Origin of the sequence: Pseudomonas sp. A6, assembly GCF_052367875.1 — a bacterium.
Taxonomy (GTDB): domain Bacteria; phylum Pseudomonadota; class Gammaproteobacteria; order Pseudomonadales; family Pseudomonadaceae; genus Pseudomonas; species Pseudomonas citronellolis.
The window spans coordinates 2,407,138-2,517,792 of the sequence record NZ_CP198970.1; the positions used below are offsets into that span (position 1 = coordinate 2,407,138).

Sequence of the window (110,655 nt, forward strand, 5' to 3'; positions counted from 1 at the left end):
GGAGCAGGCCGCGAGCATCCGCGCCCTGCGCGAGAACCCGCGCTACCTCAAGGGCGTGCGCATCCACGAGAACGTCGAGCCGGTCACCGACCTCGCAGCGACCCTGAACGATTGCGAACTCATCTTCGTCGCCGTGCCCTCCAGCGCGCTGCGCAAGGTGCTGGAGCCCTTCGCCGGGCAACTGGCGGGCAAGTCGCTGGTCAGCCTGACCAAGGGCATCGAGGCGCAGAGCTTCAAACTGATGAGCCAGATTCTCGAGGAGATCGCCCCCGCCGCGCGCATCGCGGTCATTTCCGGGCCGAACCTGGCCCGCGAGATCGCCGAGCATGAGCTGACCGCCACCGTGGTCGCCAGCGAGGACGAGGCGCTCTGCAGCCGCGTGCAGGAAGCGCTGCATGGTCGCACCTTCCGCGTCTACGCCAGCGGCGACCGCTTTGGCGTCGAACTGGGCGGCGCGCTGAAGAACGTCTACGCCATCATCGCCGGCATGGCCGCGGCCCTGGGCATGGGCGAGAACACCAAGGGCATGCTGATCACCCGTGCCCTGGCGGAGATGACGCGCTTCGCCGTCAAGCTCGGCGCCAACCCCATGACCTTCCTCGGCCTGGCCGGGGTGGGCGACCTGATCGTCACCTGTTCGTCACCGAAAAGCCGCAACTATCAGGTCGGCTTCGCCTTGGGCGAGGGTCTGAGCCTCGACGACGCCGTCGCTCGCATGGGCGAGACCGCCGAAGGGGTGAACACCCTCAAGGTGCTCAAGGCCAAGGCCGACGAGCTGGGCGTCTACATGCCGCTGGTCGCCGGGCTCTACGCCATCCTCTTCGGCGGGCGCACCCTGGCCCAGGTGATCCAGGCGCTGATGAGCGGCGAGCCGAAGACCGACACCGACTTCATTCCCACCAGTGGCTTCTGAGGAGATACCCATGTCCGCTGATCGTTTGGCCGACCGTATGAACAAGGAATCCCTGGCCCTGCGCATCCTCTGGATGCTGCTGTTCGCCCTGGTGTGGTACGTCGCGCAGATGCTGCTCGGCGCCGTGGTGGTGGTGCAACTGGTCTACCGCATCATCTACGGCGCGCCCAGCGCCAGCCTGCTGGCCTTCGGCGACAGCCTCAGCCAGTACCTGGCGCAGATCGGCCGCTTCGGCACCTTCAACAGCGACGAGAAACCCTGGCCCTTCGCCGACTGGCCGGCCGCCCGCGCCCCCGAGGGCGAAGCCGCCCACGCCGTGCCGCCGGCGCCGCACCCGGCGCGCGACGAGGAGCCGAAGTTGTGAGGATCTGGCTGCTGCGCCACGGCCAGGCCGAACCCCAGGCCCGCCGCGACGCCGAGCGGGAGCTGACCGCCCATGGCCGCAAGGAAGTGCTGCAGAGCGCCGGGCACCTGGCCGGCCACCCGCTGGACGGCATCCTGGCCAGCCCCTACGTGCGCGCCCAGCAGACCGCCGAACTGGTGCGCGAGGCGCTGGGCTTCGACGGCGCGGTGGGCACCGCGCCCTGGCTGACGCCGGACGACGATCCTCGCGACGTGCTGCGCTTTCTCGACAACCGCAGCGAGCGCAACCTGCTGCTGGTCAGCCACCAGCCGCTGATCGGTTCCCTGGGCGGGCTGCTGGTGCACGGCAGCCGCGACGAGGCGCTGCCGATGGCCACCGCCTCCCTGGCCGAACTGGAAGGCGAGGGGCCGCTGGCGGGGCTGATGACGCTGGTTTCCCTCTACCATCCCGGACGCGGTTGACGGTTCCGCCAGGGCCCCTCGCGGGGCCTTGGCGTTTCTGCGGGTCAATTCGGTTTGTCGTCGTCCGTCAGGCTGACGTCATCGTTCGGCCCGCGTCCGGCCAGGCGCTGTTCCAGGCGGTTGCCCAGCACCAGGATCAGCAAGGTCAGCGCCAGGCCGACGGCGGCGGTCAGTACGTGCCCGGTGCCACAGGCCAGGCCGAGCATCGACGAGACCCAGATGGTCGCGGCGGTAGTCAGCCCCTCGACGCGGTAGCGGCGCTCGTGGTGGACGATGACCCCCGCGCCGATGAAACCGATGCCGGTGAGCACGCCCTGGGCCACGCGGCTGGCGGCATCCGCGGTGCCCGGCTGCAATTGCTGGATCACCGTGATCGCCAGCGCCGCGGCCAGGGCGGTGAGGGCGTGGGTGCGCAGCCCGGCGGGGCGGTGGTGCAACTGGCGGTTGAGGCCGATCAGGCCGCCGAACAGCGTGGCGCAGAGCAGGTTGAACAGCAGCGCCAACTCGGCCAGCGCGCTGTCGGTGATGAACGGCATGGGCAGCTTTCCACAGGGGCCTGCCGCTGCTTTTAGCAGTTCGCCGTCGGACGCGCCATGCGCTGCTGAAGCATCTCCCTACAAAAGTTCACATATCCCTTCTTGCCAGTCTGTAGGACGCATGGAATATTCGACCAAGCAAGTGCTTGGTTGATCTATCGCTACACCTCTAGAACAACAAAAAAGGAGGGGCATGTGGTCACTGAAATTCGTTCTCCGCTCGAGCAATTCCTGCAACGCGAGGCGCGTCACCCGGACAAGCGCTACCTGGTCCAGCCGTTGCCGGGCGGTCAGGTGCAGAGCCTCACCTGGGGCGAGGCCGGCGACCAGGCGCGGCGTGCAGCCGCCTGGCTGCGCAGCCTGCAACTGCCGCCGGGCAGCCGCGTGGCGATCATCTCGAAGAACTGCGCGCACTGGATCATCGCCGACGTCGCCATCTGGATGGCCGGGCACATCTCGGTGCCGCTGTACCCGAACCTCACCGCCGAATCGGTGCGCCAGGTGCTGAGCCACTCCGAGGCCACGGTAGCCTTCGTCGGCAAGCTCGACGACTGGCCGGCGATGGCGCCCGGGCTGCCGGCCGGGGTGCTCAGCGTGTCCCTGCCGCTGCATCCGGCAGGGCGCTTCGACCACAGCTGGGACGACCTGCAGGCCTGCGAGCCGCTGCAGGAGGTGCCGCTGCCGGACCCCGCCAGCCTCGCCACCATCATCTATACCTCCGGCACCACGGGCACGCCCAAGGGCGTGATGCATTCCTACGCCAACTTCGACTTCGCCGCCAGCCGCGCCATGCAACTGTTCGGCGTCGGCGAGGAGGACCGCCTGCTGTCCTACCTGCCGTTGTGCCACGTGGCCGAGCGGATGTTCGTGGAGATGGCCTCGATCTACGCCGGGCAGACGATCTTCTTCGCCGACAGCCTGGACACCTTCATCGCCGACATGCGCCGCGCGCGGCCCACGGTGTTCTTCGGCGTGCCGCGGATCTGGACCAAGTTCCAGATGGGCGTCTACGCGCAGATGCCGGCGCAGAAGCTCGACCGCCTGCTGCGCCTGCCCATCGTCGGCCGCCTGGTCGGGCGCAAGGTGCTCGCCGGCCTCGGCCTGGATGCGGTGCGCTACGCCCTGTGCGGCGCGGCGCCGGTGCCGCCGGCGCTGCTCGACTGGTACAAGCGCCTGGGGCTGAGCGTGCTGGAGGTCTACGGCATGACCGAGAACTGCGGCTATTCCCACGTGTGCCGCCCGGGCAAGCAGCGCGAAGGCTGGATCGGCCAGTCCAGCCCCGGGGTGGAAGTGCGCATCAGCGACGAGGGCGAGGTGCAGGTGCGCAGCGGCGCGACCATGCTCGGCTACTACAAGGACCCCGAGCGCACCGCCGAGACCCTCACCGAGGACGGCTACCTGCGCACCGGCGACAAGGGCGAGCAGGACGCCGACAGCAACCTGCGCCTGACCGGCCGGCTCAAGGAAATCTTCAAGACCGGCAAGGGCAAGTACGTCGCCCCGGCGCCCATCGAGAACCGCCTGGCGGTGCATTCGCGCATCGAGCAGATCTGCGTGGTCGGCGACGGCCTGGTGGCGCCGCTGGGGCTGTGCGTGCTGTCCGAGGTCGGCCGCCAGGAGGCCGCCAACGGCTCGCGCTCGCAGTTGGAGGAGAGCCTGCGGCAGCTGGTGGAGGAGGTCAACGGCGAGCTGGACAAGCACGAGCGCCTGGCCGGGTTGGTGCTGGTGAAGGAGGTGTGGAGCGTGGACAACGGCTTCCTCACGCCTACCCTGAAGATCAAGCGCAACGTGGTGGAATCCACCTACGGCGCGCGTTTCAACGAATGGGCCGAGCGCCGCGAAGCGGTGCAGTGGCATGACTGACTGCCGGGAGTGAATGCATGAGCCAGTGGCGCACTACGCCCGACCTGGAGGCGCTCAACGCCAACCTGAAGAAGACCATCGGCGAGGTCCTGGACATCCGCTTCGAGGCGGTGGATGACGACTCGCTGACCGCCAGCATGGTGGTGGACGCGCGCACCCACCAGCCCTACGGCCTGCTGCACGGCGGCGCCTCGGTGGTGCTGGCGGAAACCGTCGGCTCCACCGCCAGCTACCTGTGCATCGACACCAGCAAGTACTACTGCGTGGGCCTGGAGGTGAACGCCAACCACCTGCGCGGCCTGCGCAGCGGGCGGGTGACGGCGGTGGCGAAGGCGGTGCACCTCGGCCGCTCCACCCACGTCTGGGAAATCCGCCTGCATGGCGACGACGGCAAGCCCAGCTGCATCTCGCGGCTGACCATGGCCATAGTGCCGCTGGAGCGCTAGGCGATACGGAAGACCTGTAGGAGCGGGCCCTGCCCGCGATTTCGCGCGCAGGGCGCGCTCTTACATGAGAACGCCATGGCTGGGGTGGCGTAGTCTTGCAGCCCGCGCCGGGATGCTCTTCGTAGGAGCGAGCTTGCTCGCGAATGAGCCCCGCAGCGGAGTCTGTTCGCGAGCAAACTCGCTCCTACGAGAAGCCGGGCCTGCCCGTATGGTAGGAGAGGGCTTTGTCCGAGATTTTCGGCTGGTGCCGGAACATCGTTGACAGGTCTAAGAGCCCCTCTCCCCAGCCCTCTCCCTGAAGGGAGAGGGAGCTAGTCCGTGCCGATAGGGGCAAGGTTTCAGCCGGATACCATCGTGCTTGCCGGCGAGCGTCGAGATAACAGTGCATGCCGAACAGTCCCCTCTCCCTTCAGGGAGAGGGTTAGGGAGAGGGGGCTCTAAAGCCCAACACCCAAAGTCGCAGGTACGCACCATTCGCGAGCAAGCTCGCTCCTACGAGAAGCCGGGCCCGCCCACATAGTAGGAGGGACTCCGTCCGCAATTTTATCCAAGACCTGCCGGCGCCCGGGCGCTAGAGTAGGCCCATGGAACGCATCGAACACCACCGCAGCGGACTGCCCGGCGTGCGCTACATCGACGCCGAGTACCACCGTTTCGCCTTCCCCCGGCACTTCCACCTGGACTACCACATCGGGCTGATGCTCGACGGTCGCCAGCGCTACGTGCACGCCGGCGAGCGTTGCCTGGCCGGTGGCGGCGACATCCTGCTGATGAGCCCGGAAAGCATCCACGACGGCGCCAGCGAGGGCGACGGCGGCTACCGCATCCGCGTGCTGTCCATCGAGCCGCAGTGGCTGGAGCAGGCCGCGCGCAGCCTCAGCGACGGTCGCCAGGGCACGCCGCGGTTGCTGGCCAGCCAGCTGCGCGACGAGCAGCTGCGGCAGCAACTGCACGGCCTGCACCAGGTGCTGACCGGTGGCGAGCGCCTGGAACAGGAAGGCCGACTCTGGCAGGGCCTGGCCACGCTGCTCGGGCATGCCTCCAGCCTGCGCATCCGCGAGCCACGCCAGGGCTTCGACGCCGCGACCTGGCGACGCCTGCGCGACTGGCTGGAGTCGCGCCTGGAGAGCCCGCCGACGCTGGACGAGCTGGCGGCCTTCTGCGACCTCAGCCCCTGGCAGGTGCTGCGGCGCTTCCGCAACCACTGCGGGTTGCCGCCGCACCAGTGGCTGACCCAGCTGCGCCTGGAGCGGGCCCTGCCGCGGGTGCTCGCCGGCCAGCCGCTGAGCGAGGTGGCGCTGAGCCTGGGCTTCTACGACCAGGCGCACTTCAGCCGCCTGTTCCGCCGCACCTACGGACTGCCGCCGGCGCGCCTGCGCCAACGCTGATCCCACCCCGACATCCCCTTTCCCCTGGAGAATCCCGCCATGCAGGAGGCCCGCGTCTTGCTGACGCTCACCGCCGTATTCGCCGTCGCCCTGGTCAGCCCGGGCCCGGATGTCGCCCTGGTGGTGCGCACCGCCTTGCACCAGGGGCGCCGCGCCGGCGTGCTCAGCGCGCTGGGCCTGGCCTGCGGCATCCTGGTCCACGGCACCCTGGTGCTGACCGGCGTGTCGCTGCTGTTGCGCCACTCACCGGTGTTGTTCGGCCTGCTGCAGGGGGCCGGCGCGCTCTACCTGGGCTGGCTCGGCATAGGCGCGTTGCGCGCCTGGTCGCGGCGTAGCGCGGGCGGGGCAGGGCGCCTGGACGGCGAGCTGCCGGCCTCGCCGCTGGGGCCCTGGCTGCGCGGCCTGGCCACCAACCTGTTCAACCCCAAGGCGCTGGTGTTCTTCCTCGCCCTGCTCAGCAGCCTGATCCCGCTGGACATGTCCGCGCCCGGCAAGCTGGCGGTGGCGGCCATGCTGTTCTGCACCGGCTTCGCCTGGTTCAGCCTGCTCAGCGTGACCCTCACCCGCCCGGCGCTGCAGCAGCGCCTGCTGCGCGCGGTGCCGGTCATCGACGGCGCCTGCGGCCTGGTGTTCCTGCTGGTGGCCGGCGGCATCGCGCTCAGCCTGGCGCGGCAGTTCTGAGGCGCCCTGGCTTTTGGCCGGAGTGCCCTGGCCGGCAGTGGGCCGGGCCATTGTGGCCAGCCATGGCCTGGGGGAGAATTCCGCAGTCATCAGCACTGCGGTCACCGGCATGTCCCACGCGATCTTCTTCGCCCACGCCAACGGTTTCCCCTCGGCCACCTACGGCAAGCTGTTCCAGGCCCTGGCGCCGGAATTCGAGGTGCGCCACCTGGACATGCACGGCCACGACCCGCGCTTCCCGGTGAACGCCAACTGGGCGAACCTGGTGGACGAACTGCTGTTCCATCTCGAAGCCCAGGGCGCGCCGGTGTGGGGCGTCGGCCATTCCCTCGGCGGCCTGCTGCACTACCATGCCGCGCTGCGCCGCCCGGAGCTGTACCGCGGCGTGCTGATGCTCGATTCGCCGACACTGACCTTCGCCGACCAGTGGGTGATCCGCGCCGCCAAGCGTTTCGGCTTCATCGACCGCATCACCCCGGCCGGGCGCACCCTGGGGCGGCGCGAGGCGTTCGCCGACTTCGACGAGGCGCTGCGCTACTTCGGCGGCAAGTCGCTGTTCCGCCGTTTCGACCCGGACTGCCTGGCGGACTACGTGCGCCACGGCCTGGCCGCGAACGGCCAGGGCCTGCGCCTGAAGTTCGACCCGGCCACCGAAATCAGCATCTATCGCAACGTGCCCCATGCCGCGCCGGGCAGCCCGCGGCGCCTGGCGGTGCCGCTGGCGCTGGTGCGCGGCCGCCACAGCCGGGTGGTGCTGCCGCACCATGCTCGCGCGGTGCGCCTGGCGCCGCAGGGCGAAGCCCTGTCGCTGCCCGGCGGGCACATGTTCCCGCTGGAACGTCCGCGCGACACCGCCGAACTGATCAAGCAGGTCGTCGAGCGCTGGCAGCGCCGCGCCGAACAGGAGAATTCCCGCCCATGAGCGCCCAGGTCGAAGAGATCCGCCTGAACCTTCCGCACATCGAACTGGCCGCGCACCTGTTCGGCCCGGAGGACGGCAAGCCGGTGCTGGCCCTGCACGGCTGGCTGGACAACGCCATGAGCTTCGCGCGCCTGGCGCCGAAGCTGGACGGGCTGCGCATCGTCGCCCTGGACTTCGCCGGCCACGGTCACTCGGCGCACCGCGCTCCCGGGGCCAGCTACCTGCTGTGGGACTACGCCTACGACGTGCTGGCGGTGGCCGAGCAACTGGGCTGGGAGCGCTTCTCGCTGCTCGGGCATTCCATGGGCGCCATCGTCTCGGTGCTGCTGGCCGGCGCCATGCCCGAGCGCATCGAGCGCCTGGCGCTGATCGACGGCCTGGTGCCCTACACCGGCGAGGCCGACAGCGCGCCGGCCAAGCTGGGCGAGGCGCTGAAGGCGCAACTGGCGCTGCCGAACAAGCGCAAGCCGGTGTACGAAGCCATCGACCGCGCGGTGGAAGCTCGCATGAAGGGCGTCGGCGCAGTCAGCCGCGAGGCCGCCGAACTGCTGGCCCGGCGCGGGCTGATGCCGGTGCCCGGCGGTTTCACCTGGCGCAGCGACGCGCGCCTGACGCTGCCGTCGCCACTGCGTTTCACCCGAGCCCACGCGGCGAGTTTCGTCCAGGCGGTGCAGTGCCCGGTCAGCCTGGTGCTGGCCCAGGGCGGCATGCTCTCTGCCGAGCCGGGCATCCGCAAGATGATCGACGGGCGTCCCTTCGACGTCCACGAGTTGCCCGGCGGCCATCACCTGCACCTGGACGACGAAGCCGGTGCGCAGGCGGTGGCGGCAATCTTCCAGCCGTTCCTGGGCGCGTAGGCGCGGGGAAACACCCCGTTGCCGCACCCCGCTTGACTAAAGCGGGGCTTGCCACGACGCTGCATGGATCGCAGTCGGGAGATTCTGCATGATTCAGCTCTTCGCCACCGCCATGCCGGGCGGCCCCAAGGATTCCAGCGGCCCGGGCGTGCATGCCCCGCGGCGTGCGCAACGGAGGTGCGACGCCTGACATGCCTCGCCTTTCCCTGCTGCCCCTGGTGGGCACGCTGCTCGCGGCCAGCGCCTTCGCCGCCGACGTTCCCGACAGCCACGACCTCGACGTGCTGCCGCGTTTCCCGAGGGCGGAGATCGTCGATTTCACCAGCGCCCCCGCCACCGAGCGCGTCTACCCGCTGGGGCCGATCAGCCGCATCAGCGGGCGCCTGCGCATGGAAGGCGAGGCGCGCGCCCTTGGCCAGCTCTCCGCGCTGACCTACCGCCTGCCCGACGAGGACTCCAGCGCCAGCGCCTTCGCCGCCGCGCGCAAGGACCTGCTCAAGGCCGACGCCACCCCGCTGTTCTGGTGCGAGGGCCGCGACTGCGGCTCCAGCAGCCTGCTGGCCAATGCGGTGTTCGGCAAATCCAGCCTCTACGGCCCGGACGACCAGCAGGCCTACCTGCTGGTGCGCCTGGCCGCGCCGCAGCAGGACAGCCTGCTGGCGGTCTACGCCATCACCCGCGGCAACCGCCGCGCCTACCTGCACGCCGAGCAACTGGACGCCGGCAGCGCCCTGGGCGAACTGCTGCCCAGCGCCGCGACCTTGATGCGCCTGCTCAAGGCCAACGGCGAGCTGACCCTCAGCCACGTGCCCGCCGAGCCCGGCGGCGCCTGGCTCGACCTGCTGGTGCGCACCCTGCGCCAGGACACCGGCGTGCGCGTCGAGCTGGCCGGCGCCCACGCCGCCGACTGGCGCAGCGCCCTGGCCGGCCAGGGCGTGCGCGATGCCCGCCTGGAGCTGGGCAGCGGCGAAGGGGACGGGCTGCACCTGACCTGGCTGCGCTGATTCGCCTACGCTGAAGCTGGGCGCGCCCTGTGCCCGGCTGCCGTCGCCGTACCGAGAAGGAGTCCGGCCCCGATGTTCGATAACCTGCTGTTGCGCATCCTCCTGGTGGTCCTGCTGGTCGCCACCCTGTGGGTGCTGGCGCCGTTCTGGACGGCGCTGTTCTGGGCCGCCGTGCTGGCCTTCGCCAGCTGGCCGCTGATGCGCCTGCTGACGCGCCTGCTGGGCGGCCGCGAGGCCCTGGCGGCGGGCGTGCTGACCGCCTTCTGGATCATCGTGGTGGCGCTGCCGCTGCTGGGCCTGGGCTTCGGCCTGGCGGACAAGCTGCGCGCCGGCGTCGAGCTGGTGAAGAACCTGCAGGTCTCCGGCCTGCCGCCGCCGCCGAGCTGGCTGGCGCGCACCCCGCTGATCGGCGACCGGCTGGTCGGCTGGTGGTACTCCATCGACCAGCAGGGGGTGGCCATCTTCTCCGCGCTCAAGCCCTACATGGGCGAGGTCGGCAACTGGCTGCTGGCGCGTTCGGCCAAGCTGGCCGGGGGCATCTTCGAACTGGTCCTGAGCCTGGTGCTGATCTTCTTCTTCTACCGCGACGGCAAGCGCCTGGAAGCCTTCGCCTACCAGATGCTGGAGCGCCTGATCGGCCCGCGCGCCGAGCACTACATGGACCTCATCGCCGGCACCGTGCAGCGGGTGGTCAACGGCGTGATCGGCACCGCGGCGGCCCAGGCGGTGCTGGCCTTCATCGGCTTCAGCATCGCCGGGGTGCCCGGCCCGATCCTGCTCGGCCTGCTGACCTTCGTCTGCAGCCTGCTGATGGTCCCGCCGCTGGTCTGGGGGCCGGCCACCGTCTGGCTGTTCTTCCAGGGCGAGTACGGCTACGGGGTGTTCCTGGGCATCTGGGGCTTCTTCGTCATCAGCGGCGTGGACAACATCCTCAAGCCCTACCTGATCAGCCGCGGCGGCAACCTGCCGCTGGTGGTGGTGTTGCTCGGCGTGCTCGGCGGGCTGCTCAGCTTCGGCTTCATCGGCCTGTTCCTCGGCCCGGTGCTGCTGGCAGTGGTCTACAACCTGGTCAACGACTGGATCGAGAGCCCCAAGCGCGGCACCCTGCCGCCGGGCGGCCCGGGGGACAAGGCGCCCTAGGCCAGCTGTGCAGAAACCTGTAGGAGCAGGCCCTGCCTGCGATTCGCGCGCAGGGCGCGCTCCTACAGGGGGATGGCGTGGGTGGGTCATCCGCGAATCGCGCCGGGATGTCCGGCTATCGCGGACAGAGTCCGCTCCTACGATTCCAGGACGCACGGCTTTTCGTAGGAGCGAGCTTGCTCGCGAACAAGCCCCGCTGCGATGCCTGTTCGCGAGCAAGCTCGCTCCTACAGGAAGGCGCCGTGCTTACCCGCGTGCCGCCTCGGCCGGGAGCGCCTCGCTGCGCACGCCGACCAGCCGGTCGCGGCCGGCGCCCAGGCCGGCCACCAGGGCGCCCAGGCTGATGGCGATGAAGATGACGCCCACCGCATTCCAGCCGTCGCTCAGATCGTGCACCAGGCCGACCAGGAAGGGCCCCAGGGCCGCCAGGGTGTAGCCCACGCCCTGAGCCATGCCGGACAGGTGAGAGGCGACGTGGGCGTCGGGCGAGCGCAGCACGATCAGCGCCAGGCCGATGCTGAAGGTGCCGCCCTGGCCCAGGCCGAGCACCACCGCCCACAGCCACAGGCTGCCGTTGGGCGCATAGAGCAGGCCGAGCAGGCCGGCGAGGGTCAGCGCCAGGACCAGGAACACCACCAGGCGCTGGTCGCGCCCGCGGGTGCCGAGCCAGGGCGCGCCCAGGGCGCTGAACAGCTGCACCATCACCGAGCCGGACATCATCAGCCCGGCGGCCGTCGGGCTCAGGCCGCGGTCGATGAGGATCGACGGCAGCCAGCCGAACACGATGTAGGCCAGCGACGACTGCAGGCCCATGTACAGGGTCACCTGCCAGGCCAGCGGATCGCGCCACAGGCCGCGGACCTGGAAGGCCTGGCGGTGGGCGTGCTGGGCCTGGCGCGTCTGCGGCAGCCAGACCAGCGCGGCGAGCACCGCCGGTAGGGCCCAGGCGGCCAGGGCCGGCTGCCAGCTGCCGCCGAACAGTTCGGCCAGGGGCACGCTGGCCCCGGCGGCCAGGGCCGCGCCCAGGCACAGGGCCATGGTGTAGACGCCGGTCATGATCCCGGCGATGTGCGGGAAGTCGCGCTTGACGATGCCCGGCAGCAGCACGCCGATGATGCCGATGCTGGCGCCGGCCACCAGGCTGCCGAGGAACAGCCCGGCGATCGGGAACAGGCTGCGCAGGACGATGCCGGCGGCCAGCAGCAGGAGGATGACCAGCACCGCCCGCTCGGCCCCCAGGCGTCGCGCCAGGCGGGGCGCCAGCGGGGCGAACAGGCCCAGGCAGAGCACCGGCAGGGTGGTCAGCAGGCCCGCGGCGGCGGCCGACAGGCCGGTGTGCTCGCGCACCGTGTTCAGCAGCGGCGCCAGGCTCGACAGCGCCGGGCGCAGGTTCAGCGCCACCAGCACCAGGCCGAGCAACAGCAGCCAGGGCCGCACCGGTGCGGGTGTAGGGGCGGGGGCTTCGTCGATCTCGGCGTCGATCAGCAGTTCGTCGGCGTGATGTTGTTGTTGGGACATGGTGGCAATCGCAAGGCAGTGGGAAGGGGAAGTCAGATCAGCAGCGCGCGGTTGGCGGCCGCGGCTGCCTCGGCGTCCTGGCGCTCCAGGGCGTCCAGCAGTTGCTGGTGCAGCTCGAAGGCCGGCTGCGGGCGGCCGGGTTCGCTGATGGTGTGTTGCAGGCCGGCGCGGATGACCTGGGAGAAGTAGCGGTACAGCTCGCTCAGCAGCGGGTTGTGGGCGCTGTCCACCACGCGCTGGTGGAAGGCCAGGTCGTGCTCGACGTAGGCCTGAAGGTCGCCGCCGTAGTGCTGCGCGCTGAGCGCCAGGGCCTGGCGCAGGGCGGCAAGGTCGGCGTCGCTGCGGCGCAGGGCGGCCAGGCGCGCGGCCTCGACCTCGATTACCCCGCGCGCTTCCAGGGCCTGTTCGATGGAGCCGCGGGCCAGGGCCAGCATGGTGTCCAGCGGGTCGGCGCAGGCGCGCACGTAGGTGCCGTCGCCCTGGCGCACTTCCAGCACGCCGGAGAAGGTCAGCACGCGCACCGCCTCGCGCACGGTGTTGCGGCTCATGCCGAGGATTTCCGCCAGCTCCGGTTCCGGCGGCAGGCGTTGGCCGAGGGTCCAGGCGCCGCTGTCGATGCGCTGGCGGATCTGCTCCAGGGCGATGTCGACCAGGGAGCGCTTGAGGGGATTGACCATATAGACATCCAATCATCGGATGATTAGGCCGGACAGGCTACTGCAGCGGTGGGGGGCTGGCAAGGCGCGGATCGTCCCCCTGCAGGAGCGCGCCCTGCGCGCGATTCGCGGGCAGGGCCCGCTCCTACAGGGTTACGGCCCGATGAAAACGGCGGATAACGCCGTACGGATTGGGCCGACCGCGGACGGAGGCGGGCAGGGCTTCTCGTAGGAGCGAGCTTGCTCGCGAACAAACTCCGCTGCGGGGCTCGTTCGCGAGCAAGCTCGCTCCTACGAAGAGCATCTCGGTGCAACCTGCAAGACCCGTAGGATGGGTTGAGCGAAGCGATACCCATCGCCATTGCCCGATGGGTATCGAAAGCGCCCCGGCGCAGCCGGCGGGAGGCTCAGGCGGCGATATTGAGCAGGCTACCGCTGGTGTTCTGGTAGCTGGCGGCGCTGCTGTCCTGGTAGTGCCTGGCCAGCATGGCGAGCATCTGCTGCACGGCTTCGGCGCCGGCCGAGCCGCTGTTGGTGCTGGATGTGTCGCTGCTGGTGCTACTGGCCAGGCTGCTGTCGGTTTCCCCGGAAGCGGGCGGCGGAGGCGGTGGCATGTCGCCCTGGGCCTGTTGCAGGGCGCTGCTCAGTTCGTCCTGGCTGATGCTGCCGTTGCCGTCGCTGTCCAGGGCGCTGAACAGCTCGCTGCTGTCGGTGCCGGAGGCGCTGGCGGCGCTGAGTTCGTCGCTGCTGATGCTGCCGTCGCCATCGCTGTCCAGGGACGACAGCAGGTCGCTGGCGGCTTGCTCGGAGGAGGGCGGCGGCGGAGGCGGCGGCATGTCGCCCTGGGCCTGCTGCAGGGCGCTGCTCAGTTCGTCCTGGCTGATGCCGCCGCTGCCGTCGCTGTCCAGCTGGGCCAGCAGCGAATCGATGTCGATGTCGCCGCTGTCGCTGCCGGAGGCGGACAGGGCGCTGTCCAGCTCGCTGGAACTGACGCTGCCGTCACCGTCGCTGTCGAGGGACTTGAACAGGTCGGCGGCGAATTTCTGCGCCTTGTCGCTGCTGCCGCTGGTGCTGGTTGTGCTGCTGGAGCTGCTGGCGCTGCGCTGGGTGCTGGCGAGCGCGGCGCTGCTGTAATAGCTGCTGTAGCTGCTGACTCCACTGATCATCGGACTGCCTCCATGAGGTTATAGGTCCGGAACTGGAGTTCCGGTCCTGGCAGATTCGATGGGCGCCTTGTCGGCGGTATGTGCGCTTTGTATGCGGCGGCCGACAAAGCCTCAGGCGCGCGGCAGGCGCAGCACCGCGGTGGCGCCGCCGTCGGGGGTTTCCTCGAAGTGCAGGTCGCCGCCGTGGCGCCGCGCCGCCTCGCGGGCGATGGCCAGGCCCAGGCCGACGCCGCCGGAGTTGCGGTTGCGCGAGCCTTCCAGGCGGAAGTAGGGCTCGAATACCTGCTCGCGCATTTGCGCGGGGATGCCCGGGCCGTGGTCGCGGACGAGGATTTCCACCTGCTGGCCGCTGTCGCGCAGTATCAGTTGCACCTCGCCGGCATAGCGCAGGGCGTTGTCCAGCAGGTTCGACAGGCACGAGCGCAGGGCCAGCGGCTGTACCTTCAGCGGCGCGCACTGGCCTTCGACGCTGACGCGGGCGCCGTGCTCGCAGGCGTCCTCGGCCAGTGATTCGACCAGGGCGTTGACGTCGAACCACTGCAGCGCCTCGCTGGTGCGCTCCTGGTGCAGGTAGTGCAGGGTGGAGTCGAGCATGCCGATCATCTCGCCCAGGTCCTGGGCGAAACGCGCGCGCAGCTGCGGGTTGTCGATCTCCTCCACGCGCAGTTTCAGGCGCGACAGCGGCGTGCGCAGGTCGTGGGACACCGCCACCAGCATGCGGCTGCGCTGCTGCACCTGCTCGCGGATGCGCTCGCGCATGCGGTTGAAGGCCTGTGCCGCGCGCTGTGCCTCCTGCGGCCCGGTTTCCGGCAGTGGCGGGCTGTCCAGGTCCTCGCTCAGCTGCAGCGCGGCATTGCCCAGGCGCTCCACCGGGCTGGCGAGCAGGCGCGCGCCGAACCAGGCGGCGCCGACCAGGGCGAGCAACTGGAACAGGAAGGGCATGCTCCAGAACGGCAGCCGCGGCGGCGGGGGCGGCGGCGGGCCGACCATGTGTCCCTCGAACTGCTCATGGGGCGGTGGCGGCGGCGGTGGAGGCGGACCGGGATGGCGGAAGTGGCTGAACCAGACGAAGGCCAGCAGGTGCGCGACCACGATGGCCAGCAGGAACACCCCGAACAGACGGGCGAACAGGCTGTCGGCGAGCTGCAGCGAGCGCTTCTTCATCTGGCCTCCTTGGCCGGGCCGGCGTCAGGCGATGTCACGGACGTCGAACAGGTAGCCTTCGCCGCGCACGGTCTTGATCAGCCGCGGCGAGCGCGGGTCGTCGCCGAGCTTCTGGCGCAGGCGCGAGACCAGCAGGTCGATGCTGCGGTCGAAGGCCTCGATGGCGCGGCCGCGCGCGGCGTCCAGCAGCAGCTCGCGGTTGAGCACCCGGCGCGGGCGCTCGAGGAACACCCAGAGCAGGCGGAACTCGGCGTTGGACAGCGGCACCACCAGGCCGTCCGGGGAGTGCAGCTGGCGCAGCACGCTGTCCAGCCGCCACTGGTCGAAGCGCACCTGGGCGCGCGGTTCGTTGCGCGCCTCGTCGCCGCGCACGCGGCGCAGGATGGTCTGGATGCGCGCCACCAGCTCGCGCGGCTCGAAGGGCTTGGCCATGTAGTCGTCGGCGCCCAGTTCCAGGCCGATGATGCGGTCGGCCGGCTCGCAGCGCGCGGTGAGCATGAGGATCGGGATGTCCGACTCGCTGCGCAGGTAGCGGCACAGCGACAGGCCGTCCTCGCCGGGCAGCATCAGGTCCAGCACCACCACGTCGAAGTTTTCCTCGGCCAGCGCCTGGCGCATGCCCGCGCCGTCGGCCACGCCGCGCGCCTCGATGTTGAAGCGCGCCAGGTAGCCGCAGAGCAGTTCGCGGATCGGCTCGTCGTCGTCCACCAGCAGGGCGCGGATGGTCCAGCGGCGCTGGCTGTCTTGGCTGGAGGTGGGGCTGGAGGGAAACATGCGGTACCTGTCGCTGGGAGCGCCCGGGGCGCGGGGTCAATGCTAACCCGCCGTCGCACGGGGGGCCACGGTAGGCAAGGTTGACGGCAACGGATATCGACAGAGTGTCGTCAATGTATCAGCGCACTTACAAAGCCATGCCATAGCGCTTCTTTACGCTTTCTTTATGCCCGCCGGAAGCCCCGCCAATCGCTTCTTTACGCCCGCTTTGCGGAGACTTTTCCCATCGCGAGGATTCGCCTGCGTAAGGAGAGACAGACATGAGCGTGCTCGACGGGGTGTCCCTGGTCCTGGCCACGGGACTTTTCATCTACCTGCTGGTGGCGCTGCTGCGCGCCGACCGTTCCTAGGGGGCTGAATGAACAGCCATGACGTGCTGCTGATCGCCGCCTTCTTCGCCCTGGTGCTGCTGCCCGCGCCGCTGCTCGGGCGCTTCTACTACAAGGTGATGGAGGGCGAGCGCACCTTCCTCAGCCCGGTGCTGGCGCCGGTGGAGCGCCTGATCTACCGCGTCTGCGGCATCGACCCGCAGAGCGAACAGAACTGGAAGGGCTACACCCTGGCCTTGCTGGCCTTCAACCTGGCCGGCCTGGCCCTGCTGTTCTCCATCCTGGTGGGGCAGGGCGCGCTGCCGCTCAACCCGCAGCACCTGCCGGGCCTGGAATGGACCCTGGCCTTCAACACCGCGGTGAGCTTCGTCACCAACACCAACTGGCAGGCCTACAGCGGCGAGGCGGCGCTGAGCTACCTGAGCCAGATGCTCGGCCTGACCGTGCAGAACTTCGTCAGCCCGGCGGTAGGCCTGGCCGTGCTGGTGGTGCTGGCCCGCGGCATCGCCCGCAAGTCCACGCAGAACCTCGGCAACTTCTGGGTCGACCTGACCCGCGCAACCCTCTACGGCCTGCTGCCGCTGTGCCTGATCCTGGCGCTGCTGCTGGTCTGGCAGGGCGTGCCGCAGACCTTCCTCGACTACGTCCATGCCACCACCCTGCAGGGCGCCGAGCAGTCCATCCCGCTGGGCCCAGCGGCCAGCCAGATCGCCATCAAGCAGCTGGGCACCAACGGCGGCGGCTTCTTCGGCGTGAACTCGGCGCACCCGTTCGAGAACCCCACGGCCTGGGCCAACCTGTTCGAGCTGGCGTCGATCATCCTGATCCCGGCGGCGCTGGTGTTCACCTTCGGCCACTACGTCAAGGACCTGCGCCAGAGCCGCGCCATCCTCGGCTGCATGCTGCTGCTGTTCGTCGTCGGCCTGGGCGTCGCCCTGTGGGCCGAGTACCAGCCCAACCCGGCGCTGGCGCACCTGCCAATCACCCAGGGCGCGCCCCTGGAAGGCAAGGAGAGCCGCTTCGGCACCACCGCCAGCGTGCTCTGGGCGGTGACCACCACGGCCGCCTCCAACGGCTCGGTGAACGCCATGCACGACAGCCTCAACCCGCTCAGCGGCCTGGTGGCGATGTTCAACATGATGCTTGGCGAGGTGGTCTTCGGCGGCGTCGGCGCCGGTCTCTACGGCATGCTGCTGTTCGTCCTGGTCGCGGTGTTCCTGGCCGGCCTGATGATCGGCCGCACTCCGGAATACCTGGGCAAGAAGCTGGAGGCCCGCGAAGTCCGCCTGCTGGTCGCCACCCTGCTGGTGATGCCGGTCGGCGTGCTGGTGCTCGGCGCCATCGCCGCCAGCCTGCCGGGCCCGGCCGCCTCGGTGAGCAACCCCGGCGCCCACGGCTTCAGCCAACTGCTCTACGCCTATACCTCGGGCACTGCGAACAACGGTTCGGCGTTCGGTGGCTTCGGCGCCAACACCCCGTTCCACAACCTGATGATCGCCCTGGCCATGCTCATCGGCCGCTTCGGCTACATCGTCCCGGTGCTGGCCATCGCCGGCAGCCTGGCGGCGAAGAAGCGCGTGCCGGTGGGACCGAACAGCTTCCCCACGCACGGCCTGCTGTTCGTCGGCCTGCTGGCGGCGACCATCCTCCTGGTCGGTGGCCTGAACTTCCTGCCGACCCTGGTTCTCGGCCCGGTGGCCGATCACCTGACCCTGGGCTTCTGAGGAGCCGATAGATGAACGCCAAGACCCAGGACATGTCGCTCAAGAGCGCCACGTCCGCCCCCGAGAAACGCCACAGCCTGAGCTTCGCCGCGCTGTGGAGGCCGGCGCTGCTGCAGGCCTTCGTCAAGCTCGACCCGCGCCAGCTGCAGCGCTCGCCGGTGATGCTGGTGGTGGAGTTGACCGCCATCCTCACCACCGTGCTGTGCTTCACCGGCGGTGACGCCGTGCCGCTGTCGGTGGCCGCGCAGATCGCCGCCTGGCTGTGGTTCACCGTGCTGTTCGCCAACTTCGCCGAGGCCCTCGCCGAGGGCCGCGGCAAGGCCCGCGCCGACAGCCTCAAGGCCGGCACCCAGGGCCTGATGGCGCAGCGCCTGAACGTCGACGGCGCCTACGAAAGCGTGCCGGCCACCAGCCTGCGCAAGGGCGACGTGGTGCGCGTGGTGGCCGGCGAGCTGATCCCCGGCGACGGCGAGGTGATCGAAGGCGTGGCGGCGGTCAACGAGGCCGCCATCACCGGCGAATCGGCGCCGGTGATCCGCGAATCCGGCGGCGACCGCTCGGCCGTGACCGGCAACACCCGCCTGGTCTCCGACTGGCTGCTGGTGCGCATCAGCGTCAACCCCGGCGAGTCGACCCTCGACCGCATGATCGCCCTGGTGGAGGGCGCCAAGCGGCAGAAGACGCCCAACGAGGTGGCGCTGGACATCCTGCTGATCGGCCTGACGCTGATCTTCCTGCTGGTGGTGGTGACGCTCAAGCCCTTCGCCCTGTTCGCCGGCGGCAGCCTGCCGCTGGTGTTCCTGGTGGCGCTGCTGGTGACGCTGATCCCCACCACCATCGGCGGCCTGCTCTCGGCCATCGGCATCGCCGGCATGGACCGCCTGGTGCGCCTGAACGTGATCGCCAAGTCCGGCCGCGCGGTGGAGGCCGCCGGCGACGTGCACGTGCTGATGCTCGACAAGACCGGCACCATCACCTTCGGCAACCGCCGCTGCGCCGCGCTGCACGCCGCGCCGGGGGTGACCGCGCTGGAGCTGGCCGAGGCCGCCTTCCTCGCCTCGCTGGCCGACGACACCCCGGAGGGCAAGTCCATCGTCGAGTTCCTCCGCGCGCAGATCGTCCTGCCGGAGCCGTCGCGCGAGCAACTGACGCCCATCGCCTTCAGCGCCGAGACGCGCCTGTCCGGCGTCGATCTCGACGGCCGTGTGTACCGCAAGGGCGCGGTGGACGCAGCCCTGGCCTTCGTCGGCCGCGCCCGCGACGACCTGCCGGAAAGCCTGGCCAAGGAGGTCGAGCGCATCGCCCAGAGCGGCGGCACCCCGCTGCTGGTGGTGGCCGACGGCAAGCTGATGGGCGTCATCCACCTCAAGGACGTGGTCAAGCCGGGCATCCGCGATCGCTTCGCCGAACTGCGCCGCATGGGCATCCGTACCGTGATGGTGACCGGCGACAACCCGCTGACCGCCGCGGCCATCGCCGCCGAGGCCGGGGTGGACGACGTGATCGCCGAGGCCACGCCGGAGAAGAAACTGGCGCGCATCCGCCAGGAGCAGGGCGAGGGACGCATGGTCGCCATGTGCGGCGACGGCGCCAACGATGCGCCGGCGCTGGCCCAGGCGGATGTCGGCATGGCCATGAACGACGGCACCCAGGCGGCCCGCGAGGCGGCCAACCTGGTGGACCTGGACAGCGACCCGACCAAGCTGCTCGACGTGGTCCAGGTGGGCAAGGAGCTGCTGGTGACCCGTGGCGCGCTGACCACCTTCTCGGTGGCCAACGACGTGGCCAAGTACTTCGCCATCCTGCCCGCGCTGTTCGCCGGCATCTACCCGCAGCTGCAGGTGCTCAACGTCATGCACCTGGCCAGCCCGCAGAGCGCCATCCTCTCGGCCATCGTGTTCAACGCGCTGATCATCATCGCGCTGATCCCCCTGGCCCTGCGCGGCGTGCGCGTGGCGGCCAGCGACGCCATGCACCTGCTGCGGCGCAACCTGCTGATCTACGGGGTGGGCGGGATCATCGCGCCCTTCATCGGGATCAAGGCCATCGACCTGTTGCTGGTGGCCTTGGGCCTGGCTTGAGTCGTTGTTTTCTGGGTTCCCGCGTTCGCGGGAATGACAAGGGAAAATCCGAAGTCAATCCCGTCATTCCCGCGAATGCGGGAACCCAATCAACAACCTCGCGTGACAACACGGTTCATACGTATCGAGGAAACCGAAAAATGCTCACCCACATCCGTCCCGCCATCGCCTCCCTGGCCCTGCTCTCGCTGGTCACCGGCGTGGCCTACCCGCTGCTGGTCACCGGCATCGCCCAGGTGGCCTTCCCCGAGCAGGCCAACGGCAGCCTGGTGCGCGACGCCAAGGGCGAAGTCCGCGGCTCGGCGCTGCTGGCGCAGAAGTTCGAGGGCCCGCAGTGGTTCCACGAACGGCCCTCGGCCGGCGACTACGCCACCGTCTCCAGCAGCGCCTCCAACCTGGCCCCGGGCAACCCGGCGCTGGCCGAGCGCATCGCCAAGGACGCCGCCGCCGAGGCGGTGGCCGGGCGCCCGGTGCCGCTGGCGCTGGTCACCACCTCCGGCAGCGGCCTGGACCCGCAGCTGCCGCCGGACGCCGCGCTCTACCAGGTGCCGCGCATCGCCCAGGCCCGCAGCCTGCCGGAGCAGGCCGTGCACAACCTGGTCGAGGCGCATACCCGGCGGCCGCTGGTGGGCCCGGCGGTGGTCAACGTGCTGGCCCTGAACATGGCCCTCGAGCAACTGCCTCGCTAGACTTGCGCGCAACCCCCTGGAGGCCAGCATGACCGATCCCAAGCGCGCCGACGCCCTGCTCGCGGACCTGGAGCGCAACGGCCGCGGACGCCTCAAGGTGTTCCTCGGCGCCGCCCCCGGCGTGGGCAAGACCTACGCCATGCTGCTGGCCGCCCAGGGCCAGTTGCGCCAGGGCGTGAACCTGCGCGTGGGCATCGTCGAGACCCACGGCCGCGCCGAGACCGAGGCGCTGCTCGCCGGCCTGCCGCAGCAGCCGCTGCTGCGCTCGGAATACCGCGGCATCCACCTCGCCGAGATGGACCTCGACGGCCTGCTGCGCGAGCCGCCGCAGCTCGCCCTGGTCGACGAGCTGGCTCACAGCAACGCCCCCGGCAGCCGCCACGCCAAGCGCTGGCAGGACATCCAGGAACTGCTCGCCGCCGGCATCGACGTCTACACCACGGTCAACGTCCAGCACCTGGAAAGCCTCAACGACCAGGTGCGCGACATCACCGGCGTGCAGGTGCGCGAGACGGTGCCCGACTGGGTGCTGCAGGAGGCCGACGAACTGCTGCTGGTGGACCTGCCGCCGCGCGAGCTGCTGGAGCGCCTGCGCGAGGGCAAGGTCTACGTGCCGGAGCAGGCGAGGGCGGCCATCGACGCCTTCTTCAGCCAGACCAACCTCACCGCGCTGCGCGAACTGGCCATGCAGACCGCCGCCGCGCGGGTGGATGCGGACCTGGCGCATCGCTACCGCCAGCAGGGCGGCGAGGCCCCGGCGCTGCGCGGCCGGCTGCTGCTGGGCGTGGACGGCGAGCGCAACGCCGAGCGCCTGGTGCGCCACGCCTCGCGGGTGGCCGAGCGCCGTCACCTGCCCTGGAGCCTGGTCCACGTCGACACCGGCGATGCCCGCGACGAGCAGTCGCGCCTGTACCTGCAGAGCGCCCAGCAACTGGCCGAGCGCCTGGGCGGCGAGGTCGTGCAGCTGCGCGGTGGGGAAGTGGCGCGCACCCTGGTCGAGCACGCCCGCGAGCGCCGCGCCAGCCTGATCCTGGTCGGCCGTTCGCGGCAGCGCTGGCACCGCCGGCTGTTCGGCGGCGGCCTGGCGGCGCGCCTGCTGCGCCTGGGCGAAGGGTTGGAAATCAGCGTGCTGGACAGCGAGGCCGACCTGGCTCCGGCCACCCCGCGCCGCGGCGAGCGCGGCCACTGGCGCGACTACCTGCTGGCGGCCCTGGCCGCCGCCGGCGCCAGTGCCCTGGCCTGGGGCGTGGCGCATCTGCTGGAGCTGCCGAACATCTCCCTGGTGTTCCTCGCCGCCGTGCTGCTGGTGGCGGTGCGCAGCAGCCTGTGGCCGGCGCTGGTGTGCGCGGTGCTGTCGTTCCTCGCCTACGACTTCCTGTTCATCCCGCCGTACTTCTCCCTTTCCATCCAGCGCGAGCAGGACGTGCTGACCCTGCTGTTCTTCCTGCTCATGGCCGCGCTCACCGGCAACCTCGCCGCGCGCCAGCGCCGCCAGCTGCAAGTGCTGCGCGACACCCAGGAAGAGACCGGCGCGCTGCTGGAGCTGTCGCGCAAGCTCACCGCCGCCACCGACCGCCAGGCGGTGCTGGCCGCCGCCGCCCAGCAGTTCGCCCTGTGGAATGACCTGGACATCTGCGTGCTGGCCCGCCAGCACGACGACTGGAAGGTGGAGAGCGGCCATGCCCGCGGCTTCGACGAGCAGGAGCGCGCCGCCGCCGACTGGGCCTGGCAGCACGACCAGCCGGCCGGCCTGGGCACCGGCACATTGCCGGCGGGGCGCTGGTGGTGGTGGCCGCTGTCGGCGGAGGAGGGGCCGCTGGCGCTGCTCGGCGTGCGGCCGAAGGACGGCGAGCCGCTGCCCGGCCAGCGCCGCCGCCTGCTGGCCGCGCTCGGCCAGCCGCTGGCCCAGGCCCTGGCTCGCGCGCGCCTGGCCGACGACCTGGAAGCCGCGCGCCTGCATGGCGAGACCGAACAACTGCGCAGCGCGTTGCTGGCTTCGGTCAGCCACGACCTGCGCACCCCGCTGACCACCATGCGCGGCGCCATCGACAGCCTGCTGGCCCTGGGCAACGCGATTCCCCCGGCCGACCGCAAGGAGCTGCTGGAAAGCACCCGCGACGAGGCCGAGCGCCTGGACCGCTACATCCAGAACCTGCTGGACATGACCCGCCTGGGCCAGGGCGGGTTGAAGCTGGCGCGCGACTGGGTGGCCCCGGAGGACATCGTCGGCAGCGCCGTGCACCGCCTGCGCGCGTTGCTCGCGCCCTACCGCGTGGAGACCCGCGTGCCGGCCGAACTGCCGCTGCTGTACGTGCACGCGGCGCTGATCGAGCAGGCGCTGGTCAACGTATTGGAGAACGCCGCGCGCTTCTCGCCGCCGGGCGGGCGCCTGCGGGTGCAGGCCGCGCAGGTCGGCGACGAGCTGCAGTTCAGCGTCAGCGACGAAGGCCCGGGGATTCCCGAGGTCGAGCGCGAGAAGATTTTCGACATGTTCTACAGCGCCGCCAGGGGCGACCGCGGCGGGCCGAGCACCGGCCTGGGCCTGGCGATCTGCCAGGGCATGGTCGGCGCCCACGGCGGGCGCATCAGCGTCGGCGACGGCCTGGACGGCCGCGGCACCACCCTGACCCTGCACCTGCCGCTGCAGCGCCAGCCGGACCTGGAGCAGCTTGATGCCGGTAGTTGAAAGGCCCAAGCTAGGCGCCACCGCCCCCAGCCAGCCGAGCCCGATGAGCAACGCCAACGCCGCCTGCATCCTGGTCATCGACGACGAACCGCAAATCCGCAAGTTCCTGCGCATCAGCCTCAACGCCGGCGGCTACCGGGTGGTGGAGGCCGGCAGCGGCGAGGAGGGCCTGGCCCAGGCGGCGCTGAACCGCCCGGACCTGGTGGTGCTCGACCTCGGCCTGCCGGACAAGGATGGCCAGCAGGTGCTGCGCGAGTTGCGCGAATGGTCGCAGGTGCCGGTGCTGGTGCTCTCGGTGCGCGCCGCCGAGAGCGAGAAGGTGCTGGCCCTGGACGGCGGCGCCAACGACTACGTGACCAAGCCCTTCGGCATCCAGGAATTCCTCGCCCGGATCCGCGCGCTGCTGCGCCAGGGCCACCAGGGCGAGAACCAGGAAGCGCAGGTGGCGGTGGGGCCGCTATTGGTCGATTTCGCCTACCGCCGGGTGAACCTCGACGGCGCCGAAGTGGCGCTGACCCGCAAGGAGTACGCGGTGCTGGCCACCCTGGCCCGGCACCTGGGCCGGGTGGTCACCCAGCAGCAACTGCTCAAGGACATCTGGGGCCCGACCCACGTCGAGGACACCCACTACCTGCGCGTGGTGGTCGGCCACCTGCGGCAGAAGCTGGCGGACGACCCGGCCAACCCGCGCTTCATCGTCACCGAGGCCGGCGTCGGCTACCGCCTGCGCGATGCCTGATGAAAATCGCGGACGGAGTCCGCTCCTACAATGGGGCCTGCCGCCCGGCATGAACCGTAGGAGCGCAACTTTTGCGCGAATCGCGGGTAGGGCCCGCACCTGTGTGCCAGGCGAAACCCCGTCGTAGGAGCGGACTCCGTCCGCGATAGCTCGAACCCGCGCAAAGAGCACCCTCTCCCCAGCCCTCTCCCGCAAGCGGGAGAGGGGGCTGTTCGGCGCGGGTGGAAAGGTCGGTGCAATCCTGTGGACGCGGATTCTCCACCTCGTACCGATCCAGGCCAATCGGCGGATAACGCCGTAGGCGTTATGCGCCCTACGGATTCTCCGCTTCGTACCGGTCCAGCGTATCGCTGGCGATCTGCCTTCCCAGGGCCACCAGCTCCGGGGCCTTGTAGAACTCGAAGAAGCGGCACACCCGCTTGGGCACGTTGATCAGCACGTCCGGCGGGTAGCCGGCGATCTTGTACTGCGCCAGGGAAGTCTGCATCACCTCGAAGCTCTGGTTGACCAGCTCCAGCAACGAGGCCGGGCTGCTGCTCTCGATCACCCGGCTGCCGCTGGCGGATTTCGGCGAGCCCTTGGCCAGGGGCGCCGCGGCCGGCTGCTGCATCTCCGGCTCGGCCGGCTCCTCGCTGTCCGGCACCGGCTCCAGCAGGGCTTCGGCGCGCAGTTCCGGCGGTTCCAGCTCCGGGCCGTGGCGGCGGAACCGGCTGAGCTTGTCGCCGAGGCTGCCGATCAGGCTGTCGAAGCGGCCCTTGAGCGCCGCCGGCCGCTCGATCACCGGCAGTTGGTACTGGCGCTGGTTGGTGGCGTTGAGGTTCACCGCGATGATCAGGTCGGTGTGGCTGGACACCACCGGCACGATCGGCAGCGGGTTGAGCAGGCCGCCGTCGACCAGCATGCGCGGGCCCTGCATCACCGGGGTGAACAGGCTGGGAATGGCCGCCGAGGCGCGCATGGCCTGGTGCAGGTCGCCTTCCTGGAACCAGATTTCCTGCTGGTTGGTGAGGTCGGTGGCCACCGCCGTATAGGGGATGGGCAGGTCCTCGATGTTGATGTCGCCGATGATCTCGTGGATCTTGCCGAACACCCGCTCGCCGCGGATGGCGCCGAGGCGGAAGCTGACGTCCAGCAGGCGCAGCACGTCCAGGTAGTCCAGGCTTTCCACCCAGTCGCGGTATTCCCCCAGCTTGCCGGCGGCGTAGATGCCGCCGATCACCGAGCCCATGGAGCAGCCGGCGATGCAGGCGATTTCGTAGCCGCGCCGCTCCAGTTCCTCGATCACGCCGATATGCGCATAACCCCGTGCTCCGCCGGAGCCGAGCACCAGCGCCACTTGTTTCGACATGGACGGTTATTCCTCTGAAAACAAGGCATTGCAAGGCGCGGCGCACGGCCTGGGCCGGCGCCGGATGTCACTGACGATACGCCCGGGTAGGGCGGGGCGCCAAGGGTGTTTGCTAGAATCGGCCGATCGATTTCCCGCCTCGGAGCCAAGCATGAGCGAACCCATCCGCCTGACCCAGTACAGCCACGGTGCCGGCTGCGGCTGCAAGATTTCCCCCAAGGTGCTGGAGGTGATCCTGGCCGGCAGCGGCGCGCAGAACCTGGACCCGAACCTGTGGGTCGGCAACGCCTCGCGCGACGACGCTGCGGTCTATGCTATCGACGGCGAGCGCGGCGTGGTGTCCACCACCGACTTTTTCATGCCCATCGTCGACGATCCCTTCGACTTCGGCCGCATCGCCGCCACCAACGCCATCAGCGACATCTACGCCATGGGCGGCGACCCGCTGATGGCCATCGCCATCCTCGGCTGGCCGGTCAACGTGCTGGCCCCGGAGATCGCCCGCGAGGTGATCGCCGGCGGCCGCAAGGTCTGCGACGAGGCGGGCATCCCGCTGGCCGGCGGCCACTCCATCGACGCCCCCGAGCCGATCTTCGGCCTGGCCGTCACCGGCCTGGTGGAAAAGCGCTTCATGAAGCGCAACGACACCGCCACCGCCGGCTGCCGCCTGTACCTGACCAAGCCGCTGGGCATCGGCATCCTCACCACCGCCGAGAAGAAGTCCAGGCTGCGCGCCGAGGACGTGGGCCTGGCCCGCGACTGGATGTGCACCCTGAACAAGCCCGGCAGCCGCTTCGGCAAGCTCGCCGGGGTGACGGCCATGACCGACGTCACCGGCTTCGGCCTGCTCGGCCACCTGGTGGAGATGGCCGACGGCGCCGGCCTGACCGCACGCGTGCGCTTCGACGCGGTGCCGCGCCTGGAGCACGTGCAGTACTACCTGGAGCAGGGCTGCGTGCCCGGCGGCACCCTGCGCAACTTCGACAGCTACGGCGAGCGCATCGCGCCGCTGCCGGAACTGCACAAGCTGCTGCTGTGCGACCCGCAGACCAGCGGCGGCCTGCTGGTGGCGGTGACCCCCGAGGGCGAGGCGGAATTCCTCGCCACTGCCGCCGAACTGGGCCTGCGACTGGCGCCCATCGGCGAGCTGGTCGAGCGACAGAGTCACGCGGTAGAGGTGGCCTGATGCGCGACAACACCCGGCACTACCGCGAACTCTTCCTCAATGACGTCCCGCTGATGGACGTGCGCGCCCCGGTGGAATACACCAAGGGCGCCTTCCCCCACACCGAGAACCTGCCGCTGATGAATGACATCGAGCGGCAGAAGGTGGGCACCTGCTACAAGCAGCATGGCCAGCAGGCGGCCATCGCCCTGGGCCACGAACTGGTCTGCGGCCCGCTCAAGGCCGAGCGCATCGAGGCCTGGCTGGACTTCGCCCGGCGCCACCCGGACGGCTACCTGTACTGCTTCCGCGGCGGCCTGCGCTCGCAGATCGTCCAGCAGTGGATGAAGGAGGCCGGCATCGAATACCCGCGCGTGGTCGGCGGCTACAAGGCGCTGCGCGGCTTCCTCTTCGACACCACCCGCGCGGCCACCGAGGAATGTTCCTTCGTGCTGATCGGCGGCCTCACCGGCACCGGCAAGACCGAGGTGGTGGCGCAACTGGACAACGCCCTGGACCTGGAAGGCCACGCCAACCACCGCGGCTCCAGCTTCGGCCGCCGGGCCACGCCGCAGCCGGCGCAGATCGACTTCGAGAACCGCCTGGCCATCGACATCCTGAAGAAGCGCCACGCCGGCATGAGCCAGTTCGTGCTGGAGGACGAGGGGCGCATCGTCGGCAGCTGCTCGCTGCCGCTGGAGCTGTACCAGGGCATGCAGGGCTACCCGCTGGTGTGGCTGGAGGACAGCTTCGAGGGCCGGGTGGAGCGCATCCTCAAGGACTACGTGATCGACCTGTGCGCCGAGTTCGTCGAGGTGAAGGGCGCGCCGGAAGAAGGTTTCGAGGCCTTTGCCGCCTACCTGCGCAAGAGCCTGTCGGGCATCGTCAAGCGCCTGGGCGGCGAGCGCTACCAGCGCCTGGCGGCGATCATGGACGAGGCCCTGGACGAGCAGCGCCGCAGCGGCGCGGTGGACCTGCACCGCGGCTGGATCGAGGGGCTGCTGGGCGAATACTACGACCCGATGTACGCCTACCAGCTGGAAAGCAAAGCCTCGCGCATCGAGTTCCGCGGCAACCACGACGAGGTGGTGGAGTACCTGCGCGCCCGGGCGTAGGGCGTATAACCGTTCGCGGTTATACGCCGCTACACCTCCGTTGCCGCCAACGCCTTGGCCGAACCTGGGCGCATACCCGACCAGCGCCAGGCCCGACAACGAGCGGGCCGGCAGCGAAGGCTAAACGGCGGATAACGTCGAACGTTATCCGCCCTACGCCAAGCCCACCTGTCACGTAGGGCGTATAACCGTTCGCGGTTATACGCCGCTACACCCCTGTTGCCGCCAACGCCTTGGCCGAGCCTGGGCGCATACCCGGCCAGCGCCAGGCCCGACGGCGAGCGGGCCGGCAGCGAAGGCCAAACGGCGGATAACGTCGAACGTTATCCGCCCTACGCAAAGGTTGCCGTGGAGTAGGGCGCGCAGGGCGGCGGCGGTCTAAGCTGGAACACGCCCGAATCACCAAGGAGGTTGTCATGAAGGCACTTTTTGCAGTTCTCGCCGCCAGCCTGGTGCTGGCCGGCTGCTCCGGCAAGACGGTCAACCGCGACAGCTGCGCCAGCGAACTGAACGCCGCCTGGCACGAGCTGGACCTGGCCAAGGCCGAAGGCTTCGCCGGCACCGTCAGCTACTCCAAGGCGCTGGCGCTGATCAGCGCGGCCAAGACCGAGCAGCAGGTCGAGTCCTACGGCGGCTGCCTGGACAAGGCCAGCAAGGCGCGCTTCTACATCAAGGAATCGCGCGCGGGGCGCTGACCGGGCGCGGGCAGGGCGGGCATAATCGCCGGGCGGACGGGCGATCCGGCCCGCCCGGCAGTCAGGAACCCTCTCCCATGCAACTCGACTTCAGCACCCTCGCGCCCGCCGACGCCTACCGCTGGCTGGCCTCCACCGTCACCCCGCGGCCCATCGCCTGGGTGTCCACCCTGTCCGCGCAGGGCCAGGGCAACCTGGCGCCCTTCAGCTTCTTCCAGGTCATCAGCGACGAGCCGCCGACGCTGATGGTCAACACCAGCATCCGCGACGACGGCAGCGTCAAGGACACCCTGCGCAACGTCCGCGAGACCGGCCAACTGGTGATCCACCTGGTCAGCGCCGCCCAGGCCGAGACCATGAACGCCACCGCCGCCACGCTGCCCCATGGCGTCAGCGAGATCGAGCAGGTCGGCATCGCTACCCTGCCCAGCGTGCGCGTGGCGCCGCCGCGGGTGGCCGGCGCGGCCGTGGCCTTCGAGTGCGAGCTGGCGCAGATCCAGCCCTACCCGGCGGACAAGCCCAGCTGCTACCTGATCTTCGCCCGCGTGCTGCTGGCGCACATCGACGACGCCGTGCTGCGCGACGAGCGCCACGTCGACCCGGCGAAACTCGACCTGGTCGGCCGCCTGGGCGGCACCCATTACAGCTTCACCCGTGACACCTTCAGCATGATCCGCCCCAAATAGGGGCGCAGGCCGCCGCGCGCCGGGACCTTGGCGCGCGACTGTCCTGGATGCGACCTGCGCATGCCCGTGCGCAACATCGAATTGCCATCATCGACGCCGCCCCTTGTTCCGCCGGTCGGCCGGCTCCTAATGTTCCGTCCCAAAGCAACGACAAAGAACGGGAGAGCTTCGGTCGAAGACTCTCCCGCAGGGCATTTGGCAAGGGGAGGAGTGGCATGGTCGCGTTCGTGCAACGGCGGTTGGCCAATCTGGGCACGGCGAAGAAACTGGCGCTGGGTTTCGGCCTGGTATTGCTGCTGACGGCGCTGGTGGCCGGGATCGGCGTCGGGGCGCTGCGCTCCATCGAGCAGCGCTTCGCCCTGCTGGACGCCATGAGCGCGGTCAACCGCGAAGTCCTGGAGATGCGCCAGAGCGAGAAGGACTTCGTCCGCGACGCCAGCCCCAAGGCCGCCGAGCAATTGCGCCAGCGCGCCAAGCTCCTCGCCGGGCACGTCGAGCAGCTCAAGGCGCACCCCGGCCAGGCCGAGGCCATGGAGCGCGTGGCCCAGGCCATGGCCGGCTACCTGGCCTCCTTCGACCGCTTCGAGCAGGCCAGCAAGAGCCGCCACCTGGCCCTGGAGGCCGCCAACTGGTCGGTGTCCAGCGCCTCCAACAGCCTGGACATCCTGCAGTCCAGCCTGGCCGACGACGGCGCCTACGAACTCAAGCAGAGCCAGGGCCAGAACGGCGAGGAACTGCTCAAGCAGGCGGCCCAGGTCGGCCAGCTCTACCGCCTGGTGCTGCAGGGCCTGAACGAGGCCCGCGCGCGCCTGGACCAGAAGGACGGCGAGGCCGCGGGCGATGCGCGCATCAAGTCCGCCGACGAGGCCCTGGAGCTGTCCAAGCAGCTGCAGACGGCGATCACCGATCCGGCCTACGTCTCGGTGATCAAGGACGTGGCCACCAACATCGACGGCTTCGGCAACAACCTCGGCGACTACTCCGCCGGCCTGGCCAAGGAGCAGCAGGCGCACCGCGAGATGTCGCAGCGCGCCGAGGAAATGATGCAGCAGGTGGACGCCTCCTACGCCACGCAGCAGGCGGCCATGGTCAGCGTGCTGCACAGCAGCGTGGGCGCCATGCTCGGTTCGGCGGCGCTGGCGCTGCTGGTCGGCACCCTGGCCGCGCTGCTGATCGGCCTGCTGATCGTGCGCCCGCTGCGCCAGGTGATCGGCATGGCCAGCCGCATCGCCGAGGGCGACCTGAGCCAGACCATCCGCGTCGAGCGCAAGGACGAGGTGGGCCAACTGATGGCCGCGGTGGACGCCATGGCGCAGAGCCTGCGCGGCATCGTCAGCCGTCTTCATGAAGGCGTCGGCCGCATCACCTCCTCGGCGCAGGCGCTGTCCGACGTCACCGAGCGCACCCAGAGCGGCGTCAACAGCCAGAAGGCCGAGACCGACCAGGTGGCCACGGCGATGAACCAGATGGCCGCCACCGTCCACGAGGTGGCGCGCAACGCCGAGGCCGCGGCGCACTCCGCCGAGCAGGCCGACGGCACCGTGGCCAGCGGCCAGCAGGTGGTGCGGCGCACTCTCGGGCGCATTTCCGAGCTGGCCGAGGCGGTGCGCGAGGCCTCCGCCAGCATCCACGACCTGGGCCGCGAGAGCCAGAACATCGGCAGCGTGCTCGACGTGATCAAGGCGGTGGCCGAGCAGACCAACCTGCTGGCGCTCAACGCCGCCATCGAGGCGGCCCGGGCCGGCGAGCAGGGCAGGGGCTTCGCCGTGGTGGCCGACGAGGTGCGCGCCCTGGCGCGGCGCACCCAGCAGTCGACGGCGGAGATCGAGAAGCTGATCGGCACGCTGCAGAACGGCGCCCAGGCCTCGGTGCAGCACATGCAGCACAGCCATCAACTGGTGGAGAAGAGCGTCGGCGACGCCGAGCAGACCGAGACCGCGCTGGGCGAGATCGCCGCGGCGGTGGCGGTGATCCACCAGATGAACCAGCAGATCGCCGCGGCTTCCGAGCAGCAGAGCGCGGTGGCCGAGGAGATCAACCGCAGCGTCACCAGCATCCGCGGCATCGCCGACGAATCGGCCCAGGCCATGGAGTCCACGGCCTCCTCCAGCGTCGAACTGGCCCAGCTCAGCCGCGACCTGCAGGGGATGGTGGGGCAGTTCCGCCTGTAGGCAGCACCGAGCCCCTGTAGGAGCGGACTCTGTCCGCGATTCGCCTGACGCCGGCCTTGCCGGCGGAATCGCGGATGAATCCGCTCCTACCATAACCGGCGGGCACGGCTTCTCGTAGGAGCGAGCTTGCTCGCGAACCGCATGGCACCGCGTTTGTTCGCGAGCAAGCTCGCTCCTACGAAGAGCTTGCGGCGGCCTCCTGCTGGCGCTTGTACCAGCGCCGGTAGGCGTTCACCCCCGCGCGCACCGAGCTGAACACCAGCGGCGGCTTCAGTTCGCCCAACTGGCCGGAGCGCTCCATCATCGCCAGGGTTTCCCGCGGCACCCGCGCCAGGGACAGGTGCACCTCCTGCGCCGCCAGGGTCTGCTGCACCTCGCGCAGCACCGTCAGGCCGCTGACGTCCAGGTTCAGCACGCCCTCGGCGTTGAGCAGCACGGCGCGCGGCGCCTTGGTCTCGGCCACCACCTGCAGCAGGCGCTGCTTGAAGTAGTCGGCGTTGAAGAACAGCAGCGGCGCGTCGAAGCGGTAGATCACCAGGCCCGGCAGGGTGTGCGCCTGCGGGTAGCGGCTCAGCTCGACCTGGCCGTCGATGCCGTGGACCCAGCCGAGCACCGCGTCGCTCGGTTTGTAGGTCAGGTACAGCAGGCGCAGCAGGGCGATGACGATGGCCACGAAGATGCCCGGCAGCACGCCGACGCTGAGCACCCCGACGGTGGTCAGCAGGCACAGGCCGAACTCGAAGCGCGACAGGCGCCAGAAGCCCTTCAGCGCGCTGAAGTCGATCAGGCCCCAGCCGGCCATCAGCAGCACCGCGCCCAGGGCCGGCATGGGAATCCAGCCCAGCGGCGCGCTGAACAGCACCAATGCCAGACCGATGACCAAGGTGGCGACTATGCCGACCATCTGCGTCTGGCCGCCGACCATGTCATTGACCGCGGTGCGCGAGTCGGCGCCGCTGATGACGAAGCCCTGGGACACCCCGGCGCCGATGTTGGCCACGCCCAGGGCGACCATCTCGCGGCTGGCGTCGATGCTGTAGCCGTGGCGCGCGGCGAAGCTGCGGGCGGTGAGCATGGCGCTGCAGAAGCTGACGATGGTGATGCCCAGGGCGTCGCGGAACAGGTTGCCCATCTCCTGCACGCTGGTGCGCGGCCAGCTCAGCTCCGGCAGGCCCTGGGGCACCGCGCCGAGCAGGGCGATGCCGTAGCGGTCCAGGCCCAGCGCTACGCTGGCCAGGGTGGCGAACAGCACGCCGACCAGGGCACCGGGGATTTTCGGGTAGCGCCGCGGCAGCAGGACCATCAGCAGCAGGGTGGCCACGCCCAGGACGAGGGTCGGCAAGTGCGTGCTGCCGAGGTTGCGCAGCAATGCCAGCAGGCCGGCGAGGAAGCCGCTGGTCTCGGTGTGGTAGCCCAGCAGCTTGCCCAACTGGCCGGCGATCAGGCTCAGGCCGATGCCATTGAGGTAGCCCACCAGAGTCGGCCGCGACAGGAAGCTGGCGATGAAGCCGGCGCGCACCAGGCCGCCGACGATGGACAGCAGGCCGACCATCACCGCGACGATCATCGACAGTTGCAGCAGGCGCTGCGGATCGCCCGCCGCCAGCGGGGTGATGGCCGCCGCGACCATGGCCGCGGTGGCGGCGTCGGGGCCGACCATCAGTTGTTTCGAGCTGCCGACCAGGGCGTAGATCAGCATCGGCAGGATGCAGGCGTAGAGCCCGACCTGGGCTGGAAAGCCGATGATCTGGGCATAGGCGATGGCGGTGGGAATCTGGATGGCCGCCACCGACAGGCCGGCGAGGACGTCCGGGCGCAGCCAGGCGGAGTGGTAGTGCAGCAGGTTGTCCAGGCCGGGCAGCCAGCGGGTGAGGGGCATGGGTGTCTTCCGTGAAGCGTCGGGGCTGAAGCTTAGCCACAGTGTAGGGCCGCGGCTTGCCCGGCGTCAGTTCCCGGCGTAGGAAGACGAAGGATTTCGAGAGGGCGGTAGGGGATGGCGCCGGGATGCTTTTCGTAGGAGCGAGCTTGCTCGCGAACCCAACCACCCGTCACTGGGTTCCCGCGTTCGCGGGAATGACGGGGATGGTTGGGCGTTTCAGGATAACTCCGAACTCCCCATCCGCTCAGGACAGCCCCCTCTCCCTTTAGGGAGAGGGTTGGGGAGAGGGCGCTCTTACACCCAACGCCGATGCCACCGACAAACCCCGTTCGCGAGCAAGCTCGCTCCTACGAGAAGCGGTGCGTGCCTGCAAGGAGGGCGTCATGCGCCCTGCGCAAAGCCTTCAGAGCTTGAGGATGAGCTTGCCGAAGTTCTCCCCGCTGAACAGCTTGAGCACCGTCTGCGGGAAGGTCTGCAGGCCTTCGACTATGTCTTCCTTCGATTTCAGCTTGCCCTCGGCCAGCCAGCCGGCCATCTCGCGCATGGCCTCGGGGAAGCGGCTGGCGTAGTCCATCACCACCATGCCTTCCATGCGCGCGCGGTTGACCAGCAGCGACAGGTAGTTGGCCGGGCCCTTCACCGCCTGCTTGTTGTTGTACTGGCTGATGGCACCGCAGATCACCACCCGCGCCTTGGGCGCCAGGCGCGCCAGGCAGGCGTCGAGGATGTCGCCGCCGACGTTGTCGAAGAACACGTCGATGCCGTTGGGGCAGCAACGCTTCAGGCCCAGGGCGAGGTCCTCGTTCTTGTAGTCGACGGCGCCGTCGAAGCCCAGTTCCTCCACCAGGTAGCGGCACTTGTCCTCGCCGCCGGCGATGCCGATCACGTTGCAGCCCTTGATCTTGGCGATCTGCCCGACCACGCTGCCCACCGCGCCGGCCGCGGCGGAAACCACCACGGTCTCGCCGGCCTTGGGCAGGCCGACGTCGAGCAGGCCGAAGTAGGCGGTCATGCCGGTCATGCCCAGGGCCGAGAGGTACAGCGGCAGCGGCGCGCGGTTCGCGTCGACCTTGTAGAAGCCCCTGGACTCGCCGAGGAAGTAGTCCTGCACGCCGAGGGCGCCGTTGACGTGGTCGCCGACGACGAAGGCCGGGTTGTTCGAGGCCACCACCTGGCCCACGCCGAGGGCGCGCATCACCTCGCCCAGGCCCACCGGCGGAATGTAGGACTTGGCGTCGTTGAGCCAGCCGCGCATGGCCGGGTCCAGCGACAGGTACAGGTTGCGCACCAGCACCTGGCCCGGGCCGGGCTCGCCGAGCGGGGTTTCCTGGTAGCGGAAGGTGTCCTGGTCGATGGCGCCCTGGGGGCGCTGGGCGAGCACGAACTGGCGGTTGAGCGGGGCGGTCATGGCAGTGGCCTCGGGGAGGGGAAAACCTAGGGATAGTCCGCGGCGGCGGCGTCGGCAAGCTGCCGCCGACCACGAGAATGCCCGGTTATCCATGTAAATGATCCAGGCGCGAGGCATTCATCACCCGTGCGGATAATGCGAGCTACAGCTGCCTGATAGTGCTTTGCCCGCGGCGGGCGCTGGCTAGACTCGTACGATTCTCCATCCGTTCGAGGACAGTCCATGAGTCAGCTGCTTTCCGGCCAGGTCGCCCTGGTCACCGGCGCCGCCGCCGGCATCGGCCGCGCCACCGCCCAGGCCTTCGCCCACGAGGGCATCAAGGTGGTGGTTTCCGACGTCGACGCCGCCGGCGGCGAGGCCACCGCCGAGCTGATCCGCGCCGCCGGCGGCGAAGCGCGCTTCATCCGCTGCGACGTGACCCGCGACGCCGAGGTCCAGGCGCTGGTCGCCGCCACGGTGGAGGCCTACGGCCGCCTGGACTACGCCTTCAACAACGCCGGCATCGAGATCGAGCAGGGCCGGCTGGCCGAGGGCAAGGAAAGCGAGTTCGACGCCATCATGGGGGTGAACGTCAAGGGCGTCTGGCTGTGCATGAAGCACCAGATCCCGGTGATGCTCGCCCAGGGCGGCGGCGCCATCGTCAACACCGCCTCGGTGGCCGGCCTGGGCGCGGCGCCGAAGATGAGCATCTACGCCGCCTCCAAGCACGCGGTGATCGGCCTGACCAAGTCGGCGGCCGTGGAATACGCGAAGAAGAAGGTGCGCATCAACGCCGTGTGCCCGGCGGTGATCGACACCGACATGTTCCGCCGCGCCTACGAGGCCGACCCGAAGAAGGCCGAGTTCGCCGCCGCCATGCACCCGGTGGGCCGCGTCGGCAAGGTCGAGGAGATCGCCGCGGCGGTGCTCTACCTGTGCAGCGACAACGCCGGCTTCACCACCGGCATCGCGCTGCCGGTGGATGGCGGGCACACCGCGGTCTGAGGCTCAGTGCCTGGCCAGGCGCTGCGCCAGGCCGCTGTGGCGGATCACCCACTTCTCCAGCTCGGCGCCGAGGAACACCAGCAGCCCGGCGCCCAGCGCCCGTAGCCATTCGGCCGGGCTCAGGCCCCTGGAGCCGAAGATCTCCTGCATCCAGGGCGCGTAGGTGAAGGCCAGCTGCAGCGGGATGCACGCGGCGATGGCCAGCAGCACCCAGCGGTTGCCGAACAGGCCCTCGCGGTTGAGCACCGAGCCGAAGATCGAGCGGCTGTTGATCAGGTAGAACATCTCCGCGATCACCACCGCGTTGACCGCCATGGTCCGCGCCGACTCGATGCCGGTGCCGCGCTGCAGCTCCCAGAGGAACAGGCCGAAGGCGCCGAGCATCATCAGCAGCGCCACCATCAGCACGCGCCAGACGAAGAACCCGGAAAGCAGGGCGTTGCCCGGCGGCCGCGGGCTGCGGCGCATGATGTCGCGCTCGGCCGGCTCGAAGGCCAGGGCCAGGCCCAGGGTGCTGGAGGTGACCATGTTGATCCACAGCACCTGCGCCGGCGTCAGCGGCAGGCCCAGGCCGAGGAACAGCGCGGCGATCACCACCAGCGCCTCGCCGCCGTTGGTCGGCAGCATGAACAGGATGAATTTCTTCAGGTTGTCGTAGACCGCGCGGCCCTCGCGCACGGCGCTGGCGATGCTGGCGAAGTTGTCGTCGGCCAGCACCACGTCGGCGGCCTCGCGCGCCGCCTCGGTGCCCTTGCGGCCCATGGCCACGCCGACCTCGGCGCGCTTGAGCGCCGGGGCGTCGTTGACGCCGTCGCCGGTCATCGCCACCACCTGGCCGTCCTCCTGTAGGGCCTGCACCAGGCGCAGCTTGTGCTCGGGGCTGGCGCGGGCGAACACGTCCACCTCCAGGGCCACGCGGCGCAGCTCGGCGTCGTCCATCAACGCCACCTCGGCGCCGGTCACCGCCGGGCGGCCGACGCCGATGCCCAGCCGGGCGCCGATGGCGCGGGCGGTCTCGGCATGGTCGCCGGTGATCATCTTGACGCGGATGCCGGCCTGCTGGCAGTGCGCCACGGCGGCGATGGCCTCGGCCCGCGGCGGGTCGATCAGGCCCACCAGGGCCAGCAGGGTGAAGCCTTCGGCGACGTCGTCGAAGTTCAGTTGCGCGCCCTGCGGCGCCGCCTGCCTCGCGGCCAGGGCCAGCAGGCGCAGGCCGCGGGCGGCGGTGTCGGTGGCCATGCGCCGCCAGTAGTCCGGGTCCAGCGGCGCCGCGCCGGCATCGGTGAGCTGCGTCGAGCACATTTCGAGGATGCGCTCCGGCGCGCCCTTGACCAGTATCCACGGGCGGCCTTCGGCGTCCTGGTGGCTGCTGGCCATGAAGCGGTGCTGCGACTCGAAGGGAATGCTGTCCAGCCGCGGCCAGTCCCGGGCGCAGGTTTCCTGGGGCAGCCCGGCCTTGGCGCCGAGCACCAGCAGCGCGCCTTCGGTGGGGTCGCCCTCGATGCTCCACTGGCCGGCGTCCTCGCGCAGCTGGGCGTCGTTGCACAGCACCCCGGCGCGGATCGCCTGCAGCAGCGCCGGTTGCGTGTCCGGCTGCACGGCTCGGCCATCGATGCTGAAACCGCCCTCGGGGACGTAGCCGACGCCTTCTACTTCGTACACCCGCTCGGCGCAGACCAGGCGCTGCACGGTCATTTCGTTGCAGGTCAGGGTGCCGGTCTTGTCCGAGCAGATCACCGTCACCGAGCCCAGCGTCTCCACCGCTGGCAGGCGCCGCACGATGGCGCGCTGGCGGGCCATGCGCTGCACGCCCAGGGCGAGGGTCACGGTCATGATCGCCGGCAGCCCCTCGGGGATGGCCGAGGCCACCAGGGCCACCACCATCATGAACATCTGCTCCGGCGTCTCGCCCAGCCACAGGGTGCCGAGCAGGAACACCAGGGCGCCGATGCCGAGGATGACCATGGCCAGGATGCGGCCGAAGCGGTCGATCTGCCGCAGCAGCGGGGTGGTCAGGTTCTCCACGCTGCTGAGCATCTGGTTGATGCGCCCGAGCTCGGTGTCCGCCCCGGTACCTACCACCAGGCCGCGGGCCTGGCCGTAGACCACCAGGGTGCCGGAGTAGGCCATGCCGTAGCGGTCGCCCAGGGGCGCGTCGGCGGCCACCGCTTGCGCGCTCTTCTCCACCGGCAGGGATTCGCCGGTCAACGCCGCCTCGTCGACACGCAGCTCCTTGCCGCCGAGCAGGCGCAGGTCGGCTGGCACGCGGTCGCCGGAGGCCAGCAGCACCAGGTCGCCGGGGACCAGGGCGGCGGCGTCGATCTGCTGGCGCTTGCCCTGGCGCACCACGGTGGCGGTGGAGGAGAGCATGCCGCGGATGGCGTCCAGCGCCGATTCGGCCTTGCCTTCCTGGATGAAGCCGATCACCGCGTTGATCAGCACCGCGCCCAGCAGCACCGCAGTGTCCACCCAGTGGCCGAGCAGCGCGGTGACGAGCGCGGCGGCGACCATCACGTAGAGCAGGATGTTGTGGAACTGCAGCAGCAGGCGCAGCAGCGGGCCGCGCCGGCGCGGCGGCGCCAGGCGGTTCTCGCCGTATTGCTGGCGGCGGCTTTGCACCTCGGCCTCGTCGAGGCCGCCGGGGCCGCTGCGCAGGCGGGCCTGGACCTCGTCGCTGGCGAGGCTGTGCCAGGGCGTGGCGCTGGCGTCGGAGTGGGAAACGCGGCGTCGGCTCATGCAAGGCTCCTGTCGGATGGGGCAGGGGTGAGCTACAGCATGGACAGGCGGGCGTCCGCCGGGCTTGACCTGGAACAGCGCAGGCGACCGGCGCCCTCCCAGTGTTTTGCATTCTGTTACAGCAGGAACCTGTTTTGGCCGGCAGGGACAGTTACAAAGGCCACACTGGTAGGAAGAATCGGCCTACGGCGGCGTCAGACCGCCCCTTCGCGTGCTGCAGGAGAATCACAAGAATGACCGCCAGCCCCTTGCTTACCCTGTTCCTCCCCGTGGCCCTGGGCATCATCATGCTCGGCCTCGGGCTATCCCTGACCCTAGCCGACTTCGCCCGTGTCGTGCGTTATCCCAAGCCGGTGCTCATCGGCCTGGTGTGCCAGATCATCCTGCTGCCGCTTGCCTGCTTCCTGATCACCCTCGGCTTCGCCCTGGAAGCGGCGCTGGCGGTGGGCATGATGCTGCTGGCCGCATCCCCCGGCGGCACCACGGCCAACCTCTACAGCCACCTGGCCCACGGCGACGTGGCGCTGAACATCACCCTGACCGCGGTGAACTCGGTGATCGCCATCTTCACCATGCCGCTGATCGTCAACCTGTCGCTGCTGTACTTCATGGACGAGGGCCAGGCCATCCCGCTGCAGTTCGGCAAGGTGTTGCAGGTATTCGTCATCGTCCTCGGTCCGGTGGCCATCGGCATGCTGGTGCGGCGCCTGCTGCCGGCGCTGGCGGCGGCCCTGGAGAAACCGGTGAAGATTCTTTCGGCGCTGCTGCTGGCGGTGATCATCGTCATCGCCGTGAGCAAGGACTGGCAGACCTTCATCACCTACGCCCCGGTGGTGGGCGTGGCGGCGCTGTGCTTCAACCTGGCGAGCCTGGCCGTGGGCTACTGGGTGCCGCGCCTGCTGCGGCTGTCGCGCCCGCAGTCGATCGCCATCGGCATGGAGATCGGCATCCACAACGGCACCCTGGCCATCGCCCTGGCCCTGAGCCCGATGCTGCTGAACAACCACACCATGGCGATCCCGGCGGCGATCTATGGGGTGCTGATGTTCTTCACGGCGGGGGCGTTCGGGTGGTGGGTCAGTCGCGGGGTGAAGAAGGGGGTGGCGGGGGAAGTGGTGGTTTGAGGGGGTTGTCGTTCGCTGGATATTTCGGTGTCTGGGGTTGGCTCCGTTCCCTCTCCCTAACCCTCGGCTGCGCGCCCCGCCCTGAAGGGAGAGGGGACCGTTCGGCGTGCGTGGGTACTCCACAGTTAGCCGGCAAGCGCGAAGTATCCGGCGTAGGCCATTCTCCCCGTTGGCACGGACAAGCCCCCTCTCCCTTCAGGGCGGGGCGCGCAGCCGAGGGCTGGGGAGAGGGGCTCTCGCCCAACCCCTGAACCTTCCTCATCAAATCGCCCGACGCCAATTCAACACCAACTGCGTCATCAACCCCGCCACCAGCCCCCAGAAGGCCGACCCCACGGAAAACAGCGTGAAACCCGAAGCAGTCACCAGGAACGTAACCATCGCCGCCTCACGCTGGCGGGCCTCGGCCATGGCGTTGCTCAGGCCGTTGGTGATCGAGCCGAGCAGCGCCAGGGCGGCTATGGACAGAACCAGCGCCTTGGGTAGGGCCGCGAACAGCGCCGCCAGGGTGGCGCCGAAGATGCCCGCCACGCCGTAGAAGACCCCGCACCAGAGCGCCGCGGTGTAGCGCTTGTGCGGGTTCTCGTGGGCTTCCGGGCCGGTGCAGATGGCCGCGCTGATGGCCGCCAGGTTGATGCCGTGGGAGCCGAACGGCGCCAGCAGCAGCGAGGCGATGCCGGTGGTTGAGATCAGCGGCGAGGCCGGCACCTGGTAGCCGTCGGCGCGCAGCACGGCCAGGCCCGGCATGTTCTGCGAGGCCATGGCGACGATGAACAGCGGGATGCCGATGCTGATGGTGGCGGCCAGGGAGAAGCTCGGCGCGGTCCACACCGGCCTGGCCACTTCCAGCTGGAAGTGGCTGAAGTTCAGCAGGCCCAGGGCGCCGGCCAGGGCCACGCCCACCAGCAGCGCGACGAACACCGCGTAGCGCGGCGACAGGCGCTTGGCCAGCAGGTAGCTGAGGAACATCGCCACCACCAGCAGCGTCTGCTGCTCGGCCGCGCGGCAGATCTCGATGCAGATGCGGAACAACACCCCGGCCAGCAGGGCCGAGGCCAGCGAGCCGGGCACCTGGCGCATCAGGCGGTCGAAGCTGCCGGTGACGCCGCACAGGGTGATCAGCCCGGCACAGACGATGAAGGCGCCGATGGCCTCAGAATAGGGCACGCCCGGCAGGCTGCTGATCAGCAGCGCGGCGCCGGGGGTGGACCAGGCGATGACGATGGGCGTGCGGTAGCGCAGGGTTAGGCCGATGGTGGTCAGGGCCATGCCGATGGACAGCGCCCAGATCCACGAGGAAATCTGCGCGTTGCTCAACCCGGCGGCCTGGCCGGCCTGGAACATCAGCACCAGCGAGCTGGTGTAGCCGGTGAGCATGGCGACGAAGCCGGCCACCACGGCGGCGGGGGAGGAGTCGGCGAAGGGGCGCAGGCGCGCGCTGGTCGAATCGGTCATGCGGGGGTGATGTCCACGAACAGGGGGTAGAGGGAGGCTACCAGCAGCAGGGCCATGCCGATATTGAACACGCGGCGCCGCGCCGGCTGTTCCAGCCAGTGCCGCAGGCAACTGCCGAGCACCGTCCAGACGCCGACGCTGGGCAGGTTGACCACGGCGAACAGCACCGCGATCAGCAGCACGTTGCCGGCGAAGCCCTGCTGCGGGGTATAGGTGGTGATGGCGCCGATGGCCATGATCCAGGCCTTGGGGTTGACCCACTGGAAGGCCGCCGCCTGCAGGAAGCTGAACGGCTTGCCGCTGCCGCGCCCGTTGGCCTGCGGCGCGCCGGCGCGGGCGATGCCCCAGGCCAGGTACAGCAGGTAGGCCGCGCCCAGGTAGCGCAGCGCCTGGTAGGTGAAGGGGAAGGCGTGGAACAGCTGGTCCAGCCCCAGGCCCACGGCGACCACCAGCAGCAGGAAGCCGATGCTGATGCCGAGCATGTGCGGGACGGTGCGGCGCACGCCGAAGTTCACCCCGGAGGCCAGCAGCATCATGTTGTTCGGCCCGGGCGTGATGGAGGTGACGAAGGCGAAGCCGATGAAGGCGGCCAGGAGTTCGAGGGGCATGGCGGCACGCGTCTTGTGGTTTTTCCGCAGCCTAACCCCCGGCCTGCGGGCTGTCGCGTAACAGCCAGGGGAGGATCGGGCCGTACAGTGGCGCGCCCGGCGTGCTGTGGATATGGTGGGCAGGTCGCAGTCGTGGAGTCCCGCCATGGACCACAACCCCTATGCCGCGCCCAAGGTCGAGCTGATCGAGGCGCGCACCCCGGCCAGCCTCGCCGGCGGCCGCTGGAGCCCCGGTCACCTGCGCCTGCTGGCCTGGCTGAGCCTGGCGCTGCTGCTGGCGCAGAGCGTGCTGTTCGGCCTGTCGTTCCTCGGCGGCACTGGGCGCGGCGACGCCCTGGACAGCTACAGCCTGTGGCTGGGCGTGCTCTGCACGCTGCTCGGCTGCTACCTCAGCTGGCGCGCCACGCAGTTCCTGGTCGAGCGCTTCGGCGCCCGCGGCATGGCCTGGCCGCTGTGGCTGTCCATCGGCCTGGCGCTGGTGATCCAGGCCTACGCGGTGATCTTCGACGCCCAGCTCGACGGCACGCCCAACGCCGCCCTGGCCGGCTTCATGGCGCTGTTCCTGCCCAGCGGCCTGGTGGGCCTGTGGTATGGCGTGCGGGTGCTGAAGATCGGCCTGCCGTACCCCTCGGTGAAGGTGCTGGGCTGGCTCGACGTGCTCTCGGGCGTGTGCATGGCCAGCATCCTGCTGTTCATCCCCGGCACCGTCCTGGCCGCCGCGGCGCTGCTGCCGCTGGCGCTGATGTTCCTGCGCGGCGCGCGGGAGCTGGAGGGCGGCGCTCAGGTTTCCTGAAGCGACTGCGCCAGGGCCTGGTTGACCGCCAGCCAGCCGTGCACCGCCTCTTCGCCGGCCTCGGCGAAGGCGCGCTGCAGCAGGCGCGCCTGTTCGTTGCGCAGGGCCCGTTCCAGCCTGGCGCCCTCGGTGGTGAGGCTGAGCAGGCGCTTGCGCTTGTCGGCCGGCGAGGCTTCGCTGCGGATCAGCTGCATCTCCTGCAGTTGCCGCAGCGGCATGTTCAGCGCCTGCTTGCTCACGCCCAGGGTGGCCAGCAGCTCCTTCACGCTCAACCCGCTCTGGCGCGCGACGAAGAACAGGATGCGGTGGTGCACCCGGCCCAGGCCGCGGCGGGCGAGGATCTCGTCCGGCTTGGCGGTGAACGCTCGGTAGCTGAAGTAAAAGGCTTGCATGGCTTCCGACCAGGTGTCGGAGGGCAGAAGGTCAGGCATATTGACGTATCCGTTCGGCCGTCGTAGCTTCGGTCAACCAGTTTGACCCATTTGCTCCTGCCTCCGCTACCGGTGACCCCATGGCCTTCTCCGAACGCATCGCCCGCCTGAAAAGCTCCCTGATCCGTGAAATCCTCGCTGCGGCGCAACGTCCGGAGGTGATGTCCTTCGCCGGCGGCCTGCCGGCCGAACCCATGCTGCCCAAGGTGGAATGGGCGGACATGCCGGCCAGCATGGGCCAGTACGGCATGAGCGAGGGCGAGCCGGCCCTGCGCGAGGCCATCGCCGCCGAAGCGCGGGCCCTGGGCGTGCCCTGCGATGCCAGCCAGGTGCTGATCGTCAGCGGTTCGCAGCAGACCCTCGACCTTGCCAGCAAGCTGTTCATCGACCCGGGCACCGAGGTGCTGCTCGAAGCGCCGACCTACCTGGCCGCGCTGCAGGCCTTCCAACTGTTCGGCGCCGACTGCGTGACCGTGCCGCTGGGCGCCGAGGGCCCGGACGTGGCCGCCCTGCGCCAGCGCCTGGAGCGGCACAAGCCGGCCTTCGCCTACCTCATCCCGACCTTCCAGAATCCGTCCGGCGTGCGCTACAGCGAAGAACGCCGCGACGAAGTGGCGGCGCTGCTCGACGAGTTCGGCGTGACCCTGATCGAAGACGAACCCTACCGCGAGCTGGTGTTCGACGCCGGCAGCGCCACCCCGCTGGTCAGCCGTCTGAAGAAGGCCAGCTGGATCTACACCGGCACCGTCTCCAAGACACTGCTGCCGGGCCTGCGCGTGGGCTTCCTGATCGCCACCCCGGACCTGTTCCCGCACCTGCTGCGCCTGAAGCAGTCGGCCGACCTGCACACCAACCGCATCGGCCAGTGGCAGGCCCTGCAGTGGTTCGGCACCGAGGCCTACCGTGGCCACCTGGCCGAACTGCGCGACTTCTATCGCATCCGCCGCGACGCCATGCAGGCCCAGCTGGAAGAACACTTCGCCGACCTGGCCGAGTGGAACGTGCCCCAGGGTGGGCTGTTCTTCTGGCTGACCCTGAAGCAGCCGCTGGACACCCGCGGCCTGCTGGACGAGGCCCTGCAGCAGAACGTGGCCTTCATGCCCGGCGAACCCTTCTTCACCGACCCCGATGCCAACCCCGGCCACCTGCGCCTGAACTTCAGCCACGTGGCGCCGGAGCGCCTGGGCGAGGGCCTGCGCCGCCTGGCCACGGTGATCCGCGAAGCGCAAGCGGCCCAATCTGCCTGAGGAGGCGACATGTATACCGTCTACGGCGACCGGTTGTCCGGCAACTGCTACAAGGTCAAGCTGGTCCTGCACCTGCTCGGCCTGCCGTACCAATGGCAGGACGTCGATATCCTCAAGGGCGAGACGCAGACCCCGGAATTCCTGGCCAAGAACCCCAACGGCAAGGTGCCGGTGCTGGAACTGGAGGACGGCAGCTGCCTGTGGGAATCCAACGCCATCCTCAACTTCCTCGCCGACGGCAGCGACCTGTTGCCGAAGGAACCGCGCCTGCGCACCCAGGTGCTGCAGTGGCAGTTCTTCGAGCAGTACAGCCACGAGCCCTACGTGGCGGTGGCGCGTTTCATCCAGTTCTACCTGAAGATGCCGGACGAGCGCCGCGCCGAGTACGAGGACTGCCTGAAGGGCGGCTACAAGGCCCTGGACGTGATGGAGCAGCAACTGGCGCGCACGCCCTACCTGGTGGGCGACAGCTACTCCATCGCCGACATCACCCTGTACGCCTACACCCACGTGGCGCACCAGGGCGGTTTCGACCTCTCCGGCTACCCGGCGATCAATGCCTGGATGGCGCGCGTCGCGGCACACCCGCGGCATGTCGGCATGCTCGACTGAGCGTCCCTAGGTGTCAGAAGAAGCCCGCCATTGCGCGGGCTTTTTCGTATTCGTGCGCTCTGGCTCGCAGTTTAAGGGCCTTCCCATTGACGGGCATCATGGCGCGCGCCGTTTCGCCTCCCTACCCTGGACCCAGCCAACAATAGAGCAGTAGCCGGGCCGCGGCGGCAGAAATGCCGGCGGCCGGTGGGGGAGGTAAAGATGGCCTATCTGGTCTGGCAGGATGACCTGAACACCGGCATCCAGGTGATCGACAACCAGCACAAGCGAATCGTCGAGATGATCAACCAGTTGCACGAGGCCCAGGGCACGCTGGACAAGGCGCGGGTCGGCGAGGTGATCGAGGAGCTGGTGGACTATACCCAGTCGCACTTCGCCTTCGAGGAAACCTTGCTGGAAGACTCCGGCTACCAGTTCACCCGCGCCCACAAGAAGGTCCACGAACTCTTCATCAAGCGCGTTTCCGACTACCGCCTGCGCTTCGCCGCCGGCGAGGACGTCGCCGAGGAACTCAAGGGGCTGCTCGGGCGCTGGCTGTTCACCCACATCCGCAACGACGACGCCAACTACGTGGAGTCGGTCAAGGCCAGCATGCACGAGCTGACCCACGACCAGAGCCACGGCGGCTGGCTGTCGCGCTCGATGAAGCGCTTCTTCGGCTGACGCCGGCGGGCGAAACCGCAGCGGCCATCTATGCTCAGTCCAGAACAAGAAGGGACGACATGGAGGACCCTGCATGAAACGCCTGTTCAGTGCGCTGCTGTTCTGCCTCGCCTGCCTGACCCCGCTGCACCTGCCGGCCGCCACCAGCACAGCGGCCGACGCCGCCCAGGCCCAGCGGGCCCGGCAACTGCTGGAGAAGGCCGTGGCCTACTACCGCCAGGAAGGCGACAAGGCCTTCGCCGCGTTCAGCCGCCAGGGCGAGTTCGTCGACAACGAGCTGTACGTCTACGTCGTCGACAGCAAGGGCGTGATGCTGGCCAGCGGCGGCCCCTCGGTGGTGCTGATCGGCCGCGACGTCTCGCAACTGCTCGACCCGAACATGCGCACGCAGTTCGCCAAGGCCCTCAAGGCGCCGGAGAACGGCAAGGTGCAGGAAACCGAATACCGCTGGAAGAACTGGGCCGACGGCCGCGTCGAGCGCAAGCACACCTACTACCAGCGCATAGGCGACCGCTTCCTGGCGGTGGGCTACTACATCCCGCGCGCCGACGCCCGCCAGGCCGAGGCCATGCTGCAGAAGACGGCCAAGGCGGTGGAAGGGGCGCCGGAAGCGACCTTCAAGCGCATCAACGACCTCGACAAGGCCTTCATCGAGGATGACCTCTACGCCTTCGTGGTCGACATGGACACCGGCAAGTTCGTCGCCCACGGCTACAACACGCGAATGGTCGGCACCGACTTCGCCAGCCTCAAGGACCCGGCCGGCAACGCCATCGGCCAGGCCATGCTGGCGCTGGCGAAAAGCAAGGGCGAAGGGCAGTTCGACTACCAGTGGCGCAACCCGGTGACCGGCAAGGTGGAGAACAAGCATGCCCTGCTGCGCAAGAGCGGGCATTACCTGGTGGCGGTGGGGTACTACACGGCGGGGGGGTGAGTCCGCCAGGGGCTATTCGTGCCATCGGGGTGTCCGGCGCGCTCGGCGAATCCAATCGCGGACAAAGTCCGCTCCTACGCCCGAGCTTCCCAGGCCGCACCGAGGTGTTCTTCGTAGGATGGGTTGAGCCTGCGAAACCCATGCGGTGGCGGTGATGGATATCGCTTCGCTCAACCCATCCTGCGGGGCATTGTATTTGCCGGAGGTTGTAGGAGCGGACTCCGTCCGCGATTATCCCCGGCCGTGCGGAACCCTCCGGCGGCATGGACTCCCCGACCCCCCAAAGAAAAACCGGCCCCACAGGCCGGTTTTCCATTCCCGCAAGCGACCTCAGCGAATCAGGCTGAGAAACTCGCTGCGGGTGGCGGCGTTCTCGCGGAACTCGCCGAGCATCACCGAGGTGACCATGGAGGAGTTCTGCTTCTCCACGCCGCGCATCATCATGCACATGTGCTTGGCTTCGATGACCACCGCCACGCCCAGGGCGCCGGTGACCTGCTGCACGGCCTCGGCGATCTGCCGGGACATGTTCTCCTGGATCTGCAGGCGGCGGGCGTACATGTCGACGATGCGCGCCACCTTGGACAGGCCCAGCACCTTGCCGTTGGGGATGTAGGCCACGTGGGCCTTGCCGATGAAGGGCAGCAGGTGGTGCTCGCACAGCGAGTACAGCTCGATGTCCTTGACCAGCACCATTTCGCTGTTGTCGGAGCTGAACAGCGCGCCGTTGACGATCTCGTCCAGCGTCTGCTGGTAGCCGCGGCAGAGGTACTGCATGGCCTTGGCGGCGCGCTTGGGCGTGTCGAGCAGGCCTTCGCGGGTGACGTCCTCGCCGAGCTGGCTGAGGATCTGCGAGTAGTTTTGTTCCAGGGACATGTTCTACCTGTTGGGACTCGTTGAAGCGCAGAGGCGCAGGGTAGGGCGCGCGTGACGTGCTGGCAAGGGCGCGGTGCGCCAGCGGGAGCGACGGATTACTCGTCGCGCCCCTCCAGCATGGTGCGGCGCAGCATCACGTAGAGCGAGCCGGTGCCGCCGTGGCGCGGCAGGGCCGAGGTGAAGCCCAGGACCTGCGGGTGCTGGCGCAGCCAGGTGTTGACGTGGCTCTTGAGCAGCGGCCGGCGACCGTCGGTGCGCGCCGCCTTGCCGTGGGTGACGCGCACGCAGCGCACCTCCAGGCGGGTGGCCTCGGCGAGGAAGTCCCAGAGCAGCTCGCGGGCCTTCTCGATGTTCATGCCGTGCAGGTCGAGGCTGCCCTCGAAGCCGATCTGGCCGGCCTTGAGCTTGCGCATCTGGCCTTCCTGCACGCCGTCGCGGGCCCAGTACAGCTCGTCTTCGGCGCCGACGTCGATGACGAACAGATCGGACAGCCCGTCGACGCGCAGGTTTTCCACCTTCGTCATGGCGTTCTGCTGGCGCAGCTTGACCTGCTGGCGGTCGGCCTTGGGCTTGCCGGTGTCGGCCTGGTCCACCTGGATGCGCTTGACGCCGCGCATCTCGTTGGCGAACAGGGAAAAATCGTCGTCTTGCATGGAGCCTCCGCGAAGAGGCTGCATTCTAGAGGATCGCGGGCGCTTTGCGGCAAGCCGCTCAGCCGCGCTTCTTCATCAGCCGCGGCGACAGGCTGAGGCCGTCGCCACGCCGCGCGCGGCGCCGCGCCAGGCGCCAGAACAGCACGCCCAGCCACAGGGCGAGCAGGCCGATCACCAGCAATACCGCGCCGGCCGCCGGTTCGATGTGCATGACCCCCGCCGCCGGCTGCCGGCGCAGCAAGGCCGCGCCGCCGGCCAGGGCGCCGAGCACGCCGAACGCGGCGATCAGCGCGGCCACGGCGGCCACGAAACGCCAGCGCCAGCGGCCCGGTCGCTTCGGGCGTAGCGTGCGTGGATCGAAACTGTCGGACATCTTCATCCCGGCTTCCTCATCTGCTGAACGAGGCTATGACCGGTGTCGGCGGGAGGGGGTTCCGCCCCCACAGGGAATGCCTGGCCCGCCCGTCCGGCGCGTGCCCGCTGGATGTGTCGCCTTACAGCCTAATAGCTGCGGCGGCAGCTTGCCGCCGCAGCGGGACGGACGGCGCTCAGATCAGCGCCTGGGCCTCGCCGACCACGGCGGCGAAGTTGTCGCCCAGGGCGGCCATTTCCGCGTGGTGCAGGTCGCGCGCCGAGAGCACGCCGCCATCCGGGGTGGGGATGTCGCGGGTGGCGCAGGCGGCGGTGACCAGGGTGCAGCGGTAGCCGTAGTCCTTGGCCGCGCGCACGGTGGTGCTGATGCTCGAATGGGTCATGAAGCCGCAGACGATGATGTCCAGCCGGCCGTTGTGCTGCAGGCGGTCGTGCAGTTCGGTGCCGGAGAAGGCGTTGGGCAGGCGCTTCTCCACCACCACCTCGCCGGGCAGCGGCGCCAGTTCGGGCAGGAACTGCCCGCGCGGGCCCTGCGGGTCGAGCAGGCCGCCGTGGATGCCCAGGTGGCGCACGTGGACGATCGGGGTGCCCTGGCTGCGCGCGGCATCCAGCAGTTGGCGGATCTGCGCGACCGCCGGTTCCAGGCCGGGCAGGGCGAGGACGCCGCTGCGGTACTCTTCCTGGGCGTCGATGATCAGCAGCGTGCTCTGGCGGAGGGTGGCGGGCGGATAGCCGCGTCCGCTGATCTTCAGCATGCTGAGCGGTTGAGACATGACGAACTCCTATGATGCGTATGCCACCATTGTGGTCTGTTCCGCGGGCGCTGTGAATCTATGCGAAACCCGCGCAAAGTGGTATTGACCCCCTCGACGCCGGTATGCGCCCGCGGCAGGCCGCCTTGGGCTAGAATGCCGGCCTTTTTGCCCGCCGCGAGGACCCTGCGCCGTGACCGAATCCCGTTTGCTGACCCTTCGAGACCATATCCGCTGGGCGGTCAGCCGCTTCCATGCCGAGGGGCTGTACTTCGGACATGGCACCGACAACGCCTGGGACGACGCCCGCCTGCTGGTGCTCGGCGCGCTGCACCTGCCGTGGGAAATGGCCGATGCGTACCTGGATTGCCGCCTCGAGGACGACGAGCGCGAGCAGCTGCGCGAACTGCTGCGCCGGCGCATCGAGGCGCGCGTGCCCACCGCCTACCTGCTGGGCGAGGCCTGGTTCTGCGGCCTGCCGTTCGTGGTCGACGAGCGCGTGCTGGTGCCGCGTTCGCCCATCGCCGAGCTGATCCAGCAGCGCTTCGAGCCCTGGCTGGCGGCGGAGCCGGCGCGCATCCTCGACCTGTGCACCGGCTCGGGCTGCATCGGCATCGCCTGCGCCTACGAATTCCTCCAGGCGGAGGTGGTGCTGGCCGACCTGTCCTTCGAGGCCCTGGAAGTGGCCAACGTCAACATCGAGCGTCACGAACTGGGCGAGCGCGTCTACACCGTGCAGGGCGACGGCTTCGCCGGCCTGCCGGGGCAGCGCTTCGACCTGATCGTGTCCAACCCGCCCTACGTCGACGCCGAGGACTTCGCCGACATGCCGGCGGAGTACCAGCACGAGCCGGAACTGGGCCTGGCCTGCGGCCACGATGGCCTGGACCTGGTGCGGCGCATGCTCGCCGAGGCCGCCGACCACCTGACCGAACAGGGCACCCTGATCGTCGAAGTGGGCAACAGCCAGGTGCACGTCGAGGCGTTGTACCCGGAGGTGGACTTCACCTGGCTGGAATTCCGCCACGGCGGGCACGGCGTGTTCCTGCTGTCGGCGGCGCAGTGCCGCGAACACCAGGCGCTGTTCCGTTCGCGGGTGAACTGAGGCGCCGCGGGCCCTGCCCGCGATTTCGCGCGCAGGGCGCGCTCCTACAGGGGCCTGCGCCGGGTGCTCTTCGTAGGAGCGAGCTTGCTCGCGAACCGCCCTGCGTGCCTCCGCCACCCCGTCATCCCCGCGAACGCGGGGAACCAGAGACGCTGGGCTCCCGCGTTCGCGGGAGTGACGGTCATGCGGCGGGGCATTTGCCGGCTGCGCCGAAGCGCTCTCGTGCTGTGAAACCCATGCGGCCGTGGCGATGGGTATCGCTTCGCTCAACCCATCCTACAAAAGCCCCGCGGCTGTGCTCTTCGTAGGAGCGAGCTTGCTCGCGAACCGCATGGCACCGTGTTTGTTCGCGAGCAAGCTCGCTCCTACGAGAAGCCGTGCCCGCCCGTTCGCGCCGGGCCTTCAGTGCGTCGCCATCCAGATCAGCAGCCCGGCCTGGAACACCGCGAATACCGTCAGGCAGGCGATGATGAAGCGCAGGCTGGTGTCGTCGCGGCGGAAGGTCTCGATGCGCTGCTGCAGCTTGCGGATCTCGTTGTCCTGGCTGGCCAGGTTCTGGTCGGCCTGCTCCAGCATGGCCGCGGCGTCCAGCAGCGGCACCAGTTGCACCTTGTCCTTGTTCCAGTCGTCGTACAGCTCGCTCACCCGTCCGGCGCCGTAGCGGGCCTTGAGCAGGCGCGAGTCCTCGTACTCCACGTCGAAGCCCTGGGCGCGCAGGACGTGGTCGCGGCGCAGGCGGATTTCCTCGTTGGGCGCGTCCTTCACCCCCAACACGCCGCCCTCGACCTTGTAGTGCGCCCACTTCTGCCGCGCCCAGGCGATGCCCTGGGCCAGCAGGAAGCGGCCCAGGCCGCGGTTGATCGGCTCCAGGGCGAAGCCGCTGTCGGCGCCGAAGCGCACTTCCTTGTTGCGGTGGTCGGCCCAGACCTCGAACAGGTTCTGCTCCTTGCGCAGGGCCTGGCCGGGCAGCTGGATGCTCAGGCGCAGCAGGCTCTGCTCCGGGGCGTGGCGTTCCACCCGGCCGAGCTGGACGAAGCGCAGGGCGCGGGCGCCGGTGCTGCGGTCGGTGGGCAGGGGCGCCAGACGCAGCAGGCGGAAATGCTCCGGCGCCAGCTCCGCCCAGGGATGGGGCGGGGCCGGTGTTTCGGCGGGGGCGGCGGCGTCGCTGAGTGGGTCGGCGTCGGTCATCGGATTCCTCGGGCCTGGCCGACGGCCAGGGATCAACTCAACTTCTGTAGGAAGCGTGTAAGTAACGACTTTCATACAGGGGCTAAGCGATTATCGACGCCGACAGTGATTTCTTGAGACGCCCGTTTCAGCTCATGCCTTCGGCCGATGGAGTCTGCGGGCGGGTTCGCAGGATGAAGCCGACCAGTCGCTGGACCAGGTCGCGGGCCAGCGGCAGCCCGGGGTCGTTGTAGGACGCCAGCTGCTTCTTCACGTCGGCCGGGACGATGCGCAGGATGTGGTTCATGCCGGAGATCAACTGCAGCTCGGCGTCCGGCCTGGCGCGCTGTAGCGCCTGGGCGTCGGCCACGTCGACCTGGATGTCGCTGGTGCCCTGCAGGATCAGCGTCGGCTGGCGCACCCGGGCCAGCGCCCGGGCCGGGTCGTGGCGGAACAGCGAGATCAGGTAGGGCTGCACGCTGGGGCGGAACAGCGCGTTCAGCTGCGCCGGCACCTCGGGTACCTGCTGGCCGCCGCGCAACTGGTCGAGGATGGCATCGGCCTTCGCCAGCAGGGGCGGCGGCAGGCGCACCGAGAGCTGCTCGCGCAGCACCTTGTCGATCGACCGGCCGCTGCCGGCGATCAGCACCAGGGCCGCGGCCTTGCTGCGCGGCGCGGCCAGGCTGGCGATCAGCGCGCCCTCGCTGTGGCCCACCAGCACCTGCGGGCCGAAGCGAGGGTCCGCGGCCAGCCGGTCGCTCCAGGCCACCAGGTCGTCGACGTAGCCGTCGACGCTCAGTTGCCGTTCGTCCGGCGCGGCGTCGCGGCTGCGGGCGATGCCGCGCTTGTCGTAGCGCAGGCTGGCGATGCCGTCGCTGGCCAGGGCCTCGGCCAGGCGCCGCAGGTAGGCGTTGTTGCCGCCCTCGGGGTTGTTGCCGTCGCGGTCGGTGGGGCCGGAGCCGGCCACCAGCAGGGCCAGCGGTGGCGGGCTGGCGGTCTGCGGCAGCAGCAGGGTGCCGCGCAGCACGCCGTGGCCGGTGTCCAGGTCGTAGGGGCGTTGCAGGATGGTGGGGGAGGCGGCGTAGGTCATTGTGGCGAACAGCCAGCAGGAAAGAAGGGCGATAAGGCGCGGCATGGAAGGCTTCATGGACTGCATGATAGCGGTTTGACGGCGCGCGCCGCGGAAGGTTCGCAGGGCGGTATGTCGCAGGTATACTGCTGGGCCTTTTCGTTCACCCAAGTCTTCCGCGGAGCCTCGCATGTCCGGCAACACCTACGGCAAGCTGTTCACCGTCACCACCGCTGGCGAAAGCCACGGCCCGGCGCTGGTCGCCATCGTCGACGGCTGCCCGCCCGGCCTTGAACTCTCCCTGGAAGACCTGCAGCGCGACCTCGACCGGCGCAAGCCCGGCACCAGCCGGCACACCACCCAGCGCCAGGAAGCCGACGAGGTGGAAATCCTCTCCGGCGTGTTCGAGGGTAAGACCACCGGCACCCCGATCGGCCTCTTGATCCGCAACACCGACCAGAAGTCCAAGGACTACTCGGCGATCAAGGACCTGTTCCGCCCGGCCCACGCCGACTACAGCTACCACCACAAGTACGGCGTGCGCGACTACCGCGGCGGCGGCCGTTCCTCGGCCCGCGAGACCGCCATGCGCGTGGCCGCCGGGGCCATCGCCAAGAAGTACCTGGCGAGCCTGGGCATCCAGGTGCGCGGCTACATGAGCCAACTGGGCCCGATCGAAATCCCCTTCAAGACCTGGGACAGCGTCGAGCAGAACGCCTTCTTCAGCCCCGACCCGGACAAGGTGGCGGAGCTGGAGGCCTACATGGACCAGCTGCGCCGCGACCAGGATTCGGTGGGCGCGAAGATCACCGTGGTCGCCGAAGGCGTGCCGCCGGGCCTGGGCGAGCCGATCTTCGACCGCCTGGACGCCGAGCTGGCCCACGCGCTGATGAGCATCAACGCGGTCAAGGGCGTGGAGATCGGCGCCGGTTTCGCCAGCGTCGCCCAGCGCGGCACCGAGCACCGCGACGAGCTGACCCCCGAGGGCTTCCTGTCGAACAACGCCGGCGGCATCCTCGGCGGCATCTCCAGCGGCCAGCCGATAGTCGCGCACCTGGCGCTCAAGCCCACCTCCAGCATCACCACCCCCGGCCGCTCCATCGACGTGAACGGCAACCCGGTGGACGTGGTCACCAAGGGCCGCCACGACCCCTGCGTGGGCATCCGCGCCACGCCCATCGCCGAGGCGATGATGGCCATCGTGCTGATGGACCACCTGCTGCGCCAGCGCGCGCAGAATGCCGACGTGCGCGTCAGCACGCCGGTGCTCGGTCAGCTGTGAGCTACAGGCCACAGGCGGCAGGCTGCAGGCAGAAGCCGCTCTTTCCTGAAGCCTGCTGCCTGTAGCCTGTGGCCGCTTCTCTGCCCTACTGGCGCCTGTCCAGCTTCTACTTCTTCTATTTCTGCCTGCTGGGCGGGACCGCGCCGTTCCTCGCCCTGTACTTCCATCACCTGGGCTTTTCCGCCGCGCGCATCGGCGAGCTGGTGGCCATTCCCATGCTGATGCGCTGCGTGGCGCCGAACCTGTGGGGCTGGCTGGGCGACCGTTCCGGCCAGCGCCTGCGCATCGTGCGCTTCGGCGCGCTGTGCACGGCGGCGTGCTTCGCGCTGATCTTCCTCGACCACAGCTACGCCTGGCTGGCGCTGGTGATGGCCGGGCACGCGTTCTTCTGGCACGCGGTGCTGCCGCAGTTCGAAGTCATCACCCTGGCCCACCTGGGCGAGCGCACCGCCAGCTACAGCCGCATCCGCCTGTGGGGCTCGATCGGCTTCATCTGCACCGTGGTCGGCCTGGGTCGGTTGTTCGAGGCCACCAGCCTGGACTACTACCCCTGGGCGCTGCTGGCGATCATGCTGGGCATCGTCGCCGCCAGTTGGTGGGTGCCCAATGCCCAGCCGGCCTGGCGCCACGGCGACGCGCCGGCCAGCGGCTTCCTGGCCCAGCTGCGCCAGCCGGGGGTGATCGCCTTCTACCTGTGCGTGTGCCTGATGCAGCTGTCCCACGGGCCGTACTACACCTTCCTCACCCTGCACCTGGAGGCCCTCGGCTACAGCCGCGGGCTGATCGGCTGGCTGTGGGCCCTGGGCGTGGTGGCCGAGGTGCTGCTGTTCCTGGTGATGCCGCGCCTGCTGGGGCGCTTCAGCCTGCGCCAGGTGCTGGCGGCGAGCTTCCTGCTGGCGGCGCTGCGCTGGCTGCTGCTGGGCAGCCTGGCCGACCACCTGGGCCTGCTATTGTTCGCCCAGCTGCTGCACGCGGCCACCTTCGGCGCTTTCCACGCCGCCGCCATCCATTTCGTCCAGCGCAGCTTCCAGGCGCGCCAGCAGGGCCAGGGGCAGGCGCTCTACGCCGCGCTGGCCGGCACCGGCGGCGCCCTCGGCGCGCTTTACTCCGGCTACAGCTGGGCCAGCCTGGGCCCGGCCTGGACTTTCGCCATCGCCAGCCTGGCGGCGCTGGCCGCAGCCGTTATCATCCGTACCCGTCTGAAAGAGGAGCGGCCATGAGCAACAACCGTGAACACCTGACCCGCCAGATCATCGAGGCCGGGCGCTTCCTGTACGGCCGCGGCTGGTCGCCGGCCACCAGCAGCAACTATTCCGCGCGCCTGGCCGCCGACCGCGCGCTGCTCACCGTCTCGGGCAAGCACAAGGGCCAGCTGGGCGTCGACGACGTGCTGGAGACCGATCTTGCCGGCAACAGCCTCGAACCGGGAAAGAAGCCCTCGGCGGAAACGCTGTTGCACACCCAGCTGTATGCCTGGCGCGCCGAGATAGGCGCGGTGCTGCACACCCACTCGGTGAACGCCACCGTGCTCTCGCGCCTGACCCCCGCCGACCGCCTGGAGCTGGAAGACTACGAGCTGCAGAAGGCCTTCGCCGGCGTCACCACCCACGAGGGCCGGGTGACGGTGCCGATCTTCGACAACGACCAGGACATCGCCCGCCTGGCGGGCAAGGTCCAGCCCTGGCTGGACGCCCACCCGGACTGCCCCGGCTACCTGATCCGCGGCCACGGCCTGTACACTTGGGGGCCGCGCATGGAAGACGCCCTGCGCCAGGTGGAAGCCTTCGAATTCCTCTTCGAATGCGAACTTAAAGTGATCAGCCTTCGCGGCGGCACGCGCTGAGCGAATCCGGCAGTACCCGAGGACCCGAGCATGAGCAGCCTGACCGTCTACCACGAATCCGCCCCCGAACAGCCGCTGAAGCTGCTGACCCACGCCGAGGACATCGCCGCCACCCTGGCCGAGCTCGGCGTGCGCTTCGAGCGCTGGCAGGCCAGCGCGCCCATCGCCCCCGGCGCCAGCCCCGACGAGGTGCTGGCCGCCTACGCGGCGGAGATCCAGCGCCTGAAGGACGAGCAGGGCTACGTCACCGGCGACGTGGTCAGCCTGAACGCCGACCACCCGCAGAAGGACGAGCTGCGCGCCAAGTTCCTCGACGAACACCGCCACGGCGAGGACGAGGTGCGCTTCTTCGTCGCCGGCCGCGGCCTGTTCACCCTGCACGTCGAGGACCACGTCTACGCCGTGCTCTGCGAGAAGAACGACCTGATCTCGGTGCCGGCCGGCACCCGCCACTGGTTCGACATGGGCGAGCGCCCGCACTTCGTGGCCATCCGCCTGTTCAACAACCCCGAGGGCTGGGTGGCGAAGTTCACCGGCGACGAGATCGCCCGGCGCTTCCCGCTGCTGGAAGACTGAACCCTGTGCTCTTCGTAGGAGCGAGCTTGCTCGCGAACGGATTCCGCGGCGGGGTTGGTTCGCGAGCAAGCTCGCTCCTACAAAAAATAAGCCGCCCCTGCTTTGGAGTCCCCATGCCGATCAAAGCCATCCTCACCGACATCGAAGGCACCACCAGCGCTGTCAGCTTCGTCTTCGACGTGCTCTTCCCCTACGCCGCCGCGCACCTGCCGGATTTCGTCCGCGAGCACGCCGGCGAGCCGGAAGTGGCCGCGCAGCTGGACGCGGTACGCGCCGAGAGCGGCGAAGCCGGCGCCGACGTCGAGCGCTGCATCGCCATCCTCCTGCAGTGGATAGCCGAGGACCGCAAGGCCACGCCGCTCAAGGCGCTGCAGGGCATGGTCTGGGCGCAGGGCTACCGCGCCGGCCAGCTCAAGGGCCACGTCTACCCGGACGCGGTGGAGGCGCTGCGCCGCTGGAAGGCCGAGGGCTATGACCTGTACGTCTACTCCTCCGGCTCGATCCAGGCGCAGAAGCTGATCTTCGGCTGCTCCGAGGCCGGCGACCTGGCGCCGCTGTTCTCCGGCTACTTCGACACCACCAGCGGGCCCAAGCGCGAGGCCGCCTCCTATGCGCGCATCGTCCAGGCCATCGGCCTGCCGGCGGAGCAGGTGCTGTTCCTCTCCGACGTGGTGCAGGAGCTGGACGCCGCCCGCGAAGCCGGCCTGGCAACCATCGGCCTGGCCCGCGAAGGCGGCGCCTTGGAAGGCCACGAGACGCAGGCCAGCTTCGCCCTGATCGACCCGGCCCGCTGCTGAGGCCGCCGCCGCCGTCTATGCTGGAGGGCACACCTCCAGCAGCGGGAGCGGCGCCATGGGTTCGACCTTCAACGGCCTGATCGGCCTGATCATCTTCGCCCTCGACGTCTGGGCGATCATCAGCGTGCTCAAGAGCAGCGCCGACGTGCCCATCAAGATCATCTGGGTGTTGGTGATCCTCATCCTGCCCTTGCTGGGGCTGGTGATCTGGGCGATCGCCGGGCCCAAGGGCAACGTGCGGGTTTGACCTCGGGCTGGTCGTATCGGTGGACGATCCGGCGCGGCCGGTGAATCCAATCGCGGACGGAGTCCGCTCCTACAGCTCCCGGGAGGCATGATCGTAGGATGGGTTGAGTTTGCGAAACCCATGCGGTTGCGCTGATGGGTATCGCTTCGCTCAACACCATCCTACGAAAAGCCATGCTCGCTCATGCGGTAGGAGCGGACTCTGTCCGCGATCGGGCCGCGAAACCGTCAGATCAGCTCCAACTCCCGCGACGCCCCCACCATCACCCCCTCCAGCCGCAGCAGCGCCTCCTTGCGCGGCAGGCCGCCGCCGTAGCCGGTGAGGCTGCCGTCGCGGCCGATCACCCGGTGGCAGGGGATGATGATGCTGATCGGGTTGGCGCCGTTGGCCGCGCCCACCGCGCGCACCGCCTTCGGCCGGCCGATGCGTTCGGCCAGGTCGGCGTACCAGGTGGTGTGGCCGTAGGGAATCTGCGTCAGCGCGTGCCAGACCTGGCGCTGGAACTCGGTGCCCTGGGGCGCCAGGCGCACGTCGAAGACCTTGCGCTTGCCGGCGAAGTATTCGTCCAGCTGCTTCATCACGGCGTCGAGCTGGCTGCTGGCCTCGCGCCAGTCCGGGCCCGGCTCGTGGCCTTCGAACGGGGTCATGTAGAGCATGCGCAGGCCCTGTTCGTCGCCGGCCAGCAGCAGGCGGCAGAGGGGGCTGTCGTAGTAGCGGTAATGCATGGCTTCATCCTCCGATGCGGCTGCCTTGCGAATAGGCTTGCCAGAGATAGACGGCGGCGTAGGCGCGCCAGGGGCGCCAGGCCTCGGCGCGGCGTTGCAGGTCGCGGGCGCTGGTGCCGGCCTCGCCCCAGACCGGCGACTTGAGCAGGCCCAGGTCGGCGGCGGGGAAGGCGTCGGCCTCGCCGAAGGCGCGCAGGGCCACGTATTCGGCGGTCCAGGGGCCGATGCCGGGCAGTTCGCAGAGGCGCTTCACCAGCGCTTCTGCGCCATCCTCCACATGCAGTTCCAGGGCGCCTTCGGCCACCGCCGCGGCGAAGCGCTGCAGGCTGGCCACGCGCTTGCCGGGCATGCCGATGCCGTCCAGGTCCGTCTCGGCCAGGGCCCGCGGGGTAGGGAAGAGGTACTGCGGGCCGTCGGCCACGGCATTGCCCAGGGGCTGGCCGAGGCGCTGCACCAGGCGGCCGGTGATGGTCACCGCGGCCTTCACCGTGACCTGCTGGCCGACGATGGCGCGCACCGCCTGCTCGAACGGGTCGAAGGCGCAGGGCAGGCGCAGCCCCGGCCAGGCCTCGACGAGCGGGCGCAACAGCGGGTCGGCGCCCAGGTGCGCGGCCACCGCCCGCGGGTCGCTGTCCAGGTCGAACATCTTGCGCACCCGCTCGGCCAGTGGGGCGCTGTCGGCGCCGGCGCCGTCCAGGTGCAGTTCCAGGCGCAGGGCTGGCTCGTCGGCCAGCGGGCGGATCTCCATCCAGCCGGGCACGCCATCCAGGCGCAGGCTGCGCCGGTAGTGCGCCTCGCCCAGCGTTTCCACCCCGGCCAGGCGGCGCAGGGCGAAATGGGCGTGGAACTGTGCCCAGTCCCAGGGCGGCTGGTAGGGCAGGTGCAGGACGAGGGGCGTGATGGGTGCGTTCATGGCGCTGACCATAACCCGCCGCCGCCGCGCTGTCGTCCCGCAGCTGACTTTCAAAGTGAGCGGGCAAACTGAGCGGGCAAGGTGAATGGGCGAAGTGCGCGGGTTCGACCTGTCATGCCTCGCACAGTAGAATGCGCGCCTTTCACGGCCGGCCCTCGGCCCGCTTCATTCACCGTTGAACCGGGAGACCGCCCATGCGCGATTACCAGGAAACCCTCTACGAAGGCTACGGCCAGCGTTTCAGCGTCGACCAGCTGCTCCACGAGGTGCGCACCGAGCACCAGCACCTGGTGATCTTCGAGAACGCCCGCATGGGCCGGGTGATGGCCCTGGACGGGGTGATCCAGACCACCGAGGCCGATGAGTTCATCTACCACGAGATGCTCACCCACGTGCCCATCCTCGCCCATGGCGCGGCCAAGCGTGTGCTGATCATCGGCGGCGGCGACGGCGGCATGCTGCGCGAAGTGAGCAAGCACGCCAGCGTCGAGCACATCACCATGGTCGAGATCGACGGCACCGTGGTCGACATGTGCAGGCAGTTCCTGCCGCGCCACTCCAGCGGCGCCTTCGACGACCCGCGCCTGGACCTGGTGATCGACGACGGCATGCGCTTCGTCGCCACCACCGAGCGCAAATTCGACGTGATCATCTCCGACTCCACCGACCCCATCGGCCCGGGCGAGGTGCTGTTCTCCGAGAACTTCTACCAGGCCTGCCACCGCTGCCTGAACCCGGGCGGCGTGCTGGTCACCCAGAACGGCACCCCGTTCATGCAGCTGGACACCGTGCGCAACACCGCCGGTCGGATGAACGGCCTGTTCGCCGACTGGCACTTCTACCAGGCGGCGGTGCCCACCTACATCGGCGGCGCCATGACCTTCGCCTGGGGCGCCCTTGAGCCCGCCCTGCGCCGCGTGCCGCTGGAAACCCTGCGCCAGCGCTTCGCCGCCAGCGGCATCGCCACCCGCTACTACAACCCGGAAATCCACCAGGGCGCCTTCGCCCTGCCGCAGTACGTGCTGCAGGCCATCGGCAAGCCGCACAACGACTGATCCGCAAGCGCCGCTGTCGGAACCATCCGGCGGCGGCGACTCTTTTTTCACCTGTGTTGGGCATAATCCGACGCCTTGACGGCATTTTCTTAAGGTCCGGCTAATTTTCACCGACTAGAATGCGCCGCCCGCTCCACGTCCCGCTCCCGGGCTTGGAGCCTCCGCGCCTCCCCGCAGGGGAGGGCGCCCGAACCGAACGTTGCACAAGACGGAACCTGAAACATGGGCCAATCGGAAGTCCTGAATACCCGCCAGCGCGCCGCCAACCTGGCGCGCGCCACGGTGTCCAGCCACCTGGGGTTCATCCTGCTCGGCAGCCTGGCGCTGATGCTGATGTTCTCCCTGTTGCGCCTGGCGCTGCTGGTCTACAACCGCGAGCTGATCGGCGACACCCCGGCCAGCACCTTCTTCGAAGCCTTCCTCACCGGGGTGCGCTTCGACATCCGCGCGGTGGTGCTGATCGTCGCGCCGATGATCTTCGCCCTGGTCAGCGTCACCGCCATGCGCTGGCGCATGTTCTGGCGCGTGTGGCTGACCGCCCTGGCCAGCCTGACGCTGTTCCTCGGCGTGCTGGAGCTGGACTTCTACCGCGAGTTCCACCAGCGCCTGAACAGCCTGGTGTTCCAGTACATGTCCGAAGACCCGAAGACGGTCATGAGCATGATCTGGTACGGCTACCCGGTGGTCCGCTACCTGCTGGCCTGGGCCGTGGCCACCTGGCTGCTGTTCATGCTGTTCCGCGGCGTCGACCGCGCCACCCGGCCCAGCGCCGTGGGCGCCTCGGCCGCCGCCTGGTACCTGCGCGTCGCCGCCCTGCTGGTGGTGGTGCTGGTGGCCGGCGTCGCCTACCGCGGCACCCTGCGCCAGGGCCCGCCGCTGCGCTGGGGCGATGCCTTCACCACCGACTCGATGTTCGCCAACCACCTGGGCCTGAACGGCTCCATGACCCTGCTCAAGGCCGCCGAGGACCGCTTCGGCGAGGACCGCGCGAACATCTGGAAGGCCACCCTGCCCGATGACCAGGCCCGCGACACCGTGCGGCAGATGCTGCTGACGCCCAACGACAAGCTGGTCGACGCCGACGACGCGGCCATCCGCCGCGACTTCACCCCGCCGGCCGAAGGCACGCTGCCGGGCGTGAAAAACGTGGTGGTGATCCTCATGGAAAGCTTCGCCGGCCACTTCGTCGGCGCTCTCGGCGCGCCGGGCAACATCACCCCGTACTTCGACAAGCTGTCGAAGGAAGGCCTGCTGTTCACCCAGTTCTTCTCCAACGGCACCCACACCCACCAGGGCATGTTCGCCACCATGGCCTGCTTCCCCAACCTGCCGGGCTTCGAGTACCTGATGCAGACGCCCGAGGGCGGCCACAAGTTCTCCGGCCTGCCGCAGCTGCTCAGCGCGCGCCAGTTCGACGACGTCTACGTCTACAACGGCGACTTCGCCTGGGACAACCAGTCCGGCTTCTTCGCCAACCAGGGCATGACCACCTTCGTCGGCCGCAACGACTTCGTGAACCCGGTGTTCTCCGACCCGACCTGGGGCGTGTCCGACCAGGACATGTTCTCCCGTGGCAACGAGGAGCTGGACCGCCTGGCCGCCAGCGGCAAGCCGTTCTATGCCCTGCTGCAGACGCTCTCCAACCACGTGCCCTACGCCCTGCCCAAGGACCTGCCGGTGGAGCGCGTGACCGGCAACGGCAGCCTCGACGAGCACCTGACCGCCATGCGCTACTCCGACTGGGCGCTGGGCCAGTTCTTCGAGAAGGCCAAGAAGTCGCCGTACTACAAGGACACCCTGTTCGTGGTGGTGGGCGACCACGGCTTCGGCGCGCCGGAACAGCTGACCGAGATGGACCTGTTCCGCTTCAACGTGCCGCTGCTGATCATCGCCCCGGGCATCCAGGAGAAGTACGGCGCCAGCCGCGACACCGTCGGCACCCAGATCGACATCGTGCCGACCATCATGGGCCGCCTGGGCGGCGAGGTGCGCCACCAGTGCTGGGGCCGCGACCTGCTGAACCTGCCGGCCGGCGACAAGGGCTTCGGCGTGATCAAGCCCTCGGGCAGCGAACAGGTGGTGGCCATCCTTTCCGGCAACCGCATCCTGATCAAGCCCAAGGAAGGCGACATCCGCGTGTACGACTACCAGGTCGGCGCCCATCCCAAGGCCGATCGCGTGCAGAGCGTGCCGGACGAGGCCGAGCTGAAGAAGCGCCTGGAATCCTTCATCCAGACCGCCACCAGGAGCCTGCTGAACAACACCACCGGCGTGGTGGACAGCAAGCCGGACAGCGACTGACCGACGCGTGACGGAGAAGGGGCCTGCGGGCCCCTTTTTCGTGGGCGGCGCTTTAAGATTTGGTTATAAATTAAGTCGATATTGATATAAGCGCTTATAAGGAAAGCCGCTATCCTGCCCGCCGGTTTTCGCAAGCCGTTCACGGCTTTCAGGAAGGGTTGATGGAATTCGGCGTCCTTGGTTTCGTTGTCGCAGGCTTGCTGGTCGGGTTCATCGTGGGCATGACCGGCGTCGGTGGCGGTTCGCTGATGACGCCCATCCTGCTCTGGTTCGGCATCAACCCGGCTGCGGCCGTGGGCACCGACCTGCTGTACGCGGCCATCACCAAGTCCGGCGGCGTGCTGGTGCACACCCGGCACAAGAACGTCGACTGGCGCATCACCGGCTGGCTGACCCTCGGCAGCGTGCCGGCGGCGGGGCTGACTCTGCTGTTCCTGCACAGCCTGGGCGCCGACACCCAGGCGCTGAACACGGTGATCAAGCACGCCCTGGGCGTGGTCCTGCTGCTCACCGCCCTGGCCATCCTGTTCAAGCAGAAGCTGCTGGCCTTCGCCCACAAGCATGCCGGCGACCATTACCACCTGGGCGGCGCCAGCCTCAACGGCCTCACCATTCTCACCGGCGTGGTGCTCGGCGCGATGGTCGCGCTGACCTCCATCGGCGCCGGCGCGCTGGGCACGGTGGCGCTGTTCGTGCTCTATCCCTTCCTCGCCACCCGCCGCCTGGTGGGCACCGAGATCGCCCACGCGGTGCCTCTGACGCTGGTGGCCGGCCTGGGCCATGCCAGCATGGGCAACATGGATTGGCAGTTGCTGGGGTACCTGCTGTGTGGTTCGCTGCCGGGGATCTACCTGGGGAGCCACCTGTCCGGGCGCATTTCGGACAACGTCCTGCGGCCGTGCCTGGCGGTGATGTTGTTCAGCATTGGCTACAAGCTGGTGTTCTGATCCGGTTCGGCGGTTCTCTGGGTTCGTGGGAGCGAGCTGGCTCGCGAACCTTGGTCCTGTGTTCCCGTCTTCCCATCGTCATTCCCGCGAACGCGACATCCATGTCGCAGACCTCCTGAGCGCGGGTTTCGCTCGGCCTTCGAATCGCGGACAGAGTCCGCTCCTACAGTTCCAGGAAGCACGGGCGTAGGAGCGGACTCCGTCCGCGATCGGATTCACCGGCCACGCCGGACATCCCGGTGGCACGGATGGCGGCGGATAACCGAGAACGGTTATTCGCCCTACGTTCCCATTCGCGGGAATGACGGGGCGGGGGTCGGAGCATCAGGATGACTCCAGATTCTCCGGCTGCTCAGGACAGCCCCCTCTCCCTTCAGGGCGGGGCGCGCAGCCGAGGGCTGGGGAGAGGGCGCTCTTGAACCCCACGGCACTGCGCCGGCAGATGCTCCAGTCACTGCAGCACGAATGAAAAAAGCCGCGCAGGAGTGAGGCGCGGCTGGAAGCGGCGGGCGTCGGGAGGGCCCGCCGAAAGCGTTGGCTTCAGTGGTGCCCGCAGAGGGCGTCGCGGCCACGTTCGCCGAGGATGTTGAACAGCAGGTTGAGCAGCACGGCCCAGATCGCGGTCATGGCGATGCCGCTGTGGGTGATCGGTTCCATCCAGGCGGGCAGGGCGGCGAAGAAGTCCGGGCGCACCACCGGGACCATGCCCATGCCGATGCTCACCGCCACCAGCAGCTGGTTGCGGCGGTCGACGATGTCCACCTCGTGGAGGATGCGGATGCCGCTGGCGGCGACCATGCCGAACATGGCGATGCCGGCGCCGCCGAGCACCGCCGGCGGGATCGAGGCGACCACGTAGGCGGCCTTGGGCATCAGGCTGAGGAGGATCAGGAAGCCGCCGGCGGCCACGGTGACGAAGCGGCTGCGCACCCCGGTCATCTGCACCAGGCCGATGTTCTGGGCGAACGACGAATGGGTGAAGGTGTTCATGAAGCCGGCGAAGAACGACGCCGTGGCATCGCACAGCAGGCCGCGGCGCAGGCGCTTGGGGCAGATCTCGTCGCCGGTGATCTTGCCCAGGGCGAGGAACATGCCGGTGGACTCGACGAAGATGATCAGCACCACCAGGCACATCGACAGCACCGGGGCCAGGTGGAAGCTGGGCGCGCCGAAGTGCAGCGGGGTGACCACCTCGAAGGCCGGGCGGGCGTCGATGCCGGACAGGTCGACCATGCCCATGGCGCTGGCGACGATATAGCCCAGCAGCATGCCGATGAGCACCGAGACGTTGGTCCAGAAACCCTTGAGGAAGCGGTTGACCAGCAGGATGGCGGCCAGCACCAGGCTGGACAGGAACAGGTATTCCAGGGCGCCGAAGTTGGCCGCGCCCTTGCCGCCGCCGGCCCAGTTGATGGCCACCGGGAACAGGCACATGCCGATGGAGGTGATCACGGTGCCGGTCACCAGCGGCGGGAAGAAGCGCACGATGCGGCTCATGAAGGGCGCCACCAGCATGCCGAACAGGCCGGCGGCGATGGTCGCGCCGAAGATGCCGTTGATGCCCACGCCGGGCATCCCGGCCATGGCCACCATGCTGCCGACGGCGGCGAAGCTGGCGCCCATCATCACCGGCATGCGGATGCCGATCGGACCGATGCCCAGCGACTGCACCACGGTGGCGATGCCGGCGACCAGCAGGTCGGCATTGATCAGGAAGGCGATTTCCTCGCGGGACAGGCCGGCGGCCTGGCCGACGATCAGCGGGACGGCCACGGCGCCGCCGTACATCAGGAGCACGTGCTGGAATCCCACCAGCAGCAGTTGCAGCAACGGCAGACGCTGGTCGGCGGACGAGCCGGCCGCGTGGCGCTCAGTTACCTCGGACATGCAACACCTCGATTTTTTATTGTTGTGTCACTGGTGGACGCCGATCAGGCTCGGCGGCCGGGTAGTACTGGCTCGCCACACCCCCGGGGCCGTGCGGGTGAAGCGGTGCGGGACTTTATAGCGTTGATGTGTATTCGCTTCAATATGTTTTTGTATACAACTCTCTGGTCGGCTTGTGAATGATGGGTTTCGGGTCGCTCTAGGCCGCGTGTTCCGTGGCTCCGGCGGGATGTAGCCGTAGGTCGGGCGGGACTACATTTTTATTCCGTGGAGTCGGTGTTCCTGTAGGAGCGGACTTTGTCCGCGATTCGCGCGCAGGGCGCGCTCCTACATGGGAGCCGTTGGTGCAGGCGGAATATCGGGCGCCGGCCTTGCCGGCGGAATCGTGGACGGAGTCCGCTCCTACAGCTCGTCGTGAGGCACGGTGGCTCTTTGTAGGAGCGAGCTTGCTCGCGAACCTTGCCCTACCTCCTCCCTTAACCCCGTCATCCCCGCGAACGCGGGGAACCAGAGACTGGCGCGACCCGTACCGTGAACGCCGCTGGTTTCCCGCGTTCGCGGGAATGACGAGGGTGGTTTGGGTGTCTGGGTGGTTCGCGAGCAAGCTCGCTCCTACGAAGAGCCTGCGGGCATAAAAAAACCGCACCCGGAGGTGCGGTCTTTCTGGTTCCGGCGAACCGCGGTGGCTCAGTTGGTCTGGGCGCCCTTGGCGATCCAGGAGCCGATCAGGTTGCGCTCTTCCTGGGTCATCTGGGTGATGTTGCCCAGCGGCATGACCTGGGAGGCCACGGCCAGCGCCTGGATCTTCGCGGTCTGCGCCTGGATCTGCTGCGGCGTGTCGAACATCACGCCGGCCGGGGCGGCGCTGAACAGCGGGCTGGTCGGCTTGGCCGAGTGGCACACGGTGCAGCGTTCCTGGATGACGTGATGAACCTTCTCGAAGTCGCCATTGCCGCCGGCGCCGGCGGCTTGCGCCTGGGCCGGGGCCTGTGCGGCGGCGGGCTTGTCGGCCTCTTCCTTGGCGCGTTCGGCGGCGGTCTTGCCGCCGATGGCGGTTTCCGGCAGCGGCTGGTACTGCACCTGCGCGGCGTTGCCGGCGGGGGCGGCGCTCTGCAGCGTCGGGCCGGTGACGAAGGCCAGGGCGATCATGCCCACGGCGCCGGCGGGCAGGGCCCAGGCCATGCCGTTGCCGTTGTGGCGGGTGTTGAAGTAGTGCCGCACGATCACCGCCAGCGCCGCGATGCACGCCAGGATCAGCCAGTTGTAGTGGCTGCCGTAGGTGCTCGGGAAGTGGTTGCTGATCATGATGAACAGCACCGGCAGGGTGAAGTAGTTGTTGTGGCGCGAACGCAGCAGGCCCTTGGCCGGCAGCACCGGGTCGGGCTCGCGGCCTTCCTCGATGGCCTTAACCAGCGCGCGCTGGGCCGGCATGATCACCCGGAACACGTTGCCGACCATGATGGTGCCGATGATCGCGCCGACGTGCAGGTAGGCGCCGCGGCCGCTGAACACCTGGCTGAGCAGGTAGGCGGCGAGCACCAGCAGGGCGAACAGGATGGCGCCGAGCAGGGCGGGGGTCTTGCCCAGCGGCGAGTCGCACAGGCCGGAGTAGATGAACCAGCCGGCGATCAGCGAGCCGATGCCGATGGCGATGGCCGCGGCGGGCGCCAGGTCGCTGCCCGGGGCCACCAGGTACAGGCTGGGGTTCAGGTAGAAGACGATGGTCAGCAGGCACACGCCCGAGAGCCAGGTGGAGTAGGCCTCCCATTTGAACCAGTGCAGGTTGTCCGGCATCTTCGGCGGCGCCAGCTTGTATTTCTCCAGGTGGTAGATGCCGCCACCGTGGATCGCCCAGAGGTCACCCGAGAGCCCCTCGCGCGGGTTGGCGCGGTTGAGGTTGTTTTCCAGCCAGACGAAGTAGAACGAGGCACCGATCCAGGCGATGCCGACGATCATGTGAATCCAGCGAACCAGCAGGTTCGCCCATTCGATGAGATGTGCTTCCACAGTCATTACCTCTTGCCCGGGCGCCGGCGTCGCGGCGGACGGGCCTCTCTTATTAGTTTAGTTGGGGGTCGAGGAGCAGTTGCTCGTCCTCGGTGAAGAAATGCTCGTCGCAGTTGTTGCCGGAACCGCTGCGATCGACCACCAGGAAGTCATCCCGCTTTTCGATCGTCAGCACCGGGTGGTGCCAGACGCCGCGGTGGTAATTGATGCCCTGCCTTCCGTTGCTCAGGAAGGCGCGGACAAGACCCGGTACAGGTACGTCGCCAAGTGGCGCGACCACGACCAGAAAGGAGTTGCCGAGCAGCGGGATGAAGGCCTGGCTGCCCAGCGGATGACGTTCCAGCATGCGGATGCGCAAGGGCATCTCCAGTGCTTCGGCGCTGAAGATGCTGATGATCGCCTTATCCTCGGGCTGCGCGGTCTCGACCGTGGCGAGCTTGTGATAGCGGCGGGTGGAACCGTTGTTGATCATGAAGTAGTCGCTGCCCTCGGTCTCGATGACATCACCGAACGGGGCGAAGGCTTCCTTGGTCAACGGTTCGATCTTCAGGGTACGCATGGCTGGTCACTTGTATTCGTTGTACTGAACCCGGGCGGGGCCCGGGAACCGCTTCTTCCGTCACTCCCGCGAACGCGGGAGCCCTGTGTCTCTGGCCCCCCGCGCCTGCGGGGACGACGGCGGTGTTTCGCTTACCTGGCCACCTTGCCGAACAGGCGCAGACGGCTGACGCCACCGTCCGGGAAGATGTTCAGGCGCACGTGGGTGATCGGGCCCAGTTCCTTGATCTGCTCGATGAAGGTGTGCTCGTTGTGCATCTGCAGCTTCTGGCTGGGCAGCAGTTCGCGCCAGTACAGGCTCTGGGTGGCGATCTGGCTGTCGGTGCCGCCCTTCACGAAGGCCGCCTGGATGTTGCAGCTCTCCGGGTAGTTGCCCTTGAAGTGCAGGGTGTCGACGACGATCTTCTCGACGATGCCGGCGTGGCCCAGCGCGACAATCACCCAGTCGTTGCCCGGGGTGCGGCGGCGGCCGGTTTCCCAGCCGTCGCCCATGTTCACGCCGCGGCCGGGGTTGAGGATGTTGCTCATGCGGCCGAAGTGTTCGTCGGAGCAGGCGAGGGCGCGGCCGCCGTTCAGTGCCGCGGCCAGGTCGACCTGCTCGTTGGGGTTCTGCTGGGCCCAGTCGCGGAACGGGATGCCGTACACGCGCAGGCGCGCCACGCCGCCGTCCGGGTAGATGTTCAGGCGCAGGTGGGTGTAGGGGCGCTCGTCGCTGATCTCGTGGTAGTGGTGGCTGTTGCCCTGCAGCTCGACGGAGGACAGCACTTCGGTCCACTGGGTGTCGTCGTTCGGCTCGCCCTCGGCCACGAAGCAGCCGTCGAGGGAGGCCGACGGCGGGAAGTTGCCGGTGAAGAAGCTGGTGTCGATGTCCACGCCCTTGATCGAGCCCGGCACGCCCAGGCGGATCACCGCGTGGTCATAGCCTTCGAAGCGCTTGCGGCGGGATTCCCAGCCGTCCATCCACTTGCCGTTGTCGTCGAATACGCCTTCCTTCCACACCGCGGGGGTGGGCTGCAGCATGCGGCTGGCAGCGGCGAACCATTCGTCGGTGACGCTGATCACCTTGCTCCCCAGGCGCTCGTCGGCCAGGTTGACGAATTTCTCGAAGGGAGCGTTGTAGGTTCTCATCTTGTTCTCCTTGGTGACGTGTTAGTCCGGTCCTGCGCGCTCACAGCTGCTGCAGACGGAACATCGCGATCTTGTTGATCTCGGCCAGGGCGGTCTGGAATTCCTGCTCCGGCGTGTTGTGGATGCGCTCCTCGAAGGCCGCGAGGATCTGGTGGCGGTTGCTGCCCTTCACCGCCTTGATGAAGGGGAAGCCGAATTTCGCCTTGTACGCATCGTTGAGTTCGTTGAAGCGGGCGAATTCCTCGGCAGTGCATTCGTGGATGCCGGCGCCGGCCTGCTCGGAGGTGCTGGAGGCGGTCAGCTCGCCGCGCACCGCGGCCTTGCCGGCCAGGTCCGGGTGGGCGTTGATCAGTGCCAGCTGGGCTTCATGGCTGGCTGACAGGAGGATGTCGGCCATGCGCTGCTGCAGGCTCTCGATGTCGTTGAGGTTCTCGTCCACGCCCAGGTCGTAGGCCTTCTCGGCCACCCAGGGGGAATGTTCGTAGATGTCGGCGAAGGCGGCGACGAAGGCCGCGCGGTCGAGGCTGGCCGGGGTGAGGGTCTGGAAGCGGCTCATGCCTGGCTCTCCTTGAACGGGTGCTTTTCGTGCCAGTGGCGGGCGATGTCGACGCGGCGGGTGATCCAGACCTTCTCGTGGCCTTTCACGTACTGGATGAAGCGCTCCAGCGCGGCCAGGCGCGCCGGGCGGCCGAGCAGGCGGCAGTGCATGCCGATGGAGAGCATCTTCGGCGCGCCCTCGGCGCCTTCGGCGTAGAGCACGTCGAAGGCGTCCTTGAGGTATTCGAAGAAGTCGTCGCCCTTGTTGAAGCCCTGCACCTGGGTGAAGCGCATGTCGTTGGTGTCCAGGGTGTAGGGGATCACCAGGTGCGGCTTCTCGGCGGTGCTCTCCGGGTCCCAGTAGGGCAGGTCGTCGTCGTAGGTGTCGGAGTCGTAGAGGAAACCGCCTTCCTCGCGCACCAGGCGCCGGGTGTTCGGGCCGGTGCGGCCGGTGTACCAGCCCTGCGGGCGCTCGCCGGTCAGCTCGGTGAGGATGCGGATGGCCTCCAGCAGGTGCTCGCGCTCATGGGCCTCGTCCATGTACTGGTAGTCGATCCAGCGGTAGCCGTGGCTGCAGATCTCGTGGCCGGCGGCGACCATCGCCCTGATCACGTCCGGGTGGCGCTGGGCGGCCATGGCCACGGCGAAGATGGTCAGCGGCAGGTCGTACTTCCTGAACAGCTTGAGCAGGCGCCAGACGCCGGCGCGGCTGCCGTATTCGTAGAGGGATTCCATGCTCATGTTGCGCGCGCCCTGCAGCGGCTGGGCGGCGACCATCTCGGAGAGGAAGGCCTCGGATTCCTTGTCGCCATGGAGGATGCAGCGCTCGCCGCCTTCCTCGTAGTTAAGCACGAAGGACAGCGCGATGCGGGCGTCGCCCGGCCAGTGCGGGTGGGGAGGGTTGTCGGCGTAACCGACCAGGTCGCGTGGGTAGTCAGCGCTCACTGCAGTGTTCCTTCTTGTTGGGGGCGGCGTGGGGCGGTAGGGCGTGCGCCACCGTGTTGCGAGATATTGTATACAAGTTGTGTGGTCGAATGTAAATACAATCCCGCGCGCCGATTTCGCCATCCGTCGTCATCCGCATCCGTCGGTAGAACAAGCAAATTACCTGCCCGAACGGTCAGCCTGGCGGGCTGTGGCCTTCCTGGTTCCGGCGATGGATCGAAATGCCGCGTGCTGGTGCGCTGGCGCCGTTTCGGGGCGCTGGAGCGAATTTTTTGTATACAATGTTTTGGTGATGGCGTATTTTCGTCCCATCCAACCCACCCGGCCGGCCGCTGCCTGCGGGGTGCAACCCACACCACACCGAGAAGGAGGACGGCGTCCGCCGGCCGCGCCGGGGATGCCCAGAGCCCATGGGACGTTTGACGACGCACGTACTGGATTCCGCCCACGGCTGCCCCGGCCATGGCATCAAGGTCGAGCTCTACCGCGTGGAAGGCCAGCAGCTGGAACTGGTCGCCACCCGCGTGACCAACGACGACGGCCGCTGCGACGAGCCGCTGTTGCAGGGCGAGGACTTCCGCGCCGGGGTCTACCAGTTGCAGTTCAACGCCGGCGACTACTACCGCGCCCGTGGCGTGCAACTGCCGCAACCGGCCTTCCTCGATCAGGTGGTGCTGCGCTTCGGCATCGCCTCGGAAAGCGACCACTACCACGTGCCGCTGCTGATCTCGCCGTACAGCTACTCGACCTACCGCGGCAGCTAGGCCGCCACCGACTTCCCACCCGACTCTTCGTGGAGTCCCATCGGCCCGCCTCTGGCGGGTCTTTTTTTGCCTGTGCGTTCTTGCGCCGAGATGCTTTCGTAGGATGGGTTGAACTTGTGTTCTGCCGGGAGACATGGGTAACAGGTGTCGGGAGACATAGGTAACGCATTTAGGATCACGGAATTGCCGTATCGGGAGATCGAGCGATGCCGTGGAAGGAGTGCACACCTGTGTCCAGTCGATATGAGTTCGTTCTCCTGGCAGAACAGCCTGATGCCAACGTGCGGGAGCTGTGCCGGCGCTTCGAGATCAGTCCGAAAACAGCCTACAAGTGGCTTCGACGCTACCAAGAGCAAGGCGAACCGGGATTGCTGGATAAGTCCCGGCGTCCCTTGAGTTGCCCCCGCCGTAGCAGCGAGGACCTGGAGCACGCTGTCCTGGCCTTGCATGAGGCCTATCCCGCCTGGGGCGGCCGCAAACTGCGCAGCCTGATGTCGGGTGACGAGTCTGCACGTCCGCATCACAGCACGCTCGATGCGATTCTGCGCCGGCATGGCCGGCCGTTGCGTTATGGGGCCGACGCCGGCCCTGCCGCGACATCGCGCTTCGAGCACGAGGCGCCAAACGACCTCTGGCAGATGGACTTCAAGGGGCACTTTGCGCTGTTCGGCCAGCGCCAGCATTGCCATCCATTGACGCTGCTCGATGACCACTCACGCTTTGCCCTGTGCCTGGCGGCCTGTGCTGACGAGCGGCGTGAAACGGTCCGCCAACAACTGATCAGGGTATTCCGGCGCTATGGCCTGCCCCGGCGCATTACCAGCGACAACGGCCCACCCTGGGGCTCAACCCGTCGCGGCGGCCTCTCGGCTCTGGAAGTCTGGTTGATGCGCTTGGGCATCAAGGTCGGACACAGCCGGCCTCACCATCCGCAGACCCAAGGCAAGCTCGAACGCTTCCATCAGACGCTCAAGCGCGAGCTGCTGCACGACGCGCACTTCCGCACCCTGGAGCAATGCCAGGCGGGTATGGACCGCTGGCTGGAACAGTACAATCAGCAACGTCCGCATCAGGCGCTGGGCCAGAAGCCGCCCTTGACGCGTTACCGGAGCAGCCCCAGGCCATACCCGGAAAAGTTGCTGGAAGTGGAGTACGAGCCCGGAGAGCGGGTGCTGACGGTACATACCAAGGGCCAGATTCGCCTCGATGGCCGAATGGTATTCGTCAGCGAAGGTCTGGCGGGTGAGCGAGTCGCCATCCGCCCCGCCAAGGAGGATGGCGTACTCGACATCATTTTCATCAACAAAACGGTCCGGCAGGTCGACCTCAGGCAGCCGGAGTGACCATGGGAAACCGTTACCCATGTGTCCCGACAGGCGTTACCTATGTGTCCCGGCAGAACACTTGCGAAACCCATCGGGCAATGGCGATGGGTATCGCTTCGCTCCACCCCCACCGCGTTCCCATGTAGGAGCGTGCCCTGCGCGCGAAATCGCGGGCAGGGCCCGCTCCTACAGGTTGCCACCGAACCTCTCGTCTGCACCGGACAGCTCCCTCTCCCTTCAGGGCGGGGCGCGCAGTCGAGGGTTGGGGAGAGGGAGCGGAATCAACCCTGAACACCATTGCTGCCGGTAAATACCGTTCGCGAGCAAGCTCGCTCCTACGAAAAGCCTTGGCACCTGTAGGAGCGAGCTTGCTCGCGAACGGTTCTATGGACCTCAGCGGCTCAGCAGCGAAGCCCCGCCCGCGGTGGCGAAGAGCGCGGCGCTGCCGCGGTTGAACCAGGCCTGGCCCTTGCCCGAGCGCAAGAAGCGCGCGGCGCCGCGGGCGCTGAGGCCGTAGAACAGCTTGCAGGCGAAGTCGAGCAGCGCCCAGGTGAGGATCATCACCAGCAGCTGCTGCCACAGCGGGTGGTCGGCCTTGAGGAACTGCGGCAGGAAGGCGGCGAAGAACAGGATGTCCTTCGGGTTGCTGGCGCCCAGGCCGAAGGCCTTCCAGTACAGGCCGCGGAAGCCCGGGTTGACCGGCATCTCCTCGGCGGCGCGCGGCTGGCCGGCGATGCGGGATTCCTGCCAGCTCTGCCAGGCCAGGTAGAACAGGTAGAGCGCGCCCAGCACCTTGAGCACGCTGAACAGCTTCTCCGAGGCCAGCAGCAGCGCGCCCAGGCCCAGGGCCGAGGCGCTGAGCAGGCAGATGGAGGCGCTGACCCCGCCGAGGAAGGCCGGCAGCGAACGGCGCAGGCCATAGTTGAGGCTGTTGCTGACCATCAGCAGCGACAGCGGGCCGGGAATCAGGATCACGATCAGGGCGGCGCTGCTGTAGAGCAGCCAGGTTTCCAGGTTCATCGCGGGCTCTCGAATGCAAAGGCCCCGACGCAGGCATGCGTCGGGGCCGTGGCGGGGCCGCTCCAGATTACAGGAAGATGAATTTGGCTACAAATATCGCACAGAGTGCATACAGGCTGACGGTCACGTCCTTGTGGCGGCCGGTGAAGACCTTCATCGCCACGTAGGTCACGAAGCCCATGGCGATGCCGTCCGCCACCGAGAAGGTCAGCGGCATCATGATCACGGTGACGATGGCCGGGATGGTCTCGGTGTGCTCCTGCCAGTCGATGTGCGCCAGGCCGCCCATCATCAGCATGGCCACGTAGATCAGCGCGCCGGCGGTGGCGTAGGCGGGGATCATTCCGGCCAGCGGGGCGAAGAACATGGCGGCGACGAACAGCGCGCCGACGGTCACCGCGGTCAGCCCGGTGCGGCCGCCGGCGGCCACGCCCGCGGCGCTTTCCACATAGCTGGTCACCGGCGGCACGCCGAGCACGGCGCCGACCACGCTGGAGGTGCTGTCGGCCTTCATCGCCTTGGACAGGTTTTCGATGCGGCCGTCCTCGCGCACCAGGTGGGCACGCTGGGCCACGCCCATCAGGGTGCCGGCGGTGTCGAACATGTGCACGAAGAGGAAGGCCAGGATCACGCTGATCATGGTCACGTTGAAGGCGCCGGCGATGTCCATGGCCAGGAAGGTCGGCGCCAGGCTCGGCGGCATGGAGAACACCCCGCCGAACTGCACCAGGCCCAGGGCGATGCCGGCCACGGTGACGGTGAGGATGCTGATGAGGATGCCGCCGAACACCCGGCGGTATTCCAGCACGGCGATCATCAGGAAGCAGATCGCCGCCAGCAGCGGGCCGGGCTTGGTCAGGTCGCCCAGGTGCACCAGGGTGGCGGGGCTGGCGACCACGATGCCGGCGGTCTTGAGACCGATCAGCCCGAGGAACAGCCCGACCCCCGCGCCCATGGCGAAGCGCAGGCTCGGCGGAATGCTGTTGAGCAGCCATTCGCGGATGCGCGAGAAGGTCAGCACCATGAACAGCACGCCGGAGATGAACACCGCGCCCAGGGCGATCTCCCAGCTGTAGTTCATGGTCTTGACCACGGTGTAGGTGAAGAAGGCGTTGAGGCCCATGCCCGGCGCCAGGCCCACCGGCCAGTTGGCGTACAGGCCCATCAGGAAGCAACCCAGGGCGGCGGCCAGGCAGGTGGCGACGAAGGCCGCCCCGTGGTTGACCCCGGCGTCGGCCATGATGTTGGGGTTGACGAATATGATGTAGGCCATGGTGATGAAGGTGGTCAGGCCGGCGGCCAGTTCGGTCTTCACCGTGGTGCCGTGCTGGCTGAGCTTGAACAGGCGTTCGAGCAGGCCGGTGGCGGGTGGGCTGGAGGCGACAGCGGTTTGTTGTTCTTGTTTGGTGCTTTCCACAGCGGGTACTCCTCAACGCTCTTGTTGTTGGTCCTTGCCGTCGGCTGGTTCACCTGCGTCCCTGGCTCGGCGGAAGGCTTGAGGGTGTGTTCTTGACTTGCGAGTCAGGAAGTCACGCCGGCGATTATGAGGTTGTATACAAAAAAATCAAATAATGTTTCGTACCTATCTCCCGCCTTCTTCCAAACAATTCATCGGAAGATTCGTTCAGGCGTTGCGCAGAATTTGTCCAGAGGGGACGGCTGAATGCCGCATGGCAAGGGGGATGCGCCGGGTGCGCGGTGCTGGGCATTTTGTGTACACTGGTGGCCATCATTTCGTCGCGCCCGCGTACCTGGTAGCGGATTGCCCAGGCCGCCGGTCCGCCCAACAAGGTTGAGGATCCATGACCGACCCGCTGCAACAGATCAAGAAGCCGGCGCGCAACGGCAAGAGCCGTACCGGCACGCAGGACGAGATCGTCTACGCGCACATCTTCGACGCCATCCTCGAACAGCGTCTGGCGCCGGGCACCAAGCTGAGCGAAGAGGCCCTGGGCGAAATCTTCGGCGTCAGCCGCACCATCATCCGCCGCGCCCTGTCGCGCCTGGCTCACGAGCAGGTGGTGCTGCTGCGCCCCAACCGCGGCGCGGTGGTGGCCAGCCCGAGCATCGACGAGGCCCGGCAGATCCTCTTCGCCCGGCGCACCGTCGAGCGCGCCATCACCGAGCTGGCGGTGGACAACGCCAGCGCCGAAACCCTGGCCGAGCTGCGCGAGATGGTGGTGCAGGAGCAGGCCAGCTTCGCCCGCGGCGACCGCGGCGCGGGCATCCGTCTGTCCGGCGAGTTCCACCTCAAGCTGGCGGAAATGGCCAGGAACGCCCCGCTGGTCAGCTTCCAGCGCAGCCTGGTGTCGCAGACCTCGCTGATCATCGCCCAGTACGAGGCGGGTGGCCGTTCGCACTGCTCGTTCGACGAGCACAACGAAATCCTCGACGCCATCGAGAAGGGCGAGAAGGAAAAGGCCGTGACCCTGATGATGCACCACATGGCGCACATCGACGACAAGCTGAACCTGGAAGGCGACAGCGCCTCGGGCGACCTGCACGCGGTGTTCTCGCACCTGCTCGGTGGCAAGAAGAAGGGCGGGCGTAGCGCGGCGCGTTGAGGTTTGCCTATGAAAAAGCCCCGCCTGAGTGCGTAACGCTGTTCGCTTAAGAAAGAATGCCGTTTCTCTGTCTGGGAGAAACGGCATTTTTCATTTGGGAGGGGCTGTGGCTTCGTTTGCGAGCTTTGGCCCGTCGCACCCAACCTAAACCCCGTCATTCCCGCGAACGCGGGACGCGGCTCCATCGCGAACAGCGCTTGCGCTGGCCCGAAGGGGAATAACCCAGTGACTGCGGGGTTCGCGAGCAAGCTCGCTCCTACGAAGAGCAGTGCCCGCCCTTGCTCTTGGACTTCCAGAGGGATATCCGAGCGCACCGGAACGCCCCTTCAGAAGGCCGAGCGAAACCCGCGCTCAGGAGGTCATGCGACATGGATGTCGCGAGAGCCCCGCGGGCTACAGGGACGTACCCTCGGGGCGGGCCTCCGTGGCGGGGGAATTCGTGAGGGTAGCCCGGCTTTATCGGGCCCGTATGTTGGGGCAAGCCTTTTTGGTTCCTTTTGTGGCGTTTGACAAAAGGGACTCGCCCGAGGGGGCGAAACAAGAAGGTCGGGCAAACTCGGAGCGGCGCAGAAACACCCAAGCCAAGGCAACTGGGTTCCCGCGTTCGCGGGAATGACTGGGTGAGGTTAGGGGTGGGAGGATGGCGCCTGACCGACACGTCGCTCAGGACAGCCCCCTCTCCCTTCAGGGAGAGGGTTGGGGAGAGGGCGCTCTTGAACCCAGCACCATCGCTACCGGCAAACACCCTTCGCGAGCAAGCTCGCTCCTACGAGAAGCAGCGCGCTACACAGCATCAGTCCCCGCGATACTCACACCCACTGGTGCAGGTCTCATGCACCCGCACCCGCGACAGCTCCGGCAGCAGCGGCTTGACCTGCTGCCAGATCCAGAGCGAGAGGTTCTCGCTTGTGGGGTTTTCCAGGCCGGGGATGTCGTTCAGGTAGTTGTGGTCGAGCTGTTCGTAGATCGGCTTGAAGATCTGCTTGATCTCGGAGAAGTCGCGGATCCAGCCGGTATGCGGGTCGACCTCGCCCTCGATGTACAGCGCCACGCGGAACGAATGGCCGTGCAGGCGGCCGCACTTGTGGCCCTCCGGGACGTGGGGCAGGCGGTGGGCGGACTCGAAAGTGAATTCCTTGAACAGTTCCAAGAGGTGGCCTTCAGATCATCAGTGGGCAATTGCAACCGCCCATTGTACCCACTTTGCCGGCCGGCTGGGCACACCCCGTCGGCGGCTCAGCGCGTCAACTCGACCTGGACTTCCTCGCCCTCGCGCAGCGTCAAGGGCGCCATGACGGCCGCGCCCACCGTGGTCGGGCCATTGGCGCCGGTGGTTTCCCAGGTCACTTCGCAGCTCAGGTAATAGCGCCCCGCCGGCACCTGGGCGAAGCTGAAACGGCCCTCGGCGTCGGCGCGCACCGTGCGGGTGTAGATCTTCGCCCGGGCGTCGGGCTCGCCTAGCGGCCGCCGCTCCTGGTAGGCCTTGTACAGCGGCGCCATGTAGCGCGTCGCCGGGATCAGCGCCACGTCCTTGCCGGCCGCCGGCTTCAGGGTGCCGGCGCGGGTCTTGAGGAAGGCGCGGCCGTCGATCCTGCCGTTGCCGTGGACCGCCAGCGCCTGGTACTCGGCGCTGGGGAACTCGTCGAAGTTCAGTGGCCGGCCCTGGTTGGGCGAGATGCAGCCGGCCAGGGTGAGGCCGAGCAGGGCGACGAACAGGTGGCGCATGAAGGCTTCTCCGGGGCATGGGCTATGCGTCTGCAAAGATAGCCCAGGCCCGGCTCACTTGAGGTCCAGGCGCCTGGCCAGGCGGTTCAGGTTGGCCCGGTCCACCCCCAGTTCGCGGGCCACGGCCGCCCAGTTGCCGGTGTGGCGTTGCAGGCTGGCGGCGATCAGCTGGCGCTGGAAGTCATCCAGCGCGGTGCGCAGTTCGATGCCGGGTTTGGGCAGCTCGCGGGCGGGGGCGGACTTGCCGGTTTCCGGCAGGTGCAGGCCCTGTTCGAGGCCGAGGTCGTCGAGCTCCAGGGTGAGGATGCGCGGGCGTTCGGGGCTTGAGGCCAGGGCCTTGAGCGAGGCGCGGCCGATCAGGTGTTCCAGTTCGCGCACGTTGCCCGGCCAGGGGTAGCCGAGCAGGGCGGCCTGGGCCTCGGCGCTCAGGCGCAGGCTGCGCAGGCCCAGGCGCGGGCGGTTCTGTTCGAGGAAGTAGCCGGCCAGCAGCAGGATGTCGTTGCCGCGTTCGCGCAGCGGCGGCACCCGCAGCGGGTAGACGCTCAGGCGGTGGTAGAGGTCGGCGCGGAAGCGCCCGGCGCGCACTTCCGCGGCCAGGTCGCGGTTGGTGGCGGCGATCAGGCGCACGTCCACGCGGTGCTCGCGGTCCGAGCCCAGGCGCTGCAGTTGGCCGCTTTGCAGTACGCGCAGCAGCTTGGCCTGGATCGCCATCGGCAGCTCGCCCACTTCGTCGAGGAACAGGGTGCCGCCGTCGGCCAGTTCGAACTTGCCGCGGCGCTCGCCCACGGCGCCGGAGAAGGCGCCGCGCACGTGGCCGAAGAGTTCGCTCTCCACCAGGGTTTCCGGCAGCGCCGCGCAGTTCAGGCTGATCATCGGCTGGGCGTGGCGCAGCGAGCGCTGGTGGATGGCCTGGGCCACCAGTTCCTTGCCCACGCCGGTCTCGCCGGTGACCAGCACGCTGAGGTCGCTGCCGGCCACCAGCTTGATTTCGTCCACCAGTTGGCGGTGCGCCGGGCTCTGCCCGACCAGTTCGCGCGGGGCCTCGCCGGCGGCGCGCTGGTAGGCGTCGGCGCGCTGCTGTTCGTGCTCGGCGCGCAGGGTGAGGTCGAGCATGCGCTGGCTGGCCTTCACCGTGGCCGCTGCCAGGCTGGCGAAGGCCTGCAGGTTGTCCAGGTCGCCGCTGGAGAAACGTCCGGGCTCGAGGGCGTCGAGGGTCAGCAGGCCCCAGGGCTGCTCGTCGAGGTACAGCGGGCAGCCCATGCAGTCGTGTACTTCCAAGTGTACGCCTTCCACCAGGCCGTCGTAGGGGTCGGGCAGGCCGCAGTTGGCGTCGAACAGGGTGGGGCCGGGGCGTTCCAGCAGGGCCTGCAGGCGCGGGTGTTCGGCGATCTTGAAACGGCGGCCGAGGGTGTCCGGGCTCAGCCCGTCCACCGCCAGGGGCACCAACTGCTCGCCTTCCAGGCGCAGCAGGGCGCTGGCGTCGCAGGGCAGCAGTTCGCGCAGGGCTTCGAGCAGGCGGCGGTAGCGTTCTTCGTCGGGCAGTTCGCGGGACAGGTCGTCGACCAGGGGGAGCAGGGTGGCAAGCAAGGGATTGCTGGTCATTATGACCTCTATGTAGTCCGTATGACTCGAATGATTGCTGGTCATTATGACTTCTGACGCCGCGGAAGTCCCGCGAATACTGGCCGCCGGCCTTGGCACGTTTTCTGAAGGATTACAGGCAGTTCCCACCCTGTCTTGCGTTCCAAGGAGATCCGCATGCTGTCCAACGAACAACGCACCCTGATCAAGGCGACCGTCCCGCTGCTGGAAACCGGTGGCGAAGCCCTGACCCGGCACTTCTACCAGCTGATGCTGACCGAGTATCCGCAGGTGCGTCCGCTCTTCAACCAGGCCCACCAGGCCTCCGGCGACCAGCAACGGGCCCTGGCCAACGGCGTGCTGATGTACGCCCGCCACATCGACGAACTGGAGCGCCTCGGCCCGCTGGTGGGGCAGATCGTCAACAAGCACGTGTCGCTGCAGATTCTGCCGGAACATTATCCTATCGTCGGCGCCTGCCTGCTGCGCGCCATCCGCGAAGTGCTGGGCGAGGAGATCGCCACCGACGAGGTGATCGCCGCCTGGGCCGCCGCCTACCAGCAACTGGCCGACATCCTGATCGGAGCCGAGGAGTCGGTATACGCCCGCAATGCCGCCGAAGAGGGTGGCTGGCGCGGCGCGCGGCGCTTCCGCGTGGCGCGCAAGGTGGCCGAGAGCGAGGAAATCACCTCCTTCTACCTGCAACCGGTGGACGGCGGCGCGCTGCTGGACTTCGAGCCGGGCCAGTACATCGGCCTGCGCCTGGACCTGGATGGCGAGGAAGTGCGCCGCAACTATTCGCTGTCGGCCCCGGCCAACGGCCGCGAGTACCGCATCAGCGTCAAGCGCGAGCCCGAGGGCAGGGTTTCCAACTACCTGCACGACCAGCTCCGGGAAGGCGACGAGATCGACCTGTTCCCGCCGGCCGGGGACTTCGTTCTGGGCGACAGCGACAAGCCGCTGGCGCTGATCACCGCGGGCGTCGGCATCACCCCGTCGCTGGCCATGCTGCAGCAGGCGCTGGACGCCGGCCGCGTGGTGCACTTCATCCACTGCGCGCGCCACGGCGGCGTGCACGCCTTCCGCGAGTTCATCGAGAACCAGGCGCGCAAGCACCCGACGCTGCTGCACTTCTTCTGCTACAGCGAGCCGCGCGAGCAGGACCAGGCCGATGCCGAGGGCTTCATCAGCCAGCAGTTGCTGAGCAACTGGCTGCCGGAGCAGCGCGACCTGGACGCCTACTTCCTCGGGCCCAAGCCGTTCATGGCCCAGGTGAAGCGCCTCCTGCGCGAGTTGGGCGTGCCGGAAAAGCAGTGCCACTACGAGTTCTTCGGCCCCGCCAGCGCGCTGGAGGCCTGAGGCTAGACCGGCCGGCCCATGCGGGCCGGCCACCCCGAACTACCGGAGGTGTGTGATGAAAGGCTTCTTCTCCTGTCCGCAACGCAATCTCAGCCATTCCAACGCCCTGCTCAGCGCGGGGGCCGCTATGCTGCTGGGAGGCATCTTCGGCGCCTATTTCATCGACGCCTTTCTCAACCTGCCGCAACTGGTGGCCGCCCACGCCCTGACCGTCCTTGGGCCGACCGCCATCAAGCTGGGCTACGTGCTGCGCCTGATCGCCCAGCGGCAGATGCGCCAACCGGGCTGGGAGGTCTGTTGTGCTGTTGGTTGATCGCAAGGTTCTGCTGGCGATTCCGCCGCTGTGGCGGCTGGGTTTCCGTCCTTTCTTCCTCGGTGGGGCGCTGTTCGCGGCGCTCGCCATATTCCTCTGGCTCGCCGCGCTGGCCGGCTGGCTGCCCGCGTGGCAGCCGCTGGGCGGCTGGCTGGGCTGGCACCGCCACGAGATGGTGTTCGGCTTCGCCCTGGCGATCATCGCCGGCTTCCTGCTCACCGCGGTGCAGACCTGGACCGGGCGTCCCGGTCTTAGCGGTGCGCCGCTGCGCAACCTGGCGCTGCTCTGGCTGGCGGCACGGCTGGCCTGGCTGCTGGGCGCGCCCTGGTGGCTGGCCACGGTGCTGGAGCTGGCCTTCCCGCCGGCCCTGGCCTGGTTCGTCGGCCGCAGCCTCTACCAGGTGCGGCAGACGCGCAATTACCCGGTGCTGATGGTGCTGGTCCTGCTGACCCTGGCCGACGCCCTGGTCATGGCTGGACAGGCGCTGGGCAACGAGGCCTGGCAGCGTGGCGGCGTTCTGGCTGCGCTGTGGCTGGTGGTGGCGCTGATGAGCCTGATCGGCGGGCGGGTGATTCCCTTCTTCACCCAGCGCGGCCTGGGACGTACCGCTCAGGTGCCGGCCTGGCCGTGGCTGGACTGGGCGCTGCTGCTGGGTGGCGCGCTGCTCGCGGTGCTCAGCGCCACCGGCCCGGCGCTGCAACCGGGGCCGTTGCTGGCGCTGCTCTTCGGCCTGCTCGGCCTGGGCCACCTGGTGCGCCTGGTGCGCTGGTACGACCGCGACCTGTGGAGCGTGCCGCTGCTGTGGTCGCTGCACCTGGCCTATGCCTGGATGACCCTCGCGCTGTTCGGCCTGGCGGCTTCCGCGGCCGGTGCGGCGCTGCCCTCCAGCCTGCCGTTGCATGCGCTGACCGTGGGCGGCGTCGGCGGGCTGATCCTGGCGATGATCGCCCGCGTCAGCCTCGGCCACACCGGCCGCGCGCTGCAGCCGCCGAAGGCGATGGCCTGGGGCTTCGCCCTGCTCAACCTGGGCGTGCTGGCGCGGGTGGTGGTGGTGTGGTGGCTGCCGCTGGGTGGCTTGCTGCTGGCGGCGCTGTGCTGGTCGCTGGCGTTCCTGATCTTCGCCGGGTACTACGGGCCGATGTTGTGGAAGGCCCGGATCGACGGGCAGCCGGGGTAGGGGATTCATCTGTGGGGCGTGGCATGTGTGGGCTCGGCCCATCGCGGACGGAGTCCGCTCCTACGTACGTGCTTCCCTGTTGAGCCTGGCGCGGCTTTGATGACGGCTCCGTGCTCGGCAACGAGCGGGATTATGGCTAAGGTCAAACGGCGGATAACGCCGTAGGCGTTATGCGCCCTACGCCAAGCTCACCATGGACGTAGGGCGAATAACCGTTCGCGGTTATCCGCCGCTACACCTTCCTCGCCGGCCCCTGCATGGCTGAACCTGGCGCGGCTTTGATGGCGGCTCCGTGCCCGGCAACGAGTGGGATTATGGCCAAGGCCAAGCGGCGGATAACGCCGTAGGCGTTATGCGCCCTACAACGGCACCAACCTTTCTCCCAGGCGTCCGCCGTCGACCAGTTCGAGGAACTCGTCGCCCATCCGCCGGCTTTCGTCCATCGCCTTGTTCCAGTAGCGCTCGCGGCCGGCGTCGTCGCCCAGGTAGCGCTTGAAGTCCTTGCGGTCCGGCAGCTTGTTGTGCGGCAGGCGCGCCAGGTATTCGCGCGACGGCGCCAGCAGCAGCACGTCCTGCAGGCGGGTGGCGTCGCCGCGGCGCCAGGGCAGGCCCTTGTCGAACCAGCCGGGGATGACCTTGTCGGTGAAATGCGGGTAGAGCACCACGCCGTCGGTCTCGTAGGGCAGGTCCAGATGGTAGTCGAGCAGGCCGCCGTCGCGGTAGGTGCCCGGGCCGGCGCCGGGGATGTCGCGCACGCCCTGCATGACCATCGGGATGGAGCCGGAGGCGAGCAGCGCATGGCGCAGGTTGCCGACGTCCAGCGGCAGGCAGCGCGAGGGGAAGTCCCGCAGCGGCGCCAGCGGCGGGGCCAGGCGCGCGTCGTGGAGGATCACCCGTTCGAAGTGGCGGTGCAGGTGGCGGCGGCCGAGCATGTTGTCGCGGATCACCGCGCCCAGGCCCAGGCCGAGCGTGCGCTTGCCGTCGTCGGCCAGGCGCCCGTGGCTCTTCACCACCACCACGTTGAGGCGGTAGTGCGGGTTGGCCAGCACGCTGGCGTCCTGCCCGGCGAGCAGGTCGTCGAGCATCCGCGTGCAACTGGCGGAGACTTCGGCTATGTCCGCGTTGCGCGAGAAGCGCTGCTGCGTGTACAGCTCGCCCAGGCGGCGGATGCCGGCGGCGGCGTCCGCCAGGCAGGCGCTGGCGAAGCGCCAGGAGCCGATCGAGGCGCCGATCAGCGAGCGCTCGCGCGGCGCGCGCGGCAGCCATTCGCCGAACAGCGCCAGGTCCAGCCCCTGGATGCCCAGCGCCTTCGGCCCGCCGGCGGCGCCGGGCAGGATGCCGACGTCGGCGGGGCTCAGGCCGCGTTCGCGGATGCGCCGCAGGGCGCGGGCGCCGGCCTTGAGGGTGAGGGCGGGGGACTTGATGTGGATGGCGGTCATGGGGGCACTCTCTGGCGAGCCGGCGATTATAAGCGCTGTATTTTCCTAGGCAGCATCCTTCATCCGGTGAATGATCCGTCCTGCATCCATTCAGCTTGAGTTAATGGCCTTTCGATAGCCTGCGAGCATTGGCAATTCGCAGGAGCCTTCCCATGCAAACCCTCACCCGTCTGATCGCCGCAACCGCTCTTTTCGGCGCCTCCAGCCTGGCGCTGGCCCACGACATCGGCCCCGACGAGGCCCTGCGCCTGCGCGACGCCGGCACCATCCAGGACTTCCAGCGTCTCAACCAGGCCGCGCTGGCCAAGCACGCCGGCGGAACCGTGTACGATAGCGAGCTCGAACTGGAACACGGCCGCTACCTGTACAAGGTCGACATCAAGGACGCCCAGGGGCTGAAGTGGGATGTCGAGCTGGACGCGGTGAGCGGTGAAGTGCTCAAGGACCGCCAGGACCACTGATGACCTATCCTCTGCGTTACGCCCTGCTCGCCGCCCTGTGCGTCGCCGGGCCGGCGCTGGCCCACGACCTCAGCCAGGACGAGGCCCTGCGCCTGACCCGCGAAGGGGTGATCCGCCCCTTCGAGTCGATACTGCCGGCCGCGCTGCAGCGCTACCCCGGCTCGCGCCTGCTCGAGGCGGAGCTGGAGAAGGAGCACGACACCTACATCTACGAGATAGAGCTGCTCACCGCTGGCGGCGTGGTCCGCGAACTGGAACTGGATGCCCGTGACGGGCGCATCCTCAAGGATAAGGAAGACGACTGATGCGTCTGCTGCTGGTGGAAGACCACGTCCCCCTCGCCGACGAACTGCTGGCCGGGCTGAGCCGCCAGGGCTACGCCGTGGACTGGCTGGCCGATGGCCGCGACGCCGCGGTGCAGGGGGCCAGCGAGCCCTACGACCTGATCATCCTCGACCTCGGCCTGCCGGGCCGCCCCGGCCTGGACGTGCTGCGCGAATGGCGCGGCCTGGGCCTGGCCACCCCGGTGCTGATCCTCACCGCGCGCGGTTCCTGGGCCGAGCGCATCGACGGGCTGAAGGCCGGCGCCGACGACTACCTGACCAAGCCCTTCCACCCCGAAGAACTCTTCCTGCGCATCCAGGCCCTGCTGCGCCGCGCCCACGGCGTGGCCAACCAGGCCCAGCTGGAGGCCGGCGGTCTGCGCCTGGACGAGGCGCGCCAGTGCGTGCAGCAGGATGGCCGCGAGGTCGACCTGACTTCCGCCGAGTTCCGCCTGCTGCGCTACTTCATGCTGCACCCGGGCCAGCTGCTGTCCAAGTCGCACCTGGCCGAGCACCTCTACGACGGCGAGACCGAGCGCGACTCCAACGTCATCGAGGTGCACATCAACCACCTGCGCCGCAAGCTCGGCCGCGAGATCATCGAGACCCGCCGCGGCCAGGGCTACCGCTTCACCGGCAGCAGCGGGGGCGCGGCTTGATCTCGATCCAGCGGCGCCTGGGTTTCGGCCTCGCCGCGGTGCTGCTGGTGGTCGGCCTGGCGCTGGCCCAGGCCGGGCTCTGGTTCTACGACCAGGGCCTGCGCCGCTACCTGGCCAGCGGCCTGCAGGACGAGGCGGAAAGCCTGCTGGTGGCGATCATCCGCGGCCCGGCCGGGCTGCAGCTGGACCCGCAGCGCGTCGACGGCGCCTACGAGCGGCTGTTCTCCGGGCGCTACTTCCAGATCCACTTCGAGCAGACCGACTGGCGCTCGCGCTCGCTCTGGGACCACGAACTGAAGGTGCCGGACCACCCGGGCCTGCGCGAGGGCCTGGCCAAGGGCCCGGAAGGCCAGCGCCTGCTGGTCTTCCGCGGCGACTACAAGCGCTACGGCCGCAGCCTGCAGATCAGCGTGGCGCAGGACTACACGCCGATCCTCAAGAGCTTCAACCGCCTGCGCAACATCGGCCTGGGCGCCGGGGCGCTGGCGCTGCTGCTGATCCTGTTCTTCCAGCGCCTGACGGTGCGCCGCGCGCTGCGCCCGCTGGAGCGGGTGCGCCAGCAGATCGCCCAGCTGCAGGACGGCCAGCGCAGCCAACTGGACACCCAGGTGCCGCAGGAGCTGGAGCCGCTGGTGGAGCAGGTCAACCACCTGCTGCAGCACACCGAGGAAACCCTGCGCCGCTCGCGCAACGCCCTGGGCAACCTCGGCCATGCGCTGAAGACGCCGCTGGCGGTGCTGATCAGCCTGGCCGAGCGCGAGGAACTGCAGCAGCACCCCGAGCTGAAGCGGGTGCTGCAGGAGCAGCTGGAGCAGATCGACCAGCGCCTGGCCCGCGAACTGGGCCGCGCGCGCCTGGTGGGCGAGGCGCTGCCCGGCGCGCATTTCGACTGCGACGCCGAGCTGCCCAGCCTGCGCGAGATGCTCCAGCTTATCCACGGCGAGCACCTGCGCATCACCTGCCAGGCCGAGCCCGGCCTGCGCCTGCCATTCGACCGCGAGGACCTGCTGGAACTGCTCGGCAACCTGCTGGACAACGCCTGCAAGTGGGCGGCCGGCGAGGTGCGTCTGCAAGTGGAGAAGCGCGAGGACGGCTACCGCCTGCTGGTGGACGACGACGGCCCGGGCATCGCCGAGGAACTGCGCGACAGCGTGCTCGAACGCGGCACCCGCCTGGACGAGCAGGTGGCCGGCCACGGCCTGGGCCTGGGCATCGCCCGCGACATCGCCGAGGCCTGCGGCGGCAGCCTGGCGCTGGAGGGCAGCGAACTGGGCGGGCTGCGGGTGCGGGTGATGCTGCCGAGGCGGGCTGCGGCGTAGCGCGTTGCGCGGCGCTGCGCCCGCCGTTCAGTCGCCGAGGCGTTCCAGGGTGCGCAGCAGCACGTCCACCTTGGTCAGCGACTCCGCGTATTCCGCCTCCCAGTCCGAGTCGGCGACTATGCCGCCGCCGCCCCAGCAACTGACCTGGCCGTCCTTCACCAGCAGGGTGCGGATGGTGATGGAGCTGTCCAGCTCGCCGCGCACGTCCAGGTAGAACAGGCTGCCGCAGTAGATGCCGCGGCGGCTCGGCTCCAGCTCGTCGATGATCTGCATGGCGCGGACCTTCGGCGCGCCGGTGATGGAGCCGCCGGGGAAGCTGCCCAGCAGCAGGTCGAGGGCGTCCTTGTCGGCGGCCAGCTCGCCGGTCACGCTGCTGACCAGGTGGTGCACGTTGGGGTAGCTCTCCAGCGCGAACAGTTCCGGCACCCGCACCGTGCCGGGCGTGCAGCTGCGCCCCAGGTCGTTGCGCAGCAGGTCGACGATCATCAGGTTCTCGGCGCGGTCCTTGGGGCTGGCCAGCAGTTCCTCGGCATTGGCCGCGTCCTCCGCGGGCGTGCGGCCGCGCGGGCGGGTGCCCTTGATCGGGCGCGTCTCCACCTGGCGCCGGTGCATGCGGATGAAGCGCTCGGGCGACAGGCTGAGGATGGCGCCTTCGCCCAGGCCCAGGTAGCCGGCGAAGGGCGTCGGGCAGGCTTCGCGCAGGGCCAGGTAGGCCTGCCAGGGCGAGCCGCTGCAGGGCGCTCGGAAACGCTGGGTGTAGTTCACCTGGTAGCAGTCGCCGGCGAGGATGTAGCCTTGCACCCGCTCCAGGGCCTGGCGGTACTGCTCGCGGCTCAGGTCCGGCCGGAAGCCGGCGTGCAGGCGGAAGGGCGGCAGCGCCGGCGCCGCCGCGTCGGCCTCGAACAGCGCCAGCAGGCGCTGGCGCTCGGTGGTCTCCAGGCGCGGGTGGAACACCAGTTGGCTGGTGCCGCGCTGGTGGTCGGTGACCAGCGCCCAGGCGTACAGGCCGACCCGCGCATCGGGCAGGCCGAGGTCGTCCCGGCTGTGCTGCGGCAGGCGTTCGATGCGCCGTCCCAGGTCGTAACTCAGATAACCGATCATTCCGCCGACGAATGGCAGGTCCGGAATTTCCGCCGCGTCGGCCTGTCCGAGGCTCTGCAGCGCCGTACGCAGGCGGGCGAAGAACGCCTTGGCCGATTCGTCGGCACTTGGCGCCAGTTCTGCCAATGGCCAGGCGCTCATAAGGTCATAGCGTCCACGACTGGCGCCAGGCCTGCCGGCGTCCAGGAGCACGGCGCCGGGTGCCTGGGCGATGCGGGCGAAGCGCGCCGTCGGATCTTCCCGGTAGGGGAGCGGGTGTACGGAATAGCGGGACATAGGTAGGAAAAGGAACCCTGGGCTAGGCTGAGAGCCATTCCTGCGCACGCCCGAAGAGTCGATGCTAGAGCCCTTCTCTTCGGTTTACGCAAGGTAAGCATTCTGATAAGAATTGGATTATCCCGCGGAAGCCATGCTCCGTACCACAACGATAATGAAACAGGGATAGAGGCCGTGGACGTAGTGCTAAAAACCGCAGCCGGCAGCCTTCTGCGTACCAGATCGACACCCCCCGGGGTGCCTGCCGAATACCAGTACCGCCCCCAGCTCCAGGCTGCCCTGGAGCGTTCCGCCCATCATCGCGTCCTGCTCTTCAGCGCCCCCGCCGGCTTCGGCAAGAGCGCCGCGCTGGCCATGCTCGCCGAGCGCCGCGAAGCGCAGGGGCAGAAGGTGGTGTGGCTTTCCCTGGAAGGCTCCGACGACGACCCGGGGCGCTTCTGCGGCAAGCTCACCGAGGCCCTGGCCGCCAGCCTGCCGGACGTCGGCCGGGACGCCGCGGCCTACCTGCACAACACCCTGCGGGTGCCGGCCGTGGCGGTCATGGAGAGCCTGCTTTCCGACCTGTTGCGCGTCGACGTGCCGCTGCTGCTGGTGCTCGACGACCTGGACCGGATCACCCAGCCGGACATCTTCGCCGGCCTCAACCGCCTGGTGCAGTACGCCCCGCCGGGCCTGACCCTGGCCATCGGCAGCCGCTCGCAGCCGCCGCTGAGCCTGGCCACCTGGCGGGCCAAGGGCCTGCTGCTGGAAGTCGGGGTGGAAGAGCTGCGCCTGTCCCAGGAGCAGACCCGCGAATACCTGAGCGGCGAGGGAGTGGCGCTCGACGAGGCCTGCCTGAAGGCCGTGTACGCCCGCACCGAGGGCTGGGTGATGGGCGTGCAACTGTTCGGCCTGTGGCTGCGCCAGCCGCCCGCCGGCGCCCAGCGCGACCTGGCCGAACTGGGCGGCGGCCCCGCCGAGGTCGGCGACTACCTGCTGCGCAGCGTCTTCGAGCGCCTGCCCCGGGAGATCCGCGACAGCCTGCTGACGCTCAGCGTGGCGAGCCGCTTCAACGGCGAGCTGGCCAACGCCCTGACCGGCCGCCAGGACGGCCAGGCCCTGCTGGAGCGCCTGGACAGCCTGCAACTGTTCCTCATGCCGCTGGACCGCGAGCGCCACTGGTACCGCTTCCATCAGCTGTTCGCCGACTTCCTCCGCGCGCACCTGCGCGAACGCGAGCCGGAGCGCTTCAAGCAACTGCACTTCAACGCCAGCCTGTGGTTCACCAACCACCACATGCCGACCCTGGCCATCGAGCACGCCTGCCTGGCCGAGGACCCGGAGATGCTCGCCGCCCTGGTCGACGGCTACGGCCTGGAGCTGATCAACCGCGGCCAGCTGTACCTGATCTCGCGCTGGCGCCGGCAGGTGCCCGACGAGATCGCCGCGCGCTACCCGATCCTGGTGCTCAGCGACGTCTGGACCCGCGCCAGCGAACTGAGCCTGCCCGAGGCCAACCGCATGCTCGACGAGCTGCTGGCGCGCTGGAGCGACGGCAAGCCGCAGACGCCGATGGGCGACCAGTACCTCTCGGCGTTGGCGGTCAAGGCCGTGCTGGCGCTGCAGAAGGACGACCTCGAACAGTGCATCGCCTTGGCCCGCCGGGTGGAGAGCCAACTGGGACAGAACTCGGCCTTCCTCGAATGCGCCATCCTGCTGGTCGCCGCCTTCGCCCAGGTGATGCACGGCCAGCCCGAGCAGGCGCGCCGCCTGATGGGCCTGGCGCAGCAGCGCAACCATTTCCTCGACGGCCGCTACCTGCACATGCAGCTGTCCACCATCGAGGTGATGCTGGCCCTGGAGCAGGGCCAGGTGAAGCAGGCGCAACTGCTGGTGGAGCGCGTCAAGCAGCAGGCCGTGCCGCTGTTCGACCGGCGCTCCCAGGCGCTGGCCCTGCCGGCCATCACCGAGGGTCTGACCGCCTACTACCGCATGGACGTCGACGGCCTGGAAGAGCGCCTGCGCTGGGCGCTGGGGCGCGTCGACGTGATCAACCCCATCGACCTCTATGCCCAGGGCATGCAGTGCCTGGCGCGGGTGCAGCGCCTGCAGGGGCGCGGCAAGGAGGCCCTGGCGACTCTCGGGCTGATGCAGAGCCTGGCCTCGCGCAACCATTCCTGGCGCATCTTCGCCATGGCCGTGGGCGAGGAGATCAACCTGATCCTCCAGGAGCCGGCGGCCGACCGCTGCAAGCGCGCCGAGCAGCGCCTCAACGGCATCGACTGGCAGAAGCTCGCCGCTTCCTACCGCCAGGGCCCGTTCAACCCGGTGCTCTGGGTGCGCGGCCTGAGCCGCGTGCGCCTGTTGCAGGCGCGCGGCCATTTCAGCGAGGCGCTGCACGAAATCACCCAGCTGCGCGGCCTGCTGCAAGCCAACTGGCATGGCCTGCAGCGCCTGCGCCTGGACCTGCTGGCGGCGCTCAGCTACCAGCGCCTGGGCTACCAGGAGCGCGCCAACAGCCTGCTCGGGCAATGCCTGGTGGGCGCCGAGCGCGAAGGCGTGCGCAGCCTGTTCATCGAGGAAGGCGAGGGCATCCGTCAGATGCTCCAGCAACTGGAGGCCACCGAGCGCCAGCCGGCGCTGCAGGTGTTCATCCGCAGCCTGCTGGGACTGTGGCCCGGCCAGGAAACGCGCAAGGCACAGGACGTGCTCGAGGAAGGGCTGACCGACCGCGAGCGGGAAGTGGTGTGCCTGGCGGCCCAGGGGCTCTCCAACGAGGAGATCGGCCAGCAGCTGTCGCTGGCCCTGGGCACCGTCAAATGGCACCTGCACAACATCTACGAGAAGCTCAAGGTGCGCAATCGGACCCAAGCGATTCGCCGCGCCCGCGAGCTGAGCCTGCTCTGACATGACCACACTCAACTCCCAGCAGCCGCCCCTGCCGCTGTTGCGCACCAAGCTGTTCCCGCCGCGCACCGACGGCGCCCTGCTGTTGCCGCGGCGGGCGCTCATCGACCGCCTGTTCGCGGCGCGCCAGCAGCGCGCGCTGATCCTCAGCGCGCCGGCCGGCTTCGGCAAGAGCACCGTGCTCAGCCTGTTCCGCGAGCGCCTGCTGGCCAGTGGCGCGCTGGTGGCCTGGCTGTCCTGCGACGAGGGCGACAGCGAGCCGCAGCGCCTGCTGCAGTACCTGGTGGAGAGCATCCGCAGCGTCGTCCCCGGCTTCGGCGCCAACACCTCGAACCTGCTGCAGTCGGACATGACCTTGCCGCTGGAAGGGCTGCTGGATGCCTTCCTCGCCGACCTCAAGCGCATCGACGGGGCGCTCTACCTGTTCCTCGACGACTTCCACCAGATCCGCCACCCGGCCCTGCAGCCAGGGGCGCGCTACCTCATCGAGCACCTGCCGGACAACGTGCGCCTGGTCACCAGCACCCGCTACCGCCCGCGCTTCCTGGTGGACGAGCCGGCGCTGGCGCCCTGGGCCTTCTGCCTCAACGGCGCCGACCTGCGCCTGACCCGCGAGGAGGCCGACACCTACCTGCTGGAACTCAAGGGCCTGCAGCTGGACGACGCCGAGTTGGGCCTGCTGTACAAGCGCACGGAGGGCTGGATCACCGCGCTGCACCTGGCCGCCCTGGCGCTGGCCCGGCACAGCGACCGCGAGGGCTTCCTGCGCGGGCTGTCGGGCACCGAGCGGGACATCGCCGACTACCTCGCCGAGGACGTGCTGGCCAGCCTGCCGCCGGCGCTGCAGCAGTTCCTCGACCAGACCTCGGTGCTCGACGAGTTCTGCGCCGAGCTGTGCAACGCCCTGACCGGGCGCCGCGACGGCCTGGACATGCTCATGCGCCTGCAGAACGAGCAGCTGTTCATCATCCCCCTGGACGATACGCGCGAGTGGTTCCGCTACCACCACCTGTTCGCCGACTTCCTCCAGGGGCGCCTGGCCCGCAGCGCCGACCCCACGCCGCTGCTCAACGCCGCCGCGCGCTGGTGCGAAAGCCGCGACATGGCCGACCGCGCCGTGCGCTACGCCCTGCGCGCCCGCGACTACGCCTTCGCCGCCGACCTGCTGGAGCGCCAGGGCGCGCGGCTGATCGCCGGCAACCGGGTGTACAGCATCCTCGGCATGCTCGGCGGCATTCCCGCCGAGGTGATCCGCGAGCATCCGGTGTTCCAGATCTTCTACGCCTGGCAGCTGGCCTTCGAACAGAAGTTCGCCGAGGCCGAGGCGCTCATCGAGGAACTCAGCGCCCGCCTGCTGATGGGCCAGGGCAAGGCGCGCAACTTCGGCCTGGCCGAGCTGCTGGCCGTGGCCCAGGTGCTCAAGGCCCTGGTGCTGCTGTACCAGGACAAGCTGGAGGCCAGCCTCAAGGTGTCGCGCCAGTGGCTGGCGCTGGTGCCGGCCAACCAGCCGGTGTTCCGCGCCAGCCTGGCCTGCATCCTGGCCGCCGCCCATGCGCTGCTGGGCGACTACGCCGAGGCCGCCGGCGCCATCGGCGTGGCCCGCGAGTGCCTGCGCATGGCCGACAGCGAGTACCTGCAGGTGGTGGCGAGCATGATCGAGGCGCTGATCTGCAAGGAAAGCGGCGAGCTGGAGCGCGGCCGGACCATCGCCGAGGGCGCGCGCAGCCGCGTCGAGCGCGTGTTCGGCCGGCGCAGCCGGGTGGGCGGGCCGCTGGCCCTGGCCTATGCCGACATCCTCTACGAGCAGGACCGCCATGCGGCCATCCTCGCCGAACTGCCGCTGGCCACCACCTGGCGCGACGTCGCAACGCCCATGGAGCTGATCAGCCGCGGCCAACTGGTGATGGCCAAGGCGCGCTTCTTCGCCGGCGAGGCCGAACAGGGCCTGGCCCAGCTCGACGAATGGCTGGCCGGCCTGCAGTCGCCGGGCTACGAGCGTGTCTACGCGCTGGCCATGGGCTGCAAGGTGCAGCTGCTGCTGTGGCTGCGCCGGCCGAACGAGGCCGAGCGCGTCTGCCTGCAATTGGCCCGGCACCTGTCGGGCCTCTCCGCCGAGCGCTATGCCGACGCCCAGGCCGCGCTGGCCCTGGCCGAGGCACGGGTGGCGCTGTCCGAGCGGCGCGCTGAGCGCGCCCAGCAGCGTCTGGAGTCGGCGTTGGCGGCGAACGCCTCACCCTATCTGCGCGACCGGCGGTTGCGTCTGGCCTTGTTACTTTCTGTGGCGTATTGGCAGAAAGGTAACAGCGAAAAGGCCTTCGCCCTGTTCGCGCCCACCCTCGAGGAAGCCTGGAACCAGGGTTACCGCCGGCTGTTCCAGGACGACGCCATCTGGCTGCTGCCGTTCTGGGACGCCTGGCGCGAGGCCGAGCCCAAGCGCGCGGCGGCCTGGCAGGGGGTGGCGGAACTGCTCCGCGAACAGTGCCGCAGGCTGTCCGTCGACCCGGCGGGTTTCGAGGAAAATCAAGATGTTAGCCACCGCGAGCGGGAAATCCTGCGGCTGGTGGCGGCCGGGCTTTCGAACCGCGACATCGCCCAGGCGGTGCATCTGTCGGAAGCCACCATCAAGTGGCACCTGCACAACCTGTTCGCCAAGCTGGGGGTGCGCAGCCGCACCCAGGCGGTACTCAAGGGCAAGAGCCTGGGGTTGCTCAGCGAAGCCTGAGGCGAACGGCGTTTCCGGCTCCATCCCTTGGATGGGCTGGCAGGTGGGGGGTTGCCCAGTAGCTTGGGAAACAGGACGCGAAGCCTGGTGCTTCACGAATCCATGCCCGCGGCACCTAGGGAAGACGGCGCGGGTCTGGAGGGTCGGCTTGGCCGGCCAACCTGCAGCGGGGCAGGACGCCCCCTGCAGTGCCCTGGGGCAACCCCACCTGAACACTGGAGAGAAACAAGAATGAAAAAAATCAAACAACTGGTTCTTGCAAGCGCTGTTCTGGCCGCTCCCTTCCTGGCCCATGCCGATCTGAAATCCATGGACGACAGCGCGCTCGCCGGCGTGACCGGCCAGGACGGCATCAGCATCGCCGGTGACTTCAAGGCGAGTATCGGGGCGGTGGTCTACACCGACAAGATCGACGACACCAAGTCCGGTTCCCTGCGCCTGGAGAACATCACCCTGACCGGCCCGGGCGGCACCGCCCTGAAGATCGACGATGCCAACCCGCTGACCGTCGACGTGGTCACCACCAAGATCGGCACCGCCGACACCCAGCAGCTGGCCCTGGGCCTGCCGGGCATGACCGGCGACGTCTCGGTGGGCGCCATCAAGGTGGGCGACACCAGCGCCGCCAGCATCGGTTCGCTGACCGTTTCCAACCTGAACATGGCCGGTTCCCAGGTTCGCATCTGGGGCCACTGATCCATCGGTCGTGTGACGCGTATCCCCTTGCCGGCCCGTGCCGGCAAGGGTTCTTCCAGGAGAGAGGAGAGGGGATGTTCGAGATACTGCTGGGAAGCCTGCTCGGCCTGTTCGGTTTCACCCAGACGGTGGATACCCAACCGCAACCCCGGGGCACGGTGAACATCACCCAGCAGCTCACGCCCAACGGCCCCTTCCGCGAGGCCGTGCAACTCGAACCCATGAGCCAGGTGCAGTTCCGCAACGTCATCCGCCAGGCCTACGACTACAGCTGCGGCTCGGCGGCGTTGACCACCCTGCTGGACTACTACCTGGGCCGCGACCTGCAGGAACGCCAGGTGATGGAAGGCCTGCTGAAGTACGGCGAGGCCGACAAGATCGTCCAGCGCCGCGGCTTTTCGCTGCTGGACATGAAGCGCTACGCGGCCGCGCTGGGCTACAGGAGCGGCGGCTTCCGTGCCGAATTCTCCGACCTGGATTCGCTGGAGCACCCGGCGCTGGTACCCATCCACTACGGTGGCTTCAAGCATTTCGTGGTGGTGCGCGACGTCTACAACGACCACGTCTTCGTTGCCGATCCTGCCCTGGGCAACATCAGTTTCACCCGCAGCCGCTTCGAGGCGATCTGGGACCAGAACGTCCTCTTCGTCATCTACCCAAGCGGCCAGGAGCCGAAGAACGCCCTGGCCCTGAAGGAACAGGACCTGCGCCTGGTGGACGACCGCACCGTGAGCCTGCTGGCCTTCCGCGAGTTCCCGGAGATGAGCAAGTTCACCAGCAACCAGATGATCGAGGCCGCATCCAAAGGCGACGTGCAGTTCATACGCAGCAAGTGATCGACGTTTCATCCTTCCATAAGAACAAGACCAGGGGATTGCATCATGAGATTCAGGGGGTATGCGTGCGCCGCCATACTGGCCTTGCTTGCGTCGGGCCCGGCGCCGGCCGAGGAAGGCTCGGTCGACCAGGCGCGTGACGCGCTGGCCAAGAAGGCCGACGACGCCGACAGCGCCAAGGCCCTGGAAGAGGTGTTCCAGGCGGCGGAGAAGAGCTACACCCTGCTGAAGAAGGGCGAGCGGACCCTCACCTACGGCCTGGACTACTCGATGATGCGCGACACCCGCATCCAGCAGGTGCGCACCGGCGACAGCGTCTACAGCGTGCTGGCGACCAGCGAGGCGCAGCACACCTTCACCAACTCCTTCACCTTCGACTACGGCGTCTGGGACAACCTGACCTTCAGCCTGCGCCTGCCCTTCGTGGCCAAGTACGACACCGAGAGCGACGTCCACGCCTACAGCCTCGGCGACATTTCCGCGACCCTGCGCTGGCAGCCCTGGGCGGCGATGCGCGGCCGCCCGGTCACCACCTTCTACGCCACCCTCGGCCTGCCCACCGGCGACAGCCCGTTCGACATGAACCCGGACAAGGACGTGTCCACCGGCAATGGCTACTACAGCCTCGGCGTGGGCGCGAACATGTCCTACGTGATCGACCCGGTCGTGCTCTATGGCTCGCTCGGCTACACCTACAACCTCAAGGTCGACAACATCCACCAGAACCAGTACGGCGAGGAGCTGAACAAGGTCACCCCGGGCGACACCCTGAACTTCGCCATGGGCATGGCCTACGCGCTGTCCTACGACGTATCCCTGGCCACCTCCTACCAGATGGCCTACCAGATGAAGAGCCGCTACCACTTCGACACCCGCACGGTGGAGGCTCCCGAGCAGACCAGCGCGGTCATGAACTTCTCGCTCGGCCTGCGCACCTCGCCTGACTACATCGTCAACGTGAACGCCGGCTTCGGCCTGACCGAAGACTCACCGGATATCTTGCTGGGGGTTTCCCTGCCCCTGGATATCAAGGGCCTTAAGCCCGACTAAACGGCGAGCGGAGTTCCCATGACGAAGCGCATTTCGCCACTTCTGCTGGCGATGGCAGGGGCGGGGCTTGGCTGGATTCTGCCGGCCCAGGCCCAACTGGCCAACGACATCACCATCGGCAACCCCAAGGCGATGGCCCTGGGCAACGCGGTCACCGCCGATTCCACCGGCATCGACGCCGTGCACTACAACCCCGCGGCGCTGACCAAGCTCAAGGGCCGGCAGACCACGGTGAAGCTGGTCAGCGGGGTGATGGACATCCGCGCCGGCTTCCACGCGCCGCCGAACTACGGCGAGAGCACCTTCGGCGTGTCCGACGACCCGGTGGCCAACTCCCACAGCCGCACCATGACGCCGACCATGTACCTGCCGGGCCTGGGCGGCATGACCGACGTGCCCATGCTGGTGGCGCCCCTGGCCGGCCTGTCGATCAACCCGCCGGGCTCCAAGTTCACCTTCGCCACCAATGTCTACACGCCCCAGGCGCTGGGCTACTCGCGGGACTCGGACGGCGACCCGGGGCGCTACGACGGCCGTCGCGTGTCGCTGCAGCGGCTGACCTACTTCTCGCCCTCGGTGGGCTACCAGATGAACGACACGCTGTCGTTCGGCCTGTCCATCGGCTTCTCGCACCAGGCCATGGCCCTGGACACCGACTTCCGCAACCCCGGCCTGCTCACCGGCCTGCTGCAGACCCTCCACGACACCACCTGCGTGCCCGGCGCGCAGGAGATCGTCGAGCTGGTGTTCAACGTCTGCGGCGGGCGCATCGGCCCCTACGACACCCTGGCCAACCTCAAGCTGGACATGCAGCAGACCCTCTCGCCCAGCTACAACCTGGGCGTGCTCTGGGAGCCCACCGACTGGTTCGCCTGGGGCGCGGTGTACCAGAGCGAGTCGCGCATGAAGCTCAAGGGCAAGTACCGGGTGGACTACACCAAGGACTGGCAGGGCTTCTGGTCCGGCCTGCAGAACTCGGTGTTCGGCGCCTTCCTCAGCCCGCTGTTCCCCTACGGCAACGCCGAGGAGGAGCACGGCGTGGCGACGCTGAAGATGACCAACCCGGACAACTTTTCCACCGGCATCAAGCTGCGCCCGTTCGATGACTGGCAGTTCAACTTCGACCTGAAGTGGAGCGGCTACAGCGACTGGAACAACCTGGAGATCGAGTTCGACAGGGAACTGGACTTGCTGCGCATCGCCAAGAACTTCGCCCCCAACGGCGCCACCGACCACAGCATCATTCTCGACCGTGGCTACCGCGACACCTGGAGCTACGCCATGGGTGTGCAGTACGACGTCAACGACCGCCTGCAACTGCGCGCCGGCTACGAGTACCGGCCCTCGGCGATTCCCAAGAGCAAGGCCGACGCCCTGGTGCCCATCGGCGACGCCGACCTCTACGGCCTGGGCCTGGGCTACCGCTGGGACAAGGACACCAACATCGACCTGGGCTTCAACTACTTCGTCTCCAAGCAGAGCATCAAGGCCGGGCAGAGCTGCAACCTGACCTGCACCGGCATCGACAACCTAGTCTACAACCCCTATGCCGGCATGGATGTACATACCACGGTGAAGGCCTATATCTTCGCCCTGACCTACAACACCACCTTCTGAGGAGCGGCCCGATGCAGCGTTCCCGCCACCTGTTCCTCTGCCTGCTGGCCACGGCGGCCGCGCCGCTGCCGGCGCTGGCCGACGCCGGGCGCTACCTGTCGTGGATCGACGACAGCGGCCAGGTGCACAACACCTTCGTCGACGCCGGCTACGGCCAGCAGCAGCGCCAGGCGGCCAAGCGCATCGACCAGAGCGACCGCGCGCGCCTGCGCGACGACGGCGGCACCCTCTGGCCCGGCAGCGCGCCGGCGGGGGAGAGCAAGCGCCGCTACTTCACCTGGGTGGACGGCCAGGGCAACCTGCAGAACAGTTTCTACGCCGGCAACCAGGTGCCCGCCGGGCGTGGCGACTACGTGCTGCCCAACGGCGACCACTCCTCCGAGTACATCGACGCCGAGGCCTACGAGGACAAGGGCTTCGTCCGCAGCGAGAACGGCAACCCGTACTACACCTGGGTCGACGAGCAGGGCCGCATGCACAACTCGCCGATCACCGCCCAGGACCGCGCCGACGGCATCCGCCGCAACCAGATCGCCTTCACCGAGGGCCGCGAGGTGCAATTCAAGCAGCGCCCGCAGGCCCTGCCGGGGCTGGACGGCAGCGGCGAGCAGAGCGACGCCATGAAGGCCCTGCTCAAGGGCAGCGGCAAGACCCTCAATGACCTCTACCAGGACCTGCAAAGGCGCTGCTGCGAACAGATCGCCGACGGCGAGTTCACCGAGCTGAACGCCGACGAGCCGCGCTACGAGGAGCTCAACAAGTTCTCGCCGAGCTTCGACTTCCCCATGGGCAAGAGCTACTACGTGGCCATGAAGCTGCCGGCCTCGCAGCAGGTCTACGGCCTGCGCGTGCGCAGCTTCTCCAACCACCAGGTGGTGTACCCGTCGCTGCTGTTCCTAGACGAACGCAAGCGCCCGACGCGCCTGGTCAGCGACGCGGTCTACAAGCTCAACCCGGAAACCTGGTACCGCTACGCCTTCATCGAAGGCACGGTACCGGTGCGCGCCAACCAGGGCGAACGCTACGTGCTGCTGCTGACCACCGACGAGGACCGCGCCCTGCAGACGCTGGACAACAAACCCTACAAGCGCCCGCTGGAAAACCTGGCGGTGAACGAGGAGGGCATGAAGGTGCGCCAGCATGCCGACCAGGGCGGGTTCGAGCTGGCGGTGGTGCGCTGAGCGTCACCGGATAGCCCGCTGCGGGCGGTTGGTCGATCGCGGACGGAGTCCGCTCCTACGCCCGTGCTTCCCTGAACCGTAGGATGGGTTGAGCTTGCGATACCCATGCTGCCGTGGTGATGGGTATCGCTTCGCTCAACACCATCCTACGAAAAGCCGAGCTTCCTGGAACCGTAGGAGCGGACTCCGTCCGCGATTCGGACTTCCAGAGAAATATCCGCGCACTCCGAACGCCCCTTCAGCAGGCCGAGCGAAACCGGCGCTCAGGAGGTCATGCGACATGGATGTCGCGAGAGCCCCGATGGGCTACAGGGACGTACCCTCGGGGGGGGACGCCTAGTTCGGGCCTCCGTGGCGGGGGAATTCGCGAGGGTAGCCCGGCTTCATCGGGCCCGTATGTTGGGGCAAGCCTTTTTGGTTCCTTTTTGCGGGGGTGGCCTTCCACCGTTTGACAAAAGGGACTCGCCCGAGGGGGCGAAACAAAAAATCTCCGCAGACTCGGAGCGGCGCGCTACACCGAGCCCAACCCCAAAAGTCTCTGGGTTCCCGCGTTCGCGGGAATGACGGGGTTGAAGGATGGCGCCTGACCGACGCGTCGCTCAGGACAGCCCCCTCTCCCTTCAGGGAGAGGGTTGGGGAGAGGGCGCTCTCGAACCCAGCACCGAAAGCCCCCGGGAAACACCGTTCGCGAGCAAGCTCGCTCCTACGAAAAGCCCCCGACTCCGCCTCAGATCTCCCGCGTCGGCACATGCCCGAACAGCTTCTGCGAGAAACGCACCCGCTCCTCCGGAGTCTCCTGCACGCCCTTGGCCTGCAGCTCCACCAGGTGGGCCTCCACCGCCTGGGCGCGGCCGGTCAGGCCGCAGTCGTTGGCGATCTGGATGTTCAGGCCGGGACGGGCGTTGAGTTCGAGGATCAGCGGGCCCTTGTCCTGGTCCAGCACCATGTCCACGCCGATGTAGCCCAGGCCGCACAGCTCGTAGCAGCCGGCGGCCAGCTTCATGAAACCGTCCCAGTGCGGCAGCTGCACGCCGTCCACCGCGTTGGTGGTGTCCGGGTGCTTGGCGATCTTGCGGTTCAGCCAGGTGCCCTGCAGGGTGATGCCGGTGGCCAGGTCCACGCCCACGCCGATGGCGCCCTGGTGCAGGTTGGCCTTGCCGTTGGACTGGCGCGTCGGCAGGCGCAGCATGGCCATCACCGGGTAGCCCATGAGGACGATGATGCGGATGTCCGGCACGCCCTCGTAGCTGATGCTGCGGAAGATCTGGTCGGGGGTGACGCGGTACTCGATCAGCGCGCGGTCGCGGTGCCCGCCCAGGGAGTACAGGCCGGTGAGGATGCTGGAGAGCTGGTACTCGATCTCCTCGCGGCTGATGATGCGCCCGGAGACGGTCTTGAAGTTGCCCTCGAAGCGGTCGGCGATCACCAGGATGCCGTCGCCGCCGGCGCCCTGCGCCGGCTTGATGACGAAGTCGTTGCGCTCGCCGATGATGGAATCGAGCTTCTCGATCTCCTTCTCGGTGGAGATGATCCCGTACATCTCCGGCACGTGGATGCCGGCGGCGATGGCGCGTTCCTTGGTGATGATCTTGTCGTCGACGATCGGGTACAGGTGGCGCTTGTTGTACTTCAGCACGAAGTCCGCGTTGCGCCGGTTGATGCCCATGATGCCCTTGGCTTCCAGGGCTTTCCACCGCTTGATCAGGCCGAACATGGCTCAGTCCTTCAGGAAGGCTTTGAAGCGGAACAGCTCGGTCAGGCGGTAGCCGCGGTAGCGACCCATCGCCAGCATGAAGGCCACCAGGAGCAGCAGCACCGCCGGGAAGGTGAACACGAAGTACACCAGCTCCGGCACGCGCATCAGGATGTGCGCCAGGGCCGCGGCGAACAGGGTGCCCACCGCCGCCTTCATGGCGTGCGCGGCGCCGCGCTCTTCCCAGGTGATCGACAGGCGCTCGATGCTCATGGTCAGGATCACCATGGGGAACAGCGCCACCGAAAGGCCGCTCTCGAAGCCCAGGCGGTGGCTGAGCAGGCTGATGGCGGCGATCATCACCACCACGAAGGTCAGCACCACCGACAGGCGTGGCAGCATCTGCAGCTTCAGGTGCTCAAGGTACGAGCGCAGCGACAGGCCCAGGGCGGTGATCACGGTGAACAGGCCGATGCCCCACTGCAGGCCGGTCTCGCGGAAGGCGAGGGCGATCAGCACCGGGGTGAAGGTGCCGAGGGTCTGGATGCCGATCAGGTTGCGCAGGACCAGGATCACCAGCACGCCGAAGGGGATCATGATCATGATCTGGAAGGTCTGCTGGGTGGACAGCGGCAGGCCGTACAGCGAGTAGTCGAGGAAGGATGCGTCGGTGTTCTCGTTGGTCAGCTTGGCCAGGCGGATGGCGTTCATCTCGCTGTTGTTCAGGCTGAAGCTGATCAGCGCCTTCTTGCCGCCTTCCACCGCCAGCAGCGGCTCGTCGCCCAGCCACCAGATCAGGCGGTCGGCGGGCAGGCCGCGCTCGCCGGTCTCGGGGTTGAAGTACAGCCAGTCCTTGCCGTTGTAGCTGCGCAGCCACAGCTCCGGGCTCTGCGCCTGGTTGGCCAGCAGGCGCAGGGTGTGCACGCGCTCCATGGGCACGTGGGCCTGGGCCAGCAGGGTCTCGACGATGTACGAGCGCTTCTCCAGGCTGGTGTCGCCGGCCAGCAGCAGCTTGACGTTGTCGTCGGCCAGGTTGTTGGCGCGCTTGATGGTTTCGCTGACGAAGGTCTCGATGTCCGCCGAGTGCTGGCGGATGGGCGCGATCAGCGCTTCGGCGGCGATCTTCTCCGGGCCTTCCAGGGGCGGGCTGTCACGGAAGATCGGGCCTTTTTCCTTGGGTTGCTCGCCGCTGAAGCGCTTGGTCAGCACCAGGCGGTAGTAGAGCGTCTGCTTGCCGTTGGCGCGGCGCGAGGACCAGGTCACCTTGCGGTTGCCGTCGGCGCGGTTGATGCTCACCCCGTAGTTGTTCGAGACGAAGCTCTCGTTGAGGCTGACGTAGCCCTGGGTCAGCGGCGGCACGAACATCTGTACCTTGACCGGGGTCTTCGGCGTGGCGAGGAATTCGACCTTGGCGTCGATGTTCCACAGGTCGTCGGTTTCCGCCTCGGTCATGGGGATGCCGAGGATGAAGATCTGGTAGGCGGTGATGGAAACGCCCAGGACCACCAGGATGGCGATCAGGATCTTCAGGTGCAGGTTGATGGAGCGCATGGGCTTTACTCGGCAGGTTTCGCAACGGGGCAACCGGGCTGGCCGGCGGCGTATTTCAGGCTGGGGTCGACCAGGGCGCCGAAGCGCTTGAGCGCGTCGGAGCCGATCAGCAGGGGGTATTGGAATGCGCTGCGGTCGGTAAGGTTCACTTCGATGGTGCGGCGCAGCCTGCCCAGGCAGACGTCCAGCTCGATGACCGGACGCGCGGTGTAGGCCTTGCCCTCGTCGGGGTCGAAGTCGCCGTGGCGCCGCTTGATCTTGCTGATGCGCGCCAGCGGCCGCTCCAGCGGCTGGCTGTCGGCGGTGTCGGTGGCCAGGTAGAAGCGCACCCAGGTTTCGCCGTCGCGCTTGAAGCGCTTGATGTCGCGGGCGCTCAGGGAGGCGGTCTTGGCGCCGGTGTCGAGCTTGGCCGCCAGCACCTGGTCGAGCTGGCCGATGTGGGCGTATTCGATGAGCCCGTAGACGGTCTTGCCGGCCGCGCCGGCGGGGCCGCCGAAGGCCGCCAGGAAAATCAGGAGCAGCAGGGCTGTGGGCTTGAGTCTCATAAGTCCTGAGCGCTGGGGGCCGTAGGCCAGTGAACGGGTACATCCGGCAAACGCCACGGCCTGCGGGCGAGTCATCCTTGGCCGGGGCCTGGGCCCCCCAGGAGGGATGCGGGGCGCGATTCTAGCACGCAGGTCCCGTGTGACGACACCCGCCAGGCCCCGGCGGGCGGCAGCGTGAGCCGGTTCACAGGGCCGTGCGGGGCTACTTCAGGCGGCGCTCGACGCCTTTCTCCACCATGATCTTGGCGGCGATCTCCTCCACCGAGAAATGGGTGGAGTTGATGTAGGCGATGTTCTCGCGGCGGAACAGGTTCTCCACCTCGCGCACCTCGAACTCGCACTGGGCGAAGCTGGCGTAGCGGCTGTTGGGCTTGCGCTCGTTGCGGATGGCGGTGAGCCGGTCGGGGTCGATGGTCAGGCCGAACAGCTTGCCCTTGTAGGGCTTGAGGGCGTTGGGCAGCTGCAGGCGCTCCATGTCCTCCTCGGTCAGCGGATAGTTCGCCGCACGAATGCCATATTGCATTGCCATATAGAGGCAGGTGGGCGTCTTGCCGCAGCGCGACACGCCGACCAGGATCAGGTCGGCCTTGTCGTAGTAGTGGGTGCGGGCGCCGTCGTCGTTGTCGAGGGCGAAGTTGACCGCGTCGATCCGCTCCATGTAGTGCGGATTGTGGCCGATGCTGTGGGATTTTCCGACGGAATACGACGAGTCCGCGGATAATTCCTGCTCCAGAGGGGACAAAAAGGTCGAGAAGATGTCGATCATGAAGCCGTTCGACTGGGCCAGGACCGCCCGGATCTCACGGTTGACGATGGTGTCGAAGATGATCGGGCGGGCGCCGTCCGCCTGCGCAGCCGCGTTGATTTGCTGTACCATGACGCGCGCTTTTTCTTCGGTGTCGATGTACGGTCGCGTCAGTTTGTGGAAATGGATGTTCTCGAACTGCGCAAGAAGACTCTGGCCGAGGGTTTCGGCGGTGATGCCGGTTCCGTCGGAAATGAAGAAAGCCGTACGTTTCATTGCGCTGCGGGCCTTAATGTAGGAAAGAATCCTGAGTATGATAGGCCGCGCTTTTGCAAGGCCTCCTGCCGGGGCATTGTCACTTATTTTTCTGGCCGCGGCCAGAAAGGGACAGCGTCGCGGTGGCCCGTTTGAGCTTTTCCAACATTCAGTGGAGAGATCACCTTGGTAGAGTACGTAGTTTCCCTCGATAAGCTCGGCGTCCATGATGTCGAACGTGTGGGGGGCAAGAACGCATCCCTGGGCGAAATGATCAGCAACCTCGCCGGTGCTGGGGTTTCGGTTCCCGGTGGTTTCGCCACCACCGCCCAGGCCTACCGTGACTTCCTCGAGCAGAGTGGCCTGAACGATCGCATTCACGCCGCCCTGGACGCCCTCGATGTCGACGACGTCAACGCCCTGGCCAAGACCGGCGCGCAGATCCGCCAGTGGGTGATGGACGCCGAGTTCCCCGCCCAGCTGGACGCCGACATCCGCAAGGCCTTCGCCGAGATGGCCGGCGGCAACGACAACATGGCCGTGGCCGTGCGTTCCTCGGCCACCGCCGAAGACCTGCCGGACGCCTCCTTCGCCGGCCAGCAGGAGACCTTCCTGAACATCCGCGGCGTGGACAACGTGATCCGCGCGGCCAAGGAAGTCTTCGCCTCCCTGTTCAACGACCGTGCCATCGCCTACCGCGTGCACCAGGGCTTCGACCACAAGCTGGTCGCCCTGTCCGCCGGCGTGCAGCGCATGGTCCGCTCGGAAACCGGCACCGCCGGGGTGATGTTCACCCTGGACACCGAGTCCGGCTTCCGTGACGTGGTGTTCATCACCGGCGCCTACGGCCTCGGCGAGACCGTGGTGCAGGGCGCGGTGAACCCCGACGAGTTCTACGTGCACAAGCCCACCCTGGAAGCCGGCCGCCCGGCGATCCTGCGCCGCAACCTGGGCAGCAAGGCGATCAAGATGATCTACGGCGACGAAGCCAAGGCCGGCAAGTCGGTCAAGGTGGTCGACGTGGAGAAGGCCGACCGCGCGCGCTTCGCCCTGTCCGACGCCGAGGTCACCGAGCTGGCCAAGCAGGCGCTGATCATCGAGAAGCACTACCAGCGGCCGATGGACATCGAATGGGCGAAGGATGGCGACGACGGCAAGCTGTACATCGTCCAGGCCCGCCCGGAAACCGTGAAGAGCCGTTCCAGCGCCACCGTGATGGAGCGCTACCTGCTCAAGGAGAAGGGCAAGGTCCTGGTGGAAGGCCGCGCCATCGGCCAGCGCATCGGCGCAGGCCCGGTGAAGGTCATCCACGACGTCTCCGAGATGGACAAGGTGCAGCCCGGCGACGTGCTGGTCTCCGACATGACCGACCCGGACTGGGAGCCGGTGATGAAGCGCGCCAGCGCCATCGTCACCAACCGCGGCGGGCGTACCTGCCACGCGGCGATCATCGCCCGTGAGCTGGGTATCCCGGCGGTGGTCGGCTGCGGCAACGCCACCGCCGTGCTGAAGGACGGCCAGCAGGTCACCGTATCCTGCGCCGAAGGCGACACCGGCCTGATCTACGAAGGCCAGCTGGGCTTCGACGTGCGCCAGAACTCGGTCGACGCCATGCCCGACCTGCCGTTCAAGATCATGATGAACGTCGGCAACCCGGACCGCGCCTTCGACTTCGCCCAGCTGCCCAACGAGGGCGTGGGCCTGGCCCGCCTGGAATTCATCATCAACCGCATGATCGGCGTGCACCCCAAGGCGCTGCTGAACTTCGCCAGCCTGCCGGCCGACATCAAGGAAAGCGTCGAGAAGCGCATCGCCGGCTACGACGATCCGGTGGGCTTCTACGTCGAGAAGCTGGTCGAGGGCGTCAGCACCCTGGCCGCGGCCTTCTGGCCGAAGAAGGTCATCGTGCGCCTGTCGGACTTCAAGTCCAACGAATACGCCAACCTGATCGGCGGCAAGCTCTACGAGCCGGAAGAAGAGAACCCGATGCTCGGCTTCCGCGGCGCCTCGCGCTACATCAGCGAATCCTTCCGCGATTGCTTCGAGCTGGAATGCCGGGCGATGAAGAAGGTCCGCAACGAGATGGGCCTGACCAACGTCGAGCTGATGGTGCCCTTCGTGCGCACCCTCGGCGAGGCTTCCCAGGTGGTCGAACTGCTGGCCACCAACGGCCTGAAGCGCGGCGAGAACGGCCTGAAGGTCATCATGATGTGCGAACTGCCGTCCAACGCCCTGCTGGCCGAGGAGTTCCTGGAGTTCTTCGACGGCTTCTCCATCGGCTCCAACGACCTGACCCAGCTGACCCTCGGCCTGGACCGCGACTCGGGCATCGTCGCGCACCTGTTCGACGAGCGTAACCCGGCGGTCAAGAAGCTGCTGGCCAACGCTATCCAGGCGTGCAACAAGGCCGGCAAGTACATCGGCATCTGCGGCCAGGGCCCCTCGGACCACCCGGACCTGGCCAAGTGGCTGATGGAGCAGGGCATCGAAAGCGTCTCGCTGAACCCCGACTCGGTGCTCGACACCTGGTTCTTCCTGGCCGAAGGCCAGGCCTGACGCCAACCGAACCTGCGGGTTCAGGAAGGGCGGGTGCTTGCACCCGCCCTTTTTTCGTGCCAACCCATTCCACGACATGCACAGCAGTAGCCGACTCTTTCCCGTGGCGCTCGTCAGCGCCGAACTGCGTGGCGGCCTCACCGAGGACGTCTACCGCCTGAAACCCAACAACAGCCCGGATCCCAGCGTCGAGCTGGCGCTGACCCGCCTGGGCCTGCCGGGCCGCGAGCAGCGTGGCGCGCCGGTGATCCTGATGCACGGCAGCTTCTCCAACCGGCGCTTCTGGTACTCGCCCAAGGCCATCGGCCTGGGGCCGTACCTGGCGCGCGCCGGCTTCGACGTGTGGATACCGGAGATGCGCGGCCACGGCCTGTCGCCGCGCAACCTCGACTATTCGCGCAACAGCGTCGCCGCCTACGCGCGCTTCGACCTGCCGGCCATCGCCGCCTTCGTCGTCGAACAGAGTGGCCAGGCGCCGCACTGGATCGGCCATTCCCTGGGCGGCACCAGCCTGGCGGCGACCCTCGGCGGCGGCTACCTGGCGCCGGAGCAGGTGGCCAGCGTGGCGCTGTTCGGCAGCCAGGTCAGCCGTGACTACTGGGCGCTGAAGCTGCCGCCGGTGGCCTGGAGCGGGCGCCTGCTGCTCAAGCGCATGGGCGTGATCCCCGGCCCGCGCCTGCGCCGCGGCCCGGAGGACGAGCCCATCGGCCTGGCCCTGGAAGCCTTGCGCTGGCATGGCCTGTTCGGCCGCTTCGGCGAACGCGACAACGACTGGTGGGGCGGCCTGGCCAAGGTGACGGCGCCGGTGCTGGCGGTCAGCGCCGAGGGCGACCGCCAGGACCCGCCCTGGGCCTGCCGCAAGCTGTTCGAGCAGTTCGGCTCCGAAGTCCGCGAATACCTCTGCCTGGGGCGCCGGCAGGGCTTTTCGGAAAACTTCGGGCACGTCGAGATGCTGGTGAGCAAGGGCGCCCAGCGCGAGGTCTGGCCGCGGGTCCTGCACTGGCTGGAGCGCCAGGCGTTGCCTCCCGGCAACCCGTAGGGTTACAGGCTGCGCCGAGGTGCTTTTCGTAGGAGCGAGCTTGCTCGCGAACAAGCGCGGTGCCATGCGGTTCGCGAGCAAGCTCGCTCCTACGAGAAGCCATACTCGCCAGCGGACCCTGCCCGCGATTTCGCGCGCAGGGGAATGCCGCGGGTGGGGCAGCGTAGGAGCGGATCTTATCCGCGATCCGCGCGGGGACGTCCGGCTATCGCGGACAAGGTCCGCTCCTGCGGGGGGAGGAATACCGTGCCATCCGGCGGGCTGTAGGAGCGGGCCCTGCCCGCGAATCGCGCGCAGGGCGCGCTCCTACAGGTGAATGATGCGGGTGGGGCAGCGTAGGAGCGGATCTTATCCGCGATCCGCGCCGGGATGGCCGGCTATCGCGGACAAGGTCCGCTCCTACGGGAGGAATACCGTGCCTCTCGGCAATCTGTGCCCGAAGGCCGCCAAGCCGCGGAGCAGGGCGGCGGGCGTAGGCGGATGGCGTGACAGTCGCTAGACTGTGACGCCAAGCCGGGTTCCGGTCATTCCGGGCTTCATCGCCGCTCCGCCGGTCCGCCGCAGGTTCATCCCGACACTCCAAGGAGTCTCTCCATGCAATACGTCACCCCTGATCTGTGCGATGCCTATCCCGACCTGGTCCAGGTCGTCGAGCCCATGTTCAGCAACTTCGGCGGTCGCGACTCCTTCGGCGGCGAAATCGTCACCATCAAGTGCTTCGAGGACAACTCGCTGGTCAAGGAGCAGGTGGACAAGGACGGCAAGGGCAAGGTGCTGGTGGTCGACGGCGGCGGCTCGCTGCGCCGCGCGCTGCTGGGCGACATGCTGGCCGAGAAGGCGGCGAAGAACGGCTGGGAAGGCATCGTGGTCTACGGCTGCATCCGCGACGTCGACGTGATCGCGCAGACCGACCTGGGCGTGCAGGCCCTGGCCAGCCACCCGATGAAGACCGACAAGCGCGGCATCGGCGACCTCAACGTGGCCGTGACCTTCGGCGGCATCACTTTCCGTCCGGGCGAGTTCGTCTACGCCGACAACAACGGCATCATCGTTTCCCCCCAGGCCCTGAAAATGCCCGAGTGAGCTGAACGCCGGGCGCCTTCGCCGGTCAATGACCGCAGCCGCCGGCGGCGCCCGGCACTTCATGGCATTTCAGGAACAGGCGATGCAGCAATACGAAAGCGGAACCGAGCGCGGGCTCATCTACGGCTACGTCCTCGATGGCCACGGCGGCGGCCGGCAGATCAGCCGCGCGGAACTGCACCTGATTGACCTCAAGCCCGAGGAAAGCCTCTGGGTGCACTGGGACCGCGGCGTCCCCGAAGCACAGTCCTGGCTGCGCGACTCCAGCGGGTTGAACGAATTCACCTGCGACCTGCTGCTGGAGGAGGCGACCCGCCCGCGCCTGCTGGACCTGGGCGCCGAGCGCCTGCTGCTGTTCCTGCGCGGCGTCAACCTCAACCCCGGCGCGGTGCCCGAGGACATGGTCTCGCTGCGGGTGTTCGCCGAGAAGCAGCGGGTGATCTCCCTGCGCCTGCGCCCGCTCAAGGCGGTGGCCGACCTGCGCCAGGACCTGGCCGCCGGGCGCGGCCCGAAGAACGCCTCGGAGCTGGTGCTGAGCCTGGCGCACTACCTCACCGACCGCATCGACACCCTGATCGGCGGCCTGGCCGACGAGCTCGACGCCATGGAGGAGGCCATCGAGGAAGACGAGCGCAACGTGCCCGACCAGGCCGAGCTGCGCGCCCTGCGCCGGCGCTCCGCGGGCCTGCGGCGCTACCTGGCGCCGCAGCGCGACATCTACTCGCAACTCACGCGGATCAAGCTGTCCTGGACGCTGGGCGACGACGCCGACTACTGGAACGAGCTGTATAACCGCCTGACGCGCAACCTCGAGGAACTGGAGCTGGTGCGCGAGCGCATTTCGCTGATCCAGGAGGCCGAGCACCGGCGGATCACCGAGCGGATGAACAAGACCATGTACATTCTTGGTATCATCACCGGCTTTTTCCTGCCCATGAGTTTCGTGGCCGGGCTTCTGGGCATCAACGTAGGCGGGATTCCGGGCTCCAGCGCGCCGCACGGCTTCGCCATGGCCTGCCTGCTGATGGCCGTGATCGCCGTGACCCAGTGGTGGATCTTCCGCCGCCTGCGCTGGCTCTGATGTGACTTGTGGGGGTGTGGCTGCGTCAAGGCAGCACACGAAGGAGAGCTGTGCATGCACGACCCGTTCGAAGAATCCCTGCGCAACCTGTTGCGCATGCCGGCCCAGGAGCCGGAGGACGACGCGCGCCTGGGTCGCGTGCTGAAGACCGCCAACCGCCAGGTCGGCGCCGGCGACCTGTTCAGCCTCATGGGCCACTGGCTGCAAGCCCTGAGCCTGGGCGTGAGCCGCGGCGCCGCCCACCTTGCGCCGGTGTCCCGGCGCCCGCAGAATTCCGCCCCTTCCGCTGACAAGGCCGACTGAAGATGCAATTCGATATCTGGACGCAAAGCCTGCTCACCGCCATGAACACCCTGTGGAGCAAGCTCGCCGGGTTCATCCCGAACCTGCTCGGCGCCCTGGTGGTGGTGCTGCTCGGCTTCGTCGTGGCCAAGCTGCTCGACGCCCTGCTGTCCAAGCTGCTGGCCAAGCTCGGCCTGGACCGCCTGATGGGCGGCACCGGCCTGACCAAGCTGATGGCCCGCGTCGGCATCCAGGTGCCGGTCTCGACCCTGGTGGGCAAGATCGTCTACTGGTTCGTGCTGCTGGTGTTCCTGGTCTCCGCCGCCGAGTCCCTCGGCCTGCAGCGCGTCTCCGCCACCCTCGACGTGCTCGCCCTGTACCTGCCCAAGGTGTTCGGCGCGGCCCTGGTGCTGATCGTCGGCGTGCTCCTGGCGCAGTTGCTCAACAGCGTGGTGCGCGGCGCCGCCGAGGGCGTGGGCCTGGAATACGCCGGCGGCCTGGGGCGCGTGGCCCAGTGGCTGGTGATCATCATCAGCATCTCGGTGGCCGTCGGCCAGCTCGAGGTCAAGACCGACCTGCTCAACTACATCATCGCCATCGTGCTGATCACCGTCGGCCTCGCCGCCGCCCTGGCCCTGGGCCTGGGCAGCCGGGAGATCGCCGGGCAGATCATCGCCGGCATCTACGTGCGCGAGCTGTACCAGGTCGGGCAAGAGGTGAAAGTGGACGATGTCGAAGGCATCATCGAAGAAATCGGCACCATCAAGACTATTCTGATGACCGATGAGGGCGAGTTGGTGTCCATTGCCAACCGCGTGCTCCTCGAGCGCCGTGTGACCAGCCGCTGAGATGATCCCGTGCAACGCCGACGCCGCTTCGCGAAAGCCGCGTCGGCGGCCGACATGACCTGGCCCGACCCGACTTGAACAAGCCGCAACCATTGTCCCAGCGCTACGACCCGCGCCAGCTGACCGACGAGGAGCTGGTGGAGCGCGCCCATGACGAGCTGTTCCACGTCACCCGGGCGTACGAGGAGCTGATGCGCCGATACCAGCGCACGCTGTTCAACGTCTGCGCACGCTATCTGGGCAACGATCGGGATGCCGATGACGTGTGTCAGGAAGTGATGCTCAAGGTGTTGTACGGTTTGAAGAACTTCGAGGGTAAATCGAAGTTCAAAACTTGGTTGTACAGCATCACTTACAACGAGTGCATTACCCAATATCGCAAGGAAAGACGAAAGCGTCGCCTGCTCGATGCGCTGAGCCTGGACCCGCTCGAGGAGGCTTCCGAGGAGAAGGCGCCGAAGGTCGAGGAACGGGGCGGCCTGGACCGATGGCTGGTACATGTCAACCCCATCGATCGGGAAATTCTGGTGCTACGATTTGTCGCAGAGCTCGAATTCCAGGAGATCGCCGACATCATGCACATGGGCCTGAGTGCGACCAAGATGCGATACAAGCGTGCACTCGATCGGCTGCGCGAAAAGTTTTCGGGCATATCCGAAACATAGTTGGGTAAATGTTGTCTCTCT

The 110,655-nt window shown here is 68.4% G+C and carries 101 protein-coding genes and 1 pseudogene (1 of these 102 only partly in view); 64 read left to right on the forward strand and 38 right to left on the reverse strand.

The features are described 5' to 3' along the window. The 3 genes in view from ACTWJ5_RS10890 to sixA are tightly spaced (at most 37 nt apart) and all read left to right on the forward strand, a layout consistent with a single transcriptional unit that may run on beyond the window. Positions 1-913, forward strand: the 3' portion of a protein-coding gene (locus ACTWJ5_RS10890; RefSeq protein ID WP_009618538.1) for an NAD(P)H-dependent glycerol-3-phosphate dehydrogenase. The gene continues 110 nt to the left of window position 1, outside the view; the window shows 913 of its 1,023 coding nt (coding positions 111-1,023); its start codon lies beyond the left edge, outside the window; it ends in the stop codon at positions 911-913. Between the two features lie 37 nt (positions 914-950). Continuing rightward, entirely contained in the window at positions 951-1,277 is a 327-nt protein-coding gene (locus tag ACTWJ5_RS10895) for a DUF4389 domain-containing protein (protein WP_370311548.1), read from the forward strand. Further along, a complete protein-coding gene (gene sixA, locus ACTWJ5_RS10900) occupies positions 1,274-1,738 on the forward strand; it encodes a phosphohistidine phosphatase SixA (RefSeq protein WP_043272187.1) in 465 nt (154 codons plus the stop codon). The genes ACTWJ5_RS10895 and sixA overlap by 4 nt, the downstream gene beginning before the upstream one ends. 44 nt (positions 1,739-1,782) lie before the next feature. Here sixA and ACTWJ5_RS10905 read toward each other — a convergent pair whose 3' ends face one another. Beyond that, positions 1,783-2,274, reverse strand: coding sequence for an MgtC/SapB family protein (locus ACTWJ5_RS10905; RefSeq protein ID WP_074984920.1), 492 nt, complete (start codon positions 2,272-2,274; stop codon positions 1,783-1,785). Positions 2,275-2,469: 195 nt separating this feature from the next. On the opposite strand from ACTWJ5_RS10905, the gene ACTWJ5_RS10910 reads away from it, so the two are divergent. From ACTWJ5_RS10910 to ACTWJ5_RS10945, 8 genes are all read left to right on the forward strand, one after another. After that, entirely contained in the window at positions 2,470-4,137 is a 1,668-nt protein-coding gene (locus ACTWJ5_RS10910; protein ID WP_253411884.1) for an AMP-binding protein, read from the forward strand. Positions 4,138-4,154: 17 nt separating this feature from the next. Continuing rightward, positions 4,155-4,583, forward strand: coding sequence for a hotdog fold thioesterase (locus ACTWJ5_RS10915; protein WP_009618548.1), 429 nt, complete (start codon positions 4,155-4,157; stop codon positions 4,581-4,583). A gap of 584 nt (positions 4,584-5,167) precedes the next feature. Next, a complete protein-coding gene (locus ACTWJ5_RS10920) occupies positions 5,168-5,971 on the forward strand; it encodes an AraC family transcriptional regulator (RefSeq protein WP_074984917.1) in 804 nt (267 codons plus the stop codon). Positions 5,972-6,010: 39 nt separating this feature from the next. After that, complete coding sequence (locus ACTWJ5_RS10925) at positions 6,011-6,652, forward strand: LysE family translocator (RefSeq protein ID WP_074984914.1); 642 nt, start codon at positions 6,011-6,013, stop codon at positions 6,650-6,652. A gap of 109 nt (positions 6,653-6,761) precedes the next feature. Further along, complete coding sequence (locus ACTWJ5_RS10930) at positions 6,762-7,574, forward strand: alpha/beta fold hydrolase (protein WP_074984925.1); 813 nt, start codon at positions 6,762-6,764, stop codon at positions 7,572-7,574. Next, entirely contained in the window at positions 7,571-8,431 is an 861-nt protein-coding gene (locus tag ACTWJ5_RS10935; RefSeq protein WP_261746501.1) for an alpha/beta hydrolase, read from the forward strand. Before ACTWJ5_RS10930 ends, ACTWJ5_RS10935 begins: the two co-directional genes overlap by 4 nt. Before the next feature lie 191 nt (positions 8,432-8,622). Next, complete coding sequence (locus ACTWJ5_RS10940; RefSeq protein ID WP_074984909.1) at positions 8,623-9,435, forward strand: DUF4892 domain-containing protein; 813 nt, start codon at positions 8,623-8,625, stop codon at positions 9,433-9,435. Positions 9,436-9,507: 72 nt separating this feature from the next. Then, the gene (locus tag ACTWJ5_RS10945) at positions 9,508-10,575 is read left to right on the forward strand and encodes an AI-2E family transporter (RefSeq protein ID WP_074984907.1); all 1,068 of its coding nucleotides are present in this window, start codon (positions 9,508-9,510) and stop codon (positions 10,573-10,575) included. A 246-nt stretch (positions 10,576-10,821) separates the two neighbouring features. On the opposite strand, the gene ACTWJ5_RS10950 is transcribed toward ACTWJ5_RS10945, so the two are convergent. From ACTWJ5_RS10950 to ACTWJ5_RS10970, 5 genes are all read right to left on the reverse strand, one after another. Beyond that, positions 10,822-12,093: a CynX/NimT family MFS transporter gene (locus ACTWJ5_RS10950; RefSeq protein WP_444438495.1), complete on the reverse strand. Its 1,272-nt coding sequence runs from the start codon at positions 12,091-12,093 to the stop codon at positions 10,822-10,824. 32 nt (positions 12,094-12,125) lie between these two features. Continuing rightward, entirely contained in the window at positions 12,126-12,770 is a 645-nt protein-coding gene (locus ACTWJ5_RS10955) for a FadR/GntR family transcriptional regulator (RefSeq protein WP_253390110.1), read from the reverse strand. A 386-nt stretch (positions 12,771-13,156) separates the two neighbouring features. Next, a complete protein-coding gene (gene xopAW, locus ACTWJ5_RS10960; protein WP_444438497.1) occupies positions 13,157-13,915 on the reverse strand; it encodes a XopAW family type III secretion system calcium-binding effector in 759 nt (252 codons plus the stop codon). A 111-nt stretch (positions 13,916-14,026) separates the two neighbouring features. Then, complete coding sequence (locus tag ACTWJ5_RS10965; RefSeq protein WP_444438499.1) at positions 14,027-15,079, reverse strand: sensor histidine kinase; 1,053 nt, start codon at positions 15,077-15,079, stop codon at positions 14,027-14,029. Between the two features lie 24 nt (positions 15,080-15,103). Then, complete coding sequence (locus ACTWJ5_RS10970) at positions 15,104-15,853, reverse strand: response regulator (protein WP_043314263.1); 750 nt, start codon at positions 15,851-15,853, stop codon at positions 15,104-15,106. A gap of 260 nt (positions 15,854-16,113) precedes the next feature. On the opposite strand from ACTWJ5_RS10970, the gene kdpF reads away from it, so the two are divergent. From kdpF to ACTWJ5_RS11000, 6 genes are all read left to right on the forward strand, one after another. Continuing rightward, positions 16,114-16,203, forward strand: coding sequence for a K(+)-transporting ATPase subunit F (gene kdpF, locus ACTWJ5_RS10975; protein WP_009618573.1), 90 nt, complete (start codon positions 16,114-16,116; stop codon positions 16,201-16,203). 8 nt (positions 16,204-16,211) lie between these two features. Beyond that, positions 16,212-17,906 carry a potassium-transporting ATPase subunit KdpA gene (kdpA, locus tag ACTWJ5_RS10980; RefSeq protein WP_444438502.1) on the forward strand — a complete coding sequence of 565 codons (1,695 nt, stop codon included), beginning with the start codon at positions 16,212-16,214 and terminating at the stop codon, positions 17,904-17,906. A gap of 11 nt (positions 17,907-17,917) precedes the next feature. Continuing rightward, on the forward strand, positions 17,918-19,987 hold the full coding sequence (gene kdpB, locus ACTWJ5_RS10985; protein WP_444438504.1) for a potassium-transporting ATPase subunit KdpB: 2,070 nt from the start codon (positions 17,918-17,920) through the stop codon (positions 19,985-19,987). 140 nt (positions 19,988-20,127) lie between these two features. Next, entirely contained in the window at positions 20,128-20,676 is a 549-nt protein-coding gene (gene kdpC, locus ACTWJ5_RS10990) for a potassium-transporting ATPase subunit KdpC (RefSeq protein WP_444438506.1), read from the forward strand. Positions 20,677-20,704: 28 nt separating this feature from the next. After that, a complete protein-coding gene (locus ACTWJ5_RS10995) occupies positions 20,705-23,362 on the forward strand; it encodes a DUF4118 domain-containing protein (RefSeq protein WP_444438508.1) in 2,658 nt (885 codons plus the stop codon). Positions 23,363-23,405: 43 nt separating this feature from the next. Then, a complete protein-coding gene (locus ACTWJ5_RS11000; protein WP_116424102.1) occupies positions 23,406-24,101 on the forward strand; it encodes a response regulator in 696 nt (231 codons plus the stop codon). A gap of 313 nt (positions 24,102-24,414) precedes the next feature. Here the strand turns inward: ACTWJ5_RS11000 and ACTWJ5_RS11005 are convergent, their stop codons facing one another. Next, positions 24,415-25,449 carry a patatin-like phospholipase family protein gene (locus ACTWJ5_RS11005; protein ID WP_074984885.1) on the reverse strand — a complete coding sequence of 345 codons (1,035 nt, stop codon included), beginning with the start codon at positions 25,447-25,449 and terminating at the stop codon, positions 24,415-24,417. A gap of 151 nt (positions 25,450-25,600) precedes the next feature. Between ACTWJ5_RS11005 and selD the strand changes: the two genes are divergently transcribed. The 6 genes and pseudogenes from selD (at position 25,601) to ACTWJ5_RS11035 (ending at position 31,281) form a co-directional block, all read left to right on the forward strand. Beyond that, positions 25,601-26,635, forward strand: coding sequence for a selenide, water dikinase SelD (selD, locus tag ACTWJ5_RS11010; protein ID WP_058072309.1), 1,035 nt, complete (start codon positions 25,601-25,603; stop codon positions 26,633-26,635). Further along, positions 26,635-27,729, forward strand: a complete 1,095-nt coding sequence (gene mnmH, locus ACTWJ5_RS11015) for a tRNA 2-selenouridine(34) synthase MnmH (protein WP_074984883.1) — start codon at positions 26,635-26,637, stop codon at positions 27,727-27,729. The genes selD and mnmH overlap by 1 nt, the downstream gene beginning before the upstream one ends. Positions 27,730-28,145: 416 nt before the next feature. Next, complete coding sequence (locus ACTWJ5_RS11020) at positions 28,146-28,424, forward strand: hypothetical protein (RefSeq protein WP_009618591.1); 279 nt, start codon at positions 28,146-28,148, stop codon at positions 28,422-28,424. Between the two features lie 77 nt (positions 28,425-28,501). Continuing rightward, the gene (locus ACTWJ5_RS11025) at positions 28,502-29,110 is read left to right on the forward strand and encodes a flavin reductase family protein (protein WP_061562175.1); all 609 of its coding nucleotides are present in this window, start codon (positions 28,502-28,504) and stop codon (positions 29,108-29,110) included. Positions 29,111-30,324: 1,214 nt separating this feature from the next. Continuing rightward, a pseudogene (locus tag ACTWJ5_RS11030) lies at positions 30,325-30,375 on the forward strand (hypothetical protein); the annotation flags it as partial. 201 nt (positions 30,376-30,576) lie between these two features. Beyond that, positions 30,577-31,281 carry a methyl-accepting chemotaxis protein gene (locus ACTWJ5_RS11035; RefSeq protein WP_444439571.1) on the forward strand — a complete coding sequence of 235 codons (705 nt, stop codon included), beginning with the start codon at positions 30,577-30,579 and terminating at the stop codon, positions 31,279-31,281. A 175-nt stretch (positions 31,282-31,456) separates the two neighbouring features. On the opposite strand, the gene ACTWJ5_RS11040 is transcribed toward ACTWJ5_RS11035, so the two are convergent. Next, entirely contained in the window at positions 31,457-33,160 is a 1,704-nt protein-coding gene (locus ACTWJ5_RS11040; protein WP_444438511.1) for a SulP family inorganic anion transporter, read from the reverse strand. 403 nt (positions 33,161-33,563) lie between these two features. Beyond that, positions 33,564-34,568, reverse strand: a complete 1,005-nt coding sequence (locus ACTWJ5_RS11045) for an NADP-dependent oxidoreductase (protein WP_444438513.1) — start codon at positions 34,566-34,568, stop codon at positions 33,564-33,566. 222 nt (positions 34,569-34,790) lie between these two features. Between ACTWJ5_RS11045 and ACTWJ5_RS11050 the strand changes: the two genes are divergently transcribed. After that, positions 34,791-35,552, forward strand: a complete 762-nt coding sequence (locus ACTWJ5_RS11050) for an SDR family oxidoreductase (protein ID WP_074984872.1) — start codon at positions 34,791-34,793, stop codon at positions 35,550-35,552. 3 nt (positions 35,553-35,555) lie between these two features. Here ACTWJ5_RS11050 and ACTWJ5_RS11055 read toward each other — a convergent pair whose 3' ends face one another. Then, entirely contained in the window at positions 35,556-38,288 is a 2,733-nt protein-coding gene (locus tag ACTWJ5_RS11055; protein ID WP_444438516.1) for an HAD-IC family P-type ATPase, read from the reverse strand. Between the two features lie 233 nt (positions 38,289-38,521). Between ACTWJ5_RS11055 and ACTWJ5_RS11060 the strand changes: the two genes are divergently transcribed. Continuing rightward, positions 38,522-39,412 (forward strand): bile acid:sodium symporter family protein, encoded by an 891-nt coding sequence (locus ACTWJ5_RS11060; protein ID WP_253390119.1) that lies wholly within the window; start codon positions 38,522-38,524, stop codon positions 39,410-39,412. A gap of 261 nt (positions 39,413-39,673) precedes the next feature. On the opposite strand, the gene ACTWJ5_RS11065 is transcribed toward ACTWJ5_RS11060, so the two are convergent. Further along, the gene (locus ACTWJ5_RS11065) at positions 39,674-40,867 is read right to left on the reverse strand and encodes a benzoate/H(+) symporter BenE family transporter (protein ID WP_444438518.1); all 1,194 of its coding nucleotides are present in this window, start codon (positions 40,865-40,867) and stop codon (positions 39,674-39,676) included. Further along, complete coding sequence (locus ACTWJ5_RS11070) at positions 40,864-41,475, reverse strand: LysE family translocator (protein ID WP_009618608.1); 612 nt, start codon at positions 41,473-41,475, stop codon at positions 40,864-40,866. Before ACTWJ5_RS11070 ends, ACTWJ5_RS11065 begins: the two co-directional genes overlap by 4 nt. Positions 41,476-41,620: 145 nt before the next feature. Between ACTWJ5_RS11070 and ACTWJ5_RS11075 the strand changes: the two genes are divergently transcribed. Then, complete coding sequence (locus ACTWJ5_RS11075) at positions 41,621-42,268, forward strand: hypothetical protein (RefSeq protein ID WP_009618610.1); 648 nt, start codon at positions 41,621-41,623, stop codon at positions 42,266-42,268. Here the strand turns inward: ACTWJ5_RS11075 and ACTWJ5_RS11080 are convergent. Next, a complete protein-coding gene (locus ACTWJ5_RS11080) occupies positions 42,256-42,699 on the reverse strand; it encodes a MarR family winged helix-turn-helix transcriptional regulator (protein ID WP_074984866.1) in 444 nt (147 codons plus the stop codon). The genes ACTWJ5_RS11075 and ACTWJ5_RS11080 overlap by 13 nt on opposite strands. 80 nt (positions 42,700-42,779) lie before the next feature. Between ACTWJ5_RS11080 and ACTWJ5_RS11085 the strand changes: the two genes are divergently transcribed. The 4 genes from ACTWJ5_RS11085 (at position 42,780) to ACTWJ5_RS11100 (ending at position 46,155) form a co-directional block, all read left to right on the forward strand. Next, the gene (locus tag ACTWJ5_RS11085; RefSeq protein ID WP_444438520.1) at positions 42,780-43,946 is read left to right on the forward strand and encodes an aminotransferase-like domain-containing protein; all 1,167 of its coding nucleotides are present in this window, start codon (positions 42,780-42,782) and stop codon (positions 43,944-43,946) included. A gap of 9 nt (positions 43,947-43,955) precedes the next feature. Next, positions 43,956-44,558, forward strand: a complete 603-nt coding sequence (locus ACTWJ5_RS11090) for a glutathione S-transferase family protein (protein ID WP_116424092.1) — start codon at positions 43,956-43,958, stop codon at positions 44,556-44,558. Positions 44,559-44,759: 201 nt separating this feature from the next. Next, positions 44,760-45,221, forward strand: a complete 462-nt coding sequence (locus tag ACTWJ5_RS11095; protein WP_009618618.1) for a bacteriohemerythrin — start codon at positions 44,760-44,762, stop codon at positions 45,219-45,221. Positions 45,222-45,294: 73 nt separating this feature from the next. Then, entirely contained in the window at positions 45,295-46,155 is an 861-nt protein-coding gene (locus ACTWJ5_RS11100; protein WP_074984861.1) for a cache domain-containing protein, read from the forward strand. A gap of 330 nt (positions 46,156-46,485) precedes the next feature. Here ACTWJ5_RS11100 and folE read toward each other — a convergent pair whose 3' ends face one another. The 4 genes from folE to ACTWJ5_RS11120 form a co-directional block, all read right to left on the reverse strand. Beyond that, entirely contained in the window at positions 46,486-47,031 is a 546-nt protein-coding gene (gene folE, locus ACTWJ5_RS11105; RefSeq protein WP_009618627.1) for a GTP cyclohydrolase I FolE, read from the reverse strand. Positions 47,032-47,126: 95 nt separating this feature from the next. Beyond that, complete coding sequence (locus tag ACTWJ5_RS11110) at positions 47,127-47,684, reverse strand: Smr/MutS family protein (RefSeq protein WP_444438524.1); 558 nt, start codon at positions 47,682-47,684, stop codon at positions 47,127-47,129. Between the two features lie 58 nt (positions 47,685-47,742). Next, entirely contained in the window at positions 47,743-48,063 is a 321-nt protein-coding gene (locus ACTWJ5_RS11115; protein ID WP_009618630.1) for a hypothetical protein, read from the reverse strand. A 169-nt stretch (positions 48,064-48,232) separates the two neighbouring features. Continuing rightward, positions 48,233-48,829, reverse strand: coding sequence for a cysteine hydrolase family protein (locus tag ACTWJ5_RS11120; protein WP_009618632.1), 597 nt, complete (start codon positions 48,827-48,829; stop codon positions 48,233-48,235). 172 nt (positions 48,830-49,001) lie between these two features. Between ACTWJ5_RS11120 and prmB the strand changes: the two genes are divergently transcribed. Further along, positions 49,002-49,913, forward strand: coding sequence for a 50S ribosomal protein L3 N(5)-glutamine methyltransferase (gene prmB, locus ACTWJ5_RS11125; protein ID WP_253411913.1), 912 nt, complete (start codon positions 49,002-49,004; stop codon positions 49,911-49,913). Positions 49,914-50,315: 402 nt separating this feature from the next. Here prmB and ACTWJ5_RS11130 read toward each other — a convergent pair whose 3' ends face one another. Beyond that, positions 50,316-51,101 (reverse strand): hypothetical protein, encoded by a 786-nt coding sequence (locus ACTWJ5_RS11130; protein WP_444438527.1) that lies wholly within the window; start codon positions 51,099-51,101, stop codon positions 50,316-50,318. Positions 51,102-51,228: 127 nt separating this feature from the next. Next, entirely contained in the window at positions 51,229-52,227 is a 999-nt protein-coding gene (locus ACTWJ5_RS11135) for an alpha/beta hydrolase (RefSeq protein WP_444439573.1), read from the reverse strand. A 112-nt stretch (positions 52,228-52,339) separates the two neighbouring features. On the opposite strand from ACTWJ5_RS11135, the gene aroC reads away from it, so the two are divergent. The 6 genes from aroC to ACTWJ5_RS11165 all read left to right on the forward strand — a co-directional run bounded on the left by aroC (position 52,340) and on the right by ACTWJ5_RS11165 (position 56,894). After that, the gene (gene aroC / locus ACTWJ5_RS11140; protein WP_249919565.1) at positions 52,340-53,431 is read left to right on the forward strand and encodes a chorismate synthase; all 1,092 of its coding nucleotides are present in this window, start codon (positions 52,340-52,342) and stop codon (positions 53,429-53,431) included. A 68-nt stretch (positions 53,432-53,499) separates the two neighbouring features. Continuing rightward, positions 53,500-54,651: an MFS transporter gene (locus ACTWJ5_RS11145; RefSeq protein WP_249919566.1), complete on the forward strand. Its 1,152-nt coding sequence runs from the start codon at positions 53,500-53,502 to the stop codon at positions 54,649-54,651. After that, positions 54,648-55,274 carry a methylthioribulose 1-phosphate dehydratase gene (locus ACTWJ5_RS11150; protein WP_074984850.1) on the forward strand — a complete coding sequence of 209 codons (627 nt, stop codon included), beginning with the start codon at positions 54,648-54,650 and terminating at the stop codon, positions 55,272-55,274. Before ACTWJ5_RS11145 ends, ACTWJ5_RS11150 begins: the two co-directional genes overlap by 4 nt. 30 nt (positions 55,275-55,304) lie before the next feature. Next, complete coding sequence (locus ACTWJ5_RS11155) at positions 55,305-55,850, forward strand: 1,2-dihydroxy-3-keto-5-methylthiopentene dioxygenase (protein ID WP_444438530.1); 546 nt, start codon at positions 55,305-55,307, stop codon at positions 55,848-55,850. A 113-nt stretch (positions 55,851-55,963) separates the two neighbouring features. After that, positions 55,964-56,647, forward strand: a complete 684-nt coding sequence (gene mtnC, locus ACTWJ5_RS11160) for an acireductone synthase (RefSeq protein ID WP_074984844.1) — start codon at positions 55,964-55,966, stop codon at positions 56,645-56,647. 55 nt (positions 56,648-56,702) lie between these two features. Further along, positions 56,703-56,894 carry a PLDc N-terminal domain-containing protein gene (locus ACTWJ5_RS11165; RefSeq protein ID WP_043272153.1) on the forward strand — a complete coding sequence of 64 codons (192 nt, stop codon included), beginning with the start codon at positions 56,703-56,705 and terminating at the stop codon, positions 56,892-56,894. A 227-nt stretch (positions 56,895-57,121) separates the two neighbouring features. Here the strand turns inward: ACTWJ5_RS11165 and ACTWJ5_RS11170 are convergent, their stop codons facing one another. After that, entirely contained in the window at positions 57,122-57,619 is a 498-nt protein-coding gene (locus ACTWJ5_RS11170; protein ID WP_074984841.1) for a methylated-DNA--[protein]-cysteine S-methyltransferase, read from the reverse strand. Positions 57,620-57,623: 4 nt separating this feature from the next. Beyond that, positions 57,624-58,532 carry a DNA-3-methyladenine glycosylase family protein gene (locus tag ACTWJ5_RS11175; RefSeq protein ID WP_074984923.1) on the reverse strand — a complete coding sequence of 303 codons (909 nt, stop codon included), beginning with the start codon at positions 58,530-58,532 and terminating at the stop codon, positions 57,624-57,626. Positions 58,533-58,726: 194 nt separating this feature from the next. Here ACTWJ5_RS11175 and speE point away from each other — a divergent pair, with 194 nt between their 5' ends. The 3 genes from speE to ACTWJ5_RS11190 all read left to right on the forward strand — a co-directional run bounded on the left by speE (position 58,727) and on the right by ACTWJ5_RS11190 (position 62,835). Continuing rightward, on the forward strand, positions 58,727-59,587 hold the full coding sequence (gene speE, locus ACTWJ5_RS11180) for a polyamine aminopropyltransferase (RefSeq protein WP_253390128.1): 861 nt from the start codon (positions 58,727-58,729) through the stop codon (positions 59,585-59,587). A gap of 222 nt (positions 59,588-59,809) precedes the next feature. Further along, positions 59,810-61,888 carry an LTA synthase family protein gene (locus ACTWJ5_RS11185; protein ID WP_444438533.1) on the forward strand — a complete coding sequence of 693 codons (2,079 nt, stop codon included), beginning with the start codon at positions 59,810-59,812 and terminating at the stop codon, positions 61,886-61,888. Positions 61,889-62,049: 161 nt separating this feature from the next. Beyond that, positions 62,050-62,835: a sulfite exporter TauE/SafE family protein gene (locus tag ACTWJ5_RS11190; protein ID WP_009618662.1), complete on the forward strand. Its 786-nt coding sequence runs from the start codon at positions 62,050-62,052 to the stop codon at positions 62,833-62,835. A 540-nt stretch (positions 62,836-63,375) separates the two neighbouring features. On the opposite strand, the gene ACTWJ5_RS11195 is transcribed toward ACTWJ5_RS11190, so the two are convergent. The 6 genes from ACTWJ5_RS11195 to puuE form a co-directional block, all read right to left on the reverse strand. Then, a complete protein-coding gene (locus ACTWJ5_RS11195) occupies positions 63,376-64,722 on the reverse strand; it encodes a nucleobase:cation symporter-2 family protein (protein ID WP_444438535.1) in 1,347 nt (448 codons plus the stop codon). Positions 64,723-65,409: 687 nt separating this feature from the next. After that, positions 65,410-66,729 carry a urate hydroxylase PuuD gene (locus tag ACTWJ5_RS11200; protein ID WP_444438537.1) on the reverse strand — a complete coding sequence of 440 codons (1,320 nt, stop codon included), beginning with the start codon at positions 66,727-66,729 and terminating at the stop codon, positions 65,410-65,412. 52 nt (positions 66,730-66,781) lie between these two features. After that, positions 66,782-67,288, reverse strand: coding sequence for an ureidoglycolate lyase (locus tag ACTWJ5_RS11205; RefSeq protein ID WP_074984827.1), 507 nt, complete (start codon positions 67,286-67,288; stop codon positions 66,782-66,784). A 131-nt stretch (positions 67,289-67,419) separates the two neighbouring features. After that, a complete protein-coding gene (gene alc / locus ACTWJ5_RS11210; RefSeq protein WP_444438539.1) occupies positions 67,420-68,415 on the reverse strand; it encodes an allantoicase in 996 nt (331 codons plus the stop codon). A 40-nt stretch (positions 68,416-68,455) separates the two neighbouring features. After that, positions 68,456-68,971, reverse strand: a complete 516-nt coding sequence (gene uraD, locus ACTWJ5_RS11215) for a 2-oxo-4-hydroxy-4-carboxy-5-ureidoimidazoline decarboxylase (RefSeq protein ID WP_444438541.1) — start codon at positions 68,969-68,971, stop codon at positions 68,456-68,458. Continuing rightward, positions 68,968-69,897 carry an allantoinase PuuE gene (gene puuE, locus ACTWJ5_RS11220; RefSeq protein ID WP_444438543.1) on the reverse strand — a complete coding sequence of 310 codons (930 nt, stop codon included), beginning with the start codon at positions 69,895-69,897 and terminating at the stop codon, positions 68,968-68,970. Before puuE ends, uraD begins: the two co-directional genes overlap by 4 nt. A 410-nt stretch (positions 69,898-70,307) precedes the next feature. Between puuE and uraH the strand changes: the two genes are divergently transcribed. Both uraH and ACTWJ5_RS11230 read left to right on the forward strand, forming a co-directional pair. Further along, positions 70,308-70,661: a hydroxyisourate hydrolase gene (uraH, locus tag ACTWJ5_RS11225; protein ID WP_009618677.1), complete on the forward strand. Its 354-nt coding sequence runs from the start codon at positions 70,308-70,310 to the stop codon at positions 70,659-70,661. 206 nt (positions 70,662-70,867) lie between these two features. After that, complete coding sequence (locus ACTWJ5_RS11230) at positions 70,868-72,004, forward strand: IS481 family transposase (RefSeq protein WP_135499969.1); 1,137 nt, start codon at positions 70,868-70,870, stop codon at positions 72,002-72,004. A gap of 375 nt (positions 72,005-72,379) precedes the next feature. Here ACTWJ5_RS11230 and ACTWJ5_RS11235 read toward each other — a convergent pair whose 3' ends face one another. Both ACTWJ5_RS11235 and ACTWJ5_RS11240 read right to left on the reverse strand, forming a co-directional pair. Next, on the reverse strand, positions 72,380-73,006 hold the full coding sequence (locus ACTWJ5_RS11235) for a LysE family translocator (RefSeq protein WP_256514863.1): 627 nt from the start codon (positions 73,004-73,006) through the stop codon (positions 72,380-72,382). Between the two features lie 67 nt (positions 73,007-73,073). Beyond that, positions 73,074-74,423 (reverse strand): NCS2 family permease, encoded by a 1,350-nt coding sequence (locus tag ACTWJ5_RS11240; protein WP_043314301.1) that lies wholly within the window; start codon positions 74,421-74,423, stop codon positions 73,074-73,076. 385 nt (positions 74,424-74,808) lie between these two features. Between ACTWJ5_RS11240 and ACTWJ5_RS11245 the strand changes: the two genes are divergently transcribed. Continuing rightward, positions 74,809-75,570, forward strand: a complete 762-nt coding sequence (locus ACTWJ5_RS11245; RefSeq protein ID WP_074986078.1) for a GntR family transcriptional regulator — start codon at positions 74,809-74,811, stop codon at positions 75,568-75,570. Between the two features lie 793 nt (positions 75,571-76,363). On the opposite strand, the gene queD is transcribed toward ACTWJ5_RS11245, so the two are convergent. The 3 genes from queD to norR all read right to left on the reverse strand — a co-directional run bounded on the left by queD (position 76,364) and on the right by norR (position 78,897). After that, positions 76,364-76,720: a 6-carboxytetrahydropterin synthase QueD gene (gene queD, locus ACTWJ5_RS11250; RefSeq protein WP_444438546.1), complete on the reverse strand. Its 357-nt coding sequence runs from the start codon at positions 76,718-76,720 to the stop codon at positions 76,364-76,366. Positions 76,721-76,806: 86 nt separating this feature from the next. Continuing rightward, a complete protein-coding gene (locus ACTWJ5_RS11255; RefSeq protein ID WP_444438548.1) occupies positions 76,807-77,295 on the reverse strand; it encodes a carboxypeptidase-like regulatory domain-containing protein in 489 nt (162 codons plus the stop codon). 54 nt (positions 77,296-77,349) lie between these two features. Further along, entirely contained in the window at positions 77,350-78,897 is a 1,548-nt protein-coding gene (norR, locus tag ACTWJ5_RS11260; RefSeq protein WP_253411935.1) for a nitric oxide reductase transcriptional regulator NorR, read from the reverse strand. A gap of 156 nt (positions 78,898-79,053) precedes the next feature. Between norR and hmpA the strand changes: the two genes are divergently transcribed. Genes hmpA through ACTWJ5_RS11275 form a run of 3 tightly spaced genes read left to right on the forward strand, consistent with a single transcriptional unit; the run spans position 79,054 to position 81,725 of the window. After that, on the forward strand, positions 79,054-80,235 hold the full coding sequence (hmpA, locus tag ACTWJ5_RS11265; RefSeq protein WP_074986074.1) for an NO-inducible flavohemoprotein: 1,182 nt from the start codon (positions 79,054-79,056) through the stop codon (positions 80,233-80,235). Positions 80,236-80,290: 55 nt separating this feature from the next. Beyond that, on the forward strand, positions 80,291-80,548 hold the full coding sequence (locus ACTWJ5_RS11270) for a transmembrane sensor/regulator PpyR (RefSeq protein WP_074986072.1): 258 nt from the start codon (positions 80,291-80,293) through the stop codon (positions 80,546-80,548). Continuing rightward, a complete protein-coding gene (locus ACTWJ5_RS11275; RefSeq protein WP_253411937.1) occupies positions 80,535-81,725 on the forward strand; it encodes an NnrS family protein in 1,191 nt (396 codons plus the stop codon). The genes ACTWJ5_RS11270 and ACTWJ5_RS11275 overlap by 14 nt, the downstream gene beginning before the upstream one ends. Positions 81,726-82,084: 359 nt before the next feature. Here ACTWJ5_RS11275 and ACTWJ5_RS11280 read toward each other — a convergent pair whose 3' ends face one another. Further along, positions 82,085-83,164, reverse strand: coding sequence for a patatin-like phospholipase family protein (locus ACTWJ5_RS11280; RefSeq protein WP_444438551.1), 1,080 nt, complete (start codon positions 83,162-83,164; stop codon positions 82,085-82,087). Positions 83,165-83,316: 152 nt separating this feature from the next. Here ACTWJ5_RS11280 and ACTWJ5_RS11285 point away from each other — a divergent pair, with 152 nt between their 5' ends. The 4 genes from ACTWJ5_RS11285 to ACTWJ5_RS11300 are packed head-to-tail and all read left to right on the forward strand — an operon-like array spanning position 83,317 to position 85,926. Further along, the gene (locus ACTWJ5_RS11285) at positions 83,317-83,625 is read left to right on the forward strand and encodes a PepSY domain-containing protein (protein WP_058070245.1); all 309 of its coding nucleotides are present in this window, start codon (positions 83,317-83,319) and stop codon (positions 83,623-83,625) included. After that, positions 83,625-83,930 (forward strand): PepSY domain-containing protein, encoded by a 306-nt coding sequence (locus tag ACTWJ5_RS11290; protein WP_074986060.1) that lies wholly within the window; start codon positions 83,625-83,627, stop codon positions 83,928-83,930. Before ACTWJ5_RS11285 ends, ACTWJ5_RS11290 begins: the two co-directional genes overlap by 1 nt. Further along, on the forward strand, positions 83,930-84,607 hold the full coding sequence (locus ACTWJ5_RS11295) for a response regulator transcription factor (RefSeq protein ID WP_256514867.1): 678 nt from the start codon (positions 83,930-83,932) through the stop codon (positions 84,605-84,607). The genes ACTWJ5_RS11290 and ACTWJ5_RS11295 overlap by 1 nt, the downstream gene beginning before the upstream one ends. Continuing rightward, a complete protein-coding gene (locus tag ACTWJ5_RS11300; protein ID WP_444438553.1) occupies positions 84,604-85,926 on the forward strand; it encodes a sensor histidine kinase in 1,323 nt (440 codons plus the stop codon). The genes ACTWJ5_RS11295 and ACTWJ5_RS11300 overlap by 4 nt, the downstream gene beginning before the upstream one ends. Before the next feature lie 27 nt (positions 85,927-85,953). On the opposite strand, the gene pabB is transcribed toward ACTWJ5_RS11300, so the two are convergent. Then, positions 85,954-87,303: an aminodeoxychorismate synthase component I gene (gene pabB / locus ACTWJ5_RS11305; protein ID WP_444438554.1), complete on the reverse strand. Its 1,350-nt coding sequence runs from the start codon at positions 87,301-87,303 to the stop codon at positions 85,954-85,956. Between the two features lie 354 nt (positions 87,304-87,657). Here pabB and ACTWJ5_RS11310 point away from each other — a divergent pair, with 354 nt between their 5' ends. The 7 genes from ACTWJ5_RS11310 (at position 87,658) to ACTWJ5_RS11340 (ending at position 98,291) form a co-directional block, all read left to right on the forward strand. After that, positions 87,658-90,189 carry a LuxR C-terminal-related transcriptional regulator gene (locus ACTWJ5_RS11310; RefSeq protein ID WP_444439575.1) on the forward strand — a complete coding sequence of 844 codons (2,532 nt, stop codon included), beginning with the start codon at positions 87,658-87,660 and terminating at the stop codon, positions 90,187-90,189. 1 nt (position 90,190) lies between these two features. Continuing rightward, complete coding sequence (locus ACTWJ5_RS11315) at positions 90,191-92,911, forward strand: helix-turn-helix transcriptional regulator (RefSeq protein WP_074986047.1); 2,721 nt, start codon at positions 90,191-90,193, stop codon at positions 92,909-92,911. Between the two features lie 231 nt (positions 92,912-93,142). Next, positions 93,143-93,607 (forward strand): DUF6160 family protein, encoded by a 465-nt coding sequence (locus ACTWJ5_RS11320; RefSeq protein ID WP_009618705.1) that lies wholly within the window; start codon positions 93,143-93,145, stop codon positions 93,605-93,607. Between the two features lie 74 nt (positions 93,608-93,681). Continuing rightward, complete coding sequence (locus ACTWJ5_RS11325; RefSeq protein WP_116424068.1) at positions 93,682-94,443, forward strand: C39 family peptidase; 762 nt, start codon at positions 93,682-93,684, stop codon at positions 94,441-94,443. A 45-nt stretch (positions 94,444-94,488) separates the two neighbouring features. Then, positions 94,489-95,493 carry a transporter gene (locus ACTWJ5_RS11330; RefSeq protein WP_069864194.1) on the forward strand — a complete coding sequence of 335 codons (1,005 nt, stop codon included), beginning with the start codon at positions 94,489-94,491 and terminating at the stop codon, positions 95,491-95,493. Between the two features lie 18 nt (positions 95,494-95,511). Then, a complete protein-coding gene (locus tag ACTWJ5_RS11335) occupies positions 95,512-97,110 on the forward strand; it encodes an outer membrane protein transport protein (RefSeq protein ID WP_009618708.1) in 1,599 nt (532 codons plus the stop codon). Between the two features lie 11 nt (positions 97,111-97,121). Continuing rightward, positions 97,122-98,291 (forward strand): MalM family protein, encoded by a 1,170-nt coding sequence (locus tag ACTWJ5_RS11340; protein ID WP_444438557.1) that lies wholly within the window; start codon positions 97,122-97,124, stop codon positions 98,289-98,291. A gap of 727 nt (positions 98,292-99,018) precedes the next feature. Here the strand turns inward: ACTWJ5_RS11340 and ACTWJ5_RS11345 are convergent. The 4 genes from ACTWJ5_RS11345 to ppsR all read right to left on the reverse strand — a co-directional run bounded on the left by ACTWJ5_RS11345 (position 99,019) and on the right by ppsR (position 103,101). Then, positions 99,019-100,005 carry an alpha-L-glutamate ligase-like protein gene (locus ACTWJ5_RS11345; RefSeq protein ID WP_009618710.1) on the reverse strand — a complete coding sequence of 329 codons (987 nt, stop codon included), beginning with the start codon at positions 100,003-100,005 and terminating at the stop codon, positions 99,019-99,021. A gap of 3 nt (positions 100,006-100,008) precedes the next feature. Continuing rightward, entirely contained in the window at positions 100,009-101,535 is a 1,527-nt protein-coding gene (rloB, locus tag ACTWJ5_RS11350) for an osmotic stress tolerance membrane protein RloB (protein WP_058070251.1), read from the reverse strand. Positions 101,536-101,540: 5 nt separating this feature from the next. Then, complete coding sequence (rloA, locus tag ACTWJ5_RS11355; protein WP_043272133.1) at positions 101,541-102,080, reverse strand: retropepsin-like aspartic peptidase RloA; 540 nt, start codon at positions 102,078-102,080, stop codon at positions 101,541-101,543. A gap of 202 nt (positions 102,081-102,282) precedes the next feature. After that, the gene (gene ppsR / locus ACTWJ5_RS11360) at positions 102,283-103,101 is read right to left on the reverse strand and encodes a posphoenolpyruvate synthetase regulatory kinase/phosphorylase PpsR (RefSeq protein WP_009618715.1); all 819 of its coding nucleotides are present in this window, start codon (positions 103,099-103,101) and stop codon (positions 102,283-102,285) included. Positions 103,102-103,266: 165 nt separating this feature from the next. Here ppsR and ppsA point away from each other — a divergent pair, with 165 nt between their 5' ends. The 7 genes from ppsA to sigX all read left to right on the forward strand — a co-directional run bounded on the left by ppsA (position 103,267) and on the right by sigX (position 110,634). After that, a complete protein-coding gene (ppsA, locus tag ACTWJ5_RS11365; RefSeq protein WP_249919580.1) occupies positions 103,267-105,636 on the forward strand; it encodes a phosphoenolpyruvate synthase in 2,370 nt (789 codons plus the stop codon). A 76-nt stretch (positions 105,637-105,712) separates the two neighbouring features. After that, positions 105,713-106,675 (forward strand): alpha/beta fold hydrolase, encoded by a 963-nt coding sequence (locus ACTWJ5_RS11370; RefSeq protein WP_444438560.1) that lies wholly within the window; start codon positions 105,713-105,715, stop codon positions 106,673-106,675. Positions 106,676-107,269: 594 nt separating this feature from the next. Further along, positions 107,270-107,758 (forward strand): ribonuclease E activity regulator RraA, encoded by a 489-nt coding sequence (gene rraA / locus ACTWJ5_RS11375; RefSeq protein WP_043272131.1) that lies wholly within the window; start codon positions 107,270-107,272, stop codon positions 107,756-107,758. An 82-nt stretch (positions 107,759-107,840) separates the two neighbouring features. Then, a complete protein-coding gene (locus ACTWJ5_RS11380) occupies positions 107,841-108,839 on the forward strand; it encodes a zinc transporter ZntB (protein WP_116424064.1) in 999 nt (332 codons plus the stop codon). A 54-nt stretch (positions 108,840-108,893) separates the two neighbouring features. After that, positions 108,894-109,142: a CrfX protein gene (locus ACTWJ5_RS11385; RefSeq protein ID WP_074986036.1), complete on the forward strand. Its 249-nt coding sequence runs from the start codon at positions 108,894-108,896 to the stop codon at positions 109,140-109,142. 2 nt (positions 109,143-109,144) lie between these two features. Then, entirely contained in the window at positions 109,145-109,969 is an 825-nt protein-coding gene (locus tag ACTWJ5_RS11390) for a mechanosensitive ion channel family protein (protein ID WP_074986032.1), read from the forward strand. A 74-nt stretch (positions 109,970-110,043) separates the two neighbouring features. Continuing rightward, positions 110,044-110,634: an RNA polymerase sigma factor SigX gene (gene sigX / locus ACTWJ5_RS11395; RefSeq protein WP_024128632.1), complete on the forward strand. Its 591-nt coding sequence runs from the start codon at positions 110,044-110,046 to the stop codon at positions 110,632-110,634. The last annotated feature ends 21 nt before the right edge of the window (positions 110,635-110,655 follow it).

What these genes read in the sequence shown, in the direction of transcription:
- ACTWJ5_RS11385 (WP_074986036.1), top strand. Translation starts at nt 108,894, where the DNA reads ATGCACGACCCGTTCGAAGAATCCCTGCGCAACCTGTTGCGCATGCCG.
- ACTWJ5_RS11095 (WP_009618618.1), top strand. Translation starts at nt 44,760, where the DNA reads ATGGCCTATCTGGTCTGGCAGGATGACCTGAACACCGGCATCCAGGTG.
- ACTWJ5_RS11040 (WP_444438511.1), bottom strand. Translation starts at nt 33,160, where the DNA reads ATGCCCCTCACCCGCTGGCTGCCCGGCCTGGACAACCTGCTGCACTAC.
- ACTWJ5_RS10905 (WP_074984920.1), bottom strand. Translation starts at nt 2,274, where the DNA reads ATGCCGTTCATCACCGACAGCGCGCTGGCCGAGTTGGCGCTGCTGTTC.
- ACTWJ5_RS11340 (WP_444438557.1), top strand. Translation starts at nt 97,122, where the DNA reads ATGCAGCGTTCCCGCCACCTGTTCCTCTGCCTGCTGGCCACGGCGGCC.
- ACTWJ5_RS11150 (WP_074984850.1), top strand. Translation starts at nt 54,648, where the DNA reads ATGAGCAACAACCGTGAACACCTGACCCGCCAGATCATCGAGGCCGGG.
- ppsR (WP_009618715.1), bottom strand. Translation starts at nt 103,101, where the DNA reads ATGAAACGTACGGCTTTCTTCATTTCCGACGGAACCGGCATCACCGCC.
- ACTWJ5_RS11155 (WP_444438530.1), top strand. Translation starts at nt 55,305, where the DNA reads ATGAGCAGCCTGACCGTCTACCACGAATCCGCCCCCGAACAGCCGCTG.
- kdpB (WP_444438504.1), top strand. Translation starts at nt 17,918, where the DNA reads ATGAACGCCAAGACCCAGGACATGTCGCTCAAGAGCGCCACGTCCGCC.
- ACTWJ5_RS11230 (WP_135499969.1), top strand. Translation starts at nt 70,868, where the DNA reads ATGCCGTGGAAGGAGTGCACACCTGTGTCCAGTCGATATGAGTTCGTT.
- ACTWJ5_RS11050 (WP_074984872.1), top strand. Translation starts at nt 34,791, where the DNA reads ATGAGTCAGCTGCTTTCCGGCCAGGTCGCCCTGGTCACCGGCGCCGCC.
- ACTWJ5_RS11055 (WP_444438516.1), bottom strand. Translation starts at nt 38,288, where the DNA reads ATGAGCCGACGCCGCGTTTCCCACTCCGACGCCAGCGCCACGCCCTGG.
- alc (WP_444438539.1), bottom strand. Translation starts at nt 68,415, where the DNA reads ATGAGAACCTACAACGCTCCCTTCGAGAAATTCGTCAACCTGGCCGAC.
- pabB (WP_444438554.1), bottom strand. Translation starts at nt 87,303, where the DNA reads ATGTCCCGCTATTCCGTACACCCGCTCCCCTACCGGGAAGATCCGACG.
- ACTWJ5_RS11270 (WP_074986072.1), top strand. Translation starts at nt 80,291, where the DNA reads ATGAAAGGCTTCTTCTCCTGTCCGCAACGCAATCTCAGCCATTCCAAC.
- ACTWJ5_RS11380 (WP_116424064.1), top strand. Translation starts at nt 107,841, where the DNA reads ATGCAGCAATACGAAAGCGGAACCGAGCGCGGGCTCATCTACGGCTAC.
- ACTWJ5_RS11060 (WP_253390119.1), top strand. Translation starts at nt 38,522, where the DNA reads ATGACCGCCAGCCCCTTGCTTACCCTGTTCCTCCCCGTGGCCCTGGGC.
- folE (WP_009618627.1), bottom strand. Translation starts at nt 47,031, where the DNA reads ATGTCCCTGGAACAAAACTACTCGCAGATCCTCAGCCAGCTCGGCGAG.
- ACTWJ5_RS10930 (WP_074984925.1), top strand. Translation starts at nt 6,762, where the DNA reads ATGTCCCACGCGATCTTCTTCGCCCACGCCAACGGTTTCCCCTCGGCC.
- ACTWJ5_RS11025 (WP_061562175.1), top strand. Translation starts at nt 28,502, where the DNA reads ATGCAACTCGACTTCAGCACCCTCGCGCCCGCCGACGCCTACCGCTGG.
- ACTWJ5_RS11120 (WP_009618632.1), bottom strand. Translation starts at nt 48,829, where the DNA reads ATGTCTCAACCGCTCAGCATGCTGAAGATCAGCGGACGCGGCTATCCG.
- hmpA (WP_074986074.1), top strand. Translation starts at nt 79,054, where the DNA reads ATGCTGTCCAACGAACAACGCACCCTGATCAAGGCGACCGTCCCGCTG.
- ACTWJ5_RS11320 (WP_009618705.1), top strand. Translation starts at nt 93,143, where the DNA reads ATGAAAAAAATCAAACAACTGGTTCTTGCAAGCGCTGTTCTGGCCGCT.
- ACTWJ5_RS11135 (WP_444439573.1), bottom strand. Translation starts at nt 52,227, where the DNA reads ATGAAGCCTTCCATGCCGCGCCTTATCGCCCTTCTTTCCTGCTGGCTG.
- ACTWJ5_RS10945 (WP_074984907.1), top strand. Translation starts at nt 9,508, where the DNA reads ATGTTCGATAACCTGCTGTTGCGCATCCTCCTGGTGGTCCTGCTGGTC.
- ACTWJ5_RS11295 (WP_256514867.1), top strand. Translation starts at nt 83,930, where the DNA reads ATGCGTCTGCTGCTGGTGGAAGACCACGTCCCCCTCGCCGACGAACTG.
- ACTWJ5_RS10940 (WP_074984909.1), top strand. Translation starts at nt 8,623, where the DNA reads ATGCCTCGCCTTTCCCTGCTGCCCCTGGTGGGCACGCTGCTCGCGGCC.
- ACTWJ5_RS11325 (WP_116424068.1), top strand. Translation starts at nt 93,682, where the DNA reads ATGTTCGAGATACTGCTGGGAAGCCTGCTCGGCCTGTTCGGTTTCACC.
- ACTWJ5_RS11390 (WP_074986032.1), top strand. Translation starts at nt 109,145, where the DNA reads ATGCAATTCGATATCTGGACGCAAAGCCTGCTCACCGCCATGAACACC.
- ACTWJ5_RS10950 (WP_444438495.1), bottom strand. Translation starts at nt 12,093, where the DNA reads ATGTCCCAACAACAACATCACGCCGACGAACTGCTGATCGACGCCGAG.
- kdpA (WP_444438502.1), top strand. Translation starts at nt 16,212, where the DNA reads ATGAACAGCCATGACGTGCTGCTGATCGCCGCCTTCTTCGCCCTGGTG.
- ACTWJ5_RS11075 (WP_009618610.1), top strand. Translation starts at nt 41,621, where the DNA reads ATGGACCACAACCCCTATGCCGCGCCCAAGGTCGAGCTGATCGAGGCG.
- rloA (WP_043272133.1), bottom strand. Translation starts at nt 102,080, where the DNA reads ATGAGACTCAAGCCCACAGCCCTGCTGCTCCTGATTTTCCTGGCGGCC.
- uraH (WP_009618677.1), top strand. Translation starts at nt 70,308, where the DNA reads ATGGGACGTTTGACGACGCACGTACTGGATTCCGCCCACGGCTGCCCC.
- ACTWJ5_RS11280 (WP_444438551.1), bottom strand. Translation starts at nt 83,164, where the DNA reads ATGACCGCCATCCACATCAAGTCCCCCGCCCTCACCCTCAAGGCCGGC.
- rloB (WP_058070251.1), bottom strand. Translation starts at nt 101,535, where the DNA reads ATGCGCTCCATCAACCTGCACCTGAAGATCCTGATCGCCATCCTGGTG.
- ACTWJ5_RS11255 (WP_444438548.1), bottom strand. Translation starts at nt 77,295, where the DNA reads ATGCGCCACCTGTTCGTCGCCCTGCTCGGCCTCACCCTGGCCGGCTGC.
- mnmH (WP_074984883.1), top strand. Translation starts at nt 26,635, where the DNA reads ATGCGCGACAACACCCGGCACTACCGCGAACTCTTCCTCAATGACGTC.
- ACTWJ5_RS11185 (WP_444438533.1), top strand. Translation starts at nt 59,810, where the DNA reads ATGGGCCAATCGGAAGTCCTGAATACCCGCCAGCGCGCCGCCAACCTG.
- ACTWJ5_RS11130 (WP_444438527.1), bottom strand. Translation starts at nt 51,101, where the DNA reads ATGACCGACGCCGACCCACTCAGCGACGCCGCCGCCCCCGCCGAAACA.
- ACTWJ5_RS10955 (WP_253390110.1), bottom strand. Translation starts at nt 12,770, where the DNA reads ATGGTCAATCCCCTCAAGCGCTCCCTGGTCGACATCGCCCTGGAGCAG.
- speE (WP_253390128.1), top strand. Translation starts at nt 58,727, where the DNA reads ATGCGCGATTACCAGGAAACCCTCTACGAAGGCTACGGCCAGCGTTTC.
- ACTWJ5_RS11115 (WP_009618630.1), bottom strand. Translation starts at nt 48,063, where the DNA reads ATGAAGATGTCCGACAGTTTCGATCCACGCACGCTACGCCCGAAGCGA.
- ACTWJ5_RS11090 (WP_116424092.1), top strand. Translation starts at nt 43,956, where the DNA reads ATGTATACCGTCTACGGCGACCGGTTGTCCGGCAACTGCTACAAGGTC.
- ACTWJ5_RS11165 (WP_043272153.1), top strand. Translation starts at nt 56,703, where the DNA reads ATGGGTTCGACCTTCAACGGCCTGATCGGCCTGATCATCTTCGCCCTC.
- ACTWJ5_RS10965 (WP_444438499.1), bottom strand. Translation starts at nt 15,079, where the DNA reads ATGAAGAAGCGCTCGCTGCAGCTCGCCGACAGCCTGTTCGCCCGTCTG.
- ACTWJ5_RS11285 (WP_058070245.1), top strand. Translation starts at nt 83,317, where the DNA reads ATGCAAACCCTCACCCGTCTGATCGCCGCAACCGCTCTTTTCGGCGCC.
- ACTWJ5_RS11190 (WP_009618662.1), top strand. Translation starts at nt 62,050, where the DNA reads ATGGAATTCGGCGTCCTTGGTTTCGTTGTCGCAGGCTTGCTGGTCGGG.
- ACTWJ5_RS11370 (WP_444438560.1), top strand. Translation starts at nt 105,713, where the DNA reads ATGCACAGCAGTAGCCGACTCTTTCCCGTGGCGCTCGTCAGCGCCGAA.
- norR (WP_253411935.1), bottom strand. Translation starts at nt 78,897, where the DNA reads ATGACCAGCAATCCCTTGCTTGCCACCCTGCTCCCCCTGGTCGACGAC.
- ACTWJ5_RS11020 (WP_009618591.1), top strand. Translation starts at nt 28,146, where the DNA reads ATGAAGGCACTTTTTGCAGTTCTCGCCGCCAGCCTGGTGCTGGCCGGC.
- ACTWJ5_RS10895 (WP_370311548.1), top strand. Translation starts at nt 951, where the DNA reads ATGAACAAGGAATCCCTGGCCCTGCGCATCCTCTGGATGCTGCTGTTC.
- ACTWJ5_RS10925 (WP_074984914.1), top strand. Translation starts at nt 6,011, where the DNA reads ATGCAGGAGGCCCGCGTCTTGCTGACGCTCACCGCCGTATTCGCCGTC.
- mtnC (WP_074984844.1), top strand. Translation starts at nt 55,964, where the DNA reads ATGCCGATCAAAGCCATCCTCACCGACATCGAAGGCACCACCAGCGCT.
- aroC (WP_249919565.1), top strand. Translation starts at nt 52,340, where the DNA reads ATGTCCGGCAACACCTACGGCAAGCTGTTCACCGTCACCACCGCTGGC.
- ACTWJ5_RS11070 (WP_009618608.1), bottom strand. Translation starts at nt 41,475, where the DNA reads ATGCCCCTCGAACTCCTGGCCGCCTTCATCGGCTTCGCCTTCGTCACC.
- ACTWJ5_RS11345 (WP_009618710.1), bottom strand. Translation starts at nt 100,005, where the DNA reads ATGTTCGGCCTGATCAAGCGGTGGAAAGCCCTGGAAGCCAAGGGCATC.
- ACTWJ5_RS11045 (WP_444438513.1), bottom strand. Translation starts at nt 34,568, where the DNA reads ATGACCGCCCCGCTCAACCGCCAGTTCGTGCTCGCCCAGCGCCCCCAG.
- ACTWJ5_RS11330 (WP_069864194.1), top strand. Translation starts at nt 94,489, where the DNA reads ATGAGATTCAGGGGGTATGCGTGCGCCGCCATACTGGCCTTGCTTGCG.
- ACTWJ5_RS11000 (WP_116424102.1), top strand. Translation starts at nt 23,406, where the DNA reads ATGAGCAACGCCAACGCCGCCTGCATCCTGGTCATCGACGACGAACCG.
- ACTWJ5_RS11290 (WP_074986060.1), top strand. Translation starts at nt 83,625, where the DNA reads ATGACCTATCCTCTGCGTTACGCCCTGCTCGCCGCCCTGTGCGTCGCC.
- ACTWJ5_RS10970 (WP_043314263.1), bottom strand. Translation starts at nt 15,853, where the DNA reads ATGTTTCCCTCCAGCCCCACCTCCAGCCAAGACAGCCAGCGCCGCTGG.
- ACTWJ5_RS11170 (WP_074984841.1), bottom strand. Translation starts at nt 57,619, where the DNA reads ATGCATTACCGCTACTACGACAGCCCCCTCTGCCGCCTGCTGCTGGCC.
- ACTWJ5_RS11245 (WP_074986078.1), top strand. Translation starts at nt 74,809, where the DNA reads ATGACCGACCCGCTGCAACAGATCAAGAAGCCGGCGCGCAACGGCAAG.
- ACTWJ5_RS11085 (WP_444438520.1), top strand. Translation starts at nt 42,780, where the DNA reads ATGGCCTTCTCCGAACGCATCGCCCGCCTGAAAAGCTCCCTGATCCGT.
- ACTWJ5_RS10935 (WP_261746501.1), top strand. Translation starts at nt 7,571, where the DNA reads ATGAGCGCCCAGGTCGAAGAGATCCGCCTGAACCTTCCGCACATCGAA.
- xopAW (WP_444438497.1), bottom strand. Translation starts at nt 13,915, where the DNA reads ATGATCAGTGGAGTCAGCAGCTACAGCAGCTATTACAGCAGCGCCGCG.
- ACTWJ5_RS11100 (WP_074984861.1), top strand. Translation starts at nt 45,295, where the DNA reads ATGAAACGCCTGTTCAGTGCGCTGCTGTTCTGCCTCGCCTGCCTGACC.
- ACTWJ5_RS10920 (WP_074984917.1), top strand. Translation starts at nt 5,168, where the DNA reads ATGGAACGCATCGAACACCACCGCAGCGGACTGCCCGGCGTGCGCTAC.
- ACTWJ5_RS11175 (WP_074984923.1), bottom strand. Translation starts at nt 58,532, where the DNA reads ATGAACGCACCCATCACGCCCCTCGTCCTGCACCTGCCCTACCAGCCG.
- ACTWJ5_RS11005 (WP_074984885.1), bottom strand. Translation starts at nt 25,449, where the DNA reads ATGTCGAAACAAGTGGCGCTGGTGCTCGGCTCCGGCGGAGCACGGGGT.
- rraA (WP_043272131.1), top strand. Translation starts at nt 107,270, where the DNA reads ATGCAATACGTCACCCCTGATCTGTGCGATGCCTATCCCGACCTGGTC.
- kdpC (WP_444438506.1), top strand. Translation starts at nt 20,128, where the DNA reads ATGCTCACCCACATCCGTCCCGCCATCGCCTCCCTGGCCCTGCTCTCG.
- ACTWJ5_RS11315 (WP_074986047.1), top strand. Translation starts at nt 90,191, where the DNA reads ATGACCACACTCAACTCCCAGCAGCCGCCCCTGCCGCTGTTGCGCACC.
- ACTWJ5_RS11080 (WP_074984866.1), bottom strand. Translation starts at nt 42,699, where the DNA reads ATGCCTGACCTTCTGCCCTCCGACACCTGGTCGGAAGCCATGCAAGCC.
- ACTWJ5_RS10995 (WP_444438508.1), top strand. Translation starts at nt 20,705, where the DNA reads ATGACCGATCCCAAGCGCGCCGACGCCCTGCTCGCGGACCTGGAGCGC.
- selD (WP_058072309.1), top strand. Translation starts at nt 25,601, where the DNA reads ATGAGCGAACCCATCCGCCTGACCCAGTACAGCCACGGTGCCGGCTGC.
- ACTWJ5_RS11195 (WP_444438535.1), bottom strand. Translation starts at nt 64,722, where the DNA reads ATGTCCGAGGTAACTGAGCGCCACGCGGCCGGCTCGTCCGCCGACCAG.
- ACTWJ5_RS10915 (WP_009618548.1), top strand. Translation starts at nt 4,155, where the DNA reads ATGAGCCAGTGGCGCACTACGCCCGACCTGGAGGCGCTCAACGCCAAC.
- ACTWJ5_RS11065 (WP_444438518.1), bottom strand. Translation starts at nt 40,867, where the DNA reads ATGACCGATTCGACCAGCGCGCGCCTGCGCCCCTTCGCCGACTCCTCC.
- kdpF (WP_009618573.1), top strand. Translation starts at nt 16,114, where the DNA reads ATGAGCGTGCTCGACGGGGTGTCCCTGGTCCTGGCCACGGGACTTTTC.
- ACTWJ5_RS11235 (WP_256514863.1), bottom strand. Translation starts at nt 73,006, where the DNA reads ATGAACCTGGAAACCTGGCTGCTCTACAGCAGCGCCGCCCTGATCGTG.
- ACTWJ5_RS11310 (WP_444439575.1), top strand. Translation starts at nt 87,658, where the DNA reads ATGCTCGCCGAGCGCCGCGAAGCGCAGGGGCAGAAGGTGGTGTGGCTT.
- ACTWJ5_RS11035 (WP_444439571.1), top strand. Translation starts at nt 30,577, where the DNA reads ATGGCCGCCACCGTCCACGAGGTGGCGCGCAACGCCGAGGCCGCGGCG.
- ACTWJ5_RS11110 (WP_444438524.1), bottom strand. Translation starts at nt 47,684, where the DNA reads ATGCAAGACGACGATTTTTCCCTGTTCGCCAACGAGATGCGCGGCGTC.
- uraD (WP_444438541.1), bottom strand. Translation starts at nt 68,971, where the DNA reads ATGAGCCGCTTCCAGACCCTCACCCCGGCCAGCCTCGACCGCGCGGCC.
- ACTWJ5_RS11205 (WP_074984827.1), bottom strand. Translation starts at nt 67,288, where the DNA reads ATGCGTACCCTGAAGATCGAACCGTTGACCAAGGAAGCCTTCGCCCCG.
- ACTWJ5_RS11335 (WP_009618708.1), top strand. Translation starts at nt 95,512, where the DNA reads ATGACGAAGCGCATTTCGCCACTTCTGCTGGCGATGGCAGGGGCGGGG.